This is a genomic window from Pleurocapsa minor HA4230-MV1 (assembly GCA_019359095.1).
In the GTDB taxonomy this organism is placed as follows: Bacteria; Cyanobacteriota; Cyanobacteriia; order Cyanobacteriales; family Xenococcaceae; genus Waterburya; species Waterburya minor.
Genome location: JAHHHZ010000021.1, coordinates 1 through 115,343 on the forward strand (window position 1 = coordinate 1; position 115,343 = coordinate 115,343).

General features: G+C 39.8%; 113 protein-coding genes, 1 tRNA gene and 1 pseudogene (1 of these 115 running past the window's edge). 64 read left to right on the forward strand and 51 right to left on the reverse strand.

Translation table 11 applies throughout. The features are described from left to right. The first annotated feature begins 129 nt into the window (after positions 1-129). Positions 130-381, forward strand: coding sequence for a hypothetical protein (locus KME09_12155; GenBank protein ID MBW4534678.1), 252 nt, complete (start codon positions 130-132; stop codon positions 379-381). A gap of 725 nt (positions 382-1,106) precedes the next feature. Here KME09_12155 and KME09_12160 read toward each other — a convergent pair. The 6 genes from KME09_12160 to sds form a co-directional block, all read right to left on the reverse strand. After that, positions 1,107-1,188: transfer RNA gene (locus tag KME09_12160), tRNA-Leu, on the reverse strand. A gap of 150 nt (positions 1,189-1,338) precedes the next feature. Beyond that, positions 1,339-1,836: a Spy/CpxP family protein refolding chaperone gene (locus KME09_12165; GenBank protein ID MBW4534679.1), complete on the reverse strand. Its 498-nt coding sequence runs from the start codon at positions 1,834-1,836 to the stop codon at positions 1,339-1,341. Positions 1,837-1,862: 26 nt separating this feature from the next. After that, the gene (locus tag KME09_12170; GenBank protein MBW4534680.1) at positions 1,863-2,249 is read right to left on the reverse strand and encodes a hypothetical protein; all 387 of its coding nucleotides are present in this window, start codon (positions 2,247-2,249) and stop codon (positions 1,863-1,865) included. A 27-nt stretch (positions 2,250-2,276) separates the two neighbouring features. Continuing rightward, entirely contained in the window at positions 2,277-2,903 is a 627-nt protein-coding gene (locus tag KME09_12175) for a sigma-70 family RNA polymerase sigma factor (GenBank protein MBW4534681.1), read from the reverse strand. Between the two features lie 87 nt (positions 2,904-2,990). Next, positions 2,991-3,470, reverse strand: a complete 480-nt coding sequence (locus tag KME09_12180; GenBank protein MBW4534682.1) for a hypothetical protein — start codon at positions 3,468-3,470, stop codon at positions 2,991-2,993. A 123-nt stretch (positions 3,471-3,593) separates the two neighbouring features. After that, positions 3,594-4,568 carry a solanesyl diphosphate synthase gene (gene sds, locus KME09_12185; GenBank protein ID MBW4534683.1) on the reverse strand — a complete coding sequence of 325 codons (975 nt, stop codon included), beginning with the start codon at positions 4,566-4,568 and terminating at the stop codon, positions 3,594-3,596. Between the two features lie 564 nt (positions 4,569-5,132). On the opposite strand from sds, the gene KME09_12190 reads away from it, so the two are divergent. Then, positions 5,133-5,291, forward strand: a complete 159-nt coding sequence (locus tag KME09_12190) for a hypothetical protein (GenBank protein MBW4534684.1) — start codon at positions 5,133-5,135, stop codon at positions 5,289-5,291. Between the two features lie 30 nt (positions 5,292-5,321). Here KME09_12190 and murI read toward each other — a convergent pair whose 3' ends face one another. From murI to KME09_12210, 4 genes are all read right to left on the reverse strand, one after another. Beyond that, complete coding sequence (gene murI / locus KME09_12195; GenBank protein MBW4534685.1) at positions 5,322-6,155, reverse strand: glutamate racemase; 834 nt, start codon at positions 6,153-6,155, stop codon at positions 5,322-5,324. Between the two features lie 57 nt (positions 6,156-6,212). Continuing rightward, the gene (locus KME09_12200; protein MBW4534686.1) at positions 6,213-8,066 is read right to left on the reverse strand and encodes an N-acetylmuramoyl-L-alanine amidase; all 1,854 of its coding nucleotides are present in this window, start codon (positions 8,064-8,066) and stop codon (positions 6,213-6,215) included. A gap of 649 nt (positions 8,067-8,715) precedes the next feature. Then, on the reverse strand, positions 8,716-9,399 hold the full coding sequence (locus KME09_12205) for a class I SAM-dependent methyltransferase (GenBank protein ID MBW4534687.1): 684 nt from the start codon (positions 9,397-9,399) through the stop codon (positions 8,716-8,718). A 47-nt stretch (positions 9,400-9,446) separates the two neighbouring features. Beyond that, positions 9,447-10,139: a LuxR family transcriptional regulator gene (locus KME09_12210; GenBank protein ID MBW4534688.1), complete on the reverse strand. Its 693-nt coding sequence runs from the start codon at positions 10,137-10,139 to the stop codon at positions 9,447-9,449. 99 nt (positions 10,140-10,238) lie between these two features. Here KME09_12210 and KME09_12215 point away from each other — a divergent pair, with 99 nt between their 5' ends. Genes KME09_12215 through KME09_12225 form a run of 3 tightly spaced genes read left to right on the forward strand, consistent with a single transcriptional unit; the run spans position 10,239 to position 11,808 of the window. Beyond that, a complete protein-coding gene (locus KME09_12215; GenBank protein MBW4534689.1) occupies positions 10,239-10,904 on the forward strand; it encodes a DJ-1/PfpI family protein in 666 nt (221 codons plus the stop codon). A gap of 10 nt (positions 10,905-10,914) precedes the next feature. Beyond that, the gene (locus KME09_12220) at positions 10,915-11,361 is read left to right on the forward strand and encodes a hypothetical protein (protein ID MBW4534690.1); all 447 of its coding nucleotides are present in this window, start codon (positions 10,915-10,917) and stop codon (positions 11,359-11,361) included. A gap of 18 nt (positions 11,362-11,379) precedes the next feature. Then, positions 11,380-11,808, forward strand: coding sequence for an MAPEG family protein (locus KME09_12225; GenBank protein MBW4534691.1), 429 nt, complete (start codon positions 11,380-11,382; stop codon positions 11,806-11,808). Between the two features lie 143 nt (positions 11,809-11,951). On the opposite strand, the gene KME09_12230 is transcribed toward KME09_12225, so the two are convergent. The 4 genes from KME09_12230 to KME09_12245 all read right to left on the reverse strand — a co-directional run bounded on the left by KME09_12230 (position 11,952) and on the right by KME09_12245 (position 15,610). After that, complete coding sequence (locus KME09_12230) at positions 11,952-12,659, reverse strand: hypothetical protein (GenBank protein ID MBW4534692.1); 708 nt, start codon at positions 12,657-12,659, stop codon at positions 11,952-11,954. Between the two features lie 58 nt (positions 12,660-12,717). Then, positions 12,718-13,836: a hypothetical protein gene (locus KME09_12235; GenBank protein ID MBW4534693.1), complete on the reverse strand. Its 1,119-nt coding sequence runs from the start codon at positions 13,834-13,836 to the stop codon at positions 12,718-12,720. 106 nt (positions 13,837-13,942) lie between these two features. Beyond that, on the reverse strand, positions 13,943-15,184 hold the full coding sequence (locus KME09_12240) for an aminoglycoside phosphotransferase family protein (protein ID MBW4534694.1): 1,242 nt from the start codon (positions 15,182-15,184) through the stop codon (positions 13,943-13,945). A gap of 207 nt (positions 15,185-15,391) precedes the next feature. After that, entirely contained in the window at positions 15,392-15,610 is a 219-nt protein-coding gene (locus tag KME09_12245) for a hypothetical protein (protein ID MBW4534695.1), read from the reverse strand. A gap of 515 nt (positions 15,611-16,125) precedes the next feature. On the opposite strand from KME09_12245, the gene KME09_12250 reads away from it, so the two are divergent. From KME09_12250 to KME09_12265, 4 genes are read left to right on the forward strand one after another with little or no spacing between them, the layout of a single operon-like run. Beyond that, a complete protein-coding gene (locus tag KME09_12250; protein ID MBW4534696.1) occupies positions 16,126-16,701 on the forward strand; it encodes a winged helix-turn-helix domain-containing protein in 576 nt (191 codons plus the stop codon). Beyond that, positions 16,677-19,679, forward strand: a complete 3,003-nt coding sequence (locus KME09_12255; protein MBW4534697.1) for a peptidase domain-containing ABC transporter — start codon at positions 16,677-16,679, stop codon at positions 19,677-19,679. The genes KME09_12250 and KME09_12255 overlap by 25 nt, the downstream gene beginning before the upstream one ends. Positions 19,680-19,717: 38 nt before the next feature. Further along, positions 19,718-21,694 (forward strand): response regulator, encoded by a 1,977-nt coding sequence (locus tag KME09_12260; protein MBW4534698.1) that lies wholly within the window; start codon positions 19,718-19,720, stop codon positions 21,692-21,694. 30 nt (positions 21,695-21,724) lie between these two features. Next, positions 21,725-22,444, forward strand: coding sequence for a peptidylprolyl isomerase (locus tag KME09_12265; protein ID MBW4534699.1), 720 nt, complete (start codon positions 21,725-21,727; stop codon positions 22,442-22,444). A 22-nt stretch (positions 22,445-22,466) separates the two neighbouring features. On the opposite strand, the gene KME09_12270 is transcribed toward KME09_12265, so the two are convergent. After that, the gene (locus tag KME09_12270) at positions 22,467-23,687 is read right to left on the reverse strand and encodes a trypsin-like peptidase domain-containing protein (protein ID MBW4534700.1); all 1,221 of its coding nucleotides are present in this window, start codon (positions 23,685-23,687) and stop codon (positions 22,467-22,469) included. A 536-nt stretch (positions 23,688-24,223) separates the two neighbouring features. Here KME09_12270 and KME09_12275 point away from each other — a divergent pair. The 3 genes from KME09_12275 (at position 24,224) to KME09_12285 (ending at position 27,380) form a co-directional block, all read left to right on the forward strand. After that, on the forward strand, positions 24,224-25,831 hold the full coding sequence (locus KME09_12275; GenBank protein ID MBW4534701.1) for an Hsp70 family protein: 1,608 nt from the start codon (positions 24,224-24,226) through the stop codon (positions 25,829-25,831). A gap of 333 nt (positions 25,832-26,164) precedes the next feature. Then, positions 26,165-26,956 carry a WecB/TagA/CpsF family glycosyltransferase gene (locus tag KME09_12280; protein MBW4534702.1) on the forward strand — a complete coding sequence of 264 codons (792 nt, stop codon included), beginning with the start codon at positions 26,165-26,167 and terminating at the stop codon, positions 26,954-26,956. A 271-nt stretch (positions 26,957-27,227) separates the two neighbouring features. Further along, a complete protein-coding gene (locus tag KME09_12285) occupies positions 27,228-27,380 on the forward strand; it encodes a hypothetical protein (protein ID MBW4534703.1) in 153 nt (50 codons plus the stop codon). 101 nt (positions 27,381-27,481) lie between these two features. Here the strand turns inward: KME09_12285 and KME09_12290 are convergent, their stop codons facing one another. The 10 genes from KME09_12290 to KME09_12335 form a co-directional block, all read right to left on the reverse strand. Next, positions 27,482-31,495, reverse strand: a complete 4,014-nt coding sequence (locus tag KME09_12290; GenBank protein ID MBW4534704.1) for a hypothetical protein — start codon at positions 31,493-31,495, stop codon at positions 27,482-27,484. A 163-nt stretch (positions 31,496-31,658) separates the two neighbouring features. Then, a complete protein-coding gene (locus KME09_12295) occupies positions 31,659-32,294 on the reverse strand; it encodes a hypothetical protein (GenBank protein MBW4534705.1) in 636 nt (211 codons plus the stop codon). Between the two features lie 516 nt (positions 32,295-32,810). Continuing rightward, complete coding sequence (locus KME09_12300) at positions 32,811-33,794, reverse strand: DnaJ domain-containing protein (GenBank protein MBW4534706.1); 984 nt, start codon at positions 33,792-33,794, stop codon at positions 32,811-32,813. Between the two features lie 390 nt (positions 33,795-34,184). Beyond that, entirely contained in the window at positions 34,185-34,952 is a 768-nt protein-coding gene (locus KME09_12305) for a ChaB family protein (GenBank protein ID MBW4534707.1), read from the reverse strand. Between the two features lie 103 nt (positions 34,953-35,055). Beyond that, the gene (locus KME09_12310) at positions 35,056-35,595 is read right to left on the reverse strand and encodes a DNA starvation/stationary phase protection protein (GenBank protein MBW4534708.1); all 540 of its coding nucleotides are present in this window, start codon (positions 35,593-35,595) and stop codon (positions 35,056-35,058) included. A gap of 370 nt (positions 35,596-35,965) precedes the next feature. Beyond that, positions 35,966-36,187: a DUF2945 domain-containing protein gene (locus KME09_12315; protein MBW4534709.1), complete on the reverse strand. Its 222-nt coding sequence runs from the start codon at positions 36,185-36,187 to the stop codon at positions 35,966-35,968. Next, a complete protein-coding gene (locus KME09_12320; GenBank protein MBW4534710.1) occupies positions 36,168-36,683 on the reverse strand; it encodes a DUF4385 domain-containing protein in 516 nt (171 codons plus the stop codon). The genes KME09_12315 and KME09_12320 overlap by 20 nt, the downstream gene beginning before the upstream one ends. A gap of 78 nt (positions 36,684-36,761) precedes the next feature. After that, the gene (locus KME09_12325; GenBank protein MBW4534711.1) at positions 36,762-37,370 is read right to left on the reverse strand and encodes a hypothetical protein; all 609 of its coding nucleotides are present in this window, start codon (positions 37,368-37,370) and stop codon (positions 36,762-36,764) included. Between the two features lie 160 nt (positions 37,371-37,530). After that, entirely contained in the window at positions 37,531-37,743 is a 213-nt protein-coding gene (locus KME09_12330) for a hypothetical protein (protein ID MBW4534712.1), read from the reverse strand. Between the two features lie 71 nt (positions 37,744-37,814). Further along, positions 37,815-38,369, reverse strand: coding sequence for a pentapeptide repeat-containing protein (locus KME09_12335; protein ID MBW4534713.1), 555 nt, complete (start codon positions 38,367-38,369; stop codon positions 37,815-37,817). A gap of 259 nt (positions 38,370-38,628) precedes the next feature. Between KME09_12335 and KME09_12340 the strand changes: the two genes are divergently transcribed. The 4 genes from KME09_12340 to KME09_12355 all read left to right on the forward strand — a co-directional run bounded on the left by KME09_12340 (position 38,629) and on the right by KME09_12355 (position 44,170). Continuing rightward, complete coding sequence (locus KME09_12340) at positions 38,629-40,458, forward strand: GAF domain-containing protein (GenBank protein ID MBW4534714.1); 1,830 nt, start codon at positions 38,629-38,631, stop codon at positions 40,456-40,458. A 66-nt stretch (positions 40,459-40,524) separates the two neighbouring features. After that, positions 40,525-40,806: a GIY-YIG nuclease family protein gene (locus KME09_12345; protein MBW4534715.1), complete on the forward strand. Its 282-nt coding sequence runs from the start codon at positions 40,525-40,527 to the stop codon at positions 40,804-40,806. A gap of 117 nt (positions 40,807-40,923) precedes the next feature. Then, positions 40,924-42,396, forward strand: a complete 1,473-nt coding sequence (locus tag KME09_12350) for a GIY-YIG nuclease family protein (GenBank protein ID MBW4534716.1) — start codon at positions 40,924-40,926, stop codon at positions 42,394-42,396. Positions 42,397-42,553: 157 nt separating this feature from the next. After that, positions 42,554-44,170, forward strand: coding sequence for a B12-binding domain-containing radical SAM protein (locus KME09_12355; protein ID MBW4534717.1), 1,617 nt, complete (start codon positions 42,554-42,556; stop codon positions 44,168-44,170). Positions 44,171-44,180: 10 nt separating this feature from the next. Here the strand turns inward: KME09_12355 and KME09_12360 are convergent, their stop codons facing one another. After that, the gene (locus KME09_12360) at positions 44,181-44,981 is read right to left on the reverse strand and encodes a hypothetical protein (GenBank protein ID MBW4534718.1); all 801 of its coding nucleotides are present in this window, start codon (positions 44,979-44,981) and stop codon (positions 44,181-44,183) included. Between the two features lie 404 nt (positions 44,982-45,385). Here KME09_12360 and KME09_12365 point away from each other — a divergent pair, with 404 nt between their 5' ends. Both KME09_12365 and KME09_12370 read left to right on the forward strand, forming a co-directional pair. Then, a complete protein-coding gene (locus KME09_12365) occupies positions 45,386-45,574 on the forward strand; it encodes a CPXCG motif-containing cysteine-rich protein (GenBank protein ID MBW4534719.1) in 189 nt (62 codons plus the stop codon). Between the two features lie 47 nt (positions 45,575-45,621). Beyond that, entirely contained in the window at positions 45,622-46,452 is an 831-nt protein-coding gene (locus KME09_12370) for an EI24 domain-containing protein (protein ID MBW4534720.1), read from the forward strand. A 136-nt stretch (positions 46,453-46,588) separates the two neighbouring features. On the opposite strand, the gene KME09_12375 is transcribed toward KME09_12370, so the two are convergent. Continuing rightward, positions 46,589-46,714, reverse strand: a complete 126-nt coding sequence (locus KME09_12375; protein ID MBW4534721.1) for a photosystem I reaction center subunit VIII — start codon at positions 46,712-46,714, stop codon at positions 46,589-46,591. A gap of 224 nt (positions 46,715-46,938) precedes the next feature. Between KME09_12375 and KME09_12380 the strand changes: the two genes are divergently transcribed. Then, positions 46,939-47,421, forward strand: a complete 483-nt coding sequence (locus KME09_12380) for a photosystem I reaction center subunit XI (GenBank protein MBW4534722.1) — start codon at positions 46,939-46,941, stop codon at positions 47,419-47,421. Between the two features lie 282 nt (positions 47,422-47,703). Next, positions 47,704-48,423, forward strand: coding sequence for a TPM domain-containing protein (locus KME09_12385; GenBank protein MBW4534723.1), 720 nt, complete (start codon positions 47,704-47,706; stop codon positions 48,421-48,423). Here the strand turns inward: KME09_12385 and KME09_12390 are convergent. Further along, positions 48,420-48,812: a DUF4346 domain-containing protein gene (locus KME09_12390; GenBank protein MBW4534724.1), complete on the reverse strand. Its 393-nt coding sequence runs from the start codon at positions 48,810-48,812 to the stop codon at positions 48,420-48,422. The two genes, KME09_12385 and KME09_12390, sit on opposite strands and share 4 nt — an antisense overlap. Positions 48,813-48,901: 89 nt before the next feature. Continuing rightward, on the reverse strand, positions 48,902-49,774 hold the full coding sequence (locus KME09_12395; GenBank protein ID MBW4534725.1) for an SDR family oxidoreductase: 873 nt from the start codon (positions 49,772-49,774) through the stop codon (positions 48,902-48,904). Between the two features lie 193 nt (positions 49,775-49,967). Between KME09_12395 and KME09_12400 the strand changes: the two genes are divergently transcribed. After that, positions 49,968-50,354: a rhodanese-like domain-containing protein gene (locus KME09_12400; GenBank protein ID MBW4534726.1), complete on the forward strand. Its 387-nt coding sequence runs from the start codon at positions 49,968-49,970 to the stop codon at positions 50,352-50,354. A 148-nt stretch (positions 50,355-50,502) separates the two neighbouring features. Here KME09_12400 and KME09_12405 read toward each other — a convergent pair whose 3' ends face one another. Continuing rightward, a complete protein-coding gene (locus KME09_12405) occupies positions 50,503-51,117 on the reverse strand; it encodes a hypothetical protein (GenBank protein MBW4534727.1) in 615 nt (204 codons plus the stop codon). A 114-nt stretch (positions 51,118-51,231) separates the two neighbouring features. Continuing rightward, positions 51,232-52,110 (reverse strand): hypothetical protein, encoded by an 879-nt coding sequence (locus KME09_12410; GenBank protein MBW4534728.1) that lies wholly within the window; start codon positions 52,108-52,110, stop codon positions 51,232-51,234. A gap of 278 nt (positions 52,111-52,388) precedes the next feature. On the opposite strand from KME09_12410, the gene KME09_12415 reads away from it, so the two are divergent. The 9 genes from KME09_12415 to KME09_12455 all read left to right on the forward strand — a co-directional run bounded on the left by KME09_12415 (position 52,389) and on the right by KME09_12455 (position 59,370). Beyond that, entirely contained in the window at positions 52,389-52,589 is a 201-nt protein-coding gene (locus tag KME09_12415; protein MBW4534729.1) for a hypothetical protein, read from the forward strand. A 38-nt stretch (positions 52,590-52,627) separates the two neighbouring features. Further along, a complete protein-coding gene (locus KME09_12420; GenBank protein ID MBW4534730.1) occupies positions 52,628-52,801 on the forward strand; it encodes a hypothetical protein in 174 nt (57 codons plus the stop codon). A 115-nt stretch (positions 52,802-52,916) separates the two neighbouring features. Then, positions 52,917-53,108 (forward strand): hypothetical protein, encoded by a 192-nt coding sequence (locus KME09_12425; GenBank protein MBW4534731.1) that lies wholly within the window; start codon positions 52,917-52,919, stop codon positions 53,106-53,108. Between the two features lie 197 nt (positions 53,109-53,305). Beyond that, entirely contained in the window at positions 53,306-55,999 is a 2,694-nt protein-coding gene (locus KME09_12430; GenBank protein ID MBW4534732.1) for a glucosidase, read from the forward strand. 213 nt (positions 56,000-56,212) lie between these two features. Beyond that, entirely contained in the window at positions 56,213-56,530 is a 318-nt protein-coding gene (locus KME09_12435; protein ID MBW4534733.1) for a nucleotidyltransferase family protein, read from the forward strand. Further along, positions 56,520-56,873 carry a DUF86 domain-containing protein gene (locus KME09_12440; GenBank protein ID MBW4534734.1) on the forward strand — a complete coding sequence of 118 codons (354 nt, stop codon included), beginning with the start codon at positions 56,520-56,522 and terminating at the stop codon, positions 56,871-56,873. The genes KME09_12435 and KME09_12440 overlap by 11 nt, the downstream gene beginning before the upstream one ends. A gap of 275 nt (positions 56,874-57,148) precedes the next feature. Further along, the gene (locus KME09_12445) at positions 57,149-57,358 is read left to right on the forward strand and encodes an NblA/ycf18 family protein (GenBank protein ID MBW4534735.1); all 210 of its coding nucleotides are present in this window, start codon (positions 57,149-57,151) and stop codon (positions 57,356-57,358) included. A 104-nt stretch (positions 57,359-57,462) separates the two neighbouring features. Further along, positions 57,463-58,275, forward strand: a complete 813-nt coding sequence (locus KME09_12450; protein ID MBW4534736.1) for a glucose 1-dehydrogenase — start codon at positions 57,463-57,465, stop codon at positions 58,273-58,275. 207 nt (positions 58,276-58,482) lie between these two features. Beyond that, positions 58,483-59,370, forward strand: a complete 888-nt coding sequence (locus KME09_12455) for a sigma-70 family RNA polymerase sigma factor (GenBank protein MBW4534737.1) — start codon at positions 58,483-58,485, stop codon at positions 59,368-59,370. A gap of 203 nt (positions 59,371-59,573) precedes the next feature. On the opposite strand, the gene leuD is transcribed toward KME09_12455, so the two are convergent. From leuD to KME09_12470, 3 genes and pseudogenes are all read right to left on the reverse strand, one after another. Next, positions 59,574-60,170, reverse strand: coding sequence for a 3-isopropylmalate dehydratase small subunit (gene leuD / locus KME09_12460; protein MBW4534738.1), 597 nt, complete (start codon positions 60,168-60,170; stop codon positions 59,574-59,576). 93 nt (positions 60,171-60,263) lie between these two features. Next, positions 60,264-61,568, reverse strand: a complete 1,305-nt coding sequence (locus KME09_12465) for a hypothetical protein (GenBank protein ID MBW4534739.1) — start codon at positions 61,566-61,568, stop codon at positions 60,264-60,266. A 193-nt stretch (positions 61,569-61,761) separates the two neighbouring features. Next, a pseudogene (locus tag KME09_12470) lies at positions 61,762-61,914 on the reverse strand (transposase). A 26-nt stretch (positions 61,915-61,940) separates the two neighbouring features. On the opposite strand from KME09_12470, the gene KME09_12475 reads away from it, so the two are divergent. Then, positions 61,941-63,323 (forward strand): transposase, encoded by a 1,383-nt coding sequence (locus KME09_12475; GenBank protein MBW4534740.1) that lies wholly within the window; start codon positions 61,941-61,943, stop codon positions 63,321-63,323. 163 nt (positions 63,324-63,486) lie between these two features. Next, positions 63,487-64,065 (forward strand): thioredoxin family protein, encoded by a 579-nt coding sequence (locus KME09_12480; GenBank protein ID MBW4534741.1) that lies wholly within the window; start codon positions 63,487-63,489, stop codon positions 64,063-64,065. 20 nt (positions 64,066-64,085) lie between these two features. Here the strand turns inward: KME09_12480 and KME09_12485 are convergent, their stop codons facing one another. Then, a complete protein-coding gene (locus KME09_12485) occupies positions 64,086-65,036 on the reverse strand; it encodes a flippase-like domain-containing protein (GenBank protein MBW4534742.1) in 951 nt (316 codons plus the stop codon). After that, positions 65,036-65,695, reverse strand: coding sequence for a glycerophosphodiester phosphodiesterase (locus tag KME09_12490; GenBank protein MBW4534743.1), 660 nt, complete (start codon positions 65,693-65,695; stop codon positions 65,036-65,038). The genes KME09_12485 and KME09_12490 overlap by 1 nt, the downstream gene beginning before the upstream one ends. A 146-nt stretch (positions 65,696-65,841) precedes the next feature. On the opposite strand from KME09_12490, the gene KME09_12495 reads away from it, so the two are divergent. From KME09_12495 to KME09_12510, 4 genes are all read left to right on the forward strand, one after another. Next, a complete protein-coding gene (locus KME09_12495) occupies positions 65,842-67,782 on the forward strand; it encodes an ABC-F family ATP-binding cassette domain-containing protein (GenBank protein ID MBW4534744.1) in 1,941 nt (646 codons plus the stop codon). Between the two features lie 88 nt (positions 67,783-67,870). Continuing rightward, a complete protein-coding gene (gene cysC / locus KME09_12500) occupies positions 67,871-68,401 on the forward strand; it encodes an adenylyl-sulfate kinase (protein ID MBW4534745.1) in 531 nt (176 codons plus the stop codon). A gap of 76 nt (positions 68,402-68,477) precedes the next feature. After that, positions 68,478-68,957: a hypothetical protein gene (locus KME09_12505; GenBank protein ID MBW4534746.1), complete on the forward strand. Its 480-nt coding sequence runs from the start codon at positions 68,478-68,480 to the stop codon at positions 68,955-68,957. Between the two features lie 706 nt (positions 68,958-69,663). Continuing rightward, positions 69,664-70,002 (forward strand): STAS domain-containing protein, encoded by a 339-nt coding sequence (locus tag KME09_12510; protein MBW4534747.1) that lies wholly within the window; start codon positions 69,664-69,666, stop codon positions 70,000-70,002. Positions 70,003-70,116: 114 nt separating this feature from the next. On the opposite strand, the gene sodX is transcribed toward KME09_12510, so the two are convergent. Beyond that, complete coding sequence (sodX, locus tag KME09_12515) at positions 70,117-70,470, reverse strand: nickel-type superoxide dismutase maturation protease (GenBank protein MBW4534748.1); 354 nt, start codon at positions 70,468-70,470, stop codon at positions 70,117-70,119. Positions 70,471-70,975: 505 nt separating this feature from the next. Between sodX and KME09_12520 the strand changes: the two genes are divergently transcribed. Further along, positions 70,976-72,637 carry an ABC transporter substrate-binding protein gene (locus KME09_12520; GenBank protein ID MBW4534749.1) on the forward strand — a complete coding sequence of 554 codons (1,662 nt, stop codon included), beginning with the start codon at positions 70,976-70,978 and terminating at the stop codon, positions 72,635-72,637. 54 nt (positions 72,638-72,691) lie between these two features. Next, positions 72,692-73,675, forward strand: coding sequence for a glycosyltransferase family 2 protein (locus KME09_12525; protein MBW4534750.1), 984 nt, complete (start codon positions 72,692-72,694; stop codon positions 73,673-73,675). Positions 73,676-73,688: 13 nt separating this feature from the next. Here the strand turns inward: KME09_12525 and KME09_12530 are convergent, their stop codons facing one another. The 4 genes from KME09_12530 to KME09_12545 all read right to left on the reverse strand — a co-directional run bounded on the left by KME09_12530 (position 73,689) and on the right by KME09_12545 (position 76,625). After that, positions 73,689-74,201, reverse strand: coding sequence for a PD40 domain-containing protein (locus KME09_12530; protein ID MBW4534751.1), 513 nt, complete (start codon positions 74,199-74,201; stop codon positions 73,689-73,691). 40 nt (positions 74,202-74,241) lie between these two features. Continuing rightward, positions 74,242-74,766, reverse strand: a complete 525-nt coding sequence (locus KME09_12535; GenBank protein MBW4534752.1) for a hypothetical protein — start codon at positions 74,764-74,766, stop codon at positions 74,242-74,244. Between the two features lie 171 nt (positions 74,767-74,937). Beyond that, positions 74,938-75,576: a peroxiredoxin gene (locus KME09_12540; protein MBW4534753.1), complete on the reverse strand. Its 639-nt coding sequence runs from the start codon at positions 75,574-75,576 to the stop codon at positions 74,938-74,940. A gap of 122 nt (positions 75,577-75,698) precedes the next feature. Continuing rightward, positions 75,699-76,625, reverse strand: a complete 927-nt coding sequence (locus KME09_12545) for a hypothetical protein (GenBank protein MBW4534754.1) — start codon at positions 76,623-76,625, stop codon at positions 75,699-75,701. 191 nt (positions 76,626-76,816) lie between these two features. Here KME09_12545 and KME09_12550 point away from each other — a divergent pair, with 191 nt between their 5' ends. The 9 genes from KME09_12550 to KME09_12590 all read left to right on the forward strand — a co-directional run bounded on the left by KME09_12550 (position 76,817) and on the right by KME09_12590 (position 83,010). Further along, the gene (locus tag KME09_12550) at positions 76,817-77,953 is read left to right on the forward strand and encodes an alanine--glyoxylate aminotransferase family protein (protein ID MBW4534755.1); all 1,137 of its coding nucleotides are present in this window, start codon (positions 76,817-76,819) and stop codon (positions 77,951-77,953) included. Positions 77,954-78,171: 218 nt separating this feature from the next. Then, positions 78,172-79,149, forward strand: a complete 978-nt coding sequence (locus KME09_12555; GenBank protein ID MBW4534756.1) for a dienelactone hydrolase — start codon at positions 78,172-78,174, stop codon at positions 79,147-79,149. A gap of 224 nt (positions 79,150-79,373) precedes the next feature. Then, entirely contained in the window at positions 79,374-79,577 is a 204-nt protein-coding gene (locus KME09_12560; protein MBW4534757.1) for a hypothetical protein, read from the forward strand. Next, positions 79,555-79,887 carry a type II toxin-antitoxin system PemK/MazF family toxin gene (locus KME09_12565; protein MBW4534758.1) on the forward strand — a complete coding sequence of 111 codons (333 nt, stop codon included), beginning with the start codon at positions 79,555-79,557 and terminating at the stop codon, positions 79,885-79,887. Before KME09_12560 ends, KME09_12565 begins: the two co-directional genes overlap by 23 nt. Positions 79,888-80,018: 131 nt before the next feature. Then, a complete protein-coding gene (locus tag KME09_12570; GenBank protein ID MBW4534759.1) occupies positions 80,019-80,240 on the forward strand; it encodes a hypothetical protein in 222 nt (73 codons plus the stop codon). Next, positions 80,240-80,503 (forward strand): Txe/YoeB family addiction module toxin, encoded by a 264-nt coding sequence (locus KME09_12575; protein MBW4534760.1) that lies wholly within the window; start codon positions 80,240-80,242, stop codon positions 80,501-80,503. The genes KME09_12570 and KME09_12575 overlap by 1 nt, the downstream gene beginning before the upstream one ends. A 215-nt stretch (positions 80,504-80,718) precedes the next feature. Next, the gene (locus KME09_12580; protein MBW4534761.1) at positions 80,719-81,009 is read left to right on the forward strand and encodes a DUF1664 domain-containing protein; all 291 of its coding nucleotides are present in this window, start codon (positions 80,719-80,721) and stop codon (positions 81,007-81,009) included. Between the two features lie 330 nt (positions 81,010-81,339). Then, entirely contained in the window at positions 81,340-81,558 is a 219-nt protein-coding gene (locus KME09_12585; protein ID MBW4534762.1) for a BrnA antitoxin family protein, read from the forward strand. Between the two features lie 252 nt (positions 81,559-81,810). Further along, positions 81,811-83,010: a phosphoglycerate kinase gene (locus tag KME09_12590; GenBank protein MBW4534763.1), complete on the forward strand. Its 1,200-nt coding sequence runs from the start codon at positions 81,811-81,813 to the stop codon at positions 83,008-83,010. A 449-nt stretch (positions 83,011-83,459) separates the two neighbouring features. On the opposite strand, the gene KME09_12595 is transcribed toward KME09_12590, so the two are convergent. Both KME09_12595 and KME09_12600 read right to left on the reverse strand, forming a co-directional pair. Continuing rightward, entirely contained in the window at positions 83,460-83,840 is a 381-nt protein-coding gene (locus KME09_12595) for a DUF1499 domain-containing protein (protein MBW4534764.1), read from the reverse strand. A gap of 228 nt (positions 83,841-84,068) precedes the next feature. Beyond that, the gene (locus tag KME09_12600; protein ID MBW4534765.1) at positions 84,069-85,310 is read right to left on the reverse strand and encodes a PDZ domain-containing protein; all 1,242 of its coding nucleotides are present in this window, start codon (positions 85,308-85,310) and stop codon (positions 84,069-84,071) included. 481 nt (positions 85,311-85,791) lie between these two features. Between KME09_12600 and KME09_12605 the strand changes: the two genes are divergently transcribed. From KME09_12605 to KME09_12640, 8 genes are all read left to right on the forward strand, one after another. Next, positions 85,792-86,460, forward strand: a complete 669-nt coding sequence (locus KME09_12605; GenBank protein ID MBW4534766.1) for a cytochrome b6 — start codon at positions 85,792-85,794, stop codon at positions 86,458-86,460. Positions 86,461-86,698: 238 nt separating this feature from the next. After that, positions 86,699-87,181: a cytochrome b6-f complex subunit IV gene (petD, locus tag KME09_12610; protein ID MBW4534767.1), complete on the forward strand. Its 483-nt coding sequence runs from the start codon at positions 86,699-86,701 to the stop codon at positions 87,179-87,181. Positions 87,182-87,550: 369 nt separating this feature from the next. Further along, positions 87,551-88,009 carry a ribosome maturation factor RimP gene (rimP, locus tag KME09_12615; GenBank protein ID MBW4534768.1) on the forward strand — a complete coding sequence of 153 codons (459 nt, stop codon included), beginning with the start codon at positions 87,551-87,553 and terminating at the stop codon, positions 88,007-88,009. A gap of 78 nt (positions 88,010-88,087) precedes the next feature. After that, entirely contained in the window at positions 88,088-89,422 is a 1,335-nt protein-coding gene (gene nusA / locus KME09_12620; GenBank protein MBW4534769.1) for a transcription termination factor NusA, read from the forward strand. Between the two features lie 128 nt (positions 89,423-89,550). Then, positions 89,551-89,799 (forward strand): YlxR family protein, encoded by a 249-nt coding sequence (locus tag KME09_12625; protein ID MBW4534770.1) that lies wholly within the window; start codon positions 89,551-89,553, stop codon positions 89,797-89,799. 307 nt (positions 89,800-90,106) lie between these two features. After that, entirely contained in the window at positions 90,107-93,040 is a 2,934-nt protein-coding gene (infB, locus tag KME09_12630) for a translation initiation factor IF-2 (GenBank protein ID MBW4534771.1), read from the forward strand. A gap of 69 nt (positions 93,041-93,109) precedes the next feature. Further along, positions 93,110-93,715: a low-complexity tail membrane protein gene (locus KME09_12635; protein ID MBW4534772.1), complete on the forward strand. Its 606-nt coding sequence runs from the start codon at positions 93,110-93,112 to the stop codon at positions 93,713-93,715. A gap of 111 nt (positions 93,716-93,826) precedes the next feature. Next, positions 93,827-94,015: a hypothetical protein gene (locus KME09_12640; protein ID MBW4534773.1), complete on the forward strand. Its 189-nt coding sequence runs from the start codon at positions 93,827-93,829 to the stop codon at positions 94,013-94,015. A gap of 152 nt (positions 94,016-94,167) precedes the next feature. Here KME09_12640 and KME09_12645 read toward each other — a convergent pair whose 3' ends face one another. Further along, positions 94,168-95,178: a zinc ABC transporter substrate-binding protein gene (locus KME09_12645; protein ID MBW4534774.1), complete on the reverse strand. Its 1,011-nt coding sequence runs from the start codon at positions 95,176-95,178 to the stop codon at positions 94,168-94,170. A gap of 87 nt (positions 95,179-95,265) precedes the next feature. Here KME09_12645 and KME09_12650 point away from each other — a divergent pair, with 87 nt between their 5' ends. Both KME09_12650 and KME09_12655 read left to right on the forward strand, forming a co-directional pair. Continuing rightward, entirely contained in the window at positions 95,266-96,018 is a 753-nt protein-coding gene (locus tag KME09_12650; GenBank protein MBW4534775.1) for a metal ABC transporter ATP-binding protein, read from the forward strand. After that, positions 95,999-96,877: a metal ABC transporter permease gene (locus tag KME09_12655; protein ID MBW4534776.1), complete on the forward strand. Its 879-nt coding sequence runs from the start codon at positions 95,999-96,001 to the stop codon at positions 96,875-96,877. Before KME09_12650 ends, KME09_12655 begins: the two co-directional genes overlap by 20 nt. Positions 96,878-96,889: 12 nt before the next feature. Here the strand turns inward: KME09_12655 and KME09_12660 are convergent, their stop codons facing one another. Next, on the reverse strand, positions 96,890-97,555 hold the full coding sequence (locus KME09_12660) for an SDR family oxidoreductase (protein MBW4534777.1): 666 nt from the start codon (positions 97,553-97,555) through the stop codon (positions 96,890-96,892). Between the two features lie 230 nt (positions 97,556-97,785). On the opposite strand from KME09_12660, the gene grxC reads away from it, so the two are divergent. Then, the gene (grxC, locus tag KME09_12665) at positions 97,786-98,109 is read left to right on the forward strand and encodes a glutaredoxin 3 (GenBank protein ID MBW4534778.1); all 324 of its coding nucleotides are present in this window, start codon (positions 97,786-97,788) and stop codon (positions 98,107-98,109) included. A gap of 576 nt (positions 98,110-98,685) precedes the next feature. Here grxC and acs read toward each other — a convergent pair. Then, positions 98,686-100,650: an acetate--CoA ligase gene (gene acs / locus KME09_12670; GenBank protein ID MBW4534779.1), complete on the reverse strand. Its 1,965-nt coding sequence runs from the start codon at positions 100,648-100,650 to the stop codon at positions 98,686-98,688. A gap of 168 nt (positions 100,651-100,818) precedes the next feature. Continuing rightward, on the reverse strand, positions 100,819-102,597 hold the full coding sequence (locus KME09_12675) for a fatty acyl-AMP ligase (protein ID MBW4534780.1): 1,779 nt from the start codon (positions 102,595-102,597) through the stop codon (positions 100,819-100,821). Positions 102,598-102,805: 208 nt separating this feature from the next. Between KME09_12675 and KME09_12680 the strand changes: the two genes are divergently transcribed. Beyond that, positions 102,806-103,984 (forward strand): class I SAM-dependent methyltransferase, encoded by a 1,179-nt coding sequence (locus KME09_12680; protein MBW4534781.1) that lies wholly within the window; start codon positions 102,806-102,808, stop codon positions 103,982-103,984. Between the two features lie 118 nt (positions 103,985-104,102). On the opposite strand, the gene KME09_12685 is transcribed toward KME09_12680, so the two are convergent. Together KME09_12685 and KME09_12690 are read right to left on the reverse strand one after the other, a co-directional pair. Continuing rightward, on the reverse strand, positions 104,103-105,542 hold the full coding sequence (locus tag KME09_12685) for an ammonium transporter (protein ID MBW4534782.1): 1,440 nt from the start codon (positions 105,540-105,542) through the stop codon (positions 104,103-104,105). 510 nt (positions 105,543-106,052) lie between these two features. Beyond that, positions 106,053-108,227 carry a glutamine synthetase III gene (locus KME09_12690; GenBank protein MBW4534783.1) on the reverse strand — a complete coding sequence of 725 codons (2,175 nt, stop codon included), beginning with the start codon at positions 108,225-108,227 and terminating at the stop codon, positions 106,053-106,055. 445 nt (positions 108,228-108,672) lie between these two features. Here KME09_12690 and apcB point away from each other — a divergent pair, with 445 nt between their 5' ends. From apcB to KME09_12710, 4 genes are all read left to right on the forward strand, one after another. Further along, entirely contained in the window at positions 108,673-109,182 is a 510-nt protein-coding gene (gene apcB / locus KME09_12695) for an allophycocyanin subunit beta (GenBank protein ID MBW4534784.1), read from the forward strand. Positions 109,183-109,586: 404 nt separating this feature from the next. Further along, positions 109,587-109,898 carry a co-chaperone GroES gene (gene groES / locus KME09_12700; GenBank protein MBW4534785.1) on the forward strand — a complete coding sequence of 104 codons (312 nt, stop codon included), beginning with the start codon at positions 109,587-109,589 and terminating at the stop codon, positions 109,896-109,898. Between the two features lie 129 nt (positions 109,899-110,027). After that, complete coding sequence (gene groL, locus KME09_12705) at positions 110,028-111,656, forward strand: chaperonin GroEL (GenBank protein MBW4534786.1); 1,629 nt, start codon at positions 110,028-110,030, stop codon at positions 111,654-111,656. A 253-nt stretch (positions 111,657-111,909) separates the two neighbouring features. After that, positions 111,910-112,638, forward strand: coding sequence for a Bax inhibitor-1 family protein (locus KME09_12710; protein MBW4534787.1), 729 nt, complete (start codon positions 111,910-111,912; stop codon positions 112,636-112,638). Positions 112,639-113,265: 627 nt separating this feature from the next. On the opposite strand, the gene KME09_12715 is transcribed toward KME09_12710, so the two are convergent. Continuing rightward, positions 113,266-114,753 carry a carotenoid oxygenase family protein gene (locus KME09_12715; protein ID MBW4534788.1) on the reverse strand — a complete coding sequence of 496 codons (1,488 nt, stop codon included), beginning with the start codon at positions 114,751-114,753 and terminating at the stop codon, positions 113,266-113,268. A gap of 240 nt (positions 114,754-114,993) precedes the next feature. Further along, a complete protein-coding gene (locus tag KME09_12720) occupies positions 114,994-115,179 on the reverse strand; it encodes a CsbD family protein (GenBank protein MBW4534789.1) in 186 nt (61 codons plus the stop codon). Positions 115,180-115,317: 138 nt separating this feature from the next. Here KME09_12720 and KME09_12725 point away from each other — a divergent pair, with 138 nt between their 5' ends. Further along, positions 115,318-115,343: the start of a transglutaminase family protein gene (locus KME09_12725; protein ID MBW4534790.1), read on the forward strand. Its footprint extends 808 nt past the window's final position; 26 of the gene's 834 nt are visible here — the first part of the coding sequence; the start codon lies at positions 115,318-115,320; the stop codon falls past the right edge of the window.

Sequence of the window (115,343 nt, forward strand, 5' to 3'; positions counted from 1 at the left end):
TAGGAAAAGCAGCGATCGCCCGTATGCTAATTGAGAAGGATGAAGGCGCTAGACCTAGCGAGGTAGGGATGGAATTGATCGCAAAATGGGAACGAATAGAGGACGAGATCATCAAAGAGGAAGCAAACAATGAACAGGAAGACTGAAGAGTTCTTTGCTCTCAAGCACGCTATAGATGACCAGGTAGCTCGTCTAGGTTGGTCAAAAGAAAGATGTATCGTTTACATCAAAGATCGCTATGGAGTGCGTTCTAGGCTGTCTATGACAGATGAACAGTTAAAACACCTTTTGGATACCCTTAGTAGGCTGAAGCTTCAGCCTACCAGTGAAAGGTCAAATAGTCGATTAGACAGAAGACGTAAGAGGAAGCGTATCTGCTAGTTGTGTCACAACTTGTGACACAACTTAGAAAGATGTACTTACTAAGAAAAAGAATGGTAGTTAACGATAAGTTGAGCTAATTTTCAGTTTTTAGCTCTCAGGTATTCAAACACGTTCTTATCAAAATGCCAGCCTAAAATTCGATTTAAAGTGAAGCTGAGACGATATTTGACTAGGTAGCTTACCAGACTTTTTAGAATCTGAGTGATTCTAAAAGTGCAAATTTGACCTCGATCTAGCTCTAAAATGCAAAATAACGAGCTTGTACTGGAAACGTACTAGTATAAGTAAAGCTAATCTGAAACACTACCCCTTGCTATAGGCATCCACCTAGATCGAGGGGTAGTGCCGTAATTGCCTATAAAGATCAGTAAGAATAGTTGTTTTAACCATTTAATTACAGTATTTAAGATAACCGCCTGGAAAGACTTGGTTTCGTAACGAACTGAGGGTTGTTTAAGCGATTTGACAGATTGCTATAAAGATGGAATAATGTACAACTTTTCTATATAGCGATAATTAAGCGCTCTATTGAGGCATCTAGAGAAAGCCTGTTTTTGCTAGTTACTAATTTAAGCGCTTAAATAATTGGGGTATCTATGGACCCGCTTCTCTTTCGTTCAGCTCTCAGCTATAGTTACTTTTGAGTAAGTTTTGAGTAAAGCTTGAACGTGTGGGTTACGTCTTGCGAGTGAAAGTCAGTCCTAGACCGAACGATAGTGAGGTGCGGATAGCGAGACTCGAACTCGCAAGGCGTAAGCCACACGCCCCTCAAGCGTGCGTGTCTACCAATTCCACCATATCCGCAGATTGAATCAAGAAGAAGCTAAATTTGGCTTTTAGCGTCTATCATACTCATTCTTGGCAATTTATAATTTATCACATATTGAACCAGATTGTTTTGCCAATTATTGAAGTTAAATGCGAATTAATCTTTGAATACGAACAGCTTAAGCCTTATTTAACAGCAGAGTTTTTGACTAATTCCCGAAACTTTTGACGCTGTTGGGGAGTTAAAATCTCTCTGATAGCCAGCATACTCTCAAAGTGTAATGATTCCATTTTCAGACGTAAACTACTTAGTTGCCGATTTTTAGCTTGGAGTAATTCTATCGGTTCTGTCCCCACCATCATATCTGATAACTGTTGCTGCAATCTGGCAATATGCTGTTTTTGATTAATTATTTCTTGTTGATACTGGAGATGAATCTGTTGAATCTGCTGGTGCTGTTCTTTGGTTAAATCCAACTGTTGAAATAGACTACTGACAGTCTGTTCTGGTGGCGTTGCGGAAGAAGACTGTTGGGCAATGATTGTTTCAGTGGCAATATTATAACCTGTTAAAAACGACCAAGAGGAACCTGCAAACACAGGTAGGCTATAAAAAATTGAAAGAGCGATCGCGACTATAGTTAACCAGTATCGTTGTCGTCGGACTAAAGCTTGAAAAATCATTGATAGACTACAAAAAATAAAAGTCTTTACTGTGCAGAAACAGATAAAGCTGGTTGCGACTCAGATATGGTGGGAAGTAACCAGGAAGCTTCTGTTTTTTTGTTTGCTGTATAGCTGCTATTATCGAGGGTATCATACCAATTTTTGACTAAAAAGTTTTCTAGATCTTTTGGTTCGAGGGCTGTTCGAGGGGTTTTTACACCAAAACTGACAGAAGTGACCAGAAACCCAGTAGCGATCGCCCCTGGAATAGTCCATGTTATTTTAAAACTGAATCTTCTCTGTCTGGGATGAGGTTCGAGAGAATCAATTAGGCGCTGTTCGAGATCTAAGTGAGGATCGGCAGGTATGGGTCGATTATGTCGCATAAAACTGACAAGGTTATTTTGGCGATCATTGCGTAAGTTAGTCATAATGCTGCTGATTAAACTAAATAAAGGTTAAAAAGATATCCCTTGTTGTTCGAGAAATTTCTTCAAAGAATTGCGAGCGTGAAATAACCGAGATTTAACTGTTCCGACAGGCACATTTAAAATTTCGGCAACTTGCTTTTGTGGTAAATCTTCTAGGTCGTGCAAAACTAATACGGCTCGATGCTCAAAACTAAGATTATTCAAACCTCTATGCACCAAATCCCGATAGTGTAACTGCATCAAATCTGATGCAGGCTCTAAATTAGTTAGTTTTGTCTTGTCTAATTCTTTTTCCCAAGTTTTTTGATTGAGGCTGGTTTTTTCTTGACCTTTAGCTAATTTACGCCGTTGATCTATCGCTACATTCCAGCTAATGCGATAAAGCCAGGTGGAAAAATATTTAGTTGTCTTTAATTTTGGTAATCCTTTCCAAACCTTGAGAAACACCTCCTGCACCAAATCATCTAGAATTGCCGAACCACATAGTTGATAGAGGGTTGAGCGTACCCGCTGTTGGTAACGTTGGTATAGCAAACGAAAACAGTCGCGATCGCCCTGCTGACAAAGGAAGATTAATTCTTGTTCTGTCGCCGACCCTGTCTCTAATGCTGCATTGATCGCACTAGCCTGTTCACAAGCTAAGATTTTGCTCATTTTACCTAGAAATAGTTCGTTCTTGTTATATAGACTAACAATGGTTGGTGTTGGTTCAATTTTGCCTAAAATTTCAGTTTAGCTTTACTAATTATTTTGCTTGTTTAAGCAGTAAGTATTAATTTCCTGAATCAATTTCTGTTGGATTATTCCCGCTTTGATAGCATCCTGACGAGCCGATTTAAGGGCAAGAACATCTTTATTTTCTCTGGCTGTTACCGCATCGTAGGTAGCCTGTGAGTAAATACGATAGATGGTAATAAGCTGGTTTTGATATTTAATTAATTCACTTTGATTAAGCTTAAGAACTGTCATATGATCGGCTGCTTGGCTAAATCTATTTGCAGCCTCAAGCCAGTTTTTCATTTCGCTTGACTGTTCATTACCATCACTAGCATTTTGATTGTTTTGTTGAACATCTCGAGCAACTCGAAAAATCTGTTCGCACTGAGAAAATTTATTTTCTTCACAACTGACAGTAAACAAGCTTAAGAGCACAATTACCAAAATTGACTGATAGTTACCTGTTAAGCTGGGTTTTAATTTACCCTTTCTAGAGACCAACATCGTATTTATGACTTCTGACTCCTAATTAATCTTGATGCCTTATTTGATGTTATTGCCGAGCATGATTAATAATTTGCTTCAAGTTAGCATAATCTAAAATTAAAGTTGTTGAGTAAACTTAAATTAATATATACGGCTTACGGCATAATCAGTTAACTCATGGAGAGCATCTTTAGAACTAGAAGGAGGCAGACAACTAAGGCTTTGACCAGCTTTATAAGCCAGATCCTTAGCTAGTTGACGAGCTTGCTCAATACCATCGCTTTTTTTGACTAATTCTAAGGCTTGATTGAGATCTTCTGATTCAGAAAATTTGCGCTCAATTAAAATTTTCAAGTAAGGTTCTTGTTGCAGAGCATAAAACACAGGAGAGGTCAATTTGCCGCTAGCTAGATCTAATCCTGCTGGCTTCCCCAGCACTTCAGTTGAACCAGTAAAATCAAGAATATCATCGACAATTTGAAAAGCCAAACCTAAATTGCGACCATAGCTATAAAGGTTTTCCGCTACATCAGAACTCACATCACTTAAGACAGCAGCAGCCTTCGCACTATTTGCCATTAAGGAAGCAGTTTTATAATAAGTTTTGTCTAAGTAACAGTCGATAGAAGCATCTATATCAAAGCGATTTATGCTTTGCATAATTTCTCCTTGGGCAAAATCTCTAATTACCTCAGACAGAAGTTTGACTACCTGCAAATTATCTAAATTAGCCAAATACCAAGATGACTGAGCAAACAAAAAATCTCCTGCTAATACAGCAATGCGATCGCCAAATAAACTATTGACTGTTTCCACATTGCGACGCAAATCAGCTTCGTCCACCACATCATCATGTACTAGGCTAGCAGTATGAATCATCTCCGTGATTTCTGCTAAACGACGATGACGAGGGGTTAAGTCATGGTCTGACATAGTAGCTCGCGAAGCCAGCAAAACGATCGCTGGTCGAATTCTTTTTCCCCCAGCATCAAACAAGTGTTCGGCAGCAGCACCTAAAATCGGATGGCGCGCCCCAATCAGTTGCTTGAGATTATCTGTCAAAATATTCAGATCATTTTCAACGGGTGTCAATAACGAGGTAGTAGAAGATGTCATTGTTCAGCCAGGTATGGCAAATAATTATTTAAGAAACTTTACATATATTGTACTTATTTTAAGGGAAGCTCACCTAATAACCAACTACTAACTTAAGAACGATGACAAATTTAAGTCTATAATCAAGACTAGGTAAGTATTTAATCTAAAAGATTTGTGCTATTCTCAATAATGAGAGTATTACCAAAACTAAAGGTTATCTCCTGAAAGTGCGATCGAGCCAATCACATATTGGCAGATTTAGCAGACTTAACTATTTCAGGGCTAATCTCTTGCTAGGGCAATCAGCTTTATTTTGCTGAAACAAATCGATCGATAATCAGAGTAGCTCAAGTCTAAATACAGACAATTTTTTTGGATGTTTTAGTCAGACCAAGGTATCTCGAAGTAGAGGTCACAATAGCTCTGCGTTAATTTTGTCCTGAAATTTTGCTGTTTACTGTCTAAGCTAATTAGGCGACAAAAGGTGAACAGTCTAATCCAAGGTGCAAAGAAATTTCTTGTCTTAATTTCCCCAAAATTACTTAATCAAAAAAATCTGATTTAAATAAGCCCACATTAACGATGAACTTGAGCAACTTACCTGTTTTCATCTTATTTTTTGCTAGTCTCTATCTCTCAATTGTTTATGGCTTATTGAAGATAGCAGAAGTTCAAAGACACAACGCCAGAACAATTTCTCGCACTGCTGTGGATTCAAAACAGCCCATGAAAACGCCTTAAGCTGAAGCGGAGCTGTGAGGGTTGGTCAAATTACTCTGTAGGATTTAAAGCCATTACTTCCGAGACGAGTTGTTTGACCTCAATCTTTTGTACGCGCGGATAGTAGCCCAACCATTGCTGAGATAGATCGGCAAACTGCTGAGGAGATCCAGTAACACAAAAGCGAGTTGGCAAGGAAAAATGATTGTTTCTTAGTCCTAATAAGGATAATTCTTTATCCGCTGCCACTACAATATGTTCTGCTGGATCGACTACCTTAACGGAAGCTGGTAATAAGGTGCGGATAATCGGCTCTAGGTGTCGATAATGAGTACAGCCATAAACTAAAGTATCAATGTCTTGTGCTAGCAAGGGGGCTAAATATTCCTGAGCGACTAATATAGTTTGTTCGGTATATAGTTGATTTTGCTCAATTAAGCTGACAAACTGAGGACAGGCAACTTCCCACACCTGAGCTTGGGGTTTAATTTCATGAATTGCCTGACGGTAAGCATGACTTTTAGCGGTAGCAGCAGTAGCCATTACCCCAATTCGCTCTCCTTGCATGACGGCAGCTTTTGCCCCCGATAGAATTACGCCGAGAATCGGCACGTTATATTCGCTCCTGACAGCTTCTAAAGCCAAGGCTGAGCTAGTATTGCACGCCATAATAATCATTTTGAGATCTTGGCCACACATCCAATCGAGAATTTCACGCGCAAAGAGCAAAATTTCTTCTGGCGATCGCGTTCCGTAGGGTAAACGAGCCGAATCAGCAACATAGAGAAGAGATTCTGTCGGCATTTGACGATACATTTCTCTTAATACCGTCAGCCCGCCAACTCCGCTATCAAATAAGCCGATCCGCTGATGTGAATTTTTCATATTGAATGGTTAGTTTTGTCTTAAATAAGATTAATTATGGAAGTATAAATACTTAACTTAAAGATTATTCTGTTTAATATACTCCAGAATTCCCTTGGCGATCGCTTCTGCCATAAGACGACGATGATTGGGATCTTCAAGATTGTCAGCATCAACCTCTCCTGTGACAAAGCCCACCTCGACCAACACAGCTGGCATAGTGGAATGTCTCAGAACAAAAAATCTAGCTCTTCTAATGCTTCGGTCATCAATATCGACTCCATTTAAAATACTCCAGTGAACCAATTCTGCCAAGCGACGACCACTGTCATAGTAGTAAGTCTCTAACCCATTGACATCAGGACGACTGAGGTTAATTGAGTTGGCGTGAATACTGACAAACAGATCAGCCTTAACACGATTGGCGAGGTCGGTTCTACCCTCAAGGCTAATAAAGACATCCGTGTCTCTAGTCATTACGACATCAATGTTTTGTTTTCTGAGAATTTCTTCCACGTCGAGGGCAATTGGCAAGATTACATCTTTTTCTCGCAAACCATCAATGCCAACCGCACCCGAATCTTCACCACCATGACCAGGATCGATAATTACTCTGGGGCGATCTTCGGTTAGAGGAGGCAGACTTGGCTCAATAGTACTCTCCTTAGGAATCTTGGCAAATCCTGGAGGTAATAAAGGTGCATCATTTTCAGGTAGAGGAGCAATACCCACCTCAATCGGCAAGACCACCTCGTTGTCACTAGCACTGAGTTTGCCTAGACGATATCTCAAGCGAGTGGTGATTTCTAAGACGACTTGGGTATTTTCTTGACGTACCTTTAATTCGGAGATGGGACTACCTGATTGTAGTTCAGGGCCTTGAAAATCTTCGGCTAATTCGGCATTGTTAATAGTGATTTGGTAAATACCGTTACTGTTGCGGGATGCGACCGCCGATAGCTCGCGATCGCCATGAATTATCAGTTGGGTATCATCATCCCCTAGCTCAATTTCTTCAATAGAGTTTAGCTGTTCGTCATTATCGGCTACTTCAGATGATGTATCAGATTCGGTTGTGGGTAAAGGAGCATCAGAAATGCCCGCAGTAGAACGAGGAAGTTCACCTTTAGGAACTAAAAGCAAGCCTTGATTAATGCGGCTAAACATAGCAAGCCAATCAGGACTTTCTTCCGTCACCTGCATACTCATAACCGCCTGTTCATCTTCCTCCTGTTCAAAATCAATCGTGGAAACACCATATTGATTGACAGCTATCGACTGATCGACTAAATCTTCGGGTAGGGTAACACCTTCAAAAGAGAAATTAATGCGATCGCCATCTCGTTCTGAATCAATCTTTATTTGACGATCGCCCTCAATGTCAATCAAAAAGCCATTGCTCGTAGCTTTAATATAAGGAGAATCAGCACTAGCGGAATTAGCAGTATTGACCGTAGTGTCTTCTAGTCCTGGTAATTCTGTCGGCAGATCTACTTCGGGTAGTTCTAATACTTCAGGGTCTTTATTGGTAGCAGCAACACGGGATACTTCGGGCTGCGGTATGGTTACTTTCCAATGAGTCGGCGAAACATCATCAAACTCAATTTGCTCGGCATCGAGAGTATAGCCAGGCGCTAATTCCACCACAATACGCGAGGTATCTAACTCTGGTTGTCCAATACGAAATCCATTAACTGGGCCTTGGTAGCTTTCCTTTACTGTTTCTTGACCCAAAACTGTTCCTGGTAAATCAATCACCAGTCGAGTGGGGTTACTCAATAATTCAGCTTTAGGCTGTACCCCTTGGTCGGTTTCAAAAACTAAATTATTGTCCTGTGGTTCAAACTCCCACGAAACAATTTTTCCTGCCTTAGCGGGGGAGCATAACAGAAAAACACCTATAAAACCAGATAGTAGCCAGTGAAATCTCACAATTATTGCTCCTCGCACAGATTAGGTAACTGATTTTCAGATACGGTTAGCCAGTGTCGTTCATGATTCCCCCCAGAGGAGGATCTTGATACCAGTTGACGTTGGTACGTCTTTGCATACCAGCAAAGCTGCTCGTCAAATAAGACACAATTAAAATCTATGATTTCGTCAAACTGCCTCAAACAGATTGATGCCAACCTTAAAGTATCCTCAGTCAATTCCATTAGAACTTTATAGTACCCATTCTTGAAGTTTGATTGATCAAGACGTGAGAAGAAGCAATTTGGTTTCATTGATTAGTTGAGACTAATTATGTTGTCATTCCTGAACTTTGTCCACTAATTCAGCTATAGAGCCTTTCTTTTTAAAGACCAAACCGACTTCTCCTCGGGGAATTATAGCAACACCGAACGCTATTTTATTCAGCTCGAAGTTACCAAATACGGTGAATTCCGTAATGACTTTACCTAGGATAGCAACCAAAGTTCAAAATGTGGCAATAATCAATTAATTACCGTAGAAATATAAGACAAGATCGAGGCAAAGAATAAACCAGTTAACAATACTTGACCACGAGTTTTCATTTCATTAACTAATTCAACGATATCGATCGATTAAGGAGAGATTAAAAATTGAAAGTTAGCGATCGCTATTTCTCTTGAGCTTTAATTACCAGCATTTGATTTGCTCCTGGCTGTAATTCATAGGGTACTTGTACTATTGTCGGTGAATATCCTAAATTACTAAATTTATCAATCACAAAATCTAGGTAAGGCGAAGTTTCCTGCATCAAAGTTAACAGCGGAAATATTCTGACTTCTGGGCTTACTCGTAACATTTCTTGGATAGCAGCAACATGGAAATCGCAATCGCATTGTGCGGAATACAAAAACAAAAAGTGAGAACATAATGCCAGATCGTAGCTTTGATCGGCAAAATCTAAATGGGGTAATTCTTGAGCTATGTATCTACCTGCTTGTTTACCAGATTGATAATCCTGTAAAAAAATTTCTAAAGCTTTAATCCGACTAGCTTTTAACTCTTGAGGATTTTGATGATAACTCCATACCCAATTATTTGGTGTGGCAATTATCTGCTCAATAATATTGTCTACTACCGCATCAAATCTTTGTTTGATCTCTGTACCATCAAACTGATAGATCGGATCGATGGAAGTAAGATTGTATCCCTTTGCTGTACCTTCAGCATTAAAGCTCGCAGGGCCATCGCCAACTCCCAAGATACGCTGCTGCAAATCTTCTGAAGATAGATTGAACATTTTAATGTACACGTCGAGAGATCTTCCAAAAGGAACAACCTTGTCTAATTTCATGACCATAATTTAATCTTCCATATCTTTACTAACATTGTCTAGTATTGCTATAAATGGTGTCTGGTCGCGTAAAGCTGTGCCACCATTTCTGCACGAGACGAAACCTCAAGCTTGCGGAACATTCGCTTCAAAGCCTGTTTGACAGAATTTTCTGTAATCCAAATTTCTTTGCCGATCTCTGCGTTTGTTCGTCCCAAGGCAACCAATTCGGCAATTTGCAGTTCGCGAGACGTTAACGGACAAGGCTTTAAAGGCTGATGTGGTGGGTTTTCGTCGAAAACATTTTGCGATCGCCCTGTTGCCGTCCAAACAGACAAATGTAAACAGATTGCGCTCAAATCAGCTAGATTTTGGGTATCAAATGCAGGCATTGACTTTTCACGTGTGCAGCCGATTACACCAACTAATTGACCCTGGCTGACGATAGGCCCCGCCATCACATGCCAATGATCGGGACGGGGACAGATGATTGCCCATGTCTTGGGGGAGGTTACTAAGCCTTCATGGACAGGCGTATGACGCTCTGCTAAGTAGCGTGCAAGAGGATTATGTTCAACAGATAAGGCGACTTTCAAGACTTTGGGTAACTTCGGACTGGCTTTTAGTTGGTCAAAAAAGAAGATTCCCGAGCGCTTGGCTACAAAATACTCACCAATCTTGGGTGCGAGACGTGCTTGCCAATCTGATTCACTTTTGATCTGGTTGATTTCTGCAAATAAAAGCTGCAAAGAGATCATCATAAAGTTAAAAAGAGTACCCGATCGAGGACTAGGTGAAGTCAGTTGCCACTTTTATTATAAAGATAGATTAAATCGCGATCGCCTTAAGGAGATAAATTCATGACTGACTCACAAAAACACATCATTGGTTTAATATTTTATCCTGGCATGACATCGCTGGACATAGTGGGGCCACAGCAAGTTTTCAGTGCGTTGCCTGGTGTTCAGATTCATCGGCTCTGGAAAACGCTATATCCCATTAAAACCGATGATGGCATGATGCTTTTGCCCGATACCACCTTTGAAAACTGCCCGCGCTTAGATCTTATCTGCATCGGTGGCGGCTTAGGGCAGATGACAGTAGTCGACGATCCTGAGACACTAGAATTTCTCCGCAAACAAGGCAGCACCGCCAAGTTCATCACTTCTGTTTGTGGTGGCTCGGAGTTTCTGGCAAAGGCAGGACTGCTTCAAGGCTATCGAGCAGCTACCCACTGGGCGATGCGCGAACAACTTGCTCAGTTGGGCGTTGAGGTTGGCACTGAGCGGGTAGTAATCGATCGCAATCGGATTACAGGTGGCGGAGTGACAGCAGGTATCGATTTTGGTCTGACAATTGCCAGCATCCTCTGTGGAGAGGAAACCGCCAAGATCATTCAACTCTTACTAGAGTACAATCCTGCCCCACCCTTTGATGTTGGTTCGCCCGAAAAAGCGGGGAGTGAGTTGGTCGAGAAGGCAATGCTATTTATGCAGGGAATATCGAGTTTAGAAGTAGCAAAATAGGTAAACTGTCATGACCACAAATTCAGAAATTATTCGCGATCAGGCTCCGCCTCCGCTGCGCGATCGCATTCCTTCACGTTGGATGCAGATCTGTTTTTATGTAACTGCAATCGTCTTTAATCTCTGCTTGATTGCTCAGTTATTAACGGTTGGAGTTGCTTACTTCAATGATCCTGCTTGGTGGAATATTCATGTCTGGCTAGTGCGAGATTATAGCGGATTATCATTAGTACTACTGGGATGGTCGTTCATAGTCCCATTCTCACGTCAAATTAGAAATCTCGCCGTCAGCCTAACTATTCTGCTGGGGTTACAGTTTGCCAGTATTCATCTCAAAACTTGTCTTCATCTAGAGATATTCCATCCTTTAATTGGATTTTCCCTCTTCTATATTTCTTCAAGCCTTGTACACAATGCATCGCACATTTTATCACCTACCAACCATCAGAATAAGTAAGTTTGAGAGTTAGAAATAATGATGCAAAATGCAATCTTTAGTCCCTTTTTGGCGATGATGTTTTTAACATTCTTAGTTTGGGTGTATCTGTACATCCGTCGTATTAGCTTCATCACCAGTAAAAAAATCAGCTCACAAGATCTTTCAGTGCCAGGTACATTGGCGCAAATCTCGCCACCAAGTGTATCCAATCCATCAGATAACTTCAAAAATCTGTTTGAGATTCCAGTACTTTTCTATGTGCTAGTGCTGTACCTTTTCATTACGCAACAGGTGGATAACGTGTATGTGAACGCAGCGTGGATCTTTGTGGCGTTTCGCGCATTACATAGTGCTGTTCATTGCACATTTAATCTGATTATGTTGCGCTTCTATTTGTACCTAATTGCTACACTTGCATTGTGGTTTATGCTGTTCCGTGCATCAGGGCTACACTTCAGTATGTAAAGATGTAAAGCGATCTCCGAGCTGTTGAAGTTTCTCTATTTTCACCAGCAGAATTAGCAGAAAATAGTCTTTCTGCTAAACTCACTTTATCGGCAAGATGTCTGGTAGATAAAAAAGTTACTGATTGAAAATAGGATTGAGCTTTAGTTATGCTCAAATTTTTTCCACATACTTGGAGGGGGAGAGAGGAATTCATACAACCCAGGATCTCCATTCTCAGCCGAAGTAATCACGATATCAAAAGACAAAGAAATTCTCGTTTCTCCAGTTTGGTTAGCTTCTACACCATGACGTTGTTTTGAAGGGAAAATCAACAATCTTCCCTCTGTAGGAGCATAGTATCCTTCTTCATAGTTAAAAGGATTTTTCTTTTTGATGGCATTAGTATGCTCATCGCCAATACCTGCGATAATTTCATTCATACCCGCATCGTTGTAAATTGTAAAAGCACCAGATTTAAGCGTGCCACTCTCTGGCACAGATATATAGTAAACAGCGCTAACATGAGCAGTATGGTGGCTGTGAGGAGGAATTGCTTGATCTGCGCGGGAAACGACTGGCCAAGCTCTTTGAATATATAAATCTATTTTGCTAATATCTATTCCCAATTCTTCTAAAAAACGAAGAGTATGAGTTTCTAGTTGTTTAACAATCCAAGCAAAGTTAGGGTCTCGATGAATGTGTCCCGCTCCATGAAAATCGCCAGTCCAGGCAATCTCTGGATCGATCCGTTTTTTGTAACTTTCTTTTTCTAGCTTAAGAACGTTAGATACTAAAGAATCTTTTTGCTCTGCTGCATTTTCTAGATCTGCATAATAGATCGCAAGGGGAAACCAAGGTTCAATAGGCATATGTCAAATGAAATAATAATTTAATAATTTTTTAGAGAATGTAAACTTCAACCCAAATCTAGTCAATTTGAGCTTGATAGCTCTTGGTAGAATCAGGATTAAGATAGAGATGTTCGATATCTACCCCCGCTAGAGATAAATAATTCCAAACATCAGTTAATTTGTTTTCCGTCAGACCGTCTTCTTGCCATTTTTCGACTAGCGCTGTGGCAATAATGCCACAATAATGTTGACCGATATTTTCTTGTTCAAATTTTGGCGATCGCGGTTTTTCAGCTAACCCCCAACCTGGAGACAAAGGTAGACAGAAGAAAGGTATCTTTGGGCGAAAATAAGGCTGATTTTTTTGCTCAATAGTTTCGACAATTGGATATACTAGCTCAAAATCACTACTCTTGATATCTAAAACGACGGCATCGAGTTCAGCGAAATTTGTCTCATCATAGGCAATTTTAAAATTAAAAGGAATTTTGAGAGTATTGAGTTCCCGACTTAGGTGATCCAGCAGCAGCAATGCTCCTTGAGAACTTACATTAAAATACATTTGAATAATAAGATCGTCTGAGGAGTCCGCAGCCTTAATCGGGCCAGAGTTGGCGATCGCAATATAAAATCCGCGCTCTACTAAATTGGATGGCATTTTAATCGCTACTAATTGTCCTGGCTGCAACTGTATCTGCTCTGCCAGATGCTTTTCTGGTTTTATGTGTAAAGTTAAATCGTTTTTGGTTACGTGCCAATAGTCAGCTTCTTGTTTAACTACTAGCCAGTTAGGGTCGCTATAACCTTCCCCGTGATTATTTTGCACGAGCTGTTGATAGAATTTTGTTCTCGACCATTTATTGACATAATTTGCCACCTCTTGGCGATCGCTAACCTCTTTGGTTGCGGTATTATTGCTAATTTCTAAACTAGAATTTTCTTCTGGCTGAAGGTCAAAACTGAAAATACTGTAAAGATAATTTTGTAATTTGGCTGCCAGGTATTGATTGCGCTTTACAGGAGAGATTTGTTTTAAATATTCTTGAAGATGAGACGCAATGGTTACAGGTTCGCGATCGCGATAAGTGATCGTTAAATCTGCTGTAATTTGCAGATTTTCGACGATATCTTCAAACTTTTGCGTAAAATTTTCCTGATAAATTACCAAATCGTCTGGTTTGGTAGGTTTGCTCATTGAAATTGTCATTTTAAAACTAACACTGTTTTATATGCCTAATGTGAATTACAAATCATAGTGATTCATTTTTAGCTATAAGCTATGAGCTTTATTTATGTAGCATCTAAACCATTGCCTGCAAATTCCTGGAAGCTTTGGCAGTGCTGCTATCAATCAACTCCGCCTCAGTAGCGCCAAAAATAGTGTTAATCGCTTCTTTTGGGGAACAAAGCAAATTCTTAGCTACTTGTAGTTTACAAAGTGCTTCGTTATCGAAAGGATGATGATACTCAACGTAGTAGCTCAAGCGATTAATCAGACCAATGCCCGCAAATTGAACTATTCTTCTAATGTAATCGGGGCGATACTCGATAATTTTAGGAAAAGTAGCCAGGTATCCTTGCAGTAATGCTCTCAGACTCGGGATGATCTTTTCTAAGGGACAGGTAGCTAGACTAAGAGTAGTATGAAGATCGAGGTTAGAATCGGCAACTAAAGTATTGAGCCATTCTCCTAAATATTGGGATACCAGCATTCCTAAATCCACAGCGGGATCTGCCCAGTAGATAAGTTCCCAATCGATTATTTTTACCTGTTCTGGTTTGATTTGAACTAATTCTCGATCGAGATTGAGATTGGCCTTAATAATAAAGTTATCTAAAGTAAGGTCATTATGAGTTACACAAGCTGATTGTATATTGTCATATAGTTCGACGATCGCTTGCTGAAGACTGGGAAACTTTTGATATAACTTATAAAACTCAAGTCCGTCAGGACAAACTTTGCTAAAAAGATCAGGAGTGACAGTATTTAATTCACGAATAAAGCCAGGGGGTCTAATTGGTCGATCTAATTTGAAGTATTGGCTTAAGAATTTTCGGATCTGCGGCTGTTGATAGGTAGCGCGATGAACTTGAGCTAGATTAATACCTATAGTTTGGGCGATTTGGGGATGATAGCTCTGACAAGTTCGATAATAACTATCAAGGGCAATATAGTCATCGTAAAAAACTGACACCAGAATCGAGTTATCTCGGTCAAACAAGACTACCTCAGAAATTAGTGGTTGAATGGTCGCTAAATTACTAAATTTATTGATTAGTTCTTGAACTAACCATTCGGTAATCAAGTGTCCAGATGTTTTCCCTTCGCGATCGACGCGATTTTGTTTAACTAAAAAGCTGGCGCGATCGCAATTAGTGCAATCCGAGGAGTCAGGAGAATCATCCTGTGCAGTTCTGACAACTAAATTGAAGTTTTTGCTTTCTTTACAAATTATGGGAACAGTAGGCTGAAAGTCTGGAGGACAAACATTTTTCTGCTTCAGGAAATCTACCACATTGTTCGCACTTAAAATAAATCCCATAATAAATTTTTTTTAATAAGTAAGGTAGCTCTGACACGCCGTCAATAACTCTAAGGTTAAGTCAGTTGACGAGGTATCTTTTAAGCTACCCAATTTAAACTGTGCTTGATTTTTTGCAAGAAGACAAAAATTTAAGCGATAGTTTCGCAAAGTCGTTAGATATATCCCAACGTTAGAGTTACGATTTTATCGATAACTCGTTCTAGATTAACAGTGGTATCTGCTTCCACATCCACATCCATATCCACCTTTGCCTTTGCCTTTGCCTTTGCCTTTGCCTTTTCCTTTTCCTTTTCCGCCGTAACCACCGCCACCAGAAAGGCTTAATTCTTCTTCAGAAAGAACTCGAAGGTTACCCATAACGCTCTCAGAACCAGATAATAAATCAGCGCCTAGAGGTTGTAGATCGTTAATATTGATTCCCATTTTTTTTACCTTTATTAATTTGATAATTTTGCTGTGAGTTAATTCCCAAGAAGTAGATGCTGTACATAACTCTTGAGATATTAAATTGAGGAAGAATAAATTCTCACCTATCTTTGTATCGCAAAATTTTAGTCGAAATTCAGGTAAACAGTAAATAAAAAGACATAAACTACAGCAAACACAAAATTATGTCCTATCTATACTCAAGCATTTAACTTAACTATTTAATTGCAGCGCATTAAGTTTAACCACAGCTTCATGATTCTTTAATAACAACATTGTAAAAAATTTGGGTATGATTCATTAAAGTAAAAATACCTACATAAATTATTTGCTCTTCAAAACCGATGGCGAAAATCAAATCAAATAAACTATTTAAATTAATATTAAAGTTGTCTTTTCGGCGACTTAATTGTCTTCTTTTTGTCTGTTTACTAGTTAATAGAACTTAGTAATAGCCTAGATCGAATGTTATAAGTAAAACCAAGAACCTAAATCATTTTTTATGGAGGGTAATGACTGTAAACGATCAAGCTCAAGACTTAACCAGTATCTTAACTGAGATACTTGCCGAAAAGTCGACTAAAAACTTAGACCACAGACATCGTCGTCGCTTAGAAATAATTCTGCGGAGTCATTTAGGTCAATCCCAAGTAGAGATTTGTTCGGCTTTAGGTTGTTCCAAAGATATGGCTCGCTATTGGATGGCGATCGCCAAAAAACCGCAAAGCGATTCTTGGCAAGATACCTGTGTTGGTAGACCCAAAAGGGTTAACGATGAATATCTCCAGCGTCTTCAGGAGTTAGTAACCAGTAGTCCAAAAGATCACGGTTACGCTTTCAAACGTTGGACAGCCAAATGTTTGAGTCAGCACTTAAGCACAGAATTAGGTATTGAAATTAGCGATCGCCATGTTAATCGGTTACTCAAGCAAATGGGTCTATCGACCAAAAATTCTCAGCACCCTGCAAGTTCCGATGAATCTTCCTCTAGCAACTCAAAACCAGGACGAATTACGATCCAAGACCTCAATCCAGCTGCCTATTCTCAATTAAATGATTCACTATGGTGGTTTCAAAACCAGATTTAGACCCAAAATTTATTCAGCAGTCTTTAAATCATCTTTTATCAGAATCTCAACTTCAGCAATTTTTATCACAATTAGAAATCATTGAGCCAAATCCAGGAGAACTGTTTTGGCATTTTGACCGCATAGAAGCCGGAATTTACCTAATTTTGACGGGTAAAGCCAGATTAATCGATCATGAAGATAATTTGATTGCTTCGATATCCCAAGGTTGGCTAGGACAAATCGACTTGTTTGTTGAATCTGGTTGGCAACCGTACAGTCTCAGAGCTTCTTTAGGCTTAACGCTAGCTTATTTAGATACTAAATCAGCAAAATTTTGGCTAGAGACTCATCCCCAGCTACAGGAACATATTTATCGCCAGGGAGAAAAATGGGACTTACTGATGTTGTGTCATCAAGTCAGTGGCTCAAAGTCCGTTGAAGATCTCTTGCCAATCTTGCCGTTATTAGCAACAGAGCAACTAGAGCCAGGCATTTTATCACCTCACTTGGCTGAAAAGAAGCACTTGTGGCTCCTGCGTCAGGGGGAAATGGTTCACGGTTCGGGTCTAAAGTTAGCCCCAGGTCAACTTTACGATAGAGAATTCTTACCAACCGAGGGAGAATGGCTAATTACCAAACCCACTCAGCTATATCTTCTGGAAGATAATCTTCCCGAAACAATCAAAGCCAAATCCTCAATCAAAACGCAAAACACTGGTTCGGCACTTAAAATTGCCCCTCTTCAGACAGTAATTCCTGAAGCACAAGCTGCTCCAGAGACTCAATCGCTGCCCTATTTCCCTAGTCCCACAGTAAAAATTGCTCATTGGTGGCAACAATCCTCAAGACGTTATCCTTTTCTTAAACAACACAGTAATTCCGATTGTGGAGTGACTTGTTTGGTCATGATTAGCAAATATTGGGGTAAAAACTTCAGTATTAACCAATTAAGGGGAGTGGCTAATGTAGATCGTTCAGGAGCTTCCATTAAAGGTTTAATTACTGCCGCCGAATCTGTCGGCTTTATGGTTAGACCGCGTAAAGCAGATTTATTAGCGCTCCAAAGTCAAGAATTGCCAGCGATCGCCCATTGGGCAGGAAATCACTATGTGGTGGTTTATCAAGTTACTAAACGGCAAGTAATTATTTCTGATCCCGCGATCGGTAGACGTATTCTCAGTCGCCAAGAGTTTGTCGCTGGTTGGACTGGTTATACTTTGCTACTGACACCAACAGCCAAGTTTGAACAAGCACCAGAAACAAAGGCAAGTCTCTGGAAATATGGCAAAATACTCCAGCCCTATCAACTAGTTATACTCGAAATTTTTGCTGCCTCCTTCATCATTCAAATTGTTGGATTATTTTCGCCTATATTCACCCAAATTTTGTTAGATCGGGTAGTGGTACAACGTAGTGTCCCCACCTTGATTGCGGTAGGAACGGGTTTGCTCATTTTTAGAATTTTTCAGGTAGTAATTTCGACCCTACGACGTTATTTGCTCTATCACACTGCTAATAGGTTAGATTTATCGCTGATTGTCGGATTTATCAGCCATACCTTTAATCTGCCCTTAAACTACTTTGAAACTCGTTATGTCGGCGATATTACTTCCAGAATCAACGAAAATCGTAAAATTCGCAGTTTTCTAACGGGAGATGCCATCACTACAGTCTTGGATGTTTTAAGCCTGTTTGTCTATCTTGCTTTAATGTTTTGGTATAGCTGGAAATTATCTCTATTGACTTTAGTTATCGTACCTATATTTGCCGTGGTAACGGTTTTTGCCACGCCGTTTCTGGTTAGAGTATCTCGTGAAAGTTTTAATGCCAGTACTAAAGAAAAAAGCTACCTCATTGAAGGTTTGACGGGGATTAGTACGATCAAGTCTATGGGAGTAGAACAGACAGTTAGGTGGCGTTGGGAAGATTTGATCAATGAGTCAATTCGGATTACTTTTTCGGGACAGATGATTCAAGAACGGGTGGAATTATGTACTTCTTTAATTGAAACCACTATTTCTAGCGTGTTATTAATTTTTGGAGTTTGGCAAGTAATTCAAAATCAACTGACTATTGGGCAATTAATTGCTTTTAACATGCTGGTGGCGAATGTAATTAGCCCGCTCAAAAGGATGATTACCCTGTGGAATAATTTTCAAGAAATTAGAATTGCGATTGAACGTACTGATGATGTCATTAACACCGCAGCTGAGACAGGATTATCAGGAGAAAATTTAGTTCCTCTGCCACCAATCAAGGGGGAAATTCGGTTTGAAAATGTCACTTTTCGCTACGACTTAGAAAGCCAGACCAATACGATTGAAAACCTCAGTTTTGAGATTCAGTCAGGACAAACCATTGCCCTGGTAGGACGCAGTGGTTCGGGCAAAACCACTATTTCTAAACTGTTACTGGGACTTTATGCTCCTGTTCAGGGAAAAATTACCATTGACGGCTATGACATTAATAAAATCTCGCTCAAATCCCTCAGACAGCAAACAGGAGTGGTGAATCAAGATACATTCTTGTTCGGGGGAACGATTTTAGAAAATCTCACCATTGGTCATCCTAATGCTAGCCAAGGGGCGATCGAAGAAGCTGCTCGTCTGGCTGGAGCTGCGGACTTTATTGACGAGCTACCCCTCAAATATGGTTCGCAAGTGGGAGAAGGTGGCGGATTACTTTCTGGGGGACAACGGCAACGTTTGGCGATCGCCCGCGCTTTATTAGGCAAGCCTCGTTTACTAGTTCTCGATGAAGCTACTAGCAATTTGGATGCAGAATCAGAACGAATTATTCAAAATAACTTAAATACTATTTTAAAAAATCAAACTACTTTAGTGATTGCTCATCGTCTTTCTACCGTACGCAAGGCAGATTTAATTTTAGTCATGGATCGCGGAGTATTGGTCGAAAGCGGGACTCATGATGAATTAATGGCTCAACGGGGTCAGTATTTCCATCTTAATCAACAACAGTTAGCGATCGCTAATTAAAATTCCCATAATTATTTGAATAAATTGTTAAATTCGCCATGAAACAAATTGAAAACTACACTGCAATTGTTGAGTCTAATCAGCCTAAAGAAATTAAAATTTTGCTGGTAGACGATCAGAGTTTTGCACGGCGTTTCGTGAGTAAATTAATTGAAACTGCCAATCATCTGAAAATTATCGGCACGGCAGATAATGGTCAAGAGGCGATCGCTTTAGTCGAATCACTACAGCCAGATGTGGTTCTAATCGATTTAGAAATGCCCGAAATGGATGGAGTTACCGCCACCGAAATTATTGTTAAGCGTTTTCCTGGCTGTAAAGTTTTGGTGCTGAGTTCCCACGAAGATGGAGAATATCTCCAAAATGCCCTGTGTGCTGGGGCAACAGGCTACTTACTCAAGGGCAGTTCGGCACAGGAGTTAACTAACGCTATTACCTCCGTTCGCCAAGGTTATACGCAATTGAGTCCAGGTTTATTGGCAAAAGTTCTTACTCCCAAAGTTGAGATAGTTGTCGATCAAGAGCAATTGCCACCAGCAGTAACCAGCGAGAGTAACTGGGCAGAATCTACTCGCGAAGGAGTCGAAACCCTACCGCGAGTTTCTTTGCGAGCTTTGCTTTATTTGTTGATTGGCTTAACAGTTGTGATGATACCCTGGATAACTTTTGCCAAAGTGGATGAAATTGGTGCGGCCAAGGGCAAATTAGAGCCTCAAGGAAAAATTGTGAGGCTAGATGCTCCCGTGAGTGGTGCGGTGATGTCCATTGCAGTTCGAGAAGGAGACAAAGTTACCCCAGGACAACAGCTCGTTAAATTAGAGTCGGAACTGGTTAACGCTGAACTAAGTCAGCAACTACAAAAATTACAGGGACAACAAAATCAACTAAATCAATTACAATTACTCAAAAATCAACAGTCAATCTCGCTGCAAACCCAAAAACAGCAAAATCAGGCACAGCAGTTTGAAAAAGAAGCTTTAATCGCTCAAGCCAGAGAAAATCTGTCTTCTCTCAAAGCCAACTATGGCAATCAACTAGCGGAAAAACAAGCCCAGATAGAACAAGCTCAAGGTGCAATTAAAGCTAGCCAGTCTGCTCATAAAGTGGCAAAAATTAAATGGCGCAAAGCGATCGAAAAAGTACCCCGTTATCGAGATGCTTTTGAGCAGGGAGCGTTATCTCAAGATTTATTAGCAGAAGCAGAACAAACCGCCCAAGAAAGTAGTGAAAATCTCAATCAAACTCAAGCTGAAATTGCTCAGGCTCAATCGCGCTATCAAGAGCAGAATCAGGGTTATAGCAAATTACGTCAGCAAACAGCAGGAGAAATTGACCAAGCTGCTTTACGTTATCAAGAACAGCAACGAGGTTTGCAATCTTTGGTCGAGGCTAATAATCTAGCGGGATTAAAAATTATCGAAGAATTAAAAAATACTGAATCTCAAGTTATTACCCTCAAAGGAGAAATTGCTCAAACCGAAAGTTTGATTAAAGGTTTAAATTATCAATTGCAGCAACGGACGATTTATGCTCCTGTCGAAGGTACAGTTTTTGAATTACCGATCGCTAAACCAGGTGCGGTGGTGCAGCCAGGACAAACAATCGCCCAAATTGCTCCTAAAAATGTGCCATTAGTTTTACGTGCCAGAATGAGTAGTAACGAGAGCGGGTTTCTCAAAGTGGGCTTACCTGTAAAACTTAAGTTTGATGCCTATCCATTTCAAGACTATGGTATTGTGCCTGGTCGTTTAACTTGGATTTCTCCTGATTCGAGAGTTAAGCCGAGTTCTAGTTCATCTTCATCGACAGATAATACGTCTGAATCTAATCAGCCTGGAGAATTTTACGAACTAGAGATTGAATTAACCCAAAATTATATTCAGCATGGCGATCGCCGAGTTCTGTTGACTCCAGGACAGACTGCTGCTGCTGAAATTGTCATTCGTCAACGTCGTTTAGCGGATATTTTTCTCGCTCCATTTAAAAGTTTAAAAAAGGGTGGTATTCAGCTTTAATAGACCAAGAGTCTTTAAATTGAACTGAGAATGCCAGAACAGATCCCGATTAGCCCAGAGGAAATTATTCAACAAATAAAGTTTTCTCGTCTAATGCCTAAAATTTCCCAAGAAATTGCGAGGCGGAAAATTATTAGCGAAACTGCTAAAGCCCAAAATATTATCCTCAGTGAATTAGAAATACAGCAAGCAGCAGACAGTTTTCGCCTGAAAAATAACCTTTCTAGTTCTCAGGCGACTTTAGATTGGCTAGAAAAATATGGTTTATCGATTGAGGAATTTGAACAACTTATCTATGACAATTCCCTCTCGTTAAAATTAGCTCAACATTTATATAGCGATCGCGTTGAATCATATTTTTATGAACATCAGCTAGATTATACCAAAGCGACAATTCATGAAGTAATTCTCCCCAACTTCGACTTGGGAATGGAACTTTTCTATGGAATTCAAGAACAAGAATTTAGTTTCTGGGATGTCGCCCATCAATATATTCAAGAACCAGAATTACGTTATCGTGGGGGCTATCGAGGCTGTTTAAAAAGAAATGAATTCAAGCCAGCAGTTTCTATGGCAGTATTCGCTGCTCATCCCCCACAAGTTCTTAAGCCAATTGTCATTGATAAGCAAACATATCTAATTTTTGTTTCGGAAATTATTCAACCAAAACTAGATAGCGAAATGCGTTATCTAATTATTACTGATTTGTTTAACCAATGGCTCCAAGAACAAATAAAACAAATACTCTAGGAAAATAATGGCCACAATGCAGCTAAGATATACTCTTAAGCTGACTGGTTACTACCTTCAGTTTTAAAGGGCGATCGCCTCGCATAACATTAAACTGAAGACTTTTATTTAAGCCGCTTTCGTCAACTATTGACTGTAGCTGTTCTGCATCATTAATTACCTGTCCATCAATAGCGGTAATTACATCTCCCAAGCGCAAGCCCGCTGCTTCGGCAGGAGTATTGGGTAAAACCCGCAAGATTAAAACACCTTCGACTTCAGGCAGAGCAAAGGGAGAGTTGGGGTTACTATTATTTTGTCGGGCTAATTCTGGAGTAAGAGTGCGCATCTGCACCCCCACATAAGGATGAGGAACTTGTCTGCCCGCAGCCAGGGTAGCAGCAATGGTTTTTGCTTGATCGATGGGAATTGCAAAACCAATGCCGTTGGCATCGGGGCGGATTGCGGTATTGATGCCGATTACTTCCCCTCGTCCATTTAATAATGGGCCGCCAGAGTTTCCTGGATTGATGGCGGCATCAGTTTGGAGGAAGTCAATTCGTTTATCGGGGATACCTACTTGGGCTGAAGAACGAGCTAAAGTACTAATAATTCCTAAAGTTACGGTGTTATTTAAACCGACGGGATTGCCTACAGCGATCGCCCAATCTCCAACTTGAACCTGAGCGGAATTGCCTAAAGGGGCAATGGGTAAATCTCCCGCAGGATTTTCAATCTTAACTACGGCTAAATCGGTAACTTCATCAGTACCTTTAACTACTGCGACAAATTCTCGCCCGTCTTTAAGGGTAACCGTCACTCGATCTGCCCCACTAACGACATGAGCATTAGTTAAAATGATGCCGTCTTTTTGGGTGATAAAACCTGAACCCTGTCCTCGAACCTGTCTTTCTCTTGGTAGTTGTGCGCCAAAGCGATCGCCAAAAAATTCACGGAAAAAAGGGTCTTCAAATAAAGGCTCAGCTTGACTGGCGATCGTTCTTTCGGTATCAATGCGCACTACCGCAGGCCCTGTATTGGCTACTGCTGCTGCGACAAAGCTACTGGAACTAATAGCTGTGGGTGCTTGTGCCTGAACTGATTCGACTTGAGGGGCAATTGGTTGATTATTGGAAGTGCTGTCTAGGGCTAAGGTATAAGCTTTAGAAGACATCACTCTAACAGTACTAAAAGTCAAAATAACTCCTAAAAAAAGCGCTGTAGCGTGGCTAGCCACTTTAGCTAGAAATCTCTTGTTTTTCATTATTGATTAACTTCTATTAATTTAATTATTGATGCTTTCTTATCATAGCTCGACTATAGATTGGACATCTGAGTTCCTCTAGTCATCATTAGACTGTAGTTTGCTTGGCGCTACTTCTACTTATCAGCTGATATTACGCATCGGCTAATTTACTCTATAGTTTTGACTTGGGGACTTGGGGACTTGGGGACTTGGGGACTTGCCCTAAAGGATATGCCCTAAAGGACTAGCTTCGCGTCGCGTAGCGGTATCTCCAACTATGCGACTTGTCCTAAAGGATACTGCTCCGCATATGCCGCTTAGTTCGGTAGACAAGTGCTTTAGCACTAGCCCTAAAGGATTAGCTCGCAAGCTCGCGTCCTTCGCGTCGGGGACTTGGGGCAATAATTATCTCCCTATCTCCCTATCTCCCTATCTCCCTATCTCCCAGTCTCCCTACATATTGTAATTACTAACTTTTCTCTGCGTAACGTCAGTTATCAGCTAATAAAAGCGATAAACTGATTTGCAATAAGCCTAGATGGTCGATCTTGTTGATGATAAATAATTCTCTATCCCCCAACGCTTACGCAATTGATTTTGGTACGAGCAATACAGCGATCGCCCGTTGGAATTTAGCTACTGGTAAAGCTGAACTGGTTAAGCTCCCTAACTTGTCTCAGCAGCTTGGTTCTCAACCCCCTTTGATTCCTAGTTTGCTTTATGTAGAAGATGCAGCAGCAGGAAAAGTGATCGTCGGACAGGCTGTGCGCGATCGCGGTTTGGATTTGGCTAGTGATACACGTTTTTTTGCTAATTTTAAACGGGGTATTGGCACGGAAATTCAAGGTTTTTTACCTGAACTGGACGGAGTTAAGGTTTCTTTTGAGCAGGTGGGAGCATGGTTTTTAGGGGAATTGCTTACCAGTCTTCAGCAAACAGCAGGGGAGGTTAAATCTTTAGTCTTGACTGTTCCTGTAGATAGTTTTGAATCCTATCGTCTTTGGTTGATGGAGGTGTGTCAGTCTTTAGAGGTGGAGCAGATTAGTATTTTGGATGAGCCAACGGCTGCTGCTTTGGGTTATACAGCTGCCGATCGTCAGTCTTTACTCGTGATTGATTTTGGTGGGGGAACGCTGGATTTATCTTTGGTACAGTTGTCTGCTGGGGTTGCTACTCGCGGTTATTTGCTCAAATGGGGTCAAAGAATGTTGGGGCAAAATGCTGCTCAACCAAAAAATACGGCCAAGGTAATTGCTAAGGCGGGAGATAATTTGGGTGGTGCAGATCTGGATAATTGGCTGGTGGATTATTTTGTCGCCACTCAATCTTTAGAGAAATCTAGTTTAACTACTCGTTTAGCAGAAAGACTTAAAATTCGGCTTTCTACGGTGACTGAAGCCAAAGAGGTTTATTTTGATGATGAAACCTTGGAAACTTACGAACTGAGTTTAGATCGCGATCGCTTTGAGCAGATTTTGACTCAACAAGGTTTGCTTAATCGGCTTGATAATCTGATGGAGCAGTTATTACAACAGGCTAAACGCCAGGGAATCACCGCCACAGACATTGACGCTGTATTGCTGGTAGGGGGATCAGTACAAATACCTATAGTACAGGATTGGATTAGAAAATATTTTGATGAAGTTCAGATAAAGCATCAACTTCAGTTTGAAGCGATCGCCATCGGTGCTTTGCAAGTATCTCAAAGTACTGAGGTGCAGGACTTTCTTTATCATAGCTATGGTATTCGTTATTGGAATCGTAAAACTAATCGTCACGACTGGCATCCGATCGTCGAGAAGGGACAGCCTTATCCTATGGCTCAAGTAACAGAGTTAGTTCTGGGTGCTTCTACTCCCAATCAAAGCAGTATTGAAGTGATTATTGGCGAACTTAGTAGCGACACTAGTACCGAAGTCTTTTTTGATGGCGATCGCCTAGTTACGCGCACGGTGACCAATCAAGAGCAGATCGTACAACCCTTAAACGATAGTGAGGGAGCAAGGTCTATTGCTCAGCTCGATCCTCCAGGAAATCCTGGTAGCGATCGCCTAAAACTATTATTCAGTATTAATACTCAGAGATATTTATGTATTACCATTGAAGACTTGTTGACACAAGAATCTTTACTGAAGAATTACATAGTGGTGAAGCTAAATTAAGAAAACATACTGTAATATGTACTTATGTGAAAGTAACCAGGAGTAAAAACTATGTTTTTCAGCAATTTACGTCATATCTGCATATTTAGAGGTTTAATGGCTCATTCATCAAAGTTTAGAGCCTAATCAAATTGTCTCAATTGATATACTTCCATTTAGCTGATTATTGCTAATTCATACTTTCATCCCCAGGATAAAAAATTAATACTACATTTTAGTTTCTTGGTATTTTTGCTTATTTGCATCAAATATAAATATTAATCGTAAATAAAGTTTAAAGTATTGCAGTTGAGTAAATACCCTTCCCCCAAAAAAGATCTAGCAGAAACAGCAATGGATCATTCGCAAGTCAATATACTAAATATTCCCATCGACAGTATAGGTATGTGTGAGCTGCTCGATGAATTAAAGCATGGCGGAGTAGTCTTTACTCCGAATGTAGACCATCTAATGAAGCTGCAAAAAGACCTTGAATTTTATCAAGTCTATCAGGATGCCGATTACCGAGTATGTGACAGTCAGCTGATCATGTATGCTGCTCGTTTTTTAGGTCAGCCAATTCAACAAAAAGTTTCAGGTTCGGATCTATTTCCCGCTTTTTATCACCGCTATAGCCAAGACGAAAGCGTCAAAATTTTCTTGCTAGGTGGCTTGGCAGGAGTTGCAGCCAAAGCTAGTCAGCGGATTAATGCCAAAGTAGGACGCAACATGGTAGTAGGTACCTATTCACCTCCCTTGGGCTTTGAAAGCGATCCTGTCGAGTGTGGGAAAATTATTGAAATTATTAATCGTTCTGGTGCCAACGTTTTAGCGGTGGGAGTTGGCGCACCCAAACAGGAAAAATGGATTGGTCAATATCGTTTAAGTTTGACTGAAATTAAAACTTTTTTGGCGATTGGCGCGACCATCGATTTTGAAGCGGGTAATCTGCGTCGCGCTCCTGTTTGGATGAGTTCGGCAGGATTAGAGTGGCTTTATCGTCTGCTGTGCGAGCCTGGTAGACTTTGGAAGAGATATTTAATCGACGATCTCGGTTTCTTTGTGCTAATTTTTCGCCAGAAGCTTCAGATGAACCGTGAACAAGAAAGCTATCTTCGCAAGAAAAATCTATTTGAATCTAGGTAAGATAATCGCTGTGAAAATCAGTGTGTAATTGGAGTTAATTGTGATGATGGTTAATTAATTTGAACTTAATATTTAGTTAATCAATATTACCTTGTTCACAGTAGTTTTACTGACATATCTAGTTAAGATTTGGCTTGGTGATTAAATCAGTTATCCACCTTAACCTTAATTTTAATGTGATACTTAATTGTAAATTTAGCTTTATATTATGGTCTATTTATTGTAAATAAGACATAATTAAAATCTAGGGATGTGTAGGGGAGAAATTAAAATGTTTGAAAGAATACTGTTAGCAGCTGTAATTACTTTTTGTGTTTATCTGTTTTTGAATTTGGGTAGTGAATCTTCAAGTACCCCCTCAATTAATGCTGAACAGGGAGCAATTTCAGGATTTGCTCATCAAATTGCGTCCATTTATGGTTAAGAAATGATTTCAAGCAGGTAGCTAATAATTACAAAAATATTATAATAATTGTCGACAGCTATTCTTAAACAATAGAATTAAAGACCAGTTGTAGGCATTTTTTATTGCCAACTTTGTAATTGCTCGCGATAACTTCTAAGTTGATGAGATAGACGATCGCGCTTAGTTTCAAATCCAGCAGCGATCGCAATTGAACTAATTCCTGTTAGTAAGCCGACTACCCATTTGAGAAAAGAGTAGGTGAAGATTAAAATAATTAGTTGATATAAGACGGTTAAAACCAGAGTAATTGTGCCAGTAAACAAAAAGGCTCTAATTCTTAAACCTAAACCGCTTAAAATCAAGCCAAAGGCGATCGCTCCAGTGATAATTCCTGGTTGCTCAAACAAGGCAGAGATGCAGAAGATACTGCTTCCCAAGAGACGCAAGTAGTGACGTAGTTGGCGATGGTGTTGTAGATCTCGATCGAATTGAGCCAGATATAAAATTGAAAAGCTAATCATTCCCGCCACGAGAATTAACTGGGTGTCATGTTGGACTATTAGTCGAATGGCAAACCAGTTGAGTAATCCCAGGCTGATATAACTCCAGCGAATATTCTTTTGAGCGTAAGCAATCCGCAGATAAAATAGAGCCGTAATTACTAAACTAAGATTAGAAATATTTTCGGCTGTAATTAGCGCCATCAAAGCAGGAATAATTAAGGCGGTGCGTTGCCAGGGAGTCGCTCGCCAACCAAAGTTTGACCAGGGTATTTGATAGATTAATAATGCCACAGCACAGGTAAAAACAAGCCGCCAAGGATCAAAAAGACTCAATTGGCTGATAATTAGGCGACTATAAACTAAGGTGGCCCAAATTTCGACTAAGCCGACATATACCCACCAGTCAGAGATTACTCCGCCGTAAAACGACGGAGCCTGCTCTGACCGTTGGTCACTATTTTGTTGTGCAGCAGGATCGGCATCTCTACCCTGAATTACAGCATAAGCACCGAGACAAAAACCAGTAGCGATACTCACAGCAATCAAACGAGGAGCATTGGTTTCAATTGCGATTCCCGCAGCGATAATTTTTAAAATACTGCTCATTGCCCAATGGAGATGAGCGATCGCCACTACTTGAGCTAAGCTGAGATTAAATAGAGTGGTTAACCCGCGTTGTCGATACCACCAAGCCAACAAACGGTAGCTAAAAGCGATCGCTGCTGCCACTAAGCTGAGAATCGTTAAACTATCCGCAGCCGAGCTAAACTGGATTTGAGCAATAACTAATTCATAAATACCGCCAGAGATACCTGCAAAGCCAAGATATTTAACTAGCCGATTAATTTGAACATTACTTGGTTGGGTATTAATGAGGATCGAAGCAACACCCAGGGTTAATAATCCCGTATAGGCGTTAAAGGATGATAGTCGCCAGAAAATGCCCCAGGCTACATATACCAATGGGATATAGGATAAATTTAACTTTGCCCAGGGTGTATTAGATCGATCTAATAAGACGACAATCACCAAGGCGATTAAGCCGAGAACAATATTGCTAGTAGCCAAAACTAAACTACTGCTGACAAACAGCCTAACTAATCCCCCAGCGACAATTGCCCACAGCCACGTGATGGTATATAAAACTAGGTTGTTAGGTGATTGACGATAGCGCCATAAAATAGCACCCGTGAGTAAAGCAGTATTGAAAAGATAATGTCCAAAATAGCGATCGATTTTTAGACTAGGCAGCAGGAAAGATAAAGCGCTGATAATGATTAATTCGATCGCAATTAAAACAATCGCCCAATAGTCTGCTGCTTGAAGATATTTACTAACCAGTTTAAAGTTTTGAGTTTCCCTACCTACTCCTAAAATACCAAAGGCGGTGCGCTGGGAAATATAGCCAAATTTAGGTGTATCACTAGATTTTAACAGCCATAAGCGGAGCTGATATAGCAAGAGAATAATTATGCTCTCAACAGATAACCATTGTCGATAATCGTTCAAACTATTACCAATAACCAGCTCAAATAAACTGGCAACCAGAGCGATCGCCAAACCTAAATGAATTACCATTACCCTCAGACGACGCAGGTTAAAGGCATTGACAAACATCAATCCTGTGGCGATGAATAAGCCGATCGATCTAGCTGCCAAATGCTCGAATAGCAATATTTGAACCAGGATCAGGGCAATACAGCTAATTGTGCTAGCCAAACGGCGTTGCTTCAGATTGGGAGTATATTTGGCGATTAAAGATAACATTCCTGGTACAGCGAGCCAAATTAACCCCCAAACAGCGGAATTAGCCGATAGAAAAGAGGTATAGCTAATAGCACTTAAAAACAAACCAAAATACCAGCAGCTTTGCTTAGTTAGCGTCAAAATTTGACTACGCTGTTGTCTGATCTGAGTCAGATAAAAACCCCACTCAATCAGCGTCAAAATAAGCAAAATAATGCTCCAGTCAGTTCGATCTAAGTTAGGGAACACAACGGCGATCGCATTAACTAGGGTAATCAATCCTAACAGGTGAGTACAATAAACAAGACTGCTTCTCATTGGCTGACGAATTCGGGCAACATAGCCCAAAGTAAGAGTTGATAACAGTAAATTTAGCGATCGCCAAGTAGGATTAGCTAAACTCAGACAGGTTAAACCAACACCCAGAATTAGAGTTAAATATTCGCTATATAGCGCTAACTGAGTTTTCTGCTGCTTATATAGCCAATCAGCAATCAGCACGAACAAGATTACATAAGGAAATAGCGTCAAACCAAAGACAGATTCAGGAAAATAATCAGTCTTACTCACCGCCACAGACAGATCTAAAGCTTGGTTGCGTAAACCGTCGGGAATTAATTCTTTGCAGACATAAAGAGTTTGTAAACCAATCAGAAAAAGTGCAGTTAAATCTAACTTGCGCCAATATAAAGTTAAACGTTGGCTAAATAGATTAATCGCCAGAACACTAATGCCTACGGTTTGCCAGAAATAGAGGGATGAATTTAATAACCCCGCATTAATTGAAACCAACCAGCTAGCGACAAAAAGCATGATGCAGAGAATTTTGCCAACTTTGCCCAAAAAAGCATTAGTAATTGCTACTGATTTACGTTTTAAGGCGATCGCTTTAGTTTTTCTCGCTTGATTTAAATAGATTACCGCAATTAACCAAGCAAAAATGGCGATCGCCAAACTGTAATTAGGTAGAGAAGCGGTAGCGCTAATTAAAATTCTGGCTAGCAATAATGACCATGCTGCCAACACAAACAGTAACCCAACGACGGGATATTTACGCCGTGGCAATAAAAATTGAGCGTGAATCCAGCAAATAATTCCGATTGCGCCATAAATAGCTAATAAAGGAAAATAAGGAATTCGCCAGCCAAACTGTAAATAGCTCAACAGCCAAAAGAGTAGTCTTAGCCACACCAGTCTTTGACTGCGTTTAAAAGAAAGATAGCTAGCAGCAGTCAAGCTAATGACAGCAACGGCGATAGTTGCCCATTCTAAGAAATTTCGCCCCAACCCTAAATGACTAATTGCCCAAAAGTTAATCGGAATTAATAAAATCGCGATCGCCGTTAAAGTTTGAGATGTCAATTTTACATCTTTCCCCGTCCAAAACCCAACGCCCCAAAACCCCAGCGTATAAACCAAAAGCACTAAATATTGTCCTAGGTTGGGGAAACTCTGCCATTGATTAGCAGCCAATACTCCCGAAGAAACTACCACTAGGAAAATGCCCAGAAATAATAGCCAACGAATACTTAATTCAGCTAAAAAACTCTGAAAAACCCTTTGCAAGACGTGAGGCGCAGTGGCTCGATCTAAAACCTGCCTTTGATTACCCAGATCGCTAATTTCTGCTGCAACAGGAATAGATTCAACAACTTCGCGAATCGGTAAAACACAACTTAAACGATTACGGGCAATCTTTTTAACCTGTTCTGGGCTAATTAAACCCAAGCGTAACCATTCCTCCAAACCCTGAAGTAATTCTGGCTGATTAGCATCGACGTATATTTCTATATAGCGATCGCGAAGCGAGTCCTTTAGGGTACCCGAAGGGTAATCGCGCTTAAATTCAGCGCTAGAATCCTGGTAATCGCCATTCTCAGACATAAGAAACGTGTCCTTAATTTACGCTTCATTTATATCTTATATTTATTGCCAATATTGGTAATTTACTTTGCCAGCAAAAATTAATGGAGGACAAAGAATTAGGCTAACCTCAATCTCGATCCTCCAAATATTACTTATTACTGTTTTTACGGTTAAACAAATGTTAAACGTAGTTTTGCGGTACTTGAGAATTTGACGCTCTGGTATCACGTACTGGTCTAGGTTTTTTTGCCCCTGCGGTGGCACCAATCAAAGATGCAACTAACCCCAAGAGTGAACCAGCAATAAAAGACCAAGCTGCTTTAGTCGATACATCAGCAACCTCTCTTAATTGACTGTTTGAGACATTGGGAACTTGATTTGGCACGGCTGGCCCTCCAGGCTGCTGCACCTGATTTAAGACCTCTCCTGCATTAGATGCTGCCACACCAAATGCTCCAGTTACTCCACTTGCCAATAGCCAGGCGCTGATCGCCAAAGTAGTTGCCCACAAGATTAACCCCTGAAGTAAAGCACTTTTGCGGTTCATCGGCGCAGAGCCAGCAGCAGCGACCCAACTACCAATAAACAATGCCAATAGCAGACTAACAATTGACCAAATACCGATACCGACGGCACCACCCGTTTCACCAACGGTCAAGCCAATCGCAGCACCCAAGGCGCTTAAAATTAGCTGAGTTGCGATCGCCACAAATATACCACCGATAATTGGCCCCCATCTAATTCGGTCTCGATCTTCAGCGATCGCAAATGTTTCAACTACTCTATTAGTATTTGTTCCTGGTTCTGTATAAGCCATAACGATATATCTCTTAATTTTGCTCGTGAATTATATTCCTATTAGGTTGTGAATTAATTAGACTTACTTTTTATTTGTAATATCCATTTATCTAAGCTAGTAAACCTTTAAAGATGAAAGATTTACTCAAGTAAGCTCAACAACCGAGTTCATAGATTTTGTCGCTAGAAAGTAAGTTTAAAAACTTAATTTAGGTGCTAGTAAAATTTGCTGTAGTGCGAATAATCTATGCTCCTTTTTTTTGATTAGGAATAATCACTATAATGTCTTATTCTGCTTAACTATTTCGTCGATCTTAAGGTAGATATTGCTCGAAGCGCAAAATGCTTGTAAAGCTCTTTTTATATAGCTTATACTCATTTTATTTGAAAACCATCCTTAAGACTGACGTAATAATTTAACCGCGATTTTGAGCAAGGCAAAAATAAATTTTACAGCGCATTTCAGTTACCTATTACTTATTACTTATTACCTATTACCCATTACCCATTACCCATTACCCATTACTTATTACCTTTAGAGCCTAATATGTTCGAGCTTCTGACGTGGGTTAAAGTTACTAGCCTGTTGAAGTTTTTGATAATATTCTTGTTCTACTTCACTTAAATCTTTAGGGGTAACTATCTTCAACGTCACCATTAAATCGGTACGCTGCATACTCGGTTTCCACCAGCCTTTACCCTTAAGCCTTAAAGATTGCCCTGAGTCTACACCAGCAGGAATTTTCATCGCTACCTTACCATCAGGAGTTGGTACAGTAATTTCTGCACCTAAGACTGCTTCTTCAGGAGTTATGGGTATTTCAGCAGCCAAATTTTCTCCTTGAAACTTAAACAAAGGATGAGGCAATAGTTCAATATTGAGATATAGATCTCCTCGTTGTCCCGAAACAGAGCTAGATGGGCCTTTCCCTTTAATCTTTAAACGACTTCCTGACTTAGCACCAGAGGGAATCCTCACCTTAACTGTCTCATTACCCAAGACAAACTGTTTCTCTGTACCATTAAAAGCTTCTGAAAAAGAAAGTTTAACTGAACCCTCACTATCGGGAGGAGGCATATTACTGTAGCCAGTACTAGCACCAGTTGAAGTTCGATAGCTTGTAGTGCCACGTCCTACACCGCGACCTAACATTTCGTTGATAAAATCTTCAAAACTGCCATATTGACCAAAATCAAAATCGCCAAAATCTACGTTTACTCCAGGATTGGCAGATCTTGCGTAAGTACCTGTTGAATTGCCTGTTGAAGTGCCTGGCTGACCCATGTTTGACCAATATTGACCGTATTGATCGTACTTGCGACGCTTATCAGGGTCTGACAAAACCTCTTGTGCTTCGTTAACTTCCTTGAAACGAGCTTCCGCCTGTTTGTCTCCCGAATTGAGGTCAGGGTGATATTTGCGGGCTAATTTACGATAGGCTTGCTTTATCTCATCAGAACTAGCATTTTTGCCGATCCCTAGTACTTGGTAATAATCTTTAAAGTCGTTGACAGCCATAGGCTTTAATTGATCTTTATTCAACTAAGAATTTATTTTCTTAACCCAGAATAACTACAAATTCTTTTTTTCTGCACTTTTATATTCTAACTGCGGTCGGCAAAATCGCGATCGCAATTATGTTGATTTAATTACCTAAATTTGGCTAGTTAACTTAAAACATTCTGACTCGAACTTGGTCAAAAATCAAATTTTACAATTTTTACAATTTACAATTAAGGCGATTGCAGTGACGCTTAGATATATTTTCCCGAGAAAACGTCCTTAACAACAAATTGCCAAGAGCATATTTGGTTAATAATACTCTTGACTCTTTAGTTTTTATTTTCGACTTAAAAACTAGCTAATTGCGCGGAAATTAATTGGAATGATTTTCGCGATGCTTGAATTTTAGACGCTTACTTTTTCTTTAGACCATACACCATTTTCGTCTTCGTCATATTTATCTTTAATGGCTGCCCAAGCTTGATGTTCGGCACTGGTTTCGTCGTTGGTTTCATCCAAAGCTGCATTGTAGCTAGCAATAAAGTCTTGCTGTGCTGCTTCTGATAAGTGAGAACGAATTTCAGGAGATAGATCTGTTACATCGTTACATTTACCGAGACAAGGACGGGGTAGGATTGAATCATTAACATGGATCTCTTCACCGCCAGCACTTTCAATCAATAGCTGATATTCACCAGATTTATCAGTAGGAACTTCTGCCATGAGCAAAAATTCTCCAGCTTTAACACGAGTTTCATAAACCGCAGCCTTCTCTTTAGGCATCCCTAGAGTAGCTAAAGCCGAAGCTAATCCCGCACCAGCACTACCAGCGATCGCCCCACTAGCTGCTCCTAATAGGACTGCGGTAATAGGCCCAGCTGCTACTACAGAACCAATAAAGGGAATAAATAGCACTCCTATACCAGTAAAGAGACTAAGTAGAGAACCAAACAAAGAGCCAAAAACCGCCCCTGTACGTAAACCACCCAGGATTACATCTTTTTTGGAAATAAAACCCGCAATCCGAGTTTGAGATTGAAAATTCTGACCCATTACGGAAATATGGTCTTGAGGTACACCGCGATCGATAAGACGACGAACCACATTATCAATCTGTTCTTCTTCTTTTAAAACAGCGGTGATTGTCCGTTCTGCTTGATATGTTTCTGTCATGTTGCTAAATTTTTTTTGACTATTTTTATGGTTAGAATCGAAAAGCAAGAAGTAAGAATGAGCCTAATTCAAAAGATTTAAGACTTATTCCCACTCCTAACTCTTAAGCATTAACTGCTGGTTGAGTTTCTGCTCCAGGACGCTCACCTCTTCCGTGTAAATTTTCACCTTCAAGGAAAGAACGTAGCATCCAAGCCATTTCTTCGTGCTGTTCCATTAATCCTGTTAAAAAGTCAGCAGTACCTTCGTCGTGAAACTCATCAGAACATTGATCGATGTTTTCTCTTAAATTACGAATTATTTGCTCGTGATCTTGTACCAAGCGATCTACCATTTGGTTAGCGTCAGGAAGATCATTAGAATGCTCTTGAATACTGCTGTATTGAATAAATCCTGCTGCTGTTCCTAATGGATAACCACCTAAAGCGCGAACTCTCTCAGCTAAAGCATCAATATTTTCGGTTAGAGCAGTGTATTGTTCTTCCCACAATTGATGTAGAGTCCGAAACTGAGGCCCAATTACGTCCCAATGGTATTTTTTAGTTTTGATTAGAACTAGATAAAGATCGGCAAGATCGCGATTTAGTAACTCGATTACACCATGACGTTGTTCTTCAGTTAATCCAATATTTAGCTTAGGCATAGAATTTAGGTTGTATAACTACACCTTTATTAGACCAAGCAGTGAAGCGCTCGCACATCTATTGGAGGTCATAACTTCGGCTCTACAGTTCTTTCCTAAGATCTATATCTTCGGAACGAGAGTAATGAACTAAATCAAAGCTTGCTGCTGGATACTCTGCTACTACTCTGTCAAATATTAATTGATGGGTTGAGATTAGGTAGTCCTAAAGGATAAGCTTCGCAAATGGTATACCGCTTCGCATATGGGTAGTAGGTAGTAGGTAAAAAACTCATTACTCATTACTCATTACTCATTACTCATTACCCATTACTCATTACTCATTACTCCAAGCTTGCTCACTTATCATTAATTAATTAACAAAGCACTACTACTCCTCATTCAATTCGCTTTCAAGCTTAAGTACTTCTGTTCCATCTTCTTGCTCAATTAAATAGGCAGGATTATTTTGAGTACCGTTGCGCTTTACTTCGCTACCCTTAATTTTTTTACTAATCTCTTGGTGATGAATTTCTTTTACTTTGCCTGATGCTGTTCCTTTTCCCCACTGCCAAGATACAGGAGAACCTGTTCTAATTTGCTTTTTTGCCATTACTATCTTGATATTTTGCTTGATGTAGCTGTAAAAGCTGTTGATATTTAGGATTGGCTTTAGCTTCGTGCCATTTATGCTTAAATATTTCCGCTGATTTTGCCTTTACGGGATCTTGCTCCAAAGGTAAAATTTCTTTACGGGCTGCCTTTTCGGCTGCTGGCGACTCTTGCTGTTGGGGATTAAGCCGATATTTTTTGCCACTTTTATGATTAGCATATCTGCGCGATCGCGTGTACCCCATTTGTAAAAACTTCCGTGCCATGTCTGCACCCACAAAATCATCCTGTTCTAGATATGCCAAAAACAGTTGATAGATTTTCTCGCTAGATTCCAGGGCAATTTCAGGAGTTTTAAATCTCCAATAAGGTAAGATTTCCGCTTTGTAAGGCTGGACTAACAGTACTCCCTGTTCTCCCTTACCTACTCGATAAAGATCTGGGCGATCGCGAAGGTTTAGATGTTCATAATCTAACGAATAATCAAATTTACTCATAGTCGATCAATCAAAAGCGCAATAACCTATAGGTTATGCTCGCGATCGTTTATCCTTTAGGGCAAACTTTTATTTAACTCAAGAGTCTTCAAAATTGCCTTTAATTTCTTGAGCAGCCTTCTTAGTCACTTTATTAGCATCGTTTAGAGTGTCTTGTATTGGGGAAGTAGCTTCATCAAACACGTCTTTTGCGCCACCTGGAACTTTACTAAGATTGCGCTGTAGATTATCAGATTTGTCTTGAACGTAATCAACCGCATTTTCTGTATTATTTTTGAGGTTACGAGGAGTTTCTCTTTGTGCCTTATTAATTGTAGTTTTCGCGCGATCGCCAACGTTGTCTACATAGTCGCCCAAATTATCTGCTTTACGGCGTTTAGCACTATCAACCAGAGTTTTAGCTTTGGCGGCAGCTCCCGCATCATAATCATATCTTTGATCGTCGTTGTAGCCATTCATGCCACCTTGGTATTCTTGGTTGGCATCATACTTGTTATAAGTATCATTGGTATCAGACATACCGCTTTTGGACATAGAACTTTTGGTTGTGGGTTGAACCTCTCTTTCTGCTTGCGCTACATTATCATTACTACAGGCAGTACTAATTAGTAGTAAACAACCTGCCATAAAAACTGTTAATACTTGCTTAATTTTAATGGATTTAATGAATTGAGTTATCTTTCTCATTACTTTCTCCTGAAAATTTATCTATTATCTATTTTGTCTATCAAAACAATAAATAAATAAATACAATCTCACTTCTATCAAAAGTAAAGTTTTTATCTCTATAAATAGATATAGATTGCTGGAGATCTTGGTTTTTGAGTAGATATCGCTCAATCGACAGTTACGAACCAAAAACTTCTCCCTCTATACCTTTCCACCACTCTCCCAGTTTCAATAAGTCGGCTTGAATATCTGCCAACTCTGTCATGTATTCTTGGGGTGGCATTTGATCTTTGCGCTCTTGTAATTTACTTAACCTTAGCTGTACCAGTAACCAAGGTTTTGAGATCCCGTCGGTGGCTTCGATATATTGAGCTAATTCTTTACTGTCCATTAAATGATTACTGATTACTAATTACTACTACCTACTACCCTAATTTAACTTTGTACGGCTATAACATCAGTCTAGTCATGAATCTGTCCATCAGGCATAATCGCACCAGTTAATATTGCTTGGTCTAGATTTACGCCTGTTAAATTTGCATTGATTAGGTTTGCTCCTTGAAGGAAGGTATTAGCCAAATTTGCATCTGTCAAATTTGCGCCTGTCAAATTTGCATCAATTAGGTTTGCCTGATTAAGATCGGCTGAGATGAGATTAGCTTGACTAAGGTTGGTTTCTCTTAAAAATGCTCGTTTTAAAATTGCTGCTTGTAAATTGGCATTTTGCAGTTGAGCTTTGCCACAGGATACTTTATATAGCAAGGCAGACTGTAAGGTCGCTGATTTGAGGTTAGCTCCTGTTAGAATAGCTTCACTTAAATTGCTCAGATTTAATAAAGCAAAATGAAAGTTGGCATTGGTTAAGTTTGCCCCCGTAAAGTCAACTTCCGTTAGGATTGCTTGATTGAAGACTATTTGACACAAATCAATATTCTTTAAGCTCACTCCCACAAGATCGATCCCTGAAAAATCTTTTATCCCAGCCTGATATTGTTTTACTAGCTCTGCTGCGTTCATACTTTGGATTAATCTTTGATCGCGATGTTTTATTCACTGCTTAACGTATCGTAATAAAACTAGCAGTTTTTCTGAGCATAAATATCGAGATTAATGATGAATTAAGATTCAAGCAAAGCAAAATTATTAATATCTAAAAAAAATCGTAAATATAGAACCAAAAAGATTTAAATAATATTAAGATTTGAGCATAGAGAACAATTTTGAACGGGAAAAGTTTTTGCCTGACTTTAATTTTAAGGAAGTAAGGTCTGCTAAATTGCAGCAAAATAATACTGAGCAAGGTTCAGTAAGTTCTTCTTTAGGAACAGAAACCGAAAATTTGTTAGCAGCGATCGCTTTAAGAATTCGGCAGTCTCTCGATTTAGAACTGATTCTCCAGCAAACAGTTGCGGAGGTGAGGCAGTTTCTTCAGACAGATCGGGTGGTAATTTACCGTTTTGAACCAGATTTTAGTGGTGTGATTGTCGTAGAATCCGTAACCGAGAATACTCAAAGCGTATTTGGTTATAAGCTGCACGATCCTTGTTTTACTGACAAACATCTTGAAAAATATAAGCAGGGTCGAATTCATGTAGTTGAAGATGTAGAACAGGCTCAGCTTGTTGCTTGCTATAGTGATGTCCTCAAAAAGTTTGGTGTCAAAGCAAATTTAGTCCTACCAATAGTTGCCAATGAGCAACTGTGGGGACTGTTGATTGCTCATCATTGTCATACTCCTCGTCGATGGCAAGCTTCAGAAGTTGAGTTATTAAGACAGTTAGCAATCCAGGTGGGAATTGCGGTGCAGCAAGCAGAATTATATGACCGAGTTCAAAGCTTGAATGTTTATTTAGAGCAGAAAGTAAATCAACGCACTGCCAAACTACAAAGGTCAATAAAGTTTGAAACCATGACTCACAAGGTGATGAAAAAAATGCGAGATAGCTTAGATGAGCTACAGATCTTGCAAACTGTCACCCAAGAAATAGGTCAAGTCTTAAACATAGATCGCTGCAAAATTGAACTTTACAATGGCGATCGCACTAAGGCAGAAGTAGCCTATGAATATACTAAGGAGTCACCTAACTGCCAAGGTAGAAGCAGAATAATTGCCGATTTTCCCGAACTCGATGCCCAACTTTTACAAAAACAATCCCTGCAATTTGTGGAATTTGTTCCAGAACTCAACCCTATTCAGACTCAGGCTACAAGACTAGTTTGTCCGATCTATGACGATCAAGGTGTTTTAGGTAATTTATGGCTATTGCGACCCAAAGAAGCCTATTTTGAAGTGGACGAAATTATGTTGGTCGAACAGGTTGCTAATCAATGTGCGATCGCTATTAGACAGGCAAGACTCTATCAACAGTCGCAAATACAGGTTCAAGAACTGGCTCGCTTAAACTTACTGAAAGATGATTTCCTCAAGACGATTTCCCATGAATTGCGAACTCCTATGAGTAGTATTCAGCTTGCTTCAGCAACTTTAGAAACTCTGCTAGAAAAAGAAATGGGTAGTAAGCGATCCGCAACTTTTTCTAAGGTGCTAGACATTTTTCGTTCTGCCTGCAATCGCCAGAATCAACTAGTAAACGATTTACTTACTCTTTGCTATATTGATGCCAAAAAAGAAATGATGACGATGCAGTGGATTGATTTATCGATTTGGCTACCACAAATTATTGAACCTTTTACAGAAAGAATTAAGCATCAACAACAGACGTTGAAAATTGATCTTCCTACAAACTTGCCTCAATTAAAATCGGATATCTCCACCATCAAGCGAGTTATAACAGAGTTACTCAACAACGCCTGTAAATATACTCCCGCAGGGGAAACTATCGGTATTACTGCTTTAGCCCAAGCTCATCGACTTGAGTTGAGTATCTACAACACAGGAGTTGAAATACCCTCAGATGAACAGCAGCGAGTCTTTGACAAATTTTATCGCATTCCTAACCGCGATCCTTGGCAGTACGGAGGAACAGGTATTGGACTAGCTTTGGTTAAAAATTTGATTGAGTTATTAGGTGGCAATATTTATTTAACTAGTCAACCAGAAAGAACCAGTTTTACTCTCGATCTTCCTCGTGAAATAGAATCGTGATTACTGATTACTGATTACTGATTACTAATTACTGGTTACTGATTAATTATGGGAGATAAAGAACTCATGTGGTCGATTTACATAATTCGCTGTGGCGATCGCTCTCTTTACACAGGCATCTCAAATAATGTGGCTAAACGCTTTGCAGTACATCAGTCTGGTAGTTCCCAAGCGGCTAAATATACGAGAAACCGTCATCCGTTATGCTTGGTTTTCAGCGCTGAAGTTGGCACAAAATCTGCTGCTAGTCGAATGGAATATTATGTTAAGCAACTACCGAAAAGAACTAAAGAAAGTTTGGTTGCAGGAACAATCTCATTGTCTGATTTGGGTTTCATCAAAACATAGAATTTAGCTATTTTAGTTAAATATTCAGGTTTATTTTTGACACGCAATTAAAAATGCTATTTTAATCAAAAAAATAATAAGATCGAAGACAATCTCAAAGATTCAAAAGGTACTAATTTGATTGCTGATCTAAATATTTTGGCACTTCCTAAAGTTGTTTTACAAGCCAAACAAATACTTCCTGAATATTCAGGAATATACTATGTTCTCGATGAAGCGAACAATGTTTGGTATATAGGAAAAGCCAAAAATCTTCGTAAACGCTGGCAAGGTAAAGCGCACCATCGTATTTATCAATTAGAAGCGCAAAAAAAGAAGCATTTTACAATTTACTACGAACAAGTAAGTAAAACTCAACTAGACAATATAGAAAAACAACGCATTGAGAAATATCATCCACATTTAAATGCTAGTCCAGTTAAAACTAAAAACGTTCGCCCAACAGAAACACTTTTAAGAGAAACTATTGTGGCGATCGCTGATTTTGCTTTTATTTTGGGCGTAGAGCCTCCAAGAAAAGAAATTCAACCTCAAACTGGTATTGATTGGTTGTTTCAGAAAAAGCTATTGGAATTAAATATTATTCATATTGGTTTGGATTTTACCGCTCTTAATAAAAAATTTAACTCCGAAATGGAAGAGCGTGAAGGACTGATTAAAACATTATTTAATACTCGTAAAGCTTATGCTCAAAAATGGGAAAAGTTCCCGCGTTTTTATTCTTTCATGTATCGTCTTTTAGTCAATGGCTATATGATAGAAGTTAATTCTTTAAATTCATTTTTGCCTAAAGAATTTTCAAGTGATTTTGAATATACCCAAACTACTTTAGCTAGCGAATCAATAAAAGCTATAACTTCTGAATCGTTAACTAAAATCCAAAAGCAACTTGAGCAAGAAAAACAATACGTCGTACATTTAAAGAGATTAAATCCTTATAATTCAGACTTAATTAAATTATTTTTTAATGAACCTATTAATCGTGAAAATATCAGAAATGAACTAGCAAAAGTTAGTCAGGGCTACAAACTAGGCAAGCGCGGAATAGGTAGCCGTAGTCAAATAGTTGATATTGATAGCTTACTTGTCAGTCGAGGAATTAATATTAGTAAATATACTAGAGAAGTACAGTCTCTATCTCAAGATCGAATAGGAGTTTATGTTCAATATTTTAGCGTCGATCTTAGAACGTCTCCTTACTATACAACAATTGCTCAAGGAATTATTAATAACCGAGAAGTTAAGCAATCATCCAATAGATTTGAAATTGTTTATTGCTTAACTGGTGTTGATAAAAAAGCATGGCTATTATTTGAGGAATATTTTAAAGACTTTGCTAAACCTGCTACCAAATTAAATAATGGCGAAGGTTATGTAAAAAAGTTTCATATTTCTGCTAGAAAATATATTGTTCCTGCTAAAGTCAATATTAAACTTGAGAACATCGGATATAGTGCCTGGATACCTTTTGGACTTAGTGAAGAATTTCCTACATTTGAAACAGCTAAACAAGAGATACGTAGGAGGTTACAGACTTCTAATTTACCAGGACTAAAAATAACATTTAAACGTGAGACTATTGCCAAATAGCAAAAATAACACAGTCAAGATCTAATCTAAAATTTTACCTATCTCATGATCGATTTGGTTATACTAATTCTTTATAACAATGCACTAAATTAAATTTAACCCCTTTGCGTCTTTGCGTCTTTGCGCGAGATTTAAACTAATTTTAACTAAATCATCTGTGAGTGTATTTCAACAAGAGCGTCTCCTGTTTACCCCGTCAACCAAAGAACATAACGCTATTCCCGCTATCTTTGCTTTTCCCAATGAATACACTATCGGCATTACCAGCTTAGGTTTTCAGATTGTTTGGGCAACTTTGGCAATGCGTTCTGATGTTGATGTTCGTCGTTTGTTTACCGATCTCCATGAACCTTTACCCAGAAATCCCGAACTGTTGGGTTTTTCTGTATCTTGGGAACTAGACTATATTAATATTTTTAATCTACTAGAGTCTTTAGATATTCCTCTCCACAGTATTGAACGTGAAGATCATCATCCTTTAGTATTTGGTGGCGGGACAGTATTAACCGCTAACCCTGAACCTCTAGCCGATTTTTTTGACGTAATTTTATTGGGGGATGGGGAAGATTTACTCGATCGCTTTATTGATGCCTATCAGCAGGTGCGTCACGCAAATCGTCAAACTAAACTGCGTCATTTAGCTCAAGTTCCAGGGATATATATTCCTAGCTTATACGAGGTAACCTATTATAGTCCTGATGGTGAGATTAAGGCGATCGCACCTATCGATTCTGAGATCCCTGAGTCGGTACAAAAGCAAACCTATCGGGGTAATACTCTTTCGGCTTCTACGGTGGTGACAGAAAAAGCAGCCTGGGAGAATATTTACATGGTGGAGGTGGTACGTAGTTGTCCTGAAATGTGTCGTTTTTGTTTGGCTAGCTACCTTACTTTACCTTTTCGGACTGCGCCTTTAGAAACTTCTTTAATTCCTGCCATTGAAAAAGGGCTAAAGGTAACAAACCGTTTGGGTTTACTTGGCGCATCTGTTACTCAACACCCTGAATTTACAGCGATCTTGGATTATTTATCCCAACCAAAATATCAAGATGTACGCTTGAGTATTGCTTCTGTGCGCACTAATACTGTTACTAAAAAGCTCGCTTCTACACTAGCTAGCCGTGATACTCGCTCGATCACCATTGCCGTTGAAAGTGGTTCAGAAAAGGTTAGGCAGATAGTTAATAAGAAACTAACTAGTGATGAGATTATCCAGGCTGCAATTAACGCCAAAGCAGGAGGTTTAAAAGCCCTGAAACTCTATGGCATGGTGGGTATCCCTGGAGAAGAAATGAGCGATGTTGAAGAGACGGTAGCCATGATGTCGGCAATTAAACAGGCTGTGCCTGGATTACGCTTAACTCTGGGTTGCAGTACTTTTGTGCCAAAATCTCACACTCCCTTCCAATGGTTTGGAGTTAATCCCGATGCTAAGAAGCGCTTAAAGTATTTAGAAAAAAATCTGCGTCAACAAGGCATTGATTTTCGTCCTGAAAGCTATAACTGGTCAGTAATTCAGGCTCTAATTTCTCGTGGCGATCGCCGTTTGGGTAAATTACTTCAGCTAACGAGAGAATTTGGTGACTCCGCAGGTAGCTATAAACGAGCTTTTAAGCAGCTTAAGGGACAAATACCACCCCTAGATTACTACGTTCACGATCGCTGGTCAGCAGTAGAAACTATTCTGCCTTGGCAACACTTAAAAGGGGCATTACCCCAAACAACTTTGATCAAGCATCTAAATGAGGCTATGGCAATTAAAGACGCAAAATGAGCGAAAAGTCCTAATCAACTGGAAAACTTCCTGGAATCCTTTTATACCAAGCACCTAATGGGCCAGTTGTCGCAGGTAGTTCCCCAACTTCTCCCCAAGCACCAGCATAATCTCGCCAACTCTGTTGAGCTAAAATTTCAATATTTTGTGATGTGTCCCAAGCATATCCACCCCTTTTGGCTCGATCTGTACCAAATTTACCATATGAACCTTCTTGGGGATACAAAGCATGAGTTCCTAAAGCAGCATATACCCGTACCTGTTTTCCGTCCATTTCTAGTCGATCTAGCTTGTAATAAGTTCTTTTTCCGTGGGCAGCAAGAATAGCACCAACCAATTTACCGTCTTTAGTTACTGCTGTATAATCTTCCCAATCACCTTGATGACTGAGATCAATTCCTACCAAAGAAGGGTTATAGCCATAGAAAAACCAATATTGATGGAAAACATAACCATTATCTGCATTTAGCTCAAATAAATAACAGGGAATGTTGCCAGTAGGATTAATATTTCCTTCAGGCTTACCGTCAGGTTGCAGAAATACATTGCCGATCTTGCCTCTATTTCGATCTTTTGGTCGTCGATTTGTTTGATCTGGATTAAGACCAAACTTATTCAGAACTTTGAGAGGTACATTATAGTATTCTGAAGCTTTTATATCTGTTTCAACCCAATCATTTAAAACCTTATTGTAGCCATAATCTTTTCCTAGTTCTACATGATAACGAAAACGAGAACCCGAGATAAAGTCTAAAGGATTCATGGGAAAGTATTGTTCTTGAGGATGGAGTAATACTTTGGGAGCAAACATTAATTATCCTCACTAATAAAATAACTAAAATAACTATTAACTATGACTGGTTTGTCTCGATCAATCTGGCAAAAATGTCGCGATTAACAGCTAAATTATTTTCCTTAAAATAAGAGCTATGGGCGCAACCTAAACTGTAACCCAATAATCCGCGATCGCATTCTGTTGGTTCTAAGGCTAAAAATTCTTCAGTAATTTCAAATTTGCCCTGCTGCGTAACGTTAGTGATTTATCTGTTTCGCTATTTTTGGCAATTGGTATGAGATCTTATTATTATATGTAGTTAGTTGTTAATATTTAATATTCCAATATCTGCCCAGAGCTACAGAAATAGATAATAGTCCAACCATGAGTGTACAATTTAATTTTTAGATTAATGTTTTTGCAAGACTACGTAATTAACTATGCAAACAACTGCCGAATATATGTGTGCTTTTTGTGGCGAATTTAACAGCACTTTTGTCGATCTTAGTGCTGGTATGCAGCAGTCTTATACTGAAGATTGTCAGGTTTGTTGTCGTCCTAATGTTCTGTATATTTATTGTGATGAGGATACTCTAGAAGTCGATATTCAAAGCGACTATCAAGAATAAAAATTAGCATAAAAATTTAATTAATCCTTATAATCGATCTAATTTAAATGTTAAAGATTCTGACAAAAATTTTGGGTGGGTTTGGAACACTGGATGGTGCGACTTATCCTTTTCGCGCCTTAATTACTTTTATCCAAAACCCTAGATTAATTAAATATATTGTTATTCCTATTTTAGTTAATATTGTAGTGGCGATCGCCCTTTATAGTGGCTTACTTTACTTTGGTTGGCAAATTGTCGATAGTATTCAAGCAGATGTAACTATCTGGTTAAATCAATTAATTGCTAGCTTGCCTCAATGGCTTAGTTTTCTTAGCTATACCGCTTCGGCTTTAATCGCGATTTTGCGTTTCGTCCTAGTAATTGTTCTCTTGATTGCCACGGGCTTTCTGTTGACACAGTTTGGAGTATTATTAGGCGCACCCTGGTATGGTCAACTATCAGAACAATTAGAAAAATATCGCACAGGAAAAGTAGAACTAATTGAACTAAATATAGTCAGCGATTTAACAAGAGCCGTATTATATGAGTTAAAAAAGCTAGTTTTAATTGCTTTAATTGGAATTCCTCTACTATTAATTAATTTTTTTCCAGGAGTAGGTACAGTTATTTCCAGTATTGGTTCAATAATTTTAACTACTACAATTGTTTGCCTTGATTTTATCGATTCTTGCTTAGAAAGAAGACGCTTAAAATTCCGTCAAAAACTTAAAACAGTATTCAAAACTTTACCAGCTAGTGGCAGTTTTGGCTTAGTATGTTTAGCGCTAATTAGTATTCCTTTTGTCAATTTAGTAACTATTCCTCTGTGCGTCGCTTCAGGAACATTATTTATTTGCGATCGCGCAGCTTGGGCTTTGCCCAATCGCCTTAAATAATTACTGATTACTAATATTGTGTATTTGTGGTATTACCAATTACTGAAAAAATACTCCGCCTGAGAAGACAGAGTATTAATTTATTATAAGTAAAGTGAAGTCACTTAATAGTATTACTGTGGTAAAACTTGTAAAACTATTTTGCTGGGCTTTCGTTTTCAATATAGATAAACAACAGAGCCATGGAAACTGCTGCGCCGACAAGACCTACTAGAGGAACCATTGCTACGGGCAACCAAGAAGCTGCATAATCGCCAATCATGTTTATTTTCCCTATTTGTTGAATCGAACGTTAACAACATGGATATTACTGTGAAGCTTAACCCGATTAGGTTTAGTTATAAAGATTCTTAACAAAAAGCGAACTTAAACCAAGTTAGAGTGATGCTATTTAAAGGATTCATTGAAGTCGAGGGGCGGTCGGGTTTCCCGACCATGCCCAATCGACTTGTTGAATCCAATAGATTTAAGGAGAAATCAAACTTTATGAACGAATATAATGCGATTCAGCCCGCAGGAGATCCTCAAATTGGTAATCTAGCGACACCGCTAAATTCTTCTGATTTTAGCTTATCTTTGATCCGTAACCTTCCTGCCTACCGTGAGGGTTTAGCACCTCTACGTCGCGGATTAGAAGTAGGTATGGCTCACGGCTACTTCCTATATGGGCCTTTTTTAGTTTTAGGCCCTTTAAGAAATACTGAACATGCAGATATAGCAGCGTTACTATCATCTTTTGGTCTAGTAACTATCTTAACTGTCTGTCTATCCTTGTACTCTAATGCTATGGGTGGTCAGCCAACAGAAACTATCACAACTGGCAAAATACCTACTGCTTTTGCTTCCAAAGAAGGTTGGAGTGATTTTACTACAGGTTTCTTCATCGGTGGCGGCGGTGGAGCATTTTTTGCTTACTTCCTGCTGTCTACAGTTTACTTGGGAGGCATTAAAGGCTTAATTGGTCTTTAAATTGCTTACAGCCGTTTTCATTTGAATAGACTACGTTCTCTTGAAGCAGTCGCTCATGAGGGAAACCCCCAAGACCGCGCTGCTTCGCTTTTAATGAGTTAGTTCGTAGCTTTTAGCTTTTAGCTTTTAGCTCTTAGCTTTATTGATCGCCTTAGAGCCTAGAGGTAACTCTGGGCTTTATTATTATTTATATGGGCATTCAGCAGTTATTTATGTTGAGGGCTAAGTATATTCTTTAAATATTCTTTAAAGTAAGTGATAAGTAGTTATTTGAGAACAACAATGAACTTTTTGTCTATTAAAGCGTTGAAAACGCAGACGAACCGATTAAAATCAGCTTTATTTACCCTATTATTAGTGGTAACAATATTCTGTGTTGCCACACCAGCGATCGCCACAGGATTATTCGATCTACCTAATTTTGATGCGGAATTGTGGGTGGTAGATACTGCCGATGCTATTAGTAGCGTTAATCAAAACAAGTTAAGCAAGACTTTTAAAGACTTGGCTAGTGAGACAGGTCAAGAAGTGAGAATGGTCGCAATTCGCCGTTTAGACTACGGTGAGACGGTGGATACTTTAGCAGAGGAAATATTTGACAATTGGTATCCAAATGCTGAAGTTAAGGCTAATCAAACGTTGTTAGTCTTAGATACTTTAACAAACAATGTAGCTATTCGCTCAGGAGATACCGCCCAGGGATTGATTGGCGCAGAAGTCGCTCAAAGTATTATTGATGATACCGTTGGCTACAATATTCGCAAGGGCAATAAATATAATCAGGCTTTTCTTGATGCAGGCGATCGCCTTGTCGCCATACTTTCGGGACAAGAAGATCCAGGGCCACCAATCATTGAAGATGAGATTCAAACTGAAGGTACTTTTACTAAAGCTGAAGATACCGACCAAGGAAGCGCCACAGTTTGGGTAATTGGTTTCTTGATTGTAGCTACTGTCGTGCCAATGGTCACCTACTACTGGTATGTAGGACTTGGTAATTAATCCTGAATATATTCAGTACCATTAACTAAAGCATACTCAGCCCTAGTAAATTCCCGACCTAAGTAGGCAGCATGGTCTAACATGGTAATCGGACAGGGTTGAGGCTTCTCGATTACCTCGACACACAATTCTTTAGCAGTTCTAGCGGTATAGAGTTTCTCTACAGTCCGCTCGACTTTTTTACCACCACAGGCAATTACTTCTCCTGTTTCTGGATCGGCTGCTAATCCCTGCTCGTTAATGATATTTGTATAATGTTTAGCACAAATTAGTCCTGCATCTCGGTCTAGATAGATAATATAGTAGCCGCCAGGGTCAAGAGCTATAGGGCGTTTAGAAAGCCGATCATCTATAGCTTGCAGGTGTTCAGGGTTTACAGTAGTGTGCATTAAAAATAGAACGCTTGTTGAATAGAGCAACTATTATAACAAAGCGTCCTAGAAGTAAAATCATCGATCTAAAAGCATTGCGATTCTGACTAAGCAGATAACTGTCCACCTGTTACGTCGTATAGTGCGCCAGTGACAAAACTACTGTCAGAAGACGCTAGAAAGACAAAAGCGGGGGCTAATTCTTCTGGTTGAGCTGCTCGCTTGATAATGCCATCGGTGTCGTATTGACCGACCTTTTCAATAGGCATAGTTGCGGGAATATTAGGTGTCCAGACGGGGCCAGGTACGACGGAATTGACGCGAATACCGCGATCGCCTAAATTTAAAGCCAAAGACTTAGTAAAGGTATGTACTGCACCTTTGGAAGTAGAGTAGTCCACCAGCATTCCCTTGCCCATTTTACCGACCACGCTACCAGTATTAATAATCACATCCCCTTCGCTTAAATGAGATATCGCTGCTTTGACCATGTAGAAATAACCAAAAACGTTAGTTTCCATCGTGCGTCGAAACTGTTCTAAGGAGATATCTTCAAACTTCTTCTGTACCATCTGGTATGCTGCGTTGTTCACCAGAATGTTTAGCTTGCCAAAGCGATCGACTACTTGTTTAATTGCAGCTTCACAACTTTCATAGTCGCGAACATCACCTTTAATCGTCAAGCAGTCTTTGTTGCCGATGTCCTTAACCATCTTTTTAGTATCTTCGGCATCAGTATCATTGGCGTGATATAAAATAGCTACTTCTGCTCCTTCCATGGCATAGGCGATCGCCACTGCTCGACCAATCCCAGAATCACCACCAGTGATTAACGCCACTTTGCCCGTCAATTTATTGGCAGGGTTATAGTTAGACAAATCACTATCAGGCTGGGGAATCACATCCCTTTGAGAAGCAGGATAATCTAATTTCTGTTCGGGAATTTCATCGGGAGTTGGGCGACGTTCTTCGGTCTGCATGATAGTCTCTTATGTTTAAATTAATTGCAACCTATAACAATTAAGACTAAAGAAAAAATTGCTTAAAGGAATGAACCAAAAGAAATATTTCTGACTTAGATTGCGGTTAATAGTTATTCCTTTAGAGGGATTAATTAGTAGCCAAAACTTGCCTTAATATAAAGATTAACGGTAGTTTAATTAGGTCAAATTTATGTCTGAAAACAAAGCAGAAAAAGTAATCTCAGATGTTAAGGAAACAATTACTAAACCAATTCCTACTCCTCCGCCAGCTACTCCTAAAGCCAGCGCTCAAGCATTAAAGGAACGTTTACAGTGGGGTGAACCTGGTTTAACCATTATCGATGCGCGCGATCGCGAATCTTACCTGGAAGAAAGAATTACAGGTGCAATGTTGATGGAAACTGTGGAAAACTTATCAAAAGACCGCGAGATCTACGTCTACAGCAGCAACGATCAAGAAGCTGAAACAGTAGCTAATAAAATACGCCAAGAAGGTTTTGAAAGTGTGTCACAACTTCAAGGCGGTTTAGCTGGTTGGAAAGCAATTCAAGGGCCAACAGAAGGAAGATCAGTATAAGCATTCAAGATCGAGTGGGTTGCACTGTGGCAAGGCGAGCAAATTTGACATTTTAAGGCTAAAAACGGGAAACTATAACTTCTTAATGGTTGTTGGCAATAGGTTACAGTTTCCTGCAAATTTTAATAACTTTAATTTTCTGTTTACTTTACTCTAATTCCTGTCGGCGTCGATCTGCGTCGCGATCGCTACTGTCTTCATCGTCTGAATCGTCTGTGTCTGAATCTGGGACATTGTTGTTATTTTCGTCTCTTGCCTCATCGGCTTGCTGGCGATAATCCGATTTCTGTTCATTATCCGAATATTCCCCTGGATCAGATTCGTCTCCTTGATGTTCTACTTCTAATTCTTGTCGGCGCCGATCTGCGTCGCGATCGCCATTATCCGACTCTGAATCTGAATCATTGTCCTCATTGTCGTCTCTTGCTTCATCAGCTTGTCGGCGATAATCCGATTCCTGCTCATTTCCCGAGTCATATTGTCCGTCTTCTCTTTCTAATTCTCGTCGGCGTTCATCTGCATCGCGATCGCGATCTGTCTCTGGATCGGGAATGATTATATTAAATCTCTCCCTAAGTTTTTCCAGTTCACGATTATAATCCGATTCCGACTCGCGATCTGCTAGATACATCTTGTCCAGCCAGATATTTGATTGAACCAGAGTAGATTGTGCGGTATTTATAGAGTCTAGATCGATTGATTTTAAGCTTAGACAGGCATTGGTTGATAGGAATAAAGAACCAGCACAAATTACTTCGATCATAAAATTACCTATGTGAAATTATCTATGTGAATAATCAAAAAACAGACATTATTACAAATGCCTGTCCAGTTAAATTTTTTAGTTTTGAATGATGTACGATATCTTACTTAAAATTTAGACAATATCAATATCTTCGCTAGGAACAAATTCGACATCTCCCTCAATAACAGCAAAAGCTTGGTCGTCAAAGAGAACTTCTCTAGAACTAGAATCAAAAGTAAAGCGAGCGATTTCGTCTGTATCAATATCAAAGCCGTCAGCATCGATTTGTATTTGGTCTCCATCGTCGAATGAGAATCCTTCAATGGTGTCTAATCCCACATTAGTAATATTAGAAAAGACAAAAGTGTCTGCACCTGACCCACCATTGAGAATATCATCCCCTAACTCCCCTTCTAAAATGTCGTCGTCTTGATTGCCAGATAAAGTATCTCTACCTGAAGCTCCCAGCAAGGTATCATCACCAGATTCACCAAATAGCTCGTCGTCATCTTCTCCACCATCGACAACATCATTGTTACTACCAGCAAACAGAATATCGTCACCTGCGTCACCATATACGCGATCGTCTCCTGTTCCTCCGTCTAGAGTGTCGTTTCCGCCATCAGGCCCGCCTCCTAGAAGATCATCACCAGATTCACCAAATAAACGATCGTCTCCTGTTCCTCCATCTAAGGAATCATCACCATCAACACCATAAAGCAGATCGTTTGCTGAATCTCCATAAAGTTTGTCGTCCCCCTCGCCTCCTGTTAAAGTATCAAAATCATCGCCACCCAAAAGCAGATCGTCTCCCGAATCTCCTCCCACAAAATCTCGATCGTCTTCACCACTTACGGTATCGTTCCCTTCAGAACCATAAAGAGTGTCATCCCCTAGATAACCAATAACGACATCGTTCCCTGCTAAACCGTTGATCACGTCGTTTTCTGAGCTTAAGTCAAATAAATCTCGTAAATCTTCGCTTTCTGGAGTTCCTGTCAAATTAGCCATAATAATTATTTTTTCTGTCGTGATGTAAAAAACTAGATTGATGCTAGATGTAAATTCAGACTAGCTTGGTATATTTTTAAATTTAAATGATGAAAATGAAAAAGTGGATAAAGTAAGCAAATATAATTAGCTTGTCAACTAACAATTTTTGACTTTACAAAAGTTGTTTATAGACTGAAAAATCAGTGAAATGTTTCCTGGAAACAAAAATATTTATTTAAAGTTATCTTAGTAGTTAAATAGTGTTATAATTAAAGAATATAAAGAGGAATATTTTTATGAATACAGGTGAAGAAAAGTTTGCTCAAACCGAACCTTTTAGCGAAACAAATGATACTGATGAAATTAATCAAGCAGTAGATTTAGACATGAATAATGTCGATGAACTTGGAAAACAAGCAGGATTAGAGATGAATGATAATGAAGAATTAGGTCTCAAGGCTAAACTAGAACAACGAGATGATAGTCGTTTGGATTGAGATTTTACTCCATAGATTTAAGCAAAAGTAATTAAACCATGAAAGCAGAAGATCACAGCCGTCCAGTAAGTAAAACTCATCTAGAAATAGTAGATACTTTTCAAGATGCGGGAACCAGACCAATTGAAGAAAGCCCAGACTATCTAATTCCTGCCAAAGGGGAAATTAATTTGAGTCAGACACCTAACTCTAGTAAATCTAAAACTAATTAACCAGCGATCGCTTATAAAAATCGCTAACTTTCGGGACTAAAAAAATAAGTCAAAAGATAGAAGATAACTGAATTGATTGTTGCTAGATTATCTTTGAAGTGATTAAAATAAAATTATGAACATTAAAAAAGACATACAAAACGCAGCGGAAGGATTGAAGCAGAAAGCAGAAGCAAGAAGCGTCAATATTGAAGGCACAGTTAGAGAAAATTTAGGCGAATATTCTGACGACCAAGAAGCGGTTGAAAATGGTCAAGAAATGCAAGCCCAAGCAGATGACTTGAGAAAAGAAGCAGACAATAAATAACCAATAAAAAACTAAAAATCAATAACAAATAATAAATATACTAGATCGACTTGAGTTATTTTAAAGCTGCTTAAGTCGATATTTTTTTGGTGAGAAAAATTTCCTAAAAACTTATGATCTATCTTTGGCTAGATTTGATGATTAAAGCGATCGCCATATATTAGATAATAATTTATAGTTTAGTCTTGCTGCATTTTATGTCTAAATCCCCCAAACTTACCCAGGAAGAAATTAGACTACAGCAGGATCGAGAAAAAACAGCATACTGGCGCAGATGGGGTTGTTATCTAAGCGATCGCCAGTGGGGAACAGTACGAGAAGACTATAGTGCGGATGGTTCAGCCTGGGATGATTTTACCTTTGAACAGTCCCATTATCGAGCATATCGTTGGGGAGAAGACGGCATTGCAGGTATGTCTGATAACCATCAGCGGTTATGTTTTTCTTTAGCAATTTGGAATGGTAACGATCCTTTTTTAAAAGAAAGATTATATGGCTTAACCAATAGTCAGGGAAATCATGGGGAAGACGTTAAAGAGTATTATTTTCATTTAGATAATACGCCAACTCATTCTTATATGAAGTTTCTTTATAAGTATCCCCAAAAGGCTTTTCCCTATTGGCAGTTGGAACAGGAGAATAAAAAGCGGGGTTTAAAGAATAGAGAGTTTGAATTGCTGGAAACTGGCATCTTTGATGAAGATAAGTATTTTGATATTACGGTAGAATATGCCAAGCAAAGCGATGAAGATATTTTAATCAACATTCAGGTAACAAATCGCGCTGAGGAAAACGCAGCAATACATTTACTGCCTACTCTCTGGTTTCGCAATATTTGGTCATGGGGTTATGAGGTAGATCAGCCCAAATTAAAGATCTACGAACAATCGACAGAATACAGCGTTATTGAGGCGCAGCACCCCGACTTGGGTAGAAGATGGTTGTATTGCGCTAATGTGGAGGCAAACAGCTGTTCGCCCCTACTGTTTACCGAAAACGATACTAATTATCAACGTTTATCCTCTGACACAAAAAATAAATCTCCTTATGTTAAAGACGCTTTTCATAAATATGTCGTGGAAGGAAAACAGGATGCGGTAAACCCAAATCAGATTGGTACAAAATTTGCAGCCTATTACAATTTAGAATTAAAAGCAGGGGAAACCAGAAGTATCCAACTAAGACTCTGCGATCGGCCAGATCTTAAGACTCCCTTTGGACAAACATTTAACGATACATTCCAAGTACGTCAACAAGAAGCCGATGAGTTTTATCAACGAGTTTCGCCCGATCCAAAAAGTCCAGAACTGCAAAATATTGAACGTCAAGCATTTGCAGGGATGCTATGGAATAAGCAATATTATCACTACATAGTTGATACCTGGCTGGAAGGAGATCCTGCTCAACCTAAGCCACCAGAGTCGCGTCAAAAAGGAACCAACAGTAACTGGATACATCTGCATACTGATGACGTAATCTCGATGCCTGATAAATGGGAATATCCTTATTTTGCAGCCTGGGATTTAGCTTTTCATGTGATACCTTTGGCGGCGATCGATCCTGACTTTGCCAAAAAACAGCTAGAGCGCCTTACTCGTGAATGGTATATGCATCCTAATGGACAAATGCCAGCCTATGAATGGAATTTTGATGGGGTTAATCCTCCTGTTCATGCTTGGGCTGCCTGGCGCGTATACAGCATCGAACAAGAGATGTATGGACGTTCAGATAAAAAGTTTCTCGAACGAGTCTTTCAAAAACTACTGCTTAACTTTACTTGGTGGGTAAACCAACACGATGAGCAAAATAATAATATCTTTCAAGGCGGTTTTCTTGGATTAGACAATATCGGTGTCTTCAATCGTGATGGCGACTTACCAACAGGGGGAAAACTATCTCAGTCTGATGGTACTAGCTGGATGGCAATGTATTGTTTAGATTTACTAACTATTGCTTTGGAGTTAGCCCAAGATAATGATATCTACGAAGATATCGCCAGTAAATTCTTTGAACACTTTCTCTATATCGTTGATGCGATGAACCACATGGGTTCAGAAGGTTCAGCTCTTTGGAATGAAGAAGATGGTTTCTATTATGACGTGCTGCATCTACCCAATGGTGAAAATCTCGATCTAAAAGTGCGATCGCTTGTAGGTTTAATCCCTCTGTTTGCGGTAACTACCATCGAGCAAAAAACTCTGGATAAACTACCAGGATTGAATGGCAGAATAAAATGGTTTGTTAACAAACGCCCTCAACTTAGCCGTAATCTTGCCTGTATGGAAGGATGCGAACATAATTCTCGCCGTTTACTCGCCGTGGTGAATGAAGATCGCCTGCGTCAATTATTAAACAAGATGCTGGATGAAACAGAATTTCTCAGTGACTATGGTATTCGTTCTGTTTCTAAATATCATCAAGAACATCCCTACACTTTTAAAACTGAGGACCAAACCTATGATATCAGCTACGAATCTGCTGAATCTCAGAGTAAAATGTTTGGTGGTAATTCTAACTGGCGTGGGCCAATTTGGTTTCCGCTCAATTATTTATTAATCGAATCTTTGCAAAAATTTGATTATTATTACGACGGTAATTTCCAAGTCGAATGTCCCACTGGTTCAGGTAAAATGATGACTCTATGGGAAGTATCTTTAGAATTAGAAAGGCGTTTAATCAATATTTTTCTGCCTAAAGATGATGGAGCTAGACCAGTTTTTGGCGATCTAAATAAATTTCATCATGATGAGCATTGGCAAGATTTATTGCTATTTAATGAATATTTTAATGGCGATAATGGTGCCGGTTTAGGGGCATCACACCAGACGGGATGGACGGGTTTGGTGGCAAAGTTAATTATGCAACGAAGTAAATATAATGAAGAACGCTAAAACTGAACCCAGACTGTGCCAAAAAGCGATCGCTCTGTAGCTTCCTCGTCATCATCAACCCCCGCATTAAATAAATTTTGGATACTAATTGCAGCTTTAAAATTAGCTTAAGAGTAAAGAATGGCTGCATCAATTTGCAGGTAATATGAAATACTTAAATATTTGCTACAAACAAAGCATCTTAAAATTGTGGAATAAATAGTTAATAAGAAGATGAATGTAGAAAACAATCAACAATTACTCAAGCGAGATGATGTATTAGCATTGTTAAATGCCTATCGACCTGCACTTTTACAGTTCAAAGTAAAGTCATTACTGTTATTTGGCTCAGTTGCACGGGATGAAACCAATCTTCAAAGTGATGTGGATTTGTTGGTTGAGTTTGAGCAACCTGTAGGATTACTGACTTTTGTTCGATTACAGCGATATTTAGAGACGATTTTAGGGCGTAAAGTAGATTTAGGAACGCCTGATTCTTTAAAAGAACATTTACGAGAGGCAGTTTTACGGGAGGCAGTACGTGCCTTCTAGAAATTTGCAGCAGCGACTCCAAGATATTGTGGAGACGAGTGCAGAAATTAAAATTTTTACCGCCGGAATGAATTTTGCTGATTTTGAACGAGATCCTAAAACAGTCAAGGCGGTTTTGTACAATTTGGCAATTATTGGCGAGGCAGTTAGTCAGCTTTTGCCAGAGGTAGAATTCTTGTATCCAGAAATTCCCTGGATAGATATTCGCGCAATTCGGAATATTATAATTCATGAGTATTTTAGAGTGGATTTAGGCATTATTTGGGAAACAATTCAGACAGATTTACCACCCTTAGTAAGACAGTTACAGGAATTGATAGAACGTTTGAAGAGAAAAGGCTAGAAAATCTCATTCAAGTCGAATTTACTTAAATAATAAGTTTAAATAGTTTCAATAATCTTGCGCTTAAATCTTTGAGGCTTTACTTGTTTGCAAAGATGATTTTATAGTCATTTCAAAGAGAAAACACATTCATTTCTCATCCTAACTATCTATTTCTTGTGTTTAGTGATTACTGTCATTCATTTGCGGATATTACTACATTCGATAGAGTCAAGACATCTTAAGGTTTGTTTACAATAGAAAAAACAAACAAAAGAAGAAAAAGGAAGAAAACAATGGATAGATTAGAGAATACCCTTTCGATGGAGCAAGAATTGAGTCATAGAATATTTAGCGATACCGTACAGCAATTGTCTCAATCTGAAGCTCAAGAACTATTGATCCAGATGCATAAACAAATGATGTATAAAGAAAACATCTACAAAGAAATGTTTCTGAATCAGGAAAAAGATATTGTCGATGCTTTATTTGGCGCAGGTAGATAGATACAAGCAGTAAATCCTGGGTTCTATTGCTAAAGGAGGATGTAGACTAGCCTGAAAAACTGATAAACCTGTAGATAACGAGAAATTCGGTGCAGAAATTGAGCATGAAGGGTTTAAAAGGGAAAAATGTTTTGGTTACGGGGGCGACTTCGGGGATCGGACAGGCGATCGCAGCTGGCTTTGCATCTGAAGGTGCTAATGTGGCTTTAAACTACCGTGGCGATATCAGCAAGCTTGACGATACCAAAGAGTTGATTATTAGAGCTAGTGAGCAAGAAAATAGTCATACTAGCAAGGTGTTGCCAGTGGCAGGCGATATGTCTGAAGAAGCAGATATTGTGCGGATGTGCAGTGAAGTTGTTGAACAGTTAGGTAGTCTAGACATTTTAATCAATAATGCAGGTATTCAAACTACTTCCCCTTCCCATGAATTATCAACTGCTGATTTCGATCGGGTAATGCAGGTTAACCTGCGGGGTGCTTATCTTTGTGCCAGAGAAGCTTTAAAACATTTTATGCAGCGGGGTAATGGTGGCATCATCATCAACGTTTCCAGCGTCCATGAAATTATCCCTAGACCGACCTACATTAGTTATTCAATGAGCAAGGGAGCTATGGAAAACATGACTAAAACATTGGCTTTAGAATATGCACCTCAAGGTATTCGAGTAAATGCGATCGCTCCTGGGGCAACAGCAACACCAATTAATAGCTGGACGGATGACACTCAAAAACTCAAAGAAGTCGAAAGTCATATTCCAATGGGACGAGTGGGAACTTCAGCAGAAATGGCAGCAATTACGGCTTTTTTGGCTTCTGACGATGCCTCATATATAACTGGTCAAACCTTGTTTGTAGACGGGGGACTAACCCTGTATGCAGATTTTCTTAAACCTTGGTCGGCAGGAGAAGAATAAACCTTTAAAAGAGTTTTTTTCCTGAGAAAAGATTTACCTGTTGATGTTTGATGATCATTGTAAATTGAGAAATTTAGTTTAGTGGCTGTAAACAACTAAATGAATATATGCATTATTACTCTCAGTTTTAAATGTTTAATCATCAACGTTCAACTTTCTAGTAAGCAAATAAAACATTAACCCAAAATCATAAATTAAAACGTAATCATGGCTAATAATTCAAACAACACAGTTCGAGACTATCTCAAAGAAATTGGTCGCACTCCCCTACTAAAAGCCGAAGAGGAAGTTGAATACGCTAATCAAATTCAGGCTATGTTGCCTTTATTAGATAAAGCCAATCCGACTCCAGAAGAGCAGCGCATCATCCATCAAGGACAAATTGCTAAACAAAAAATGGTTGAGGCAAACCTGCGCTTAGTAGTGTCTGTTGCCAAGAAATATCAAAACCGTGGTCTATCAATGCTGGATCTAATTCAAGAAGGTAGTATTGGTTTGATGAGAGCGACTGAAAAATTTGATGCTGGCAAAGGTTACAAGTTCTCAACCTATAGCTACTGGTGGATTAGACAAGCAATGACTAGAGCGATCGCCAATTATGCTAGAACAATTCGCTTACCAATTCATATTACTCAAGACCTAAATAAAATTAAAAAAGTCACTCGTCAGCTATCTCAACAGTTGGGTAGAAAACCGAGCGATCGTGAAGTTGCGACAGAGTTAGATATGGATTTAGATAAGTTAAGATCTTTGGCACAGTCTGCCAGAATTACTAAACCCAAAAGTCTGAACGTTACGATTGATGAAAATCAAACTGAGTTAGGGCAAATTTTAGCTGATGATTCCGCTTCTCCAGCAGATTTTGTCTCCAGTCAAGAAACTCGCGCTCATATTCAAAGTCTATTACATACCCTCTCTCCTAAACAGCGAGATGTAATTACACTGCGCTATGGCTTAAATGACGGCAAAACAATGACCTACGAGCAAATTGGTGATGTTTGTGGTGTCAGCAGAGAAAGAGTCAGACAAATCAAAAATAAAGCAATGAAGCTGCTTAAGCAACGAGCAATCGAGTATTCCAGTTTAGCAGGTTAATATTTCTCCCGTTAGAAACCAAAGATTTTTAGCGGGGGGTTTTATAGAAGTAGGAAATAGGAAGTAGGAAATGTCATAACGTTATTACGTATGGCTAGATATTTCTCGACTTACAGCGAATTTCAGTTGGATAGAACCCATTACCCATTACCTATTACTTCGATAAATTAATGTGTCTACTCAGGCGATCGCTCTAGGTTTATTTAAGCAGTCTGCCAATTTACATAAGGCAATTTAGTCGCTGTTATTTGAATCTTCTCGGCATTACTAACTAACTGTCCGCAGTTATCCCAAGTACCTGACAAAAACATTTGTCTTGAACCTTCGTTCATTTTCACGGGAACAGATAAACGATCGCTTTTGAGGGACATTGTGGCTAAATCAACGATAAAATTAGCTTTAGGGTTTTCTTTAACTATTGTCTGTAGCTGCTGGATCTCCTCTGGATTAGCTATTAGACAGGGAACACCAATCGCCACACAATTACCAAAAAAAATCTCGGCAAAGCTTTGTCCGACAATCGCCTTAATACCCCATTTAGATAGAGCTTGAGGTGCATGTTCCCGTGAAGAGCCACAGCCAAAGTTATTATTGACTACGAGAATACTCGCTCCTTGGTGTTGAGGCCGATCGAAAGGATGATTACCATTTGTTTGCAGGCGATCGTCTTCAAAAGCATGTTCTCCTAAACCATCAAACGTAACGCAGCGGAGGAAACGAGCAGGAATAATCCGATCTGTATCAATATCATTTCCCTCAACGGCGATCGCTCTTCCTGATATTTCGTTAATTTTACTCATATTTTTGATTACTAATTACTGATTACTGATTACTGAGCTACGCTCAACCGCCTACTACCTAATACCTACTACCTAATACCTACTACCCACTACCTACTGCTCACTGATTCTCCGTTGCCAATCTTGATCGATTTTATCGGCATTTTTAATGTTTTGATCTAAAAGATCGTCTTGGGTGGTGTAGGTGATGTCGCGATCGCCAATTACTTTTTGTTGAGCAAACTGACTGGCGTAGGCTAATTTCTGACGTAGAGACTGATCGGCTTGATTGAGGGCGATCGCTCTTTGTTCACGAGCTTGGTTACGCTTCACAATCTTGGGATTGCGTCCTTGAATCCAAAAATAGCGCACCAAAGGAATTAAAAGATATAAAACACCATAGCCTAATAAAAACCATTGAATCGAAGCAGCAAATAACACGATACTCTTTCCGTAGGTAACCGCAGAAACTGCACCTCCTCTCAACAGAGAATTTAAGACAAATGCCGCAATAATATTTAAAGCACCTAAACTAGCCGCTAGAGTAATTTGGCTACCATTGGCTTGACTAAAACGCCACAGTTTTTCTTGTAAATAGCCTGCTGTAGAAATAGATTCTTGTCGGTGGTTAGCCATTACCTGAAGTTCAGGAAAGTAGTAAATAATCTCTCCTTGGGGTGAAACTTGAGGATAACCGTTAAAGCGACTAAGTACAGGAATCATATAGTCTTCATCTCGATCCATTTCATCGATATAAGGGGCAATTTGTTCGCCAATTACCGCACCCTTACTGTTACGAATTACTGAACCGATCTGCTGCCAACGATATTCTTCTAAATCGGCATTAGGATTACCATCACCAAATAAGAAGGAAAAGACGGACTCTAAGAAGTTCATCTGATAATTACTGGTTTGTTTACGACGCTGAAGACGACGACGGTTGTAGCCAGGATCGAACCACCAAAAGATATCGCCCAGCCAAAAGTGAGGTACAAAAAATCCGCCTCCGTAACCTCCACCAAAGCCTCGATCGCTTCCCTCTCTCTCCTCGTTAGTCGAATTCATGGCGATTACCAGGAGCAGAATTGCTACTAGCATTAGCAAGATTGAGGCGATTAAAATAATCCCGAAGGAAATGCGAATGATATAAAACAAGACTCGCCAAATCTTCTGCCAGGTTTGTTGCCAGCGTAACTGCCAGTATTTATTACGTAAAATAGAGCGAAAGTTTGGAGGAAATAGATAAACTACGTCTCCTGACTCTGCTACCTGTAAATGCCCTCCAGCCTCGCTAGCTAGGGCTAATAACCCTTGTTGGGCAAAATTTAATTCTAACCCTGCTTGTGCAGCCACGTCGCCTACAGTGACGCGGTAATTGAGCTTTTCAATCGAGTTAACAATCTTAGGATCGGGAGTCATTGTTTACCACAAAAATAGTAATACTTGCCTATATACATTTTATCGTTTTAACCTCTTAGGCTGAGAATTCCTGCTCTCTAACCGTTAGGGTGAGAGTCAGGATGAAAAGCCTTAACGTCGGAACGCAGTGGAGACGAGCAATCTTCACCCTGATTCTGTACATATTTCTTAAGAATTTCTAGGGGAGCGTCCGTCATAAATGCCTGGGAGACCCCAGGCAACGCGGACTTGCAAAGCTTACAGAATCAACTGAGTAGCCATCGCTCCAAAATCCTTTACTCCAATCCCAATAAAATTGTCTCAATTCTACTTCAAATTCTTTTCTGACTTTGCGACTGGATACGCTAGTGTGTTTTTAGATAATCTTATATTATGAAGCTGACCTATCAATATAAATTACGACCAACCAAAGAGCAAAATGCCACCATGATTGAGTGGTTGAATCTTCTTCGTCGTCAATATAACTATCGATTAGGTCAGCGTTTTAGTTGGTGGCAAGAAACCAGAACTCCTGTTAATTCATGTCCTCTAAATGTTTCTCTAGTTTCCGTAAATAGGATTTACCAAGACATACCTGAGTTTCGAGTTCAGGTTAGGGATGGCAGAAAATTGGGTGATGATGGACTTCCAATTACTCAAAAAGGAGATAAACACCCCAATATTGTTGGTGGTTATGTCCAATGGCAAACGGTTCAACTAGGAGACTTAAAAAACACCAAAAAATTATTTCCTGAGTACAAAAAGATTCACTCACAAGTCTTACAGGATGTAATTAATAGGGTTGAGACTGCATTCTCAAACTTTATTACTCCAGACAAGAATGGCAATCGTGCAGGTAAACCAAAATTCAAAGGATTACATTATTACAAGTCATTCACCTATTCTCAGTTGAGAAATAAACACATATTAAATAATTACGTAGATTTATCTGGTATTGGTCAGGTTGAGTTGTTTCAACATCGTCCAATTCCTACTGGATTCGTAGTTAAGTTGGGAACAGTTAAATTAGAAGCCGATGGCTGGTATTTATCATTAGCTCTCGAAGATCAAACTGTTCCGATTAAAGAGGATGAAGCAATTTGTCCCACTAAAGAAAACAGTTGTGCAATTGATATTGGACTAGAGCGATTCTTAACTTGTGATGATGGGACTTATATTGAAATTCCCAAATTTTTGAGAAAGGCAGCCGATAGATTAGCTCGATTACAAAGAGCCAAATCCAAGCACCAGTTGGCAAGTAAAGACAAAAAAAGGTTGTATTCGGCTATAGCCAAATTACATCAAAAAATAGCAAGACAAAGGCAAAATTTTCACTTGAAGATTGCTTATTGGTTGTTCTCAAAGGCTGATGTTGTTTTTATTGAAGACTTGAAGCTAAAAAATTTAATTAGAAGAAACAAGTCTAAGCCTGATGGCAAAGGTGGTTTTCTGCCAAACAATCAATCTCAAAGCTCTGGAATGAACAAATCCTGGCTCGATGCTGGGCATTCGAGCTTTTTTCAGATACTAGAATGGGTAGCTTGGAAACTTGGCAAACGAGTCCTCAAAGTCAATCCTTGGGGAACATCGCAGCATTGTTACGCCTGTCTAAACAAAGTGCCAAAATCCTTATCTGACCGATGGCATTCTTGCTCGTGCGGTGCGGAGCTAAATCGCGATGAAAATTCAGCCAAACTGCAAAAATTATTGGGGCTGGAACTTGCCTCAATCAAAACTGCCCCACCGAGGGAAAGAGGCTCGCTCTGTACCCGATAGGGTCAGAGTCGAGTAGTTCACATCTTTTGTCTTTGGTAAAGATGTTTAAAATAAACAAAAAGCGATCGCCTGAGCCAAAATAATTTAGCAATCTCAGCTCGGTATTTTTACTCTTGTTTTTGATCTAAGATAATTTTGATGGGATTTTACAAGGATTGTTCTAATGGTAAAAACTGCTTCAACTATGCTGGCGTTAGGCACTACTGCCCCTGAGTTTCACTTACCTGATGTAGTATCGGGAGAAACTATTTCTTTAGCTACGTTTTCTGGTAGTAAAGCATTATTAGTGATGTTTATTTGCCAGCACTGTCCTTTTGTTAAGCATATTCAGTCAGAGTTAGCTAAAATCGGTCATGATTATCGCGATCGCTTAGGTATAGTAGCAATCAGCGCCAATGATGTAGCCAATTACCCAGACGATTCTCCCCAGAAGCTCAAGGAAATGGCACAGGAGCTTAACTTTAATTTCCCTGTTTGCTACGACGAAAGCCAATCAGTAAGTAAATCCTATACTGCTGCTTGTACGCCAGATTTCTTTTTGTTTGATAGTTCGAGCAAACTGGTTTATCGTGGTCAATTAGATGATAGTCGTCCGAGTAATGGTGTTCCTGTAACGGGCAAGGATTTACGTCAGGCGATCGACGCTGTGCTACAAGATCGAGAGATCAACTTTGAACAAAAGCCCAGTATTGGCTGCAATATTAAGTGGAAACCTGGTAATGAACCAGATTATTTTGGCTAAGTCAACAGTTATTACTGGTGTTATTTACTGCGAGTTTTTGAGCGCCACCTTTGTCTAAATTCAAAACAACAGACTAAAATTAGGGCGATCGCCAAAGGAATTAAAAAGCGGATTGAGCGATAAACTAAGAGAGAGCTTAAAATGTCTGGAGCAAAAATACTTTTAGGCAATAAAAAGATAATGATGGTTTCAAATACGCCAATTCCACCAGGAATATTGCTCATGATTGAGGCTGCCATCCCTAGCTGATAAATACTAAAAAAGTGCAGGTAAGACTGATGAGGATAGCTGGGAATTAGGCAATATAAAACTGCCGCTGCTAATGCCCAGTCAAGGGAAAAAACGGCAATTTGGGTTAGAGGAATAGTTGGTTGAGGAAAACGCAAAATGTTGCCTTTAACTTTTAGGCTTTTTTTGCGCCAACAAAAATAAAGATACGCGCCGACTATAGACAGAGCAGCAATTCCCAGATACTGCATTACCATTGTCGGAATCGGCAGAAATTGCGGTAATTGCAGGGGATGAACCAAAAAAGTAATTCCGTTGAGAGTCAGTAACCCTAACCAAAAAGTAAGATTGCCTAAAGCAGTTATTTTGGCAACGATTCGGGGAGGCACACCCCAACAGGAATAGAAACGATAGCGAATTCCCCCGCCGATTAGCAGCGTAAATCCCGTAGTGTTGCTGACGGCATAAGTAATAAAAGTGGTAAATAAAATCCGCTTACGACTTAAATAATGATTGAGTTGACGAAAAGCAACTAGGTCATAGGTACTGATCGCAAAATAACCTGTAAAAGCAAAGCATAAAGCATAAGCTAACTGGCGATCGCTAATTAGAGCAAAACCGCCTAAAATATCGTCAAGGCTATAGCGATTTAACTCTTTTTGGCAAGTATAGAGCGCAAAAGTTAACAGCAGCAAGCCTACTATCGGATAAATCCAGCGAGTCCAGCCAATCCAGCGATTCATTAATCAGTATTTAAAATGACTCTTTCAGGGTAATTGGTAAATATAGCATCCGCTCCTAATGCTCTCATCAGCTTAATATCATCAGGCTGGTTAACGGTATATACCCAAACCCCTAGACCTTGTTGATGTACAGACTCAATTAACTCAGAAGTGACATAATCTAAGTGAGGAATAACTAAATCTGCCTGTAGCTGTTGAGCGCTAGCTAGATATTGCCAGGGTAAACCGTAAATTAGCGTTCCCGTAATAATATTAGGGCAGATTACCTTAACCCGATGCAATTCATCATGATTAAAAGAGGAAACTACAAAATCTGAGTAAGACCATCCCAGCTCTAGATGTGTTTGAATCAAATCAACTACTAACTTAGCGGTATTACTGCCCTTTAATTCAATATTAATTATGACTTGACGAGCTACTATTTTAAATACTTCTTCTAGAGTAGGTACTTGCTCACCTTTACCAGCATCGAGCGATCGCACATAACTAAAACTGCTATTCTCTAGATAACCTGTACCATTAGTCGTCCGAGATAAATCGCGATCGTGAATTACGACTAAATTATCTTCGAGGTTGTAGACATCAATTTCTACTGCATCAACACCTAAAGCGATCGCCTTTTTGATAGACAATAAAGTATTTTCAGGCTCATGTCCCATTGCCCCTCGATGTCCAATAATAAGCATATAAATCGATCATTAATCATTGGTATCTACTCTGAACATTAGCTAAAAGCTAAAAGCTAAAAGCTAAAAGCAAGAAGCTAAAAAATCTAAACCCAGCTATTCCCTAAAAAGCATTATAAATGAGCATTTTAACTCTACAGAATATTAAAAAAGATTTTGGCATCAAAGAAATATTGCGGGATGCCAGCTTTAGCATCGAACCTAACGACAAAGTGGGGTTGATTGGCGTTAATGGCTCTGGTAAGTCTACTCTGTTAAAGATGATTGCTGGAATTGAGCCGACGGATGGTGGTCAGCGTTTGCTTAAGTCTGGAGCCAGAGTTATTTATCTACCCCAACAGCCTGAAATAGATGAAAATCTCACGGTAATCGACCAAGTGTTTGCTGATAGTGGAGAGCAGATGCAGCTAGTGCGGGAATATGAGGATTTATCCCACAAAATAGCTTTGGCAAAGGGTGGTGATTTGGAGACTTTAATGTCTCGTTTAGCCACGGTAACAGAAAAAATGGCGACTCTCGGCGCTTGGGATTTGGAAACAAAAGCCAAGATTGTTTTGAGTAAATTAGGGATTGAGGATTTTGATGCCAAAGTAAAAGATCTTTCTGGAGGATATCGTAAACGTATTGCTCTAGCTGCTGCTTTGCTTAACGAACCAGATCTTTTAATGATGGATGAGCCGACTAACCACCTCGATGCTGAGTCGGTGGAGTGGTTACAGGAATATTTAGCTCGTTTTCAGGGAGCAATTTTATTAATTACTCACGATCGCTATTTTTTAGATAATGTTACCACTCGCATCTTAGAAATCGATCGCGCCGATCTTTATGCCTACTCTGGTAATTATTCTTACTATCTAGAGAAAAAAGCGCTCCAAGAAGAGTCTGTTGCCAGTAGCCAACGTAAATTTCAGGGTGTTTTAAGGCGGGAGCTAGAATGGCTCAAGAAAGGGCCAAAAGCCCGTAGTACGAAGCAAAAAGCTCGGATCGATCGCATTGGCGACATGCAGGATCGGGAGTTCAAGCAAACACAGGAAAAGGTTGATATTGATACTCCAGGTAGACGCATCGGCAAAAAAGTAATTGAACTGGAGAATATTGCTAAATCCTACGACGGACATATCCTGTTTAAAGATTTTAGCTATGAATTTACCCCAAGCGATCGCATTGGCATCATTGGTGCTAATGGTGCAGGGAAGTCTACTCTGATGAACATTATTACTGGACGGATCGAACCAGACCAAGGCAAGGTAGATATTGGCAAGACAATTCATATCGGTTACTTCGATCAACATTCCGATAATATTTTGGCTGCTCTAGATGAAAATCAACGAGTAATTGAATATATTAAGGAAGTGGCAGAAGTTGTGACTACGGCTGATGGTACTAAAATCACCGCTTCTCAAATGTTAGAGAAGTTTCTTTTTCCTCCCGATCAACAATATGCGCCGATACATAAACTCTCAGGTGGGGAAAAGCGGAGGCTGTTTTTGCTCCAGGTATTGATGGATGCTCCTAATGTGCTGATCTTAGATGAACCTACTAACGATTTAGACGTACAGACTTTAGCGATTCTCGAAGACTATCTAGAGAACTTTAACGGCTGTGTGATTGTCGTTTCTCACGATCGCTATTTTCTAGATCGGACTGTAGAATTTATTTTAGCGATCGAGCCAGAAGGAGAAGTGAGACTCTATCCTGGTAATTATTCGGTCTATTTAGAACAGAAAAAAAAGGCAGACAAATTAGATAAATTAGCTAAACAAGAACAAATTGTTGCCAAACCACAAGAAACTCAACCAAAAAACCCCAGTAGCAGTAAATCTAGCCCTCAAGATAAGACCATCAAACCTTTATCTAACTTTGAAAGACGAGAATATCAAAAGTTAGAAGCCAAAATTGCGCAAATGGAAATTGACAAAGAAAAGCTGGAAAACTCTCTGGCAGAAAACTGTAGTGATTTTAACCTAGTGCAGGAACTGTCTGCCAAATTAGCATCGTTAAACGCCGAGATCGATCATCATACCGAACTCTGGATGACCTTAGCCGAAAGAGAAACGTAAATCTGTAAATCTATTTAACTTTGACCTTAGACCCCCATCAAGTAGAATACGGTGAGACATAAAAATTTATTAAAGAATAAAAATTATTATGAAGCAGCAGGGTGTAGTGGTTTGGTTTACTGGATTTAGTGGAGCAGGAAAAAGTACGATCGCGGAAGCACTTACGGAAAAACTGCGGTTTGAAGGATATCAGCTAGAGGTTTTAGACGGTGACGAAATCAGAGAAAATTTGACTAAAGACCTAGGCTTTTCCAAAGAAGATCGAGACACTAACATCCGCCGTATTGGTTTTGTGGCAAAACTATTAGCTCGTAATGGCGTAATTGTTTTAGTCCCTGTTATCAGTCCTTATCGTGCCATCAGAGAGGAAATGAGGGCTAATATCGATGATTTCGTGGAAGTTTTTGTTAATGCTCCCATCTCAGTCTGTGAAGAACGGGATGTTAAAGGGTTATACAAACAAGTCCGAGCAGGTAAAATTAAGCAGTTTACAGGCATCGACGATCCTTATGAGCCTCCAACCAACCCTGAAGTTGAATGTCGCACCGATCTCGAAGATGTCTCAGAAAGTGTTGCTAAAATCCTAACTCAATTGAAAAAACAGGGATATTTGACATAAGCACTATTTGTGTTTCTATTTGTGCTTCGGCTTAACTGAGTTTAAGTCTGGCAAATCTTATAAACTTGCTATAGCGATGGATAATATTATCTCTAATTCGGTTGACTTACCTTTAAAAGTCAGTCAAATAGTATGTTTAGAGCATCAAAACAGTTATCTTTATGGTGAGGTAATTCAGTTAATTCCTCACCGTCAACTTTGTTGGTTTAGACCACTTTGTTTAGTCATCTCGGCTGATACACCAAGTAGCTTGAAGTCAGAGTCGTTAGAGCGATCGCTTGAATTAGAATTCCTTCAGCAAGAACGTTCATCCAAATTAATCCAAAACTTTGACTATAGTAAAAGCGCTCAAGAACTTAAGTTAATTGATTTACAATCTGGTTCAGATTTATTGTGGCCAGCTAGTTTATTTCGACCTGCTCTAGACACAGAAATAATTTATTTAATACCACAATTACAAGATAATAGCTATCATTTTGACCAGAAAATCTCCAATCAAAAATATTTAAACAAGTTTATTCATTCATTTTGGCAGGCTCATCAAGATAAGTTTTAAATATGATTAAAATCATGTTTGATGACATTTGCTTTCCTTTGGGGTAAAAAATGCAATTTTTCCTTACTTTTTACTTTTATACTCTAAATTCTATTGATATTAAGAAGAAACAACTGTTTACATTATGGATTTAGTAAATTCCAATACCAAATATTAATTTCAACTCAATCATAATAAATCTACTGTTAACAACAATATAGCCATACGTAAAAACGTTAGGGCATTTTTGAAATACTACTTTCTCTTTGCTTCTTACGAAATTTTCTTATCCGAAGGTTTACCCTTTAGGGCAACGGAATTTCGCGTTTCTTACGAGCCGATTATTATTAATGTCCTAATCTAACTTTGTACGGATATGGTTAATGGCGTAGCGGATTTTTAAATGTTGGTTTAAGCTGAAAGTTTAGTGAATGCCCTGATTTAAGCGATCCACAAATTGATTATAAATATTATAAATAAATATAAAGTGTTTCTCATGATTTAGGGTGGAACGGAGTTTTCAACACATAGTATGGATCTAGAGGCTGTAAAGCAATATACCTAGATCCACAACCGACAAAATTTAAGGTAAAAATTTAGGGATACTTCATTTACTTATTAAGATTACGTAAATTACGTAAAAAATAGTAGATATCCGTAAATATACAGATTAATCTTAAAACATAAAACTAGTTTTTGAGCAATATCTAGGACGAGAAACAATAAAATGAGCAGCACACAAACACGTACAAAATTTACGACTTTTAGACCAGAAGGTTTCTTAAGCGCAGCAAATGCAACAGAGTTTCTGGAGCGTTTAACGGTGGAAGTAAAGTCCTCAGTAGACTCTGCTTTACTAGTAAATATGGAAGCCGTAGAATTTATGGATAGTGCAGGCTTAATGGCACTAATTAAAGCATTTCGTTTGGCAGAAAGCCTCGGTCACAGTTTCGGAATTTGCTCGGTTCCTCCGTCAGTACGAATCATGTTTGAGCTTACTCAGTTAGATAAAGTTTTTGAAATTTTTGAAGATCAAAGCGCTTTTCAACTAGCAGTGGATCGATAATCAACGAGCTTGTTTAGTTGCGAAAAATTTAGCTGTGTTTTGGTGAAACAAGTTTAATTAGGACAATACTGTTGTTTGCGACTCTTGATAGTTACAAGTCATCTAATAAATTCATTAGTGAAATTTACTAGTAACCTTGCCCATAATGTCAGAGAACTCTATCGTTCCCCAGTGGCGACTGTCAGTGCTAGCTTCAGCGTTATCTCCTGTGACAAAATAGCTATTATTCTCTTTGAGCGCGGTAATTCTTTTGACTATAGGTAAATTGACCTGTAGCGGGTGTAGAGTGACTATAATGTCACCAATTTGAGGCAAATATTTTTGGTAAGCATGGAGATCGAGCAGAATTTCATCCCCTGGCTGTAGTAATGGCAGCATCGACTCTCCCACAACTTTTAAACGTTTTCTCCTACGTAATAGCAAGAGCAAAAGTTCCCGATATGTTGTCTTGGGCAATATTTTTGCCATGTCAGCAAATAAAAATCAGTAATTTTAATTGTCATACCATTTCTCCTTAAACTTGCACTTAATATTTTGATTGTAAATCTCGCGCAAAGACGCAGAGACGCAAAGAATTTTCAGTGCAATTAGGACTCATCAAGCAGATCTAAGCAAACCTGTAAAAAAGCGATCGCTTCTGTGTCGATTTTATGTTTCCTCGCGGGAAGACCCCATCTCAATACTTCTCGTTTAAGCTTTGTTATTGATTAGTTAAGTAGTAGGTAGTCCTAAAGGACGACGCGTAGCTAGTGCTTTAGCATAAACTTCGCAAATAGGTAGTGAATAGTAGGTAGCGTTACTCGTTACTCGTTACTCGTTACTTTTCTAGCCTCATATATTAATCCGCATTTGTTAAACGAGAAGTATTAGACCCCGTCTCCGACGGCGGTAGCGTCAAAGTTTTAGTTTTCTGAGGACGATTTGTTTAATTACCCAGTATCATGCGGGATAGACTTTTAAATCTTACTAGGTAATGAGTACTAATCGATTTTCTGGCATTGGGCAACGACTGAGAAAAATCAGTAAATATTTAGGTAAATATCTAATTCTATTTTCTTTTTGTTTTATCTTGGCGGTGGGGTGCAACAGTCAAAATCAGTCGGAGACAAAGCCAATTGATAGTAATCGTATTTCTGTCGGTACAACTTTAAAGCCACGCACTCTCGATCCCGCAGATAGCTACGAAATAGCAGGGTTAAACATTCTTTATAATGTGGCAGAAAGTCTTTATACCTACGAAGTCGGCACCACAAACATTAAGCCACTCTTAGCAACTGCCATGCCAGTCATTGACGAAGCTGGTTTGATTTACACCATTCCTTTGAGAACAGGGGTAACTTTTCATGATGGTGCAGTGTTTAATGCTAAGGCGATGGCGTTTTCGCTGCAACGTTTTATCGAAAATGGCGGAAAACCTGCTTTCCTGTTAGGCGATGTGATTAAGTCAGTGGAAGCAACAGGTGAATACGAGCTAAAAATTACCCTCAAACAACCCTTTGCTGCTTTTCCCGCATTACTCGCTTTTCCAGGTGCTTGTGCTGTATCACCCCAAGCCTACAAGATAGGTGCAGGAGAATTTAATCCCAATAAGTTAGTGGGGACAGGCAGATATAAACTAAGTCAGTTCAAAAGCGATTCGATCGGTCTCGATCGCAATCCTAATTATTGGGGTGAAGCGCCAGCCAATCAAGGCATTAATTTACAGGTTTATGGCGGAAATTCAGCTAACTTGTTTAATAGCTTTGAAACCAAAGCAGTTGACGTAGCCTATCAGTCTCTCGATCCTCAGCAAATAGAAAGCCTACTAGAAAAGAAAACAGAGCATCAGGCAATTGAAGGTTCGGGAACAGTGGTTAACTATCTCGTCTTGAATCTACAGCAAGAACCCTTAAACCAGCCAGAAGTGCGTCAGGCGATCGCTGCGAGCATTAATCGTGGTTTAATCAACGAAAGAGTTTTAAAAGGACAAGCTGAACCGATTTATAGTCTTGTACCCACAGCATTTGCTGCTTATGAACCGACATTTAAAAAACTATATGGTGAAGCTAATACGGCTAAAGCCAAAGAATTGCTCACCAAAGCAGGTTATTCCGCGCAAAATCCAGCGATCGTCGAAATTTGGCATCCCAGCGGCTCAATTACCAGGGGGATTGTGGCAGAAACGATTAAAGCCTATGCCGAAAGTGAACTAGGAGGAATAGTGCAGTTTGTTCCCCAGAGTGTAGAGTCGGCTTCCTTTTTTAGCAATCTCAGTCAGGGAATATATCCTGCTGCTTTAGTCGATTGGTATCCAGACTTTCTCGATCCAGATAATTATCTTCAGCCTTTTCTCGGCTGTAGCCAGGGTTCAGCTAAGACTGGTTGTAAATCGGGTGCAGCACAAAGTCGTGGTTCATTCTATTATAGCGATCGCGCTAACCAGCTAATCGAGCAATCTCGACAGGAACAAGATGTCGCTAAGCGCCAAGCAATTTTAGTTCAATTACAGGAAGTAATGAGTCAGGATGTACCTTATATTCCCCTTTGGCAGACTAAAGATTATGCCTTTGCGCAAAACGATATTAACGGCGTAGTGATCAATCCCAGTCAAACCTTCCCTTTTTGGACGATCGAGCGCAGTAGCAATGAACAATGAACAATCTAGGCTCATCTTCTTAAAGATACGGTTTGCCTTGGCAACAAAAACAATATGAAACTGATTATTCAAATTCCTTGCTATAACGAGGAGGCAACTCTAGGGTTAACCTTATCGCAACTTCCTCGGCAATTACCTGGTATCGATCGGGTGGAGTGGCTGATTATCAATGATGGTAGTCGCGATCGCACTTTAGAAGTAGCACAAGCTTGTGGTGTTGACCATATTGTTAATTTACAGTCTAATCAAGGTTTGGCTAAAGGCTTTATGGCGGGAATCGAGGCTTGTCTTGAGGCGGGAGCAGATATTATTGTCAATACCGATGCCGATAATCAATACTGTGCAGCCGATATTCCTAAGTTAATTGCGCCGATTTTAGAGGGATATGCTGAGATCGTGATTGGTGCTAGACCAATTCAGTCAATTCAACATTTTTCCCCCATCAAAAAATTGCTGCAAAATTTAGGTAGTTTTGTCGTTCGTCTGGCTAGTCAAACCCAGATTCCTGATGCTCCCAGCGGTTTTCGAGCCATCAGTAGAGAGGCTGCTTTGAGGCTGAACGTTTTCAATGAATATACCTACACCTTAGAAACTATTATTCAAGCTGGTCAAAAGGGTTTAATCATTACTTCTGTTCCCATCCGTACCAACGGCTTTCTGCGTCCTTCTCGGTTAGTTAAAAATATCTCTACTTATGTTCAGCGCTCTATTCTAACCATTGTGCGGATCTTTATGACTTATCGTCCGCTAAAGTTCTTTATGCTGCTGGGAAGTGTCCCTTTTAGTCTCGGATTTTTACTTTGCTGTCGTTGGCTATGGTTATTTTGGGGAATTATCGGCGACGATCCTGCTAAACCCCGCGTACCTAGTTTAATCCTGGCGGCTATGTTGATTCTCATTGGCGTTCAGCTGTGGATATTTGGGTTAATCGCCGATTTAATGGGGGTAAATCGTCAGTTACTGGAAGATATTCAGTTGCGTTTACGTCGTCAAGAATATAGTCAGAAAAAAAGCGACAAAAAAAGCCCTAAAAAATGACGCGCAGCTTTTCCTAATTACTATCGACTTTATGCTTAACAATAACGATTTTCCACTGTCCTAACTGACTAGCCTGAAAAGCAACTTGACTACCATCACCACTAATAGTAGGCTGCTGGGCAGAGCCTTTAACATTAACCGTTAACAATTCAGTTTTTTGCTGTTGGCGATCGTAAACAAAAATATCACTTTTACCTCTTTCGGTGGATACATAGGCAATATAGCGACCATTTGAGCTTAAAGCAGGTTGATCTTGTGTAGAATCTCGGCGATTAAGATTGGGTAAAGAGATCAAACGTTTTTCCTGAAGATCGTAGAGAAAAATATCTCTTTGACCGCGCCTATCCGAAGCAAAAGCTAAATAACGACCATCTTGGCTATAGTCGGGGTATTCTTCGGGAGAATTACTGTTAATACCTCCAGGAATAATCTCTGGCTGGGTTAACAAATTACCACTACAACTACTACAAGCGCTAACCAGAGTCACTCCTAACAAGAAGAATTTAGCGATTTGATTAAGTAGCATACGGCATTTAGAATTTTTAACTTGATTATCAGTTTCAATCCTAAGCGATTCCAAGCTTTTGTAGATTTTCTTGGTGCAGATTTACTTTAGACTGATACATTTCAATTAATTCTTCGTTAGAAACCTTGAGAATTTCAATGATATTGTCTGCCCAAATCATTTCGCCACAGTAGAAAAACTCAATTCTTTTGGAGTTATGAGGAACATAATAGGCGATCGCTCTAAAGAAATCTATTTTAGCCAATTTTTCTCTAATTGCGATGTCGTAAGCATATAAACCAGCTTCCATTAACCTTTCTTTCTGAAAGTCAGTCGGATACCATTCTTCAGTTAAAGCTTGGCATAAAATTTCATTGGCATCAGGAAGAACTAGTTTTTTATTTTGGATTAAAGCCCAATACTCTAAACCAAGAAACCAGCCAATAAAAGACTGAATTTTACTCTCTAAATTATTGTTGCAGTTTTCAATCAAATCACAAATTTCTGCATCAAAATAAACTCCATATTTTTTCAGAACTGGAAAATACTTACGCAAAATTTCTTCTTCAGTATAAGATAGCTCCATGCCCCACAACATATAATTAGCGCCTCCTAATTGCTGTTAATCCTCTAGTTTAATCATACGCTCAACGAAAATCTTAAGAGCGATCGCATATTACCTAAAATCGTCTTATTGCGCCATAAAAAAGGGCAGGTAATACCCACCCTAATCGCTGATTGTAATCGTCACACAACCTTACTTATTTGGTTGAGGAGTCATCCGTAAATAAGGCTTAATTTCATCAACTCCTTTAGGAAATTTCTGTCTTGCTTGGTCAGTAGGAATAGCGGGAGAAACTACTACGTCTTCACCATCTTTCCAGTTAACGGGAGTAGCAACTGAATAATTATCAGTTAGCTGCAAGGAATCGATAACTCTGAGAATTTCGGGGAAATTACGACCTGTACTTGGGGGATAAGTTAAGGTGAGGCGTAATTTTTTGTTGGGATCAATAATGAACACAGAACGCACTGTTACCTTGGCATCGGCATTCGGATGAATCATGTCATAAAGGTCACAAACCTTTTTATCTCCATCTGCCAAGATTGGATAGTCAACTTTTGTTCCTTGAGTTTCGTCAATGTCACAAATCCAACCCTGGTGAGAGTCAGCATCATCAACGCTCAAAGCAATTGTTTTAACATTACGCTTGTCAAATTCAGATCTGAGTTTAGCAACTTCACCTAATTCAGTGGTACAGACAGGAGTGTAGTCAGCAGGGTGTGAGAAGAGAACTACCCAGCTATCTCCAGCCCATTCATAAAAGGAGATTTCTCCCATGCTGGAATCTTGAGTAAAATCAGGCACAGTGTCGCCTAATCTAAGTTGAGCCATTGTAAAAACCTCGATTTCGTTTTAGAAAAGCAGATTTTTATCTTCCCATGAAACACTATACATAATATCCTGTGCTTAATTGTTCTTGATAAGAAATCTTATCTCTTAATTCAAGTTAGTCTTTAAGGCAATTTAGAAGCTTGCTTAACTGCTGCCCAATCCTCTGGTTGAACTCTTTGATATAAACCATCAGTACAAACTACACCAATACTTCCATCTGCTGCGGGGCTTGCCTCATAAAAAGCGACAATTGGCGTCTCATTGTCGAGATCTACTAAATTTTGGGCGGATAAAAAAGCATTCACTAAATAAGGTTCTTGAGTTTTTGGATGATAAAACACAGATTCGTCATAGACAAAATCTTGCAATGCCAGCTTAACTGTCTCTAGACTACTCATATCTGGCAATTTATACTCATTTTGCTCAGCATAACTGCGCAAAGCACTACCTAAGCTTTGTAGATGAGATTCAACCTGGGAGTTAACTGCTACTAAATTTGCTTGCTCACATGCTTCTTTTGATTGCTGTTCAGCTTTTTCGAGCATCGCTAAATCCGTCTTGAGATCAAAAGGGCGAACATTATTTAAACTACCAATGGTTTTTAAATTCAAGAGAGATAAGGCAACAGTAGTTTCTGGCGTGATTTTTTCAGTAGCTGTAATTGAAGCGCAATCACCTCCTGTTAAAGCAGCCGTAGAACCCATAAAATTTTCTAGCAGGGAGTTAATATTCAAGGGTTCGCCTGAAGTTGCTAGGCGATAGGCAACTAAATAGATTTCATCGTTAACCTTAACTGTTTTACCTTGAGTGTAATAAATATTATTATAAATATCAGCACCAAAAAGACTAGTCCAAGACTTCATCAGGTCTGCCATTTCATACTGACCACTAATCGCTACTTGTCGCCAAGAGTCATCTAAATCTTTGAATTGTTTTGTTAGAGGTGCTTGTTTGCCAGAAATGAGCTGCTGAAAGTCATTAGCAAGACATTTTTCGCTACAAGTAAAGATAGAAGTTGCTATAGCTAATGCTAGCGTTATTTTTCGCATAATTAATTCTTCAAATACTATCTTAAGCTAAACTTTCACTCAAGATAGCCTAGGCAAATTGCTTCGCCCACAGTGGTTTTACTCATTAGTTTTTCAATCCTATTGACTACTTTTTTTTTGGTCGATGTACATGCGTCCTTGCCATAAGATAAAATAAACGACCTGGTTAGCTGAATAATAAGGAAGACTTCATGGAAGACAAGCATATGTTAATGATTCCTGGGCCCACTCCAGTCCCAGCGAAAGTATTGGTTTCTCTAGGCAAACACCCGATCGGCCATCGTAGTGGTGATTTTAGTCAAATTATTGCCGAGATTAATCAGAATTTAAAATGGCTACATCAGACTAAAAACGAAGTGCTTTCCCTTAACGTATCAGGTACGGGGGCAATGGAAGCGGGCATGATTAACTTCCTCAGTCCTGGCGATCGCGTTTTGGTTGGTGTCAACGGTAAGTTTGGCGATCGCTGGGCGCAGATCTGCGAAGTGTTTGGCATGAACACCGAACGGATTACGGCCCAATGGGGTAAGCCTCTAGACACCGAAGAAATTCGCGCTAAGTTAGAAGCAGATACCAACAAAGAGATCAAAGCGGTGGTCATTACTCACTCGGAAACATCCGCAGGGGTACTCAACGACTTAGAAACGATTAACCAGCACGTAAAAGCTCACGGCGAAGCTTTAATTATTGTTGATGCTGTTACTAGTTTAGGTGCTTATAATATCCCCATCGATGACTTGGGATTAGACGTAGTGGCATCTGGTTCCCAGAAAGGCTATATGATTCCCCCAGGTTTGGGCTTTATTTCAGTCAGTGACAAAGCGTGGAAGGCTTATGAAACTAGTAAGTTTCCTCGTTTCTACATGGACTTGGGTAAATACAAAAAAGCCAATGCTAAAAATAGCAGTCCCTTTACTCCTCCCATCAACCTGATGTTTGGATTACAAACCGCTTTAGAAATGATGCAGCAAGAAGGTTTAGAAAATATTTTTGCCCGTCATCTACGCTTGACCAATGCTACTCGCGATGCTGCTAAAGCAATGGGGTTAAATCTCCTAGCGCCTGATAATGCAGCAAGTACAGCAGTAACAGCAATCATGAGCGATGATGCTGAAGCAATTAGATCTACCATGCGTCAGAAATACGATATTGCTCTAGCTGGTGGACAGGATCATCTTAAAGGTAAGATTTTCCGCGTGGGTCATCTAGGCTTTGTCAGCGATCGCGATATCTTAACGGTCATTTCTTGTCTAGAAGCGACTTTAACTGAGCTTGGTCATGATTTTGAACCCAAATCTGGAGTTAAGGCTGCCGCTGCGGTACTTTAGCTCTTGGGGATTTTGCCCCTAAGTCTGCAATGTTCAAGTCTCCCAACAATGGGGGACTTCGTTCTTTTTGAAAGATTAAATCTTCATCTAAAGCCCAAACTAAGCAAAATAAGCTTTTGGCGGTAGATTATGCACAATGAAGGGAGGAACTTAAAGCTGGTTTTTTAGGCAACATTCTAAAATGTAACCAAACTCATATTCAATAAAACATAAAAAATATGAATGTTAAAGCTTTTTGGAAAGCTACGAAAGTCGAAAATGCTCAACCACCATACGACACAATACAGCTTAAGGTATTTTATCCAGCATCAACTCCAGATAATCAGCAGATATTCTCTTCGTACCCTGCCGATCGAGCTAAAGCTCCTTTTCCCGTAGTAATTTTCTTTAGTGGTGTTAATTGCAATTTAGCAATGTACGAGTGGTTAGCGCTCAAATTAGTTCCTCGTGGGCTGGTAGTAGTTTTGTTTAACTGGTTAGGAGAAAGCTTTCCTGGTAGCATTTCACTCACTCCTGGTGTTGATTTTGCTGCATTGTCACCTAATGTCTATGGTACTATTCCCTCCGCTTTGGCTTTACCTGCACTTTTAGCTGAATTAAAGCAGTTAAATACAATGGATGTACTTAAAGATCTGTTAGATTTGCAAAAGATTGTATTAGGCGGACATTCTGCTGGCGGGAGGATAGCTTTAGAAAATGCTAACACTCAATTTTTTAGCCAAGTAACTGCTGCTTTTAGTTACGGAGCGCACACTGCTGCTCCAATTCAAGTAGGATACGAGCCTAATACTATTCTATCTTTGCCGAATTCTACACCGATGTTGCTGCTTGGAGGTACTGAAGACGGAGTAATTGCTAATAATAGCCATATCTATGGTGTCAATGAATGGGAAACCGCAGCAACTCCTATTGTACGAACATTTAGAGAAGCTATTTCGAGAGAACAAGCTGATTCTTATTTAGTTTTATTGGCAGGAGCAAATCACTTTTCTGTTGTCGATCGCCTTGACCCTACTTTACAAGTTACTGCTTTAGATTTTCCGCCCACTCAACCACAATCTCAAAATCGCTCAATCATAGCGGAGGTAATTGGTTTGTTTATCGATTTTCATGTCCGCCAAGAATCAGAAGCATCTTCCCAGCTTAAACGATTACTAAAAGAAAATTCTCTAATCGCATCTTTTGAATGCAAGTAAACGATCGACATGACGTTTGATAGAGGAGAATCGGACGCTCAAAGCCGATCTGGAAACTAATTCTTTCTTGCTGTCTGATTTTCTCTGGAATGGACAAAAAGCAAAGAGCGAATGATTGTGTATTAGAGATCGCTTTTCTATCTCTACACATAAAAGACGCGATCGCATCTCGTAGGTGCAGCTAAAATTATAATTTACAATCAGAAACTTGCCAAAATAAATAAATGTTAAAAACATTGATAGCAACTGTGCGCCAAGGAAAAATCGAAATATTAGATGAATTAGAACTTCCTGAAGGAACAAGAGTTTTAGTGACAGTTTTACCCGATCAAGAAACAGAATTTTGGAGTAAAACTAGCCAAGTTTCTTTAGATAAAGTTTGGCATAATTCAGAGGATGATATCTATGCCGAACTACTTAAAGAATGATGTTATCTTAGTTCGTTATCCTTTTTCTGATTTATCTAACTCTAAAGTTAGACCTGCTATTATAGTTAACACTCGGCATATTTCCCAGAAGATTTTAATAGTTCCCATCACAAGTAAAACAAATTCTTTATTGTCAGAAGAATTTGTTTTAGTTGATTGGCAAGCACCAGGATTAAATGTCTCTAGTGCAGTTAAAAGTATTTATACGATCGATCAAAAGCTAGTTATTAAAATTATTGGCAAACTGCAAAAGCCTGATGCTCAAAAATTAGATCTTGCTCTCAAAAGCTGGCTAGGTTTATCAGACTAACTATTATAGCGATCGCTTTTCCATCTCTACATATTAAAAATGCGATCGCATCACTATAAAATTTGCCAGCTCTAATGAGGTTAAGACAAATGTTATATTATGTTGGTAAAATCGACTGAATTTTAACCATAATGCAAAGTTCATATAGATTAAAAGCTAATGAATTAGATGAAAAATTTATAGCTGGTTTGAAAGAGACTTACAAAGATAAAGATATTGAGATTATTATTTACGAAGTAAATGAAACGGAATATTTACTTCAGTCTGACGTAAACAGACAAAGATTGATGCAAGCTAAGACCAATGTTGACAACAAGACTAATTTGGTTGAAATTGACTTAGAAGACTTGTAATGAGCAGAAGAATAGTCTTTGAATCGTCTGCGTTTGCAGATTTCAATGATTGGGTAAAGTTAGACAAAAAAATACATCGCAAAATTATCGAACTGATCAAAGATATTAATCGCCATCCTTTTCAAGGTTTGGGAAAACCAGAAGCATTAAAGCACGATCTTAGTGGTTATTGGTCAAGAAGAATAGATCGCGAGCATCGTCTAGTTTATAAAGTGACTAATGAGGAAATAATCATTCTGTCTTGTAAATATCATTACGGCTAGATTATGAGCGATCGCGAAGCGTAGGCGCGACGCGGAGCTAGTCCTTTAGGGGAGCCTAATCGCTTTTCTATACTCTACCCATGAAAAAGGCGATCGCAAAAGTCACAGATCGTACTATTCATTAATAGCTAGAGTGAGATAATAAAATTGAAAGGGAAGCCTCCTGACGGTCATCTAGAAGCTTTCCCAAGCTAAAACTTACTCATAGTATACTAATGGCAACCAAACAAAGTACAGATCTAAAAGAACTCAAAACTCTGATTAGCGATCGCTTTGATCAACTCGATGGCAAGGTTGAGAAGTTGACTGAAAAAGTAGACTCAATCGATAAAAGGCTGATAGCGGTAGAAACCAAAGTAGATTCAACGGAGAAACGATTGGGTACCGTAGAGAGTAAATTACCTGACATTTCAGAAAAGTTTGGTGAACTCAAGAACTGGAGACAAATAGCATTTATTATTATTGCTGCTGTAATAGGCTGGTTTGCTAGAAGCACTAAGTTTTAGATCATCTTTCTATTTGATAACGCGATCGCGAAGCGTAGGCGCGACGCGGAGCTAGTCCTTTAGGGAAGCCTAATCGCTTTTCTATCTCCACACATAAAAGGTGCGATCTCCAATTTTATAAACAGGACGAAGTGAAACCCGACAACAAATATCTATGGCGATCGCCAATCCATTATTGATGAATTAATAACGGTCGAGATTAGTATTGCAATCCCATTATTTTAGGCTCATAAAATACGCTCAAAGTTGTCTTGGCGATCGCATATCTAAGAGAGTGGTATATAGAAATACTCGCAACACAATTTAAATGCGATACCGCAGCTTTTTATTATGAAAGACGAGTACGATTTCTCTGACTCAGTTCAGAATCCATACTTCAAGAAACTCAAGAAGCAGGTGACGATTCGACTTGAAGAAGAAGTTATAGATTATTTCAAGGGTTTATCTGAAGAGATGGGAGTTCCATATCAGAGTCTAATAAATCTCTACCTCCAAGATTGTGTGCGATCGCAGAAAAAGTTATCTCTTGAGTGGGTACAAAATATCTAGCCGAGACTTGCAATGAGATCTTAAATTCTTATAGCGATCGCTTTATTTTAAGCTCATAAAACACGCTCAAAGTCGTCTTGGCGATCGCGCTTCTTCCCTTGCCGAATAATTACTGTAGTAGGATGCTTCCTTTAGTGCAGTCCCTCTGGTAGATTAATCCTAGCCCCAATTTTAAAATTTATTTTATGTTCATCGTTGAACTTGGGTGATTTTTATTAATTTATTTAACAAGCAATTAGGAGGAAAGTTGTAGTGGCTAAGAAGACTGTCGCGAGTTTAACCGAAGCAGATATTTCTGGAAAAAGAATTTTAGTAAGAGCCGATTTTAATGTTCCCTTAGATGATAGTGGCAACATTACCGATGATACTCGCATCAAAGCTGCATTACCCACCATTCAAGATTTAGTGGGCAAGGGCGGTAAAGTTATCTTATGTAGCCACATGGGTCGTCCCAAGGGTGCGGTGAAAGAAGAATTACGCCTTACTCCCGTGGCTGAAAGACTTTCTGAGCTATTAGGACAAGATGTGACTAAGTGTGATGATTGTATTGGCGACAGCGTAGCTTCTATTGTTAATGCCATGAGCAATGGTCAGGTTGTCTTGTTAGAAAACCTACGTTTTCATAATGAAGAAGAAGCAAATGACCCTGAATTTGCTAAACAGCTAGCTGCTAATGCAGATTTATACGTTAACGAGGCATTTGGTACGGCTCACCGCGCTCATGCTTCCACTGAAGGCGTAACTCATTATTTAAGTCCTAGCGTTGCTGGTTACTTGATTGAGAAAGAATTAGACTATCTTCAAGATGCAGTTGATAATCCTAAACGTCCTTTGGCAGCGATTATTGGTGGTTCTAAAGTTTCGAGCAAAATTGGTGTAATTGAAACTTTATTAGATAAGTGCGACAAGCTGCTGATTGGTGGCGGGATGATCTTTACTTTCTATAAAGCTCGTGGCTTGAGCGTAGGTAATTCTTTGGTAGAAGAGGATAAACTAGAGCTAGCTAAATCCTTAGAAGCTAAAGCCAAAGAACAAGGTGTAGAATTGCTGTTACCGACTGACGTTGTGGTAGCTGATAATTTTGCTCCTGATGCTAATGCTCAAACCGTAAGTATTGAAAATATTCCAGATGGCTGGATGGGACTAGATATTGGCCCCGATTCCATTAAAGTGTTTCAAGATGCTTTGGCTGACTGCAACGCCGTAATTTGGAATGGCCCCATGGGTGTATTTGAATTTGATAAGTTTGCTGCGGGAACAGAAGCGATCGCCCATACTCTAGCAGGTAAATCTGATGCGGTTACCATCATTGGTGGTGGTGATTCCGTCGCTGCGGTCGAAAAAGTTGGTGTAGCAGAAAAAATGAGTCACATCTCTACTGGTGGTGGTGCAAGTCTAGAATTGCTGGAAGGTAAAACTCTGCCTGGTATCGTTGCTTTGGATGAAGCTTAGACAGTAAGCAATCAGCAATTAGTTGTATTTAGCCTGTAGATTAACCTTTCTACAGGCTTTTTTTGTTGGTAGGATTCATTAATATAGCCGTACAAAGTTAGATTAGGACATTAATAGTAATTGGCTCGTAAGTAGCGCGAAATTCCGTTGCCCTAAAGGACTAGCCCTAAAGGATTAGCTCGCAAGCTCGCGTCCTTCGCGTCGCGCGGGTTCCCCGCGTTGCCCTAAAGGGTACACCTTCGGATAAGGAAATTTCGTAAGAAGGAAATAGGAAATAGGAAGTAGTATTTCAAAGATGTCCTAACGTTTTTACGTAGGGCTATACTAGAAAAAGTAGCTGGAAAAAATCGAGCTCCAGTATGGCTATTGAATAAAGCGATCGCGTTTTCATCGGTTGGGCAAGATCAACCAGAGTAATCAACATTTCAGGAAAGATCTTTGCCCACCAATTATTTTTTCAGTTTGCTTCTAATTTCTTCAACTCGCTTGCGATTGACTCCTAAATCGGATTTCCCCAACCTAGAGGCAGAGCGTACTTGAACGCCATTGGCATCAGAGCCAAGATAAAATTCTACATCATCTACATAGCCCATGAGCTTACTTTTAAACTCAGCATAAAGATAGTTCTCATTTTCTTCAATAATGGTAGCCCCCTCCATGCTATCTACTACTGTTTTAATCTCGGCAATAGATACCGCAGGCAAAGGTTCAATTTTTGCTTGAGCATTATCACTTTGACTATTGACACAGTTAGGAGTTCCAGGACAAGGGGCTAACTTACCATCTTTAACTCCTAAATTGCTGGGTTTTGTTCCCTTAAAGTTAAACATCTGATTAAATCTCTTGCTAAAATTTCGTTTTATTCTTAATCAGAATATTTTACACTAGACTAAATATGCCATGCCTGAATCAAGCGATCGCTTTTAGTTTCCGACTTTATCCTAAAGGATACCCTAAAGGACTAGCTCCTATCGTCACGTCCTAAAGGACTTGTCTCGCATAGTTGGAGATACCGCTCCGCGACACGAAGTTAGTCCTTTAGGGCATATCGCACTTCGTTATTCTGCCTTAGCTAAAACACTTACTCCACCTGTTACCAGCCTTAATGCCTCTTGGTATTGCTGATCGGCTGACGTAGCAATTTGCGCATAGGTAATTGGTTGCTGGGTAATTACGTCATCGGGCATAATCCCGAGCTTATTGATATCAGTATGGTTCGGAGTTTCATATTTGGCTACTGTTACAGCTAAACCTGCACCGTCGGGCAACTCAAATAAAGATTGAATTAGTCCCTTGCCAAAAGTTTTTTCCCCCACTAATAAAGCTCTCTCATTATCTTGTAATGCACCAGCTAGAATTTCACTAGCACTAGCAGTACCCTGGTTGACCAAAACTACTAACGGATCTGCCGTTAAAATTTCATTATTAGATTCAAAGCTACCTAAAGCTCCTTGACGATTCACGGTATAAACAATCGTACCGTTATCAATCCACATGCGAGCGATTTCTATCCCCGCCTGTAACAAACCGCCAGGATTATTCCGCAGATCGAGAATATAAGCCTCTGCACCCTGCTTTTCTAACTTGTTAACCCCGTGAGCAATTTCCTTCGCCGCATTGGCACTGAACTGATTTAAACGCACGTAACCAACTTTTTTGTCGGTATTGGTATCCAAAGCAGTATAAACAGGATTGAGAGAAATGCGATCGCGTACTATTTCTACATTACGCGGTTTAGCAGCTCGATCTTGACCAGACTGGATTCTTAGAGATACTTTACTCCCTCTTGCCCCACGCATCATTGCTGCTGCTTCATCTAAAGTTATGGTTTTAGCATCTACTCCATCAATTTCTAGAATGCTGTCTCTTGGTTCAATTCCTGCTGCTTCGGCAGGAGAACCAGCCAAAGGAGAAATTACTTCGATTAATTTAGTTTCGGGGTTAACATTAATCTGTAGCCCCACACCCGAAAGTTCTCCTGAAGTGTTGACTTGTAAACTATGATACTGCTCTGGTCTAAGTAATCTCGTAAAAGGATCGTCTAGAGTTGCCAGCATTTCTTCTATAGCATCATAAGTCTCTTCGCGATCGCGTAACGGCTTTTTAATAAATGTTTCTCTTAACTTCCACCAGTTTTGATGGTTGAGGGTTTCATCTAAGTAAGACTGATTGACAATTCGCCAAGATTGCAACAGTAACTTTTGCTCCTCTGTGAAGGCTTGAGCATCAGGGGTATACCAGCAAAAAGAACCAATCCAGAAAAGTACTGCTAAAGCAAAGGAAAAAACTTTTTTGACCATAAGTAGTAGAGATTAAGTAAGGCTATATCTTGACTATTGACTATTATTTTAAATTTAGCAATTCTTAATTAATTGTTACGTATTAATCGAGGTTGTTTTTTGAGGTGGATTATTTTAACTGTCAATCTGTTGCAGGATATCTAGTTATCCCTAGCTAAAATTGGCGTATAATACGACAATAAATAAAGACATCATAGCTTAAAGCTATGTTACATTCTCTCATATAGAGCTAAAGCATCCCTAGTATGGTTTGGCTCTATTGTGGACTTAAACAGCAAATATACATAATGCGCAATTTCTGTTCCTGAACAGATAAACTTTAATAAAGCACGCATTTGCTACCTGAGACTTTGTATAGCGGTATTGTAAATGCTATCTTCCCAGCCAATAATTCTGAGATTGTAGATTGATGCCAAGCTCTGCAAGTCTAATCGGTAAACCCATCCATAACTATTTTTTGTTAGCTAATCTATAAGGCTTCATGTTTTCTAAACAAGTAACAGATTCAAAAACTTTTCAGTGGTTTGATGAGCGTCTGGAAATTCAAGCAATCTCCGATGACATCAGCAGTAAATATGTACCACCCCATGTCAATATTTTTTATTGCTTGGGCGGTATTACTCTAGTTTGCTTTCTAATTCAGTTTGCGACTGGATTCTGCATGACTTTTTATTACAAACCCAGCGTCGCTGAAGCATTTACATCAGTTGAGTACCTCATGAACGAAGTCAGCTTTGGCTGGTTAATTCGCTCAATCCATCGCTGGTCAGCCAGCATGATGGTCTTGATGATGATTTTACATACTTTCCGCGTTTACCTAACTGGTGGTTTTAAAAAGCCCCGTGAGCTGACCTGGATTACTGGAGTAATCATGGCAGTACTGACAGTTAGCTTTGGGGTAACTGGCTATTCTCTTCCTTGGGATCAAGTTGGTTATTGGGCGGTAAAAATTGTATCTGGTGTCCCCGCAGCCATTCCCGTAGTCGGCGATCAAATGGTTGAATTATTAAGAGGCGGTGCTAGTGTTGGTCAAGCCACCCTAACGCGTTTTTACAGCCTACATACTTTCGTCCTACCTTGGTTGATTGCAGTATTTATGCTGTTGCACTTTTTAATGATTCGCAAACAAGGTATCTCTGGGCCTTTGTAAATAATCAACCAGAGTTTCCGTCAAAGGAATTAAACTCCCAGACGGATTTGCGTAAAGATATATATACCTACTGCTTTACGCCAGTTGGCACAGAGGTAGATTACAACTACTTAACTTTATTTATAAAATATTTTTATACAATAAATGTGCCACTTTGAATACAGCGAAGAACAGTTAAAATAGCTAATATTTTGCTTATTTCATCAGCTGATTTTGAGTAAATTTAGGAGAGAACATTATGTCCACATTAAAAAAGCCAGATCTCAGCGATCCCGCTTTACGCGCTAAATTAGCGCAAGGTATGGGTCACAACTACTATGGTGAACCTGCTTGGCCTAATGATTTGTTATACATTTTCCCTGTAGTAATTTTGGGAACTATTGGCCTAGTTGTTAGCTTGGCAGTACTAGATCCAGCGGTTATAGGCGAGCCTGCTAATCCTTTTGCTACACCTTTAGAGATTTTGCCTGAGTGGTATTTGTACCCTGTATTTCAAATTTTACGGGTAGTGCCTAGTAAACTGTTGGGAATTGCTGCCCAAACAGCAGTACCTTTAGGTTTAATGTTGATTCCTTTCATCGAAAACGTCAATAAATTTCAAAACCCTTTCCGTCGTCCTGTAGCAACTACAGCATTCCTATTTGGAACTGCCGTAACTATTTGGTTAGGAATTGGTGCAACTTTTCCAATTGACGAGTCTTTAACTTTAGGCTTGTTCTAAATTTGTTAAGCAAGTTTAGTTAGAGAGACACAGTAGTTCAGTGTTTAGCCTAAGTTCAGACACTTAGGTTAACTATTGTTCAACTGTGTCTCTTTGCAAGAAGGAATTGGCATTAATTTGACCGCTCATTAGCCATCAACTAAGAGCAAATGGCAAATCTAAACCGCTGCTGACGAATAATTGTCGCAATTTTGATTTTATTGGTATGATGTATTGCAGAAATGTTGGTGGAATAAACTAATAATTTTCTGCCTGCAAGGATATTTAACATGGAAGTGGGGTTTGCCCGCTTTTTTTGTTGTCAAAATCAATCATAGTTCCAACTCACCATCTAAGTTAGTTGGCGCAAAACCAAATCTTTTGCTCAACATGACTCATCCTCTTGTGCCTCAAATTATTGAACTAGCATCTCCCTTGGCTGAAGATCTCAACCTAGAGTTGGTAGACGCTGTGTTCCAGACTAATAAAACACCGCCAATTCTGAGAATAGACGTGAGGAATTCTGAGGGGGATACTAGCCTGGAAAACTGCGAACAAATGAGCCGTCTGCTTGAAGAAAAGCTAGACCTAACAGAAATTATTCCTGGGGCCTATGTTCTCGAAATTTCCAGTCCTGGTGTTTCCCGCACTTTAACTACAGATCGCGAATTCATAGCTTTCAAGGGATTTGGCGTAACCATCAAAACATTTGCTCCTTATAAAAACAAAAAACAATGGCAAGGGCGACTGCAACATCGAGATGAAACGACAATTCACATTAATGATAAGGGAAAAGCGATCGCCATTCCCCGTGAATTGATTGCTAAGGTACAACTTGATGATGGATAACCCAGAATAAACCAAACATTTTACGCTCAACAAAATATCAGCCATCCAAATATTTATTTCACTATTTAGGAGTACCCCATGACTATAGTAAGTTTGCCTGGCTTGAGGGCAACCATTGAAGAAATTAGTCAAAGATATAATCTACCAGGTAGCTCTGTTGAAGAAGCCTTAAGAGAAGCACTTATTAAAGGATATGAAAAATTTCGTCGTTCTAAAGCTCGTGATGAAGAGTTTGACGAAGAATATTTTGAAAACTTCAATGTTCAGCTAGACACAGAAGAAGAAGGATTTCAAATTTTAACAACCAAAGTGATTGTTGATATCAGTAAAGACCAGATTGAAGATCGCGATCATCAAATTGCCCTCAGCGAAGTTCAAGAGCAGGTAGACGATTTAGAGATTCAAGTTGGAGACTCAGTATTGGTAGATGTCACCCCAGAGCAAAAAGACTTTGGACGCATGGCAGCAATTCAAACCAAGCAAGTTCTGCTCCAAAAACTAAGAGATCAACAGCGCAAACTGATTCAAGAAGAATTCCAAGACCTGGAAGATACAGTACTACAGGCTAGAGTAGTTCGTTTTGAGCGTCAATCAGCAATTGTCGCGGTTACTAGTGGACTAGGACAGCCAGAAGTTGAAGCCGAATTGCCTAAACGGGAACAGCTACCGAACGATACCTATCGCTCCAACACAACTTTTAAAGTCTATCTGAAAACTGTTAGAGATACGCCCCATCGGGGGCCACAGTTGATGGTTTCTCGGGCTACAGCAGGCCTAGTCGTCGAGCTATTTAGCAACGAAGTCCCTGAAATAGAAGAGGAAATTGTTCGGATTGTGGCTGTTGCCAGAGAGGCTCATCCTCCCTCTCGTCATGTAGGAGTTCGTACTAAAATTGCTGTTGATACTGTGGAGCGAGATGTCGATCCTGTGGGAGCTTGTATTGGCGCAAGGGGTTCTAGAATTCAGGCCGTGGTTAATGAACTACGAGGGGAAAAAATTGATGTGATTCGTTGGTCGCCCGATCCTGCCACCTATATTTCAAATTCGCTTAGTCCTGCCAGAGTAGATCGGGTAGTTTTAGCCAATACGGAAGATAGACAATCAATTGTGCTAGTTGCTGAAGACCAATTAAGTTTAGCCATCGGCAAAGAAGGACAAAATGTTCGTTTGGCAGCTCGTCTCACTGGCTGGAAAATCGATATCAAAGATATTGCTAAGTTTGATGAAGAGGCAGAAATGGCAAAATGGGCAGCCCAAGCAGAATCATCTCAAGCTAGTAATGCTTCTGCTGAAGAGGAATTTGAGTCTGAAGACGTGGACAGTGAAGAAGCTGTGGCGGAAGATCCTCAGCTTGCAGAAGCCGCTCAATTAGTTGAACCAGAAACCGAATCTACCGAAGAGCCAGTAACTTAACAGATAAATCTAGCGTCGCTAAGTTAGATTAGGCTACGCTAGAGTTTAGTTTCCAGTGCGCAAACCTGCTCTAATTGTCCATCTAGCCAGACCTAAATCTGAGCAAAATCTTAAAAAATTGCCAAAGTTTGAATCAGATCAATTATCGTCAATGTGTGAGCTGTCGAAAAGTTGCCCCCAAACAGTCTTTTTGGCGCGTCGTGCGCGTAGCATCTAGTTACGCCGTTCAGTTAGATCGAGGAATGGGACGTTCTGCCTACCTATGCCCCAATATTCATTGCCTAACCACAGCCAAAAGTAAAAACCGCCTTAAAGGTGCTTTGAGAACCAAAGTGCCTGATGATATTTATCAAAATTTACAAGAACGTTTAAGCTGATCTGGTCAGAGTTTAGCGACAAAATATAAATTGTTAAAAATAAAATCTTAGACTAGATCTATAATTTGATGTTTTTCTTTAAAATAGAGCTATGGATAAATTACTATTAGCTGTAATCTGAAACTTGCTCTGATTATTTATGGTTTAATTTAGATCCTAATCCAAGGATAGATTTAATCAACTTACATCGATGGTCATACATAGCCTAATCAAGGTAATCTGTGACCAAAACCTAAACACATGAAGGACTACATGGATAAACCAATGGTCAAATAAAATACAAATAGTCAACTGAGGGGCATAGTGGATGAACAACGGCAAAGTTAGAATATACGAATTATCGAAAGAATTGAATTTGGACAATAAAGATATTAAAGAAATTTGCGAACAACTCAATATTGCAGTCAAAAGCCACAGTAGTACAATTACGGTTGATGATGCAGAAAGAGTTAGATCGGTAGCGACAAAGTCCCCTCGCACCGAGAACAACAATGATATTCAGAAAAAAGGTAATAAAGCTCTGAAAGTCCCAGCCAAACGCAAACAGCAAATCTTAGCTGTACATCATCGAACTGACAACTCGAACCCCAGTTCGAGAACTCAAGCAGCAAATTCTCATGGACAATCGCCTAAATTAGTTGCGCCACCTTCTAGACCACAAGCACCAAATTCTTCGGGAAGGTTTACTGAAAAATCTTCAACGCCAGCCAAACCTTCCCCAGCTGAATCTGGTTTTGAGCAAGATGAAGCGCTAACATCCACTGCTCCCAATGTCGAATCAGAATCTTCAACTAAAGTGGGTTCAATTCAACCACCTAGGTTGACTGTGCCACCTTCTAGACCTCAAGCGAAAAAATCAGCTAGCCGAAATTTAATTCAGTCTCCCAGCAAGCCAAAAATTCGCTCTATAGAGCCACCTCAGAACAAAATAGAAGAACCAGAGCCAGAAGAAAAGAAGAAAAAAGTTATTGCACCCCTGCCTAAGCTGAATCAAAGACCCCAGAAGATTCAAGCAGTGGCTAAAGTAGCGCCAAAAGATGAGGTAGAAGATGAAGAAATAGTCGAAAATCTCGATGGTGATGATGTTGAATCGGACGATCTAGAAGTTAAAAAAGTTACTCGCCTGAAGCGTCCTGCTCCTCCGAAGAAAGTAAAAGAGTGGGAAAACGAAGAAGAGGATGAAAGTAAGCAAGCTAAGTTAGGTAAAGGCAAAGCAGCGAAGAAACGTCGTGGGCCCAAGCCGATTTTGGATGACGAAGATTTTGATGATTCTGATGCTAATGCAGTTCAGATCAATGAGGCCTTCAGCTTGTCTACGGCGCGCCCTGCTAAGCCCAAGTCAATGCAGCACGAGCCAGCAGCGACTGTCAACAAGAAGCCACGGAAGCCATCCTTTAAAACTGAGAAGACTCAAAAGAATGAGCGTCAAACCAAAGGGAAAGCCGTCCCTACTCTATCAGAGTCGATTATTCTGACAGATAATTTAACTGTTCGGGATTTAGCAGACAGGCTTAATACTCCTGAGACAGATATTATTAGAAATCTGTTCTTTAAAGGAATTTCGGTCAACATTACTCAAACCTTAGATTTGGCAACCGCTCGTTCGGTGGCTGAAGAGTTGGGTGTGATCGTGGAAACTCCTGAAGAAAAATCGGCAGCAATTAAAAACACAGAAATGTTGGATGCTGATGATTTAGAGAATCTTCAACCTCGTCCTCCTGTAGTGACCATTATGGGTCACGTAGATCACGGTAAGACTACTTTGCTAGACTCGATTCGCAAGAGTACTGTCGCTTCTGGAGAAGCTGGGGGAATCACACAACATATTGGTGCTTATCATGTAGATGTCGAACACAATGGTAAACAGCAACAGATTGTTTTCCTCGATACTCCTGGTCACGAAGCCTTTACCGCTATGCGTGCTAGAGGAACTAGAGTTACCGATATCGCCGTTTTGGTCGTTGCTGCGGATGATGGAGTTCAGCCTCAAACCAAAGAAGCAATTAGCCATGCAAAAGCTGCTGAAGTACCGCTGATTGTGGCGATTAATAAAGTAGATAAGCCAGAGTCTAACCCCGATCGCATTAAACAAGAATTGACGGATCAGGGTCTAGTTCCAGAAGACTGGGGTGGAGATACCACCATGGTTCACGTCAGTGCGCTTAAAGGAGATAACCTAGACGAATTACTAGAGATGATCCTACTGGTGGCGGAAGTGGAAGAACTTTCAGCTAATCCAGACCGTGCTGCCAAAGGAACGGTAATTGAGGCTAATCTAGACCGTAATCGAGGCCCTGTAGCAACCTTACTAGTGCAAAATGGTACTTTGAGAGTGGGAGACAGCATTGTTGCAGGTTCAGTTCTCGGTCGAGTTCGCGCCATGGTTGACGATACTGGCAAGAAAGTAGAAGCTGCCACGCCATCTTTTGCCGTAGAAATTTTGGGACTCAATGAAGTTCCTGAAGCTGGAGACGAATTTGATGTTTATCAAGATGAAAAAGAAGCAAGAGCGATCGCCGATCAGCGCGCAATTGCTCAACGAGACACTCGATTACTCCAGTCTCTATCTTCGCGCCGAATTAGTCTCAGCAGCATCTCAGCCCAGGCTCAAGAGGGTGAACTTAAAGAACTTAACCTAATTGTCAAAGCCGATGTTCAAGGTTCTGTAGAAGCCATTCTCGGTTCTCTACAGCAGTTGCCACAAAATGAAGTGCAGGTTCGGACTCTGATGGCATCTCCAGGAGAAGTCACCGAAACTGACGTAGACCTTGCAGCAGCTAGTGGAGCGGTAATCATTGGCTTCAACACTACCTTAGCAGCAGGAGCGCGACAGGCAGCAGATCGAGAAGGAGTGGATATTCGCCAGTACGATATCATTTATAAGCTTTTAGATGAGATTCAAGGGGCCATGGAAGGTCTTCTCGATCCCGAACAGGTGGAGGAAAGTCTCGGTCAGGTTGAGGTTAGAGCTGTCTTCCCTGTCGGTCGGGGTGCGGTTGCTGGTTGTTATGTTTTATCAGGCAAAATAGTTAGAAACTGCAAGATTCGGGTTCGTCGCGGCAATAACATTGTCCACGAAGGCGATCTTAGCTCTCTCAAACGTATGAAAGATGACGTAAAAGAAGTAAACACAGGCTTTGAGTGTGGTATTGGTGCAACTAAATTCTCTGATTGGAAAGAGGGTGACATCATCGAAGCTTACGAGCTAGTGTTCAAACGTCGTACTTTGGCAACCAACTAAGATCATTTAGATCACCTGTAGGGGCGACTCGCGAGCCGCCCTTATATTTCTATTTAATGCTCAAGAATAATGAATACTCGTTCTGAACCTTTTTTATGGATTCATTTTGGGGGCATAATTGTATTTCCCTTAATGCTGGCGATCGCGGTGATTGGGTTAACGGTGGGAGATAGGTATACTTATTTGATAGAATTACCTTGGCTAATCGCGATCGCCATTCTTCCAGTCTCGTTAATGCAGCTATACCGTCCGTTTAATATATTTAGCGTCCTATTTGTTGCTCTCCAGCCGGAATTTTTAACTCAAAAGCAAAGAAAAATTCTGGCTTTGTTCAAAAGAAAGCAACAAAAAGTAATCAGCGCGATCGCCACAGGGTTAATGCTTTTTAGTCTGTGGTTGCTATATAATTTTTCGCCAGGAATAGAACTTGCTAGTTTATTACCTCAACAGCGTATTTTAGGATTAGCGATCGCCAGCATTGCTTTTTTGGGTAGCAATCTTTTTCTTCAGATACCCTTGAGCGCATTTCAGGTTTTGTTAACTAGTGAATCAGAGTTTGCCCAAATTGAGCAATGTAGTTTAGAAGAAGTCAAGAGTGATTTTACGACTGCGGGAATTAAAGTCAGTCAACTCCCCTTGTTAACTACACCGACTAGAGAGCAAGAAACAAATTAAGCTTTGCTAATATTTATTTAATTAATTGAGGATTTATGTCGTTAGGAATACAGATACTTAATCTACTTGAGCTAAACTGAAGAGGTATAGAGTAATAAAAATTTTATATACATGACAAACTCAACTATCGCTTCGCCAAACGAAAAGGAGCAAGAAATTTGGTTCAGTCTCATAGAGGCGATCTCCAAAAGCTCAGGTTTCCAAAGTTGGCAGCAAGAAAGAGACATTAGTAGCGAGATAAAACTAGATGAGCAAGTCCGACGTTACCTTAAAGAAACTTTAGAGACTCTTGCCTACTAACCAAAAAATAGCCAAAAATAGCCAAAACCTAATCTTTAATCAATGGGGATGTATTAGTAAATGCATCCCCATTATCATGCTAAAGTCAGCGAGTACAAACTGTAATATAGCATGAGTAATTTAGGATAAAATCTCCATAATTTACTAGTTGTTTACTTCCCAGGGCTAAAAGCTTTACACTCACCACCCAAACCATTAGCGATCGCACAGGTGTTGTGAGACATCATCTCAATGTAGCTTTTTGCTTCCCCTAGTCCGTCAGCATAAAGTCTTTCTGTCGATAGTTTGACATCAGCAGCACGAGCTATATTTTGTAGTACGCGATCGCTAGCAGTAGCTTCGGCGAAAATGGTGGGGATTCCTGCTTGTTTAATTTCGGCTGAGAGTTTGCGCACCTGAGAAGCACTAGGGGAAGATTCGTCACTTAAACCCTGGAGAGTCTGATAGTCTTTGAAATAATATGCCTTAACATAGTAGCTCAGAGAATCATGGGTGGTGACTAAAACTCTTTGCTCTTCGGGGATCGTGGCAATCTGATCTTTGATCCAGGCATCTAACTGCCAAAGTTGTTCGGTTAGAGTGGTGCTGTTAACTAAGTATTGTTCTGCTGCTTCGGGATTAGCTTGTAACAATATTGACTGAATTAGCTCTACCATCTTGACCGTATTTTCGATATTGTGCCAAACATGAGGATCTGGTTCTAATTCAGGTTTTTCTGCTGACTCATCTAACTCATCTGACTCATGGTGATGGTGATGATGCTCGGCAACCATCAGCGGCTCAGTAACAACCTGCTCATATAAGGCAATTTTAGGAGTTTTCGTAGCTGATAATAACTTAGTTACCTGGGGTTCGAGTTCATACCCGCCATAAAAAATTAATTGGGCTTCTTCAATTGCCTTGCGATCTAAAGGAGTAGGATTATAAGTATGGGGATCTTGATCGGCATCAATCAGACAAGTTAAATCAACTGTGTCTTGAGCAATGGTTTGAACTAAATTGCAGATCACATTATGAGAGGCAACTACTTTAGGCTTTGACTCTGCCTGAGCTAGGTTGCCTTTACTTTGAAAATTACCCGCGATCGCACTAGAGATCGTGCCAATAACGACTAAACTGAGAATATATTTAACCTGAATCTTTTTTAAGCTGAATTTAAACATAAAATCAATTGCTACTAATAAATCAGAATGATAATGATTCCAATTATTTTAAGGTATAATGAGATCCGTTATCATTGCGATCTATTAATGCTGGAAGTTTGTAACCTAAGCGTCAACTACCGTCATACTATAGCTGTTGAAAACGTATCTTTTGTTCTACAACCAGGACAGTTAACGGGATTATTCGGCTCAAACGGCGCAGGAAAAAGTACGCTAATTAAAGCTATTTTGGGCTTAATTCCCTATTCAAATGGAGTAGCGCAATGGATTGGCAAACCCGTCACTAAGCAGTTAAGTAAAGTAGCATATGTGCCACAGCGATCGCAAATTGATTGGGACTATCCTGTGACGGTAGAAAGAGCCGTGATGATGGGACGAGTAGCAACTACAGGCTGGTTTCGCAACCATAGTCGGCAATCAAAATTATTGGTTCGCAATGCCTTGAAAAGAGTCGGTATGTGGCAATATCGTCAGCGTCAAATCAGGGAATTATCGGGGGGACAACAGCAGCGCGTATTTCTCGCCAGAGCGCTCGCTCAAGAAGCAGATTTATTCTTGTTTGATGAGCCGTTTAACAATGTAGATCGGCAGACAGAAACAACTATTTTTGACATTTTTGCCGAATTAAAAACGCAGCAGAAGACTTTACTGGTGATTAGTCACGATTTAAGTGAGACATTAAATAATTACGATCAATTATTATTAATCAATAAACGGTTAATTGCCTCTGGCACAAAAGAAGAAGTTTTAACTAACGAGAATATCAACCAAGCTTACCAGTATTTTAATTTTCAACCAGGAACTGTGAACCACCCCATTAATGCTAAGTTGGTTAATTGAACCGTTAGAATTTGAGTTTATGCGCCAGGCGATCGCGATTGGCTTGTCGTTGGGCATTCTAGGTGCGGTAGTGGGTAGCTATCTGATTTTGCAACAGATGGGCATGATGAGTGAAGTAATTTCTCATGCAGTTTTACCTGGTATTTCCCTCGCTTTTTTCCTAGAAATAAACATTGCGCTGGGAGCATTTATTGCAGGGGTATTAAGTGCTTTAGTTGTCATGGGGATTCAAAAGCGATCGCGGATCAAAGTTGATGCAGCGATGGCGTTAACCCTCTCCAGTTTTTTAGCGATGGGGATAATTTTAATTACGACCCTCAATACCGATCAAATAAATTTGAGAGATATTCTTTTTGGTGACATTTTAGGGGTAACTATTGGAGATGTCTGGCGCACTGTAATTATTACAGTAATTATTTTAGGATTAACCAAACTTTTTTATAAAGAACTAGAGTTTTATACTTTCGATCCTTTAGGTGCTAAAGCCTGTGGTTTGCCAGTTAATTTACTTTACTTGGGTCTAATTTGTGCTATCACCTTAACTATTGTTGCTAGTATGCAAACTGTGGGAGTATTGCTAGTCATGTCCTTATTAGTAGGCCCTGCCATGACCGCGTATCTATTAGTTAAAGAACTATCCCAAATGATGTTTTTAGGTTCAATTATTGGGATGGTTTCTACTATTGCTGGCATGTATAGTAGCTATTATTTCGATCTGCCTTCTGGTGCAGCGATCGTTATGGTCATCTTTGCCTTTTTCTTACTAACATTGCTTTTTAGTCCGAGTCAGGGGCTTTTAACCGAACCTGAATTAAAAAGTAAACTCTCTAATTATTTAAACCGATTGATAGGTAAATAATTTATCACGGATTTACCAAGGTAAAACTTCACCATTGGAATGCCAAAAAGTTCCCGTATTCTCCAAGTTCAAAGCTTCAATACGAGCTAGAAGACCATTAACCGATTGTTCGGGTGTAATGCCAGAGTCTGTAAAACCAGTCATCCGAGTTTTTACTAATCCTGGGTGAAGGATCGCAACAGCAATACCTTTCGCTTTTAAGTCTTGAGATAAAGATTTCCCCGCCATTGACAGAGCAGCTTTAGACATGCGATACCCATAAGAGCCACCAGAAGTATTATCTTCTATCGAACCCATACGACTAGTCATGATCGCGATCTTCGAGCCTCTTTTCAAGTTGGGTAACAAAGCTTGAGTAAGCCTTAGTGGAGCCAGGGCATTGACTTCAAATTGTCTACGAATACTGTTTAGATCCAAGCGATTTAGACTAACTGGTTCTAAAATACCAGCGTTGTTAATCAAAACGTCGATCGACTGACCATCGAGACTTTTGACTAACTCAGCAACTGATTCATCAGAAGTAATATCTATATCCGTTTTGATGGAAACGCCCAAATTTTGCAACTCGTCGGCAGCGGAACGACAGACTGCTATTACTTTAGATCCTTTCTCCTTAAGTTGACGACAATATTCTAAGCCGATACCTCGATTTGCTCCAGTAACTAAATAAGTGTCCATCTATTTGCTTTTCTTCTATTTAATAGCTTGGTCTGAACTGTCTGTAATCAAGGGAGTTTCGACCAATAGGCACTATGCCTTAGATCTATAACTTTATCACGTTGGCAAATCTGCAAAAATTCCCGAAGGCGATCGCTCTATAAGCTACGCAGTCAAAAATCTTAGGCACAGTAACAATCGCTATAATTTAGGCAAAAATAAACAAAAATAAAAATATAGCAACTAATAAAATGCTCGATTTTCTCAATCCTCTTTTAAATCGTCACCCAGAGCGTATTAAAGCTAATGTCGAAATCTATACTTGGGCAACTTGTCCTTTTTGTATTCGTGCCAAACTGCTGTTGTGGTGGAAGGGCGTTAATTTTACCGAATACAAGATAGATGGTAATAATGAAGCTAGAGATAATATGGCTCAACGTTCATCGGGTAGACGAACCGTACCGCAGATTTTTGTTAACGATCGCCATTTAGGTGGTTGCGATGACCTTTATGAACTAGATGGTCGAGGACAATTAGACGAATTATTGGTTCAATCCCCAAGCTTGGTTGAATAATTTTAGGCACTCCGCGCGTTTTGATTTATAGCGATTCTAGACAATGTTAGGACGTTTTTTTACTAAGAGGATGTCTGAGAACTCAATTCTGTTATGCTTAGACCCTAGCAGATCCCCCCTAGCCCACGGCAGTCGCTACAACGGAGGAAACCTCCGCAACGCGCTGCCTCCCCTCAACAAGGGGGGAATCGGAATCAAAGTCCCCCTTAACAAGGGGAGCCACTGCGGTCTTGGGGTCTCCCCAAGTAGAGCAAGTGGCATGGATTTAGGGGGATCTACCCACTGGAAACGTAGCAATTAGACTTTTCAGATATCCTCTAAGATCTATATTGCCCTAAAGGACGACTTACTACCTACTACCTGTAAGAGCGAACGGCGACGCGAAGCTTATACTAAAGCATTTGCGAAGCTTATCCTTTAGGACTCGCTGACGCGAAGCTAACCCTTTAGGGTCGCATCGTCCGAAGGTGTATACCGCAAGGGTACTAACTCCGTGTCGCCCTTATGCGAAGCGGTACCCTTTAGGGTTAGGGAATCCTTTAGGACGTCCGCCCTTACCTACTCACCGTTCATTGTTTAGCCTTGACGCAGTTGATCGAGGACGCTGAGGTCTTCCATCGTCGAAACATCGCCCACTAGCTCTTCTCCTGCTGCTAGATTACGCAAAAAACGACGAATAATTTTGCCAGAACGGGTTTTGGGTAAAGCATCAGTAAAACGGATTTCGCCTGGGCGAGCGATCGCACCGATTTCTTTAACTACGTGCTGCTTTAGTTCTTGTTTCAATTCATCACTAGAAGTATGAGTGCTATTGAGAATGACAAAAGCATAGACATCTTCTCCTTTAACTTCATCAGGACGAGATACTACCGCTGCTTCAGCTACCGCAGGATGTGATACCAAGGCTGATTCTACTTCCATCGTACCTAAACGGTGTCCTGAGATATTCATCACGTCATCTACTCGACCCATAACCCAGAAGTAGCCATCTTCGTCTTTACGTGCGCCATCTCCTGCAAAATAGAGGTATTTACCATCTTTAGGCGGGATATGCTCCCAATAGGTGCGACGAAAGCGATCGTCGTCTTTATAGACAGTACGCATCATACTCGGCCAAGGATGTTTAATGACTAAATAGCCTCCTTGGTTCTCGCCAACTGGATTCCCACCGAGATCTACCACATCTGCCACAATACCAGGAAATGGTAGAGTCGCCGAACCTGGTTTGGTTGGTGTTGCTCCTGGTAAAGGAGTTAGCATAAAGCCCCCCGTCTCAGTTTGCCACCAAGTATCGACAATCGGGCAACGTCCGCCCCCAATTACCTCGTGATACCAGATCCAGGCTTCGGGATTAATTGGCTCTCCTACCGTACCTAAAATACGTAGAGATGATAAATCGCGACGATTTGGGTGTTCATCGCCCATTTTGATAAAGGCTCGAATAGCCGTAGGAGCAGTATAAAAGATAGTTACCTTGTATTTTTCTACCACATCCCAAAAGCAGCCAGGATTAGAAGGACGAGGTGCGCCTTCATACATTACCGTCGTTGCGCCGTTAGATAATGGGCCATAAACAATGTAACTGTGTCCTGTAATCCAGCCCACATCAGCAGTACACCAATAAATATCATCTTCTTTAATATCAAATGTCCACTTAAAGGTCATATGAGTATAAAGGTTATAGCCTCCCGTAGTGTGGACGACTCCTTTGGGTTTACCTGTTGTCCCACTGGTATAGAGAATAAATAACAAATCTTCGCTATCCATCTGTTCGGCGGGACAATTGCTACTAACTTGTGTCTTAAGGTCATGCCACCAATGATCGCGTCCTGGCTGCATCGCAATTTCTTGCTGGGTACGCTGCACCACTAAAACATTTTGCACACTAGGAACATCAAGGGCGATCGCCCGATCTACCGCATCTTTGAGGGGGACGATCTTATCTTTGCGCCAGCCACCATCGGCAGTAATGACTAACTTCGCTTCCGCATCCTGAAGACGAGATTTTAAGGCTTCGGCACTAAAACCACCAAATACTACACTGTGAGCAGCACCAATTCTGGCACAGGCTAACATAGCGATCGCCGCCTCGGGAATCATCGGCATATATATGCCCACGCGATCGCCTTTTTTAACTCCTAGCTGCTTGATTGCATTTGCCATCTGACATACTTCTTGATGCAGTTCAGCATAGGTTAAAGTTCTGGAATCTCCAGGCTCTCCCTCCCAAATTAAAGCGGGTTTATCTCGGCGGTGGGTAGTTAAATGTCGATCTAGACAGTTATAGGAAATATTGATTTTGCCGTTAACAAACCATTTAGCAAAAGGCGGTTGCCAATCTAAAGTTTTCCCCCATCTTTTAAACCAATGTAGTTCTTTCTCCGCGAGTTTTGCCCAAAAGCCAGCAGGATCTTTCGCTGCTAGATTGTAGAGTTTTTGATATTCTGTCATACTTCTGACCGCAGCATGAGCAGCAAACTCTGGTGGAGGATTAAATACTCTTTTCTCTTGCAGGATTGATTCTATATTGCTTTCTATCATAATTACTTTTAACCACAGAGCTGTTCTACAGTTATTTGTAACGCCGATTTTGCCAGATTAATTTTAATATTTACAAAGTTGAGCAATATTGGTTAATTATTACAGCTATTTTGGGGAATAAGATGAAATATTTTGTAGAGTGTCATCGAAGAATAGCTTATAAATACTCTATACGGGTAGACCTTCTATAAGATGATCCAGAAAATCTGCACGGCACATATGACGCTGAATTTTACCACTAGAAGTTTTTGGTAAACTGCCTGGCTTCAGTAACAGAGTAGTATGCACATGGAGGTCGTGATTTTTAGCTATTTCCCGTCGAATCGATTGGGTTAGTTCTTTGACTGTCATAATTTCTGACGAGGTAGTTTTACTGTTAGATTTAGTTCTAGTCCGATTACTACTCCAGTATTTCCGTTCTACTTCAGCTAAGATGACCAGCTTTTCTTCACCTTCTAGATCTACAGAGAAGCTGGCAACACAACTTGGTCTAATCCAAGCACTAGTTTCTTGCACTGTCTTTTCAAGATCTTGGGGATAATGATTACGTCCTTTAATCACGATCATATCTTTAAGACGACCTGTAAAAAATAGCTCTCCCTGGTCGATAAAGCCTAAGTCACCTGTCCTGAGATAAGGGCCTTCCCCAGTATCCTGAAGATAAGCACCAAAAGTAGCTGTGGTAATCTCTGGTTGTCGCCAATATCCTTGGGCAATACTCGCACCAGATACCCAAATTTCACCAACTTCTCCAGGTGGACAGCTAGCCAAGGTTTCAGGATTAGCGATCGCCAATTGTTGATCTGTTAAACTTTGACCACAGCTAACTAAAGTGTGGGGATGAGTTTCATTGATGTCGGCGAGGACAATTTTATTTTGTTCTAAAGCTTTACCCTGAACAGTCTTGGTTACAATAGCTGAATTTTTGGAACCCCCAGAAATAATTAAGGTTGCCTCTGCCATGCCGTAACAAGGGTAGAAAGCATCATAGTTAAATCCATAAGGAGCAAAAGTTTCAGCAAACTTAGTTAAAGTCTCGTGATTGATTGGTTCAGCACCGTTAAATGCTACTTGCCAAGTACTGAGATCCAAGCCTCGCAACTGTTCTGGCTTAAATTTACGCACGCAGAGATCATAGGCAAAATTTGGGCCACCGCTAGTAGTTGCACCATCCCTGGCGATCGCCTTAAGCCAGCGCAGGGGATTTTGTAAAAACATCAAGGGGGACATGAGAGTAACGGGAAAATCGCCAAATAAAGGTTGGAGTACGCCACCGATCAAACCCATATCATGATAGGGAGGTAGCCAAATTACGCCCTTACTTTGGGGTGAGTGGCGAAAGCAGTTATGAATCGCTTCTAAGTTGTGGAGTAAATTTTGATAGGCAATCTTGACTCCTTTCGGTTCTGCGGTTGAACCAGACGTATATTGGAGAAAGGCAATATCTTCGGTGGAGAGGTGAGGTTTTTGCCATTGTGCTGCTGTATTCTCATCAATTGAATCTGTGGTGATCCAGCCTAGATTCTGTAATTCTGTAGTGCTGTCTAATTGACGCTCCAAGCTTTGTAGAGTCTCTTTGTTAGTTAAAGCAAGATTAGTCTGGGCGTTGTTTAAAATGTTGTGAATGCGGTTTAAAGAGCGATTGGGGCGGGGAGGATAAGCAGGAATGGCAATCACCCCAGCATAGAGGCAGCCAAAAAAAGCAGTGATGTAATCTAGTCCTGCGGGAAATAATAATAAAACCCGATCTTGAGGGGAACATACAGACTGTAGGTAGGCAGCGATCGCCTGAGCTTTTTGCTCCAGCTGTCCATAAGTTAGACTAACTGATTGTGTTTCTCCATCCAGCAGAAAATTGTATATTACCTGCTGAGGCTGCTCCATCGCCCTTGTCTGAAGTATATCGACTAAGGTTACTGCTTTAATCTTATTTTTTAAACCACTCATTCACATTACGGATTGTTAAAATCGATTTACACCATATCTTATAATTGAGAATTGCAGTAGGAACTAGGGCATAATCTTGGTCTAAAGTAATTAAATTCCCCCACAGCTTACAATAACCAAGGTTATATCCGAGTATTAATGTGACACCTTGAGAATAGTCCTCTTGGATGGATAATAAAAGAGATAACTTAAAGTCAGCGCAGATTTTATGATCAGTTTGCCAGAATTTTCTAATTCTCGAAAGTTACAGGAGATTCTGCTGACCCAAATTAAAAGCTCTTCGCCACAGCAAATTACTTTTGCTCAGTATATGGCTTTAGCTTTATATCACCAGCAGTATGGCTACTATACGGCAAGGGTTAGCATTGGTTCTCAGGGGGATTTTTTTACTGCTTCTTCTTTGGGTTCAGATTTTGGTCAATTGTTAGCAGTGCAACTAATGCAAATGTGGCACAATCTAGGCTGTCCCAATCCTTTCTCTGTAGTGGAAATGGGTGCAGGAAATGGCGAATTAGCACAAGATATTTTACATTATTTTCAGGGTACTGAGCATCAGTCTTTCTTAAAGGCTTTGAAATATATTATTATTGAGCGATCGCCAAGCTTAATTAAACAGCAGCAAGAACGACTTAAATCTTGGCATGAGTTTGATCTGACGTGGAAGAATTGGCCCGATCTAGCGACCGAAAGTATTGAAGGCTGTTTTTTCTCGAATGAGCTGGTTGATGCCTTTCCCGTGCATTTGGTACAGAAGGAAGGACAAAAACTAAAAGAAGTGTATTTAAGTGTTCAAGATCGCGAATTAACCGAAATTAGCGATCGCATCTCCACCGAAAAATTAACCCAGTACTTTGAGCGACTAGGTGTGGACTTGTCACAGCAGCAATATCCAGAAGGCTATCGCACGGAAGTTAATCTCCAGGCTTTAGATTGGCTCGAAACTGTTGCCAGCAAGCTGAAACGGGGCTATGTATTAACTATTGACTATGGCTATAACGCCGAGAAATATTACCTTCCCTCACGCGATCGGGGAACTCTACAGTGCTATTATCAACACCGTCGTCACAATAATCCTTACGCTAATTTGGGCTATCAGGATATTACTGCTCACGTTAATTTTACCGCCTTAGAACTTTATGGGGAACTATATAATCTGCATAAGATCGGCTTCACTCAACAAGGACTGTTCTTAATGGCTTTAGGCTTGGGCGATCGCCTTAATGAATTATCCAGCGGTCAATTTAGTATTTCTGAAATATTCAAACGTCGCGATGCTTTGCATCAGCTAATCGATCCTACAGGCTTGGGAGGATATGGGGTATTAATCCAAGGCAAAAATCTAACCGAATCAGAGTCTCTTCAAGGTTTTACCGTACCAGATTATTAGTCTAGAGTTTGTTGACAGGAACAAAAGGCGATCGCCATCATAGATCGGTATGAAATGGCGATCGCCAGAAGCAAAATTATATTTAATTTAATGAATTAATGAATATTTTAGATCTAGATTAAAATTCAGAAGTTTCAGCTGAACTCATGCCAGTAGGAATCCCTGCACCACCAGATAACACATCAGCTTCTTTAACAAAGCCACTGTATGCTTCCATACCATGTTCGCTGATATCTAAACCTCTTCTTTCATCTTCTTCATCTACCCTCAGACCAATAGTGAATTTAAGGATACTCCAAACAATTACACTAAAAGCGATACTAAATGCAGCGACGGCCAGGACACCAATTAGTTGAGTAACGATATTGTGTTCTGGATTAGTACTAAAAATACCTACTGCCAAAGTTCCCCAGATACCACATACTAAGTGAACAGAAGTCGCACCTACAGGATCGTCAATTTTGATACTATCAAAGAAACCAACAGCAAAAACTACAATCACACCAGCGATTAAGCCAATAATGATAGCGGATAAATAGCTAACATCTGCACAACCAGCAGTAATACCAACTAAACCAGCTAAAATACCATTAATGATCATGGACAAGTCAGGCTTACCATCTTTGAGCCAAGATGTTAATGTAGATGCTGCCCCACCTGCTGCTGCTGCTAAGTTAGTCGTAACCGCAATGTAAGGAACATTAGCTGTAGCTGCAAGTTCAGAGCCAGGGTTAAACCCAAACCAGCCAACCCACAAGATTAAACATCCTAGAGTAGCAAAGCCCATGTTGTGACCAGGAATAGCATTAATTCTCCCGTTTTGGTATTTACCCAGTCTAGGGCCTAGCATAGCTGCACCAACTAAAGCTGCCCACCCTCCAACAGAGTGAACTACCGTCGAACCTGCAAAATCTCTAAAGCCCATTTCGGCTAGCCAACCGCCATCCCAAATCCAGTGGCCAGTAACCGAATAGGAAATAGCTACTAGTAAGGTGCTGAAAATTAGGAAGGCACCAAAATGGATTCTTTCTGCTACTGCACCAGAGACAATCGTTGCTGCGGTTGCGGCAAAAGCAACTTGGAATAAAAAGTTAATTGCTTCTGGTACAGCTGCTGGATAGCCATCGTTGCCATAAGGAGCAGGATCGCCACTAAAAAAGAAACCTTGTAATCCAATAAAGGGATTTCCCTCACCATACATAAAAGCATAGCCAACTGCCCAGTAGGCTAAAGTGGCGACGGCAAAAACAATTAAATTTTTAGCTAGAACATTAACCGCGTTTTTTTGACGACAAAATCCTGCTTCTACCATCGCAAATCCAGCATTCATGGAAATGACGAGAATCGAGCAAAATAAGAGAAATATTGTATTTACAACAACTGTTAATTCTTCTAAGCTTTGTGGGGCTTCAAGTCCCTGCGCTGTAGCTGCTGTATTCCAAATTACGACAATTATTGCCGCCAAAGGAATGCACAAAAGCCAGGAAAAAGAGAACGATTTAAAGACTGTTCTTAAAGGTCTTGGAAGCAAGTTTCCAACTTGTGTTCCTTTATTCATAGTAGTTCTTTAACTTGAGTGTTTTTTTAGTTGTTAGATGTTGTTAGATAATTTGAAGTCCCTTGAGTCAGACTCTAAATTAATTCAAAAAAATATAGCTAGCCTATAGTCAAATGGCAAACTTAATTCTACCTAGTCTGCTTGGTTTTTTTATTTTTTGCCGTATTTTTAAATACAATTTTTAATCACACATAACTGTATAATTGAGAGCTATTTTATTGGGCGCAATCAAGACTAATATAAGATTACTTTAGACCTAATTACCTGGTGTTGAGCATCGGGAAAACATAATAATTAGCAATAAATTATGTGTCGAAAGTATATACTTATTGTAATCTTTACCAAAAACCATACAGTATTTTTAACTTTAGCAAACATTCTTGGCTTAAACTTTTGATTAGACAAAAAGCTAGAGCAAATAATAATTAAGCAACACTAAAAAAGGCCGTAGATAATACTACGACCTCCTGAAATATATTCAAGCTTAAAAAGCTGAGGGAATGCTATTTATTATTTGATAAACAACATCTCTTGATAAGTTGGAAGAGGCCAAAGATCGTCAGCAACTTCGGCTTCTAGAGCATCGACATCGGTTCTAACATCATCCATCAAAGAACGAAGAGTACTAGAAGAATACTTCATATGTTCTTCTATGCTGCCAAAATCTTCTTTAGCCAAAGCTGAAGCCAACTTAGATACTTTTGTAGTTAAAGAATTAGTCAACTCAACAACTGTCTTGATATTATCCTGATTGAGGTTAATGCCCATCTCCTCTAAACCAGCAACGGTGGCAGCAATATCTGCCAAATGGCGCATAGCAGCAGGATAAATCGCTGTTTTTGCCATGTCGATGACTAACTTGGCTTCAACTTCAATTGAGAGAACATACTGCTCGGCATAAACTTCAAAACGGCTTTCAAGCTCTACAGGAGAAAGAACTCCAGTTTTTTCAAACAGCTCCTCGATATATTTTTCTTTCAGTACGGGTAAAGCTTCAGCTGAAGTAGGCAGGTTAGCTAAACCCCTTTCTTTCACCGCCATTTTATGCCATTCAGCGGAATAACCGTCACCACCAAAGATTACGGCACTATGTTTCTGCATTACTTCTTTGATGACTGAAACCACAGCATCATTAAGCTTGGTTCCTTTAGCCAGTTCGCCTTCTAAAAGATCGCCGATCGCAGTTAGAGAATCTGCCAACATGGTATTGAGGGCAATCAATGGGCCAGAAACCGATTGACTCGCACCTACCGCACGAAACTCAAAGCGATTTCCTGTAAAGGCAAAAGGAGAAGTTCGATTGCGATCGCCTGCATCCTTAGATAGGGGAGGTAAGGTATCTACGCCAAAATTCATCTTGCCACTTTGAATATATTGGCCGTCGAGTTCTCCCGCAGCAATTTTATTAAATACTTCTTCTAGCTGAGAACCCAGATAGACCGACATAATCGCAGGAGGAGCTTCGTTAGCGCCCAAACGGTGATCGTTACTGGCGTTAGCAATTACCGCCCGCATTAAAGGCCCGTATTTGTGTACTCCACGAATTACCGCAGCACAAAAAACTAAAAACTGTAAATTTTCATGGGGAGTATCGCCAGGATCGAGTAGATTGCCCTGAGTTGAATTACCCACAGACCAGTTGACATGCTTACCAGAGCCGTTGATGCCTGCAAAGGGTTTTTCGTGTAGCAGACAGACAAAGCCGTGTTTTTTCGCAGTTTGACGCAATAAAGTCATCGTTAACTGCTGATGGTCGGAGGCAACGTTAGCTGCTTCAAAGAAGGGTGCAATCTCAAACTGACCAGGAGCTACTTCGTTATGTCTAGTTTTAGCAGGAATACCTAAACGGTACATTTTCTTTTCCACATCCTGCATAAAAACCTGAACCCGCTCGGGAATTGCACCAAAGTAATGGTCATCAAACTGTTGACCCTTAGCTGGAGGTTTCCCAAATAAAGTTCTACCAGCTAACAATAAGTCGGGACGACTATTAGCAAAGAGAGAATCCACTAGAAAGTATTCTTGTTCGGCACCGCAGCTAGAATTTACGGGAGCTACATCGGTATCACCTAGCATCTTCAAAACCCTAGTTGCTGCCTTGTTCATTGCTCCAATCGAGCGTAACAGAGGAGTTTTTTTATCTAATGCTTCTCCAGTCCAAGAAACAAAGATTGTCGGGATACAAAGAGTTACCCCGTTGTCTGTTTCCATTAAATAGGCAGGACTAGTTACATCCCAGGCAGTATAACCTCTGGCTTCAAAAGTGGAGCGGATACCACCATTAGGGAAAGATGAACCATCAGGCTCACCCTGAACCAAAAGCTTGCCCGCAAATTCGGCGATCGCACTGCCATCACTCTGAATCGAGATGAAACCATCATGCTTTTCGGCTGTGGCATTGGTCATGGGATAAAAAACGTGGGCATAATAGGACGCACCTCTAGAAAGAGCCCAATCTTTCATCGCTGATGCCACAGTATCTGCAATCGAGACATCTAACTGTTCACCAGCTTCAATAGTTTTCTTTAAAGATTTAAATACTGCTTTTGGCAGGCATTGCTTCATTTTATTGAGGCTAAAAACATCTACTGCCCAAAGAGCTTCTAAACGAGATGGGGGGCCAACAGGAATTGGTTCGCGATCGATGATTTGATAAATTGCTTGTGTGCGAGATTCGTATCCCATGACAGTTATATTTTTCTTACAAATAAATACTTAGTTGAATTGATCGTACTTGGTCGCAATTTTGTAAAATGTAACATTGGTTACATAAATTTGTCACGTAATAGATTCAAAAAGCTATATATAAAATTGGTCGAGCGTTTAGTGATAACTTTTAGGCACTTCAGCTATTAAAATCAATTGTCTCAGGCTATATTTGCACCAAAAGCTACCGAATATTTTAAGGCTGTGGAATCAAGCAAGATTAAGCTTTGTTTTAAATTTGCTCCACTGTCGAGGTAACGATAATCTAAGATGTCAAAATCTAAAGTAAACCGTAGCCGTTGCTACGACTTATGGGATTATTAATAAAAGTAGCTTAAGACATAGCTGAAAAACTAAAGGCTAAAATTAATAGTCGAAATTAGATAAATTTTAAAAAATTGCTGTTGGGAGAAATTTAAAGAAGATGCGAGACGCTGTTACCAACTTAATTAGAAATTATGATATCGCAGGTCGTTATCTAGACCGTAATGCAATCGATAGTCTTAAAGACTTTTTTGCTTCGGGTAATGCTAGGGTAGCTGTTGCCACCATGGTTAGTGGGAATGCTGCCACCATTGTCAAGGATGCTGGACTCAAATTATTTGAGGAAGTTCCTGAACTTATTAGTCCTGGCGGAAATGCCTATACTACTCGTCGCTATTCTGCTTGTTTACGAGACATGGACTACTATCTTCGCTATGCTAGCTATGCTTTAGTAGCAGGAAGTATGGATGTTTTAGATGAAAGAGTTCTACAGGGTTTGCGAGAAACTTATAATTCTCTAGGAGTGCCAATCGGCCCGACAGTGGTAGGCATTCAGATTATGAAGGATATGCTCAAAGAAATGGCAGCCAGTCAGGGAGTTGAAAATACTAGCTTTATTGATGAGCCTTTTGAGTATATGACTAGAGAACTAAGTGAGCTTTCTATTTAAGTAAGCTGCTAAAGTTGGCGTAGCAATTTATACCTAAAAATCTTAGAGCGTTATTTTAACAAATCGTCCCCCAGAACAACTTTAAATTTGATTTAAATATGCGGGACGATTTTTTGCTGGGCTTGACGCTCAAACCTTCAGCAAAGATATGTAAATTTACACCATCTCTTCGATCCTGCTCCTATCTCCAGACACCTATTTACCCATCACTTCTGGGTAGATAACTGCTTACTTTGTACGGGAAACCACACTAAAAAAACTGTTGCCAGAGGTTACGTAGTTTAGCTAAATTAGCAGTCGGATAGTGAGAGTGCTAATCTAAACAAAGAGGCAACTTTCACATTTGCTACGAAGTATGACTCGAAATATTTAAGTCTTTAGTTATCTATTCTGGAGAATTTTGCATGGCAGCTATTAGTATCAACGTTACAACTGTAAAGCCACTAGGCGATCGCGTATTCATTAAAGTTAGCGCCAGTGAAGAAAAAACTGCTGGTGGTATTTTATTACCCGATGCAGCCAAAGAAAAGCCTCAAGTTGGTGAAGTTGTGGGTGTTGGCCCTGGTAAACCCAAAGATGATGGCGGTTACGCACCTTTAGAAGTGAAAGTAGGAGATAAAGTCCTATATTCCAAATATGCGGGAACTGACATCAAGCTAGGCGGTGAAGACTATGTTTTGCTATCTGAAAAAGATATCTTGGCAGCAGTTGCTTAATTTGTCTTTTGATTAGGTTATCAGTTAGTTACCCAGATTAAGGTTGTAGCTACTGGCAACTATTAATCACAGCATCATGAATTTTTACTATTCACTGTTCATCTTTTCATTAAAGGCAAATCAAAATAAATGGCTAAATCTATTATTTATAACGACGAAGCCCGTCGTGCGTTAGAAAAAGGAATTGACCTCTTGGCTGAAGCGGTAGCCGTTACCCTTGGCCCTAAAGGGCGTAACGTCGTCCTCGAAAAAAAATTTGGCGCGCCCCAAATTGTTAATGATGGGATAACGATCGCCAAAGAAATTGAATTAGAAGATCACATCGAGAATACTGGCGTATCCTTGATTCGTCAAGCAGCTTCCAAAACCAACGATGTAGCGGGAGATGGAACTACTACTGCTACAGTTTTGGCTCATGCCATCGTTAAAGAAGGTCTACGCAACGTCGCAGCAGGAGCAAACCCCATTGCCATCAAACGGGGAATTGATAAAGCGATCGAGCATTTAGTAGGCAAAATCAAAGAACAGGCACAACCTGTAGGTGATTCTAAAGCGATCGCTCAAGTCGGCACGATCTCTGCGGGTAATGACCAAGAAGTCGGCGATATGATTGCTCAGGCAATGGATAAAGTCGGTAAAGAAGGGGTTATCTCTTTAGAAGAAGGTAAGTCTATGACTACCGAACTAGAGATTACCGAAGGGATGCGCTTTGATAAAGGCTATATCTCTCCTTATTTTGTCACTGACACCGAAAGAATGGAGGCTGCTTTAGAAGAACCTCTAATCTTGATTACCGACAAAAAAATCAATCTCGTACAGGATCTCGTACCTGTATTGGAACAGGTAGCACGTCAGGGCAAACCGTTGGTAATTATTGCCGAAGATATTGAAAAAGAAGCCTTGGCTACTTTGGTAGTCAACCGTCTTCGTGGTGTGCTAAACGTAGCTGCAATTAAAGCTCCTGGTTTTGGCGATCGCCGTAAGCAAATGCTAGAGGATATTGCTGTGCTTACTGGTGGACAGGTTATCTCTGAAGATGCTGGTTTGAAACTAGAATCTACTAACGTAGACATGCTTGGTACTGCTCGTCGTATCAACATTACCAAAGACAGCACTACTATTGTTGCCGAAGGTAATGAAGCGGCAGTTAAAAGCCGTTGTGAGCAAATTCGCCGTCAAATAGAAGCAACTGAGTCTTCTTATGACCAAGAAAAGCTACAGGAACGTTTGGCTAAACTTTCTGGTGGTGTAGCAGTAATCAAAGTTGGTGCTGCAACGGAAACCGAAATGAAAGACCGTAAATTGCGTCTAGAAGATGCGATCAACGCTACTAAAGCTGCGGTAGAAGAAGGTATTGTTCCTGGTGGCGGTACTACCCTAGCTCATCTAGCTCCTGGTTTGGAAGAGTGGGCAAACGCTAACCTTAAGGATGAAGCTTTGACTGGTGCAACTATTGTCGCCCGTGCCTTGACTGCACCTTTAAAAAGAATTGCCGAAAATGCTGGTCAAAACGGCGCGGTAATTGCCGAAAGAGTCAAAGAAAAAGACTTGAGTATTGGTTTTAATGCTGCTACTAACGAGTTCGTCAATATGTTTGAAGCTGGTATTGTTGACCCAGCTAAAGTAACTCGCTCAGCACTGCAAAATGCTGCTTCGATCGCGGGAATGGTCTTAACTACTGAATGTATCGTCGTTGACAAGCCTGAAAAAAATAGTTCAGGCGGTGCTGGCGGTGGTGCTGGTGATTTTGATTATTAATTAAAGCTCTAAGCTCTAAGCTGGTTATACAGCATTGAAAGACTATCTCATGTAATTTGTGGGATGGTCTTTTTATTTACCCATTTCCCTATCTCCCTATCTCCCTATCTCCCTATTTACCCATTTCCCTATTTCCCCATTTCCCTACTTCCTGCTATTCGGTAATTTCCCAACACCTTAAGATTATTAATTGAATTAAGATCAAAATAAATAAGCAAGCTTAAACTATTAAGATAAATCTCAGTCAAAAATTATGAGTAATACTAGTAACTTTAAAAAGGCAATGCAGGAGGTTAAAGGACAGGCAGTCCTTGGCCCTAATGTCATTACCAATGCGCTACCTTATTTAGGCGGTGGCTTAGTTTTAACCGCGTTGGGAACATATGGTGGCTTGGGGGTAATTGCTTCTCGCCCCGATTTATTCATGCCCACCTTTATTGGGGCGATGATCGCTGAATTGGTTCTCTTTTTTGTCGCTCGTGGAGTTGCCAGTGAGGGAAACAAGACTACTGCGCTACCTTTGCTCGCTCTTTACAGTCTTCTTTCAGGGTATACCTTGAGTGGCATTGTTTATCTAGCCCTCAGTAGTTCTGGAGTTGGCATTCAGGGAGTCGGTATTGCTGCCCTGGGTTGTGGTGCGACTTTTATTGTCGGGCGTAAAATTGGCTCTAACCTATCCGAAGAAGATGGTTTAGCTTTATCTCAGACAGTACGTTTGGGAGTTATGGCATTATTCATAGTCTTAATCGGACAATTACTCTTTTCCGTTTTTGGCATCTACACACCAAGCTGGCTAGAAGTAGCTATTTCTGGTGTTGGAGTAGCCATCTTTGCAGGAGTAGCAGTCGTTGACTTTTATATTTTGCCTCGTACCTATACCGACGAGCAATATTTACCTGCGGCGCTTTCGATGTATCTTACCTACATCAACCTCTTTGTATTTATTCTGCGATTATTAATTGCGATCAACAGTCGTGACTAATTGTTGCTAGATATTTAGTCAACATTATTAATTAAATAAATTAATTAAATAATTCTATTAATCCGCCTCTAGTTATTTGGGGGCGGTTTTTGTTGGTAATAAATAGAAATCTAGATATTTAAAATGATTGATTTGAAAAAAGATTAGCAAGAATACGGAAGTGGCTGAGTAGGTAGAGTGATTAAACTGAGATTAATATAAGTCCTAATTTATCTAGTCTTCATACTTCTAAAAAAATTAAGTATTCAATAGAAGTAGAGATCTAGTTAATTAATTGTGGATAATTAATCTTGTAACTTGGTGTGACGAAAATGCGCTGGAAATTATTTGTAGAGTTCTGTTTTACCGTGTCAATTATTTATTTGCTTGCAGGAGATCTATTCTTACCTCAGCCTTATCGTAGTAGTAGCCAGCAGTTGAAAACTAATTTAAATCATTTTATTGTAAGTTTGTTACCACGTAAAGCAATTATTAATTTATCTCCTGAACTCGATCATTTCAACAGTTAAATTAATGTTGATATTGTTTATATTTCGTACTTTATCCCCCAATAAATACTGGGGGATTTTTAGACATTTCACCCACAAAGTTTAGTCTAATTTGGCGCTCGCTATATCGATAATTTCTTTAATTTTCCAGAAATACTTCATCACACCAGCTACCGTGTAAGCCATAAGGAACATGATGCTTGAGATGTAATAGGGCGATCGCGCCCTTAGCTAAATTTTCGCCATCTAAGATTGCTAAGGTCGAACGGTGTTTGCTACCGTCATACACTAAAGTTAGTACCCAGCCAGCATCTTCTGATTCAGCATTAGGTTTAGTCACAAAAATTGGTTCGCTAACATATCCGCTAGGGGCAAAAGAATGTATTTCTCTTTCTCCCGTCGCCAAATCTAATTTTAAGATTGCCTGTAATGGCGCGTTACGAACATTATCGTTAGCTGCACCAATAAATAAGTAGCGATATTCTCGACCAACTTGATTTGGGTTATGGGTGGGAAACTCACAGCAGCGACTTTCTAACATCTCTCGTTCAACAGTACCATCATCAAGATTGAGCTTAAATCGCCACAGTTGACCAGGATCGATACTGTCAAAATCTACTTCTTTGTAGTTAGAATTGGGCTGCACTTGAGGCAAAGTTTGATAGGTAATGGAATCAACTATAATCTGGTTATCTTGCTCAAAAGCATTAGCATGATGGAATACAAAGCCTGAATCAACGCTAAAAGTCCTGATTTTTTTATTGTTTGGATCGCGAGGAATTAAAATTACGTTGGTGGGTTTTTGGGGTTGAAACTCAACACATTCTCCCGCGCCACGCATCCCCAACAGAAAAGGAAGTGGATTAAAGTTGACAGGGTTCTGAAAAAAGATCGCGTATTTTGGCGTGATGATAAAATCGTGGATGAAAGAAAAGCCAGGAACACTGTGGGCATGACGACGCAACAGCTTACCATCAGGGGCAAATTCAAACAGAGTAATTTTACTTGAAAGCCCAGGATCGACTCGGAAGTTGACTAAACAGGGTTCACCATGATCGAGTTCACAACTAGGATCGATCCAAGGATGGGCAGCAAAAGCATCTCCAGGAGATAATACCCCGTCGAGATAATCAATCCCCATCGTTTCTAAAGTCTTGGGATCTAAGCGATGGGGTTCTGCTGCTTCCCAAAGTGCCAGTAGCTTGCTTCCCCAGTAAATTACTCCTGTGTTAGCAATATTTTTTAGCTTGAAGTCAAAGATATTACTGAACAATCCTCCTGGTTTTTGCGTCCCAAACACGCCCCGATAGAGAATTTTGCCCGCATCTTTCTCTTTAACATAAGCTTCGGTTTGCACAAAGCGATTACGGTAATGCGCTTTCCCATCCTTAAAAGAAAAGGCGCTAATCATACCATCACCATCAAAAGGATGATGAATTGCTGAACCACCAATATCTAGTAAGCCAGGGCCATTACGAAAGAGAGTTCCTGATAATTCGACAGGAATTTGACCCTCAATTTCCGTGATTTCATATTCATATTCGTTGGGTTGGGAATCATAACCCCGCTTCCACTCTTCAAGGTTATACGGTTGGCTATTAGCTGTTTGCGCGATGGTATTGGTCATGATGATTGTGTTTTTAAGCAATCCTGTTCTGATACAGTATCAAGAAATGTAAAGTTATCTTTATATTTTAGATAATAAACCTTAATTTTGCCTGACAGCGATCGCTTTATCAATGAGCAATGTTCACTGTTGAATTAAAACATCATTAAAATTCCTAAATTTTTTAGTTAATACTTAAACAGAAAAGGGAAGTTTAGTGGTTTAAACTTCCCTTAAGAATGTAATACTAATCAAGCAAAATCATTGGTCAATCATTTTTTTTAGCTCGTCCTTAACATTTTCAACACTATGTTGAACTTGAGCTTCTTCCTGCTTTTCCTGACCTTCGACTTTATCTTGAGGATTACCCGTTACTTCTCCTACTACTTCTTGTACTTTACCCTCAACATTTTTAGCAGTTGCATTAATGCGATCTTCTATACTCATGGAATTAATTTCCTTATAATAAAATTTTCATTAGCATATCTACCTGAAGCAATGAAGTACATCTATCAAGAGATTGATTTAAAGAGCTATTTTCAAACAACATAGTTAAGATCTAAAATATTAATTGAAAGCAAAACTATGAAGTTTAAACTTGGCTGCCACCT

What these genes read in the sequence shown, in the direction of transcription:
- KME09_12385 (MBW4534723.1), top strand. Translation starts at nt 47,704, where the DNA reads ATGAACTTTTTGTCTATTAAAGCGTTGAAAACGCAGACGAACCGATTA.
- KME09_12690 (MBW4534783.1), bottom strand. Translation starts at nt 108,227, where the DNA reads ATGGGATACGAATCTCGCACACAAGCAATTTATCAAATCATCGATCGC.
- KME09_12680 (MBW4534781.1), top strand. Translation starts at nt 102,806, where the DNA reads ATGATCAGTTTGCCAGAATTTTCTAATTCTCGAAAGTTACAGGAGATT.
- KME09_12565 (MBW4534758.1), top strand. Translation starts at nt 79,555, where the DNA reads ATGCCGAACTACTTAAAGAATGATGTTATCTTAGTTCGTTATCCTTTT.
- KME09_12270 (MBW4534700.1), bottom strand. Translation starts at nt 23,687, where the DNA reads ATGAAAAACAAGAGATTTCTAGCTAAAGTGGCTAGCCACGCTACAGCG.
- KME09_12380 (MBW4534722.1), top strand. Translation starts at nt 46,939, where the DNA reads ATGAACGAATATAATGCGATTCAGCCCGCAGGAGATCCTCAAATTGGT.
- KME09_12225 (MBW4534691.1), top strand. Translation starts at nt 11,380, where the DNA reads ATGATGCAAAATGCAATCTTTAGTCCCTTTTTGGCGATGATGTTTTTA.
- KME09_12315 (MBW4534709.1), bottom strand. Translation starts at nt 36,187, where the DNA reads ATGGCAAAAAAGCAAATTAGAACAGGTTCTCCTGTATCTTGGCAGTGG.
- KME09_12180 (MBW4534682.1), bottom strand. Translation starts at nt 3,470, where the DNA reads ATGTTGGTCTCTAGAAAGGGTAAATTAAAACCCAGCTTAACAGGTAAC.
- KME09_12645 (MBW4534774.1), bottom strand. Translation starts at nt 95,178, where the DNA reads ATGTTTAAATTCAGCTTAAAAAAGATTCAGGTTAAATATATTCTCAGT.
- nusA (MBW4534769.1), top strand. Translation starts at nt 88,088, where the DNA reads ATGACTATAGTAAGTTTGCCTGGCTTGAGGGCAACCATTGAAGAAATT.
- acs (MBW4534779.1), bottom strand. Translation starts at nt 100,650, where the DNA reads ATGATAGAAAGCAATATAGAATCAATCCTGCAAGAGAAAAGAGTATTT.
- infB (MBW4534771.1), top strand. Translation starts at nt 90,107, where the DNA reads ATGAACAACGGCAAAGTTAGAATATACGAATTATCGAAAGAATTGAAT.
- KME09_12600 (MBW4534765.1), bottom strand. Translation starts at nt 85,310, where the DNA reads ATGGTCAAAAAAGTTTTTTCCTTTGCTTTAGCAGTACTTTTCTGGATT.
- KME09_12485 (MBW4534742.1), bottom strand. Translation starts at nt 65,036, where the DNA reads ATGAATCGCTGGATTGGCTGGACTCGCTGGATTTATCCGATAGTAGGC.
- petD (MBW4534767.1), top strand. Translation starts at nt 86,699, where the DNA reads ATGTCCACATTAAAAAAGCCAGATCTCAGCGATCCCGCTTTACGCGCT.
- KME09_12435 (MBW4534733.1), top strand. Translation starts at nt 56,213, where the DNA reads ATGAATGTAGAAAACAATCAACAATTACTCAAGCGAGATGATGTATTA.
- KME09_12330 (MBW4534712.1), bottom strand. Translation starts at nt 37,743, where the DNA reads ATGGACAGTAAAGAATTAGCTCAATATATCGAAGCCACCGACGGGATC.
- cysC (MBW4534745.1), top strand. Translation starts at nt 67,871, where the DNA reads ATGAAGCAGCAGGGTGTAGTGGTTTGGTTTACTGGATTTAGTGGAGCA.
- KME09_12400 (MBW4534726.1), top strand. Translation starts at nt 49,968, where the DNA reads ATGTCTGAAAACAAAGCAGAAAAAGTAATCTCAGATGTTAAGGAAACA.
- KME09_12375 (MBW4534721.1), bottom strand. Translation starts at nt 46,714, where the DNA reads ATGATTGGCGATTATGCAGCTTCTTGGTTGCCCGTAGCAATGGTTCCT.
- murI (MBW4534685.1), bottom strand. Translation starts at nt 6,155, where the DNA reads ATGAAAAATTCACATCAGCGGATCGGCTTATTTGATAGCGGAGTTGGC.
- KME09_12495 (MBW4534744.1), top strand. Translation starts at nt 65,842, where the DNA reads ATGAGCATTTTAACTCTACAGAATATTAAAAAAGATTTTGGCATCAAA.
- KME09_12395 (MBW4534725.1), bottom strand. Translation starts at nt 49,774, where the DNA reads ATGCAGACCGAAGAACGTCGCCCAACTCCCGATGAAATTCCCGAACAG.
- rimP (MBW4534768.1), top strand. Translation starts at nt 87,551, where the DNA reads ATGACTCATCCTCTTGTGCCTCAAATTATTGAACTAGCATCTCCCTTG.
- sodX (MBW4534748.1), bottom strand. Translation starts at nt 70,470, where the DNA reads ATGGCAAAAATATTGCCCAAGACAACATATCGGGAACTTTTGCTCTTG.
- KME09_12220 (MBW4534690.1), top strand. Translation starts at nt 10,915, where the DNA reads ATGACCACAAATTCAGAAATTATTCGCGATCAGGCTCCGCCTCCGCTG.
- KME09_12455 (MBW4534737.1), top strand. Translation starts at nt 58,483, where the DNA reads ATGGCTAATAATTCAAACAACACAGTTCGAGACTATCTCAAAGAAATT.
- KME09_12300 (MBW4534706.1), bottom strand. Translation starts at nt 33,794, where the DNA reads ATGGCTGTCAACGACTTTAAAGATTATTACCAAGTACTAGGGATCGGC.
- KME09_12710 (MBW4534787.1), top strand. Translation starts at nt 111,910, where the DNA reads ATGAGTAATACTAGTAACTTTAAAAAGGCAATGCAGGAGGTTAAAGGA.
- KME09_12450 (MBW4534736.1), top strand. Translation starts at nt 57,463, where the DNA reads ATGAAGGGTTTAAAAGGGAAAAATGTTTTGGTTACGGGGGCGACTTCG.
- KME09_12365 (MBW4534719.1), top strand. Translation starts at nt 45,386, where the DNA reads ATGCAAACAACTGCCGAATATATGTGTGCTTTTTGTGGCGAATTTAAC.
- KME09_12475 (MBW4534740.1), top strand. Translation starts at nt 61,941, where the DNA reads ATGAAGCTGACCTATCAATATAAATTACGACCAACCAAAGAGCAAAAT.
- KME09_12255 (MBW4534697.1), top strand. Translation starts at nt 16,677, where the DNA reads ATGGTGGTTTCAAAACCAGATTTAGACCCAAAATTTATTCAGCAGTCT.
- grxC (MBW4534778.1), top strand. Translation starts at nt 97,786, where the DNA reads ATGCTCGATTTTCTCAATCCTCTTTTAAATCGTCACCCAGAGCGTATT.
- KME09_12685 (MBW4534782.1), bottom strand. Translation starts at nt 105,542, where the DNA reads ATGAATAAAGGAACACAAGTTGGAAACTTGCTTCCAAGACCTTTAAGA.
- KME09_12520 (MBW4534749.1), top strand. Translation starts at nt 70,976, where the DNA reads ATGAGTACTAATCGATTTTCTGGCATTGGGCAACGACTGAGAAAAATC.
- KME09_12560 (MBW4534757.1), top strand. Translation starts at nt 79,374, where the DNA reads ATGTTAAAAACATTGATAGCAACTGTGCGCCAAGGAAAAATCGAAATA.
- leuD (MBW4534738.1), bottom strand. Translation starts at nt 60,170, where the DNA reads ATGAGTAAAATTAACGAAATATCAGGAAGAGCGATCGCCGTTGAGGGA.
- KME09_12165 (MBW4534679.1), bottom strand. Translation starts at nt 1,836, where the DNA reads ATGATTTTTCAAGCTTTAGTCCGACGACAACGATACTGGTTAACTATA.
- sds (MBW4534683.1), bottom strand. Translation starts at nt 4,568, where the DNA reads ATGACATCTTCTACTACCTCGTTATTGACACCCGTTGAAAATGATCTG.
- KME09_12540 (MBW4534753.1), bottom strand. Translation starts at nt 75,576, where the DNA reads ATGGCTCAACTTAGATTAGGCGACACTGTGCCTGATTTTACTCAAGAT.
- KME09_12245 (MBW4534695.1), bottom strand. Translation starts at nt 15,610, where the DNA reads ATGGGAATCAATATTAACGATCTACAACCTCTAGGCGCTGATTTATTA.
- KME09_12505 (MBW4534746.1), top strand. Translation starts at nt 68,478, where the DNA reads ATGGATAATATTATCTCTAATTCGGTTGACTTACCTTTAAAAGTCAGT.
- KME09_12285 (MBW4534703.1), top strand. Translation starts at nt 27,228, where the DNA reads ATGTTTGAAAGAATACTGTTAGCAGCTGTAATTACTTTTTGTGTTTAT.
- KME09_12420 (MBW4534730.1), top strand. Translation starts at nt 52,628, where the DNA reads ATGAAAGCAGAAGATCACAGCCGTCCAGTAAGTAAAACTCATCTAGAA.
- KME09_12310 (MBW4534708.1), bottom strand. Translation starts at nt 35,595, where the DNA reads ATGCCTAAGCTAAATATTGGATTAACTGAAGAACAACGTCATGGTGTA.
- KME09_12415 (MBW4534729.1), top strand. Translation starts at nt 52,389, where the DNA reads ATGAATACAGGTGAAGAAAAGTTTGCTCAAACCGAACCTTTTAGCGAA.
- KME09_12525 (MBW4534750.1), top strand. Translation starts at nt 72,692, where the DNA reads ATGAAACTGATTATTCAAATTCCTTGCTATAACGAGGAGGCAACTCTA.
- KME09_12605 (MBW4534766.1), top strand. Translation starts at nt 85,792, where the DNA reads ATGTTTTCTAAACAAGTAACAGATTCAAAAACTTTTCAGTGGTTTGAT.
- KME09_12490 (MBW4534743.1), bottom strand. Translation starts at nt 65,695, where the DNA reads ATGGGACATGAGCCTGAAAATACTTTATTGTCTATCAAAAAGGCGATC.
- KME09_12260 (MBW4534698.1), top strand. Translation starts at nt 19,718, where the DNA reads ATGAAACAAATTGAAAACTACACTGCAATTGTTGAGTCTAATCAGCCT.
- KME09_12345 (MBW4534715.1), top strand. Translation starts at nt 40,525, where the DNA reads ATGTGGTCGATTTACATAATTCGCTGTGGCGATCGCTCTCTTTACACA.
- KME09_12650 (MBW4534775.1), top strand. Translation starts at nt 95,266, where the DNA reads ATGCTGGAAGTTTGTAACCTAAGCGTCAACTACCGTCATACTATAGCT.
- KME09_12535 (MBW4534752.1), bottom strand. Translation starts at nt 74,766, where the DNA reads ATGGAGCTATCTTATACTGAAGAAGAAATTTTGCGTAAGTATTTTCCA.
- KME09_12240 (MBW4534694.1), bottom strand. Translation starts at nt 15,184, where the DNA reads ATGGGATTTATTTTAAGTGCGAACAATGTGGTAGATTTCCTGAAGCAG.
- KME09_12205 (MBW4534687.1), bottom strand. Translation starts at nt 9,399, where the DNA reads ATGAAATTAGACAAGGTTGTTCCTTTTGGAAGATCTCTCGACGTGTAC.
- groES (MBW4534785.1), top strand. Translation starts at nt 109,587, where the DNA reads ATGGCAGCTATTAGTATCAACGTTACAACTGTAAAGCCACTAGGCGAT.
- KME09_12715 (MBW4534788.1), bottom strand. Translation starts at nt 114,753, where the DNA reads ATGACCAATACCATCGCGCAAACAGCTAATAGCCAACCGTATAACCTT.
- KME09_12480 (MBW4534741.1), top strand. Translation starts at nt 63,487, where the DNA reads ATGGTAAAAACTGCTTCAACTATGCTGGCGTTAGGCACTACTGCCCCT.
- KME09_12675 (MBW4534780.1), bottom strand. Translation starts at nt 102,597, where the DNA reads ATGAGTGGTTTAAAAAATAAGATTAAAGCAGTAACCTTAGTCGATATA.
- KME09_12720 (MBW4534789.1), bottom strand. Translation starts at nt 115,179, where the DNA reads ATGAGTATAGAAGATCGCATTAATGCAACTGCTAAAAATGTTGAGGGT.
- KME09_12390 (MBW4534724.1), bottom strand. Translation starts at nt 48,812, where the DNA reads ATGCACACTACTGTAAACCCTGAACACCTGCAAGCTATAGATGATCGG.
- KME09_12595 (MBW4534764.1), bottom strand. Translation starts at nt 83,840, where the DNA reads ATGTTTAACTTTAAGGGAACAAAACCCAGCAATTTAGGAGTTAAAGAT.
- KME09_12325 (MBW4534711.1), bottom strand. Translation starts at nt 37,370, where the DNA reads ATGAGAAAGATAACTCAATTCATTAAATCCATTAAAATTAAGCAAGTA.
- KME09_12585 (MBW4534762.1), top strand. Translation starts at nt 81,340, where the DNA reads ATGAAAGACGAGTACGATTTCTCTGACTCAGTTCAGAATCCATACTTC.
- KME09_12635 (MBW4534772.1), top strand. Translation starts at nt 93,110, where the DNA reads ATGAATACTCGTTCTGAACCTTTTTTATGGATTCATTTTGGGGGCATA.
- KME09_12425 (MBW4534731.1), top strand. Translation starts at nt 52,917, where the DNA reads ATGAACATTAAAAAAGACATACAAAACGCAGCGGAAGGATTGAAGCAG.
- KME09_12545 (MBW4534754.1), bottom strand. Translation starts at nt 76,625, where the DNA reads ATGCGAAAAATAACGCTAGCATTAGCTATAGCAACTTCTATCTTTACT.
- KME09_12305 (MBW4534707.1), bottom strand. Translation starts at nt 34,952, where the DNA reads ATGACAGAAACATATCAAGCAGAACGGACAATCACCGCTGTTTTAAAA.
- KME09_12250 (MBW4534696.1), top strand. Translation starts at nt 16,126, where the DNA reads ATGACTGTAAACGATCAAGCTCAAGACTTAACCAGTATCTTAACTGAG.
- KME09_12570 (MBW4534759.1), top strand. Translation starts at nt 80,019, where the DNA reads ATGCAAAGTTCATATAGATTAAAAGCTAATGAATTAGATGAAAAATTT.
- KME09_12575 (MBW4534760.1), top strand. Translation starts at nt 80,240, where the DNA reads ATGAGCAGAAGAATAGTCTTTGAATCGTCTGCGTTTGCAGATTTCAAT.
- KME09_12275 (MBW4534701.1), top strand. Translation starts at nt 24,224, where the DNA reads ATGATAAATAATTCTCTATCCCCCAACGCTTACGCAATTGATTTTGGT.
- KME09_12580 (MBW4534761.1), top strand. Translation starts at nt 80,719, where the DNA reads ATGGCAACCAAACAAAGTACAGATCTAAAAGAACTCAAAACTCTGATT.
- KME09_12530 (MBW4534751.1), bottom strand. Translation starts at nt 74,201, where the DNA reads ATGCTACTTAATCAAATCGCTAAATTCTTCTTGTTAGGAGTGACTCTG.
- KME09_12510 (MBW4534747.1), top strand. Translation starts at nt 69,664, where the DNA reads ATGAGCAGCACACAAACACGTACAAAATTTACGACTTTTAGACCAGAA.
- KME09_12280 (MBW4534702.1), top strand. Translation starts at nt 26,165, where the DNA reads ATGGATCATTCGCAAGTCAATATACTAAATATTCCCATCGACAGTATA.
- KME09_12410 (MBW4534728.1), bottom strand. Translation starts at nt 52,110, where the DNA reads ATGGCTAATTTGACAGGAACTCCAGAAAGCGAAGATTTACGAGATTTA.
- KME09_12290 (MBW4534704.1), bottom strand. Translation starts at nt 31,495, where the DNA reads ATGTCTGAGAATGGCGATTACCAGGATTCTAGCGCTGAATTTAAGCGC.
- KME09_12295 (MBW4534705.1), bottom strand. Translation starts at nt 32,294, where the DNA reads ATGGCTTATACAGAACCAGGAACAAATACTAATAGAGTAGTTGAAACA.
- KME09_12640 (MBW4534773.1), top strand. Translation starts at nt 93,827, where the DNA reads ATGACAAACTCAACTATCGCTTCGCCAAACGAAAAGGAGCAAGAAATT.
- groL (MBW4534786.1), top strand. Translation starts at nt 110,028, where the DNA reads ATGGCTAAATCTATTATTTATAACGACGAAGCCCGTCGTGCGTTAGAA.
- KME09_12370 (MBW4534720.1), top strand. Translation starts at nt 45,622, where the DNA reads ATGTTAAAGATTCTGACAAAAATTTTGGGTGGGTTTGGAACACTGGAT.
- KME09_12405 (MBW4534727.1), bottom strand. Translation starts at nt 51,117, where the DNA reads ATGATCGAAGTAATTTGTGCTGGTTCTTTATTCCTATCAACCAATGCC.
- KME09_12655 (MBW4534776.1), top strand. Translation starts at nt 95,999, where the DNA reads ATGCTAAGTTGGTTAATTGAACCGTTAGAATTTGAGTTTATGCGCCAG.
- KME09_12320 (MBW4534710.1), bottom strand. Translation starts at nt 36,683, where the DNA reads ATGAGTAAATTTGATTATTCGTTAGATTATGAACATCTAAACCTTCGC.
- KME09_12660 (MBW4534777.1), bottom strand. Translation starts at nt 97,555, where the DNA reads ATGGACACTTATTTAGTTACTGGAGCAAATCGAGGTATCGGCTTAGAA.
- KME09_12265 (MBW4534699.1), top strand. Translation starts at nt 21,725, where the DNA reads ATGCCAGAACAGATCCCGATTAGCCCAGAGGAAATTATTCAACAAATA.
- KME09_12215 (MBW4534689.1), top strand. Translation starts at nt 10,239, where the DNA reads ATGACTGACTCACAAAAACACATCATTGGTTTAATATTTTATCCTGGC.
- KME09_12465 (MBW4534739.1), bottom strand. Translation starts at nt 61,568, where the DNA reads ATGACTCCCGATCCTAAGATTGTTAACTCGATTGAAAAGCTCAATTAC.
- KME09_12210 (MBW4534688.1), bottom strand. Translation starts at nt 10,139, where the DNA reads ATGATGATCTCTTTGCAGCTTTTATTTGCAGAAATCAACCAGATCAAA.
- KME09_12335 (MBW4534713.1), bottom strand. Translation starts at nt 38,369, where the DNA reads ATGAACGCAGCAGAGCTAGTAAAACAATATCAGGCTGGGATAAAAGAT.
- KME09_12360 (MBW4534718.1), bottom strand. Translation starts at nt 44,981, where the DNA reads ATGTTTGCTCCCAAAGTATTACTCCATCCTCAAGAACAATACTTTCCC.
- KME09_12155 (MBW4534678.1), top strand. Translation starts at nt 130, where the DNA reads ATGAACAGGAAGACTGAAGAGTTCTTTGCTCTCAAGCACGCTATAGAT.
- KME09_12445 (MBW4534735.1), top strand. Translation starts at nt 57,149, where the DNA reads ATGGATAGATTAGAGAATACCCTTTCGATGGAGCAAGAATTGAGTCAT.
- KME09_12550 (MBW4534755.1), top strand. Translation starts at nt 76,817, where the DNA reads ATGGAAGACAAGCATATGTTAATGATTCCTGGGCCCACTCCAGTCCCA.
- KME09_12170 (MBW4534680.1), bottom strand. Translation starts at nt 2,249, where the DNA reads ATGACTAACTTACGCAATGATCGCCAAAATAACCTTGTCAGTTTTATG.
- KME09_12175 (MBW4534681.1), bottom strand. Translation starts at nt 2,903, where the DNA reads ATGAGCAAAATCTTAGCTTGTGAACAGGCTAGTGCGATCAATGCAGCA.
- KME09_12230 (MBW4534692.1), bottom strand. Translation starts at nt 12,659, where the DNA reads ATGCCTATTGAACCTTGGTTTCCCCTTGCGATCTATTATGCAGATCTA.
- KME09_12430 (MBW4534732.1), top strand. Translation starts at nt 53,306, where the DNA reads ATGTCTAAATCCCCCAAACTTACCCAGGAAGAAATTAGACTACAGCAG.
- KME09_12235 (MBW4534693.1), bottom strand. Translation starts at nt 13,836, where the DNA reads ATGAGCAAACCTACCAAACCAGACGATTTGGTAATTTATCAGGAAAAT.
- apcB (MBW4534784.1), top strand. Translation starts at nt 108,673, where the DNA reads ATGCGAGACGCTGTTACCAACTTAATTAGAAATTATGATATCGCAGGT.
- KME09_12555 (MBW4534756.1), top strand. Translation starts at nt 78,172, where the DNA reads ATGAATGTTAAAGCTTTTTGGAAAGCTACGAAAGTCGAAAATGCTCAA.
- KME09_12190 (MBW4534684.1), top strand. Translation starts at nt 5,133, where the DNA reads ATGAACTTGAGCAACTTACCTGTTTTCATCTTATTTTTTGCTAGTCTC.